Source organism: Streptomyces sp. HUAS TT7 (assembly GCF_051550175.1).
GTDB lineage: Bacteria > Actinomycetota > Actinomycetes > Streptomycetales > Streptomycetaceae > Streptomyces.
Map to the genome: position 1 here is coordinate 7754927 of NZ_CP196175.1, position 112351 is coordinate 7867277.

Annotated in this window: 104 protein-coding genes, 10 pseudogenes and 1 riboswitch (2 of these 115 cut by a window edge); of the genes and pseudogenes, 57 read left to right on the forward strand and 57 right to left on the reverse strand. The window is 69.7% G+C overall.

Annotated features, from left to right (window positions below; translation table 11 throughout):
• On the reverse strand, window positions 1–303 hold the 5' portion of the coding sequence (locus tag ACSHXC_RS35140; protein ID WP_438295391.1) for an efflux RND transporter periplasmic adaptor subunit. 1029 nt of this gene lie to the left of the window's left edge; 303 of the gene's 1332 nt are visible here — the first part of the coding sequence; it begins with the start codon at window positions 301–303; its stop codon lies off the left edge, out of view.
• A gap of 297 nt (window positions 304–600) precedes the next feature.
• Window positions 601–1272, reverse strand: a complete 672-nt coding sequence (locus tag ACSHXC_RS35145; RefSeq protein ID WP_438295392.1) for a hypothetical protein — start codon at window positions 1270–1272, stop codon at window positions 601–603.
• Between the two features lie 186 nt (window positions 1273–1458).
• Between ACSHXC_RS35145 and ACSHXC_RS35150 the strand changes: the two genes are divergently transcribed.
• Window positions 1459–2337 (forward strand): arylamine N-acetyltransferase family protein, encoded by an 879-nt coding sequence (locus ACSHXC_RS35150; protein WP_438295393.1) that lies wholly within the window; start codon window positions 1459–1461, stop codon window positions 2335–2337.
• 4 nt (window positions 2338–2341) lie between these two features.
• Here the strand turns inward: ACSHXC_RS35150 and ACSHXC_RS35155 are convergent.
• The 8 genes and pseudogenes from ACSHXC_RS35155 to ACSHXC_RS35190 form a co-directional block, all read right to left on the reverse strand.
• Window positions 2342–2785 (reverse strand): annotated as a pseudogene (locus tag ACSHXC_RS35155) (sensor histidine kinase); the annotation flags it as partial.
• 609 nt (window positions 2786–3394) lie between these two features.
• Entirely contained in the window at window positions 3395–4042 is a 648-nt protein-coding gene (locus ACSHXC_RS35160) for a DUF1707 SHOCT-like domain-containing protein (protein WP_438295394.1), read from the reverse strand.
• Between the two features lie 133 nt (window positions 4043–4175).
• Entirely contained in the window at window positions 4176–4253 is a 78-nt protein-coding gene (locus ACSHXC_RS35165) for a hypothetical protein (protein WP_438297015.1), read from the reverse strand.
• Entirely contained in the window at window positions 4250–5047 is a 798-nt protein-coding gene (locus ACSHXC_RS35170) for an ornithine carbamoyltransferase (protein ID WP_438295395.1), read from the reverse strand. The genes ACSHXC_RS35165 and ACSHXC_RS35170 overlap by 4 nt, the downstream gene beginning before the upstream one ends.
• Entirely contained in the window at window positions 4959–6326 is a 1368-nt protein-coding gene (locus ACSHXC_RS35175; RefSeq protein ID WP_438295396.1) for an APC family permease, read from the reverse strand. The genes ACSHXC_RS35170 and ACSHXC_RS35175 overlap by 89 nt, the downstream gene beginning before the upstream one ends.
• Entirely contained in the window at window positions 6263–7192 is a 930-nt protein-coding gene (locus ACSHXC_RS35180) for a HalD/BesD family halogenase (protein WP_438295397.1), read from the reverse strand. Before ACSHXC_RS35180 ends, ACSHXC_RS35175 begins: the two co-directional genes overlap by 64 nt.
• A gap of 216 nt (window positions 7193–7408) precedes the next feature.
• Window positions 7409–8065 (reverse strand): maleylpyruvate isomerase N-terminal domain-containing protein, encoded by a 657-nt coding sequence (locus tag ACSHXC_RS35185; RefSeq protein WP_438295398.1) that lies wholly within the window; start codon window positions 8063–8065, stop codon window positions 7409–7411.
• Window positions 8066–8161: 96 nt separating this feature from the next.
• On the reverse strand, window positions 8162–8641 hold the full coding sequence (locus tag ACSHXC_RS35190; RefSeq protein ID WP_438295399.1) for a diadenosine tetraphosphate hydrolase: 480 nt from the start codon (window positions 8639–8641) through the stop codon (window positions 8162–8164).
• Window positions 8642–8891: 250 nt separating this feature from the next.
• Between ACSHXC_RS35190 and ACSHXC_RS35195 the strand changes: the two genes are divergently transcribed.
• On the forward strand, window positions 8892–9239 hold the full coding sequence (locus ACSHXC_RS35195) for a VOC family protein (RefSeq protein ID WP_438295400.1): 348 nt from the start codon (window positions 8892–8894) through the stop codon (window positions 9237–9239).
• A 31-nt stretch (window positions 9240–9270) separates the two neighbouring features.
• On the opposite strand, the gene ACSHXC_RS35200 is transcribed toward ACSHXC_RS35195, so the two are convergent.
• The gene (locus ACSHXC_RS35200) at window positions 9271–9978 is read right to left on the reverse strand and encodes an SDR family NAD(P)-dependent oxidoreductase (protein WP_438295401.1); all 708 of its coding nucleotides are present in this window, start codon (window positions 9976–9978) and stop codon (window positions 9271–9273) included.
• A 105-nt stretch (window positions 9979–10083) separates the two neighbouring features.
• Between ACSHXC_RS35200 and ACSHXC_RS35205 the strand changes: the two genes are divergently transcribed.
• Entirely contained in the window at window positions 10084–10683 is a 600-nt protein-coding gene (locus ACSHXC_RS35205; RefSeq protein ID WP_438295402.1) for a TetR/AcrR family transcriptional regulator, read from the forward strand.
• Here ACSHXC_RS35205 and ACSHXC_RS35210 read toward each other — a convergent pair.
• Window positions 10664–11236 (reverse strand): GNAT family N-acetyltransferase, encoded by a 573-nt coding sequence (locus ACSHXC_RS35210; RefSeq protein WP_438295403.1) that lies wholly within the window; start codon window positions 11234–11236, stop codon window positions 10664–10666. The two genes, ACSHXC_RS35205 and ACSHXC_RS35210, sit on opposite strands and share 20 nt — an antisense overlap.
• A 109-nt stretch (window positions 11237–11345) precedes the next feature.
• Here ACSHXC_RS35210 and ACSHXC_RS35215 point away from each other — a divergent pair, with 109 nt between their 5' ends.
• On the forward strand, window positions 11346–11999 hold the full coding sequence (locus tag ACSHXC_RS35215; protein WP_438297016.1) for a M15 family metallopeptidase: 654 nt from the start codon (window positions 11346–11348) through the stop codon (window positions 11997–11999).
• A 109-nt stretch (window positions 12000–12108) separates the two neighbouring features.
• Here the strand turns inward: ACSHXC_RS35215 and ACSHXC_RS35220 are convergent, their stop codons facing one another.
• Window positions 12109–12615: a carboxymuconolactone decarboxylase family protein gene (locus ACSHXC_RS35220; protein ID WP_438295404.1), complete on the reverse strand. Its 507-nt coding sequence runs from the start codon at window positions 12613–12615 to the stop codon at window positions 12109–12111.
• Between the two features lie 218 nt (window positions 12616–12833).
• Between ACSHXC_RS35220 and ACSHXC_RS35225 the strand changes: the two genes are divergently transcribed.
• Window positions 12834–13073, forward strand: coding sequence for a hypothetical protein (locus tag ACSHXC_RS35225; protein WP_438295405.1), 240 nt, complete (start codon window positions 12834–12836; stop codon window positions 13071–13073).
• Window positions 13073–13447 carry a toxin Doc gene (locus tag ACSHXC_RS35230; protein WP_189960120.1) on the forward strand — a complete coding sequence of 125 codons (375 nt, stop codon included), beginning with the start codon at window positions 13073–13075 and terminating at the stop codon, window positions 13445–13447. The genes ACSHXC_RS35225 and ACSHXC_RS35230 overlap by 1 nt, the downstream gene beginning before the upstream one ends.
• A gap of 167 nt (window positions 13448–13614) precedes the next feature.
• Here ACSHXC_RS35230 and ACSHXC_RS35235 read toward each other — a convergent pair.
• Both ACSHXC_RS35235 and ACSHXC_RS35240 read right to left on the reverse strand, forming a co-directional pair.
• Window positions 13615–13861 (reverse strand): annotated as a pseudogene (locus ACSHXC_RS35235) (2-phosphosulfolactate phosphatase); the annotation flags it as partial.
• A gap of 360 nt (window positions 13862–14221) precedes the next feature.
• Window positions 14222–14845, reverse strand: a complete 624-nt coding sequence (locus ACSHXC_RS35240; protein WP_438295406.1) for a hypothetical protein — start codon at window positions 14843–14845, stop codon at window positions 14222–14224.
• A gap of 84 nt (window positions 14846–14929) precedes the next feature.
• On the opposite strand from ACSHXC_RS35240, the gene ACSHXC_RS35245 reads away from it, so the two are divergent.
• A complete protein-coding gene (locus ACSHXC_RS35245; RefSeq protein ID WP_438295407.1) occupies window positions 14930–15559 on the forward strand; it encodes a TetR/AcrR family transcriptional regulator in 630 nt (209 codons plus the stop codon).
• A gap of 128 nt (window positions 15560–15687) precedes the next feature.
• Window positions 15688–17736, forward strand: a complete 2049-nt coding sequence (locus tag ACSHXC_RS35250) for a HelD family protein (protein ID WP_438295408.1) — start codon at window positions 15688–15690, stop codon at window positions 17734–17736.
• An 83-nt stretch (window positions 17737–17819) separates the two neighbouring features.
• On the opposite strand, the gene ACSHXC_RS35255 is transcribed toward ACSHXC_RS35250, so the two are convergent.
• On the reverse strand, window positions 17820–18503 hold the full coding sequence (locus ACSHXC_RS35255; protein ID WP_438295409.1) for a response regulator: 684 nt from the start codon (window positions 18501–18503) through the stop codon (window positions 17820–17822).
• Window positions 18500–19711 (reverse strand): sensor histidine kinase, encoded by a 1212-nt coding sequence (locus tag ACSHXC_RS35260; RefSeq protein ID WP_438295410.1) that lies wholly within the window; start codon window positions 19709–19711, stop codon window positions 18500–18502. The genes ACSHXC_RS35255 and ACSHXC_RS35260 overlap by 4 nt, the downstream gene beginning before the upstream one ends.
• Window positions 19712–19860: 149 nt before the next feature.
• Between ACSHXC_RS35260 and ACSHXC_RS35265 the strand changes: the two genes are divergently transcribed.
• Both ACSHXC_RS35265 and ACSHXC_RS35270 read left to right on the forward strand, forming a co-directional pair.
• The gene (locus tag ACSHXC_RS35265) at window positions 19861–21438 is read left to right on the forward strand and encodes a nitrilase-related carbon-nitrogen hydrolase (RefSeq protein ID WP_438295411.1); all 1578 of its coding nucleotides are present in this window, start codon (window positions 19861–19863) and stop codon (window positions 21436–21438) included.
• Window positions 21439–21501: 63 nt separating this feature from the next.
• Window positions 21502–22110, forward strand: coding sequence for an antibiotic biosynthesis monooxygenase (locus tag ACSHXC_RS35270; RefSeq protein ID WP_438295412.1), 609 nt, complete (start codon window positions 21502–21504; stop codon window positions 22108–22110).
• A gap of 87 nt (window positions 22111–22197) precedes the next feature.
• Here ACSHXC_RS35270 and ACSHXC_RS35275 read toward each other — a convergent pair.
• The 5 genes and pseudogenes from ACSHXC_RS35275 to ACSHXC_RS35295 all read right to left on the reverse strand — a co-directional run.
• Window positions 22198–22389, reverse strand: a pseudogene (locus tag ACSHXC_RS35275) (MFS transporter); the annotation flags it as partial.
• A 213-nt stretch (window positions 22390–22602) separates the two neighbouring features.
• Window positions 22603–23769 (reverse strand): glycerophosphodiester phosphodiesterase, encoded by a 1167-nt coding sequence (locus tag ACSHXC_RS35280; RefSeq protein ID WP_438295413.1) that lies wholly within the window; start codon window positions 23767–23769, stop codon window positions 22603–22605.
• 279 nt (window positions 23770–24048) lie between these two features.
• Complete coding sequence (locus ACSHXC_RS35285; RefSeq protein ID WP_438295414.1) at window positions 24049–24258, reverse strand: hypothetical protein; 210 nt, start codon at window positions 24256–24258, stop codon at window positions 24049–24051.
• A 212-nt stretch (window positions 24259–24470) separates the two neighbouring features.
• Window positions 24471–24647 (reverse strand): hypothetical protein, encoded by a 177-nt coding sequence (locus ACSHXC_RS35290; RefSeq protein WP_438295415.1) that lies wholly within the window; start codon window positions 24645–24647, stop codon window positions 24471–24473.
• Between the two features lie 171 nt (window positions 24648–24818).
• The gene (locus ACSHXC_RS35295; protein ID WP_438295416.1) at window positions 24819–25148 is read right to left on the reverse strand and encodes a hypothetical protein; all 330 of its coding nucleotides are present in this window, start codon (window positions 25146–25148) and stop codon (window positions 24819–24821) included.
• Between the two features lie 292 nt (window positions 25149–25440).
• Here ACSHXC_RS35295 and ACSHXC_RS35300 point away from each other — a divergent pair, with 292 nt between their 5' ends.
• From ACSHXC_RS35300 to ACSHXC_RS35325, 6 genes are all read left to right on the forward strand, one after another.
• Entirely contained in the window at window positions 25441–27255 is a 1815-nt protein-coding gene (locus ACSHXC_RS35300) for a methylmalonyl-CoA mutase family protein (RefSeq protein WP_438295417.1), read from the forward strand.
• Window positions 27255–29426, forward strand: coding sequence for a methylmalonyl-CoA mutase (gene scpA / locus ACSHXC_RS35305; RefSeq protein WP_438295418.1), 2172 nt, complete (start codon window positions 27255–27257; stop codon window positions 29424–29426). The genes ACSHXC_RS35300 and scpA overlap by 1 nt, the downstream gene beginning before the upstream one ends.
• 5 nt (window positions 29427–29431) lie before the next feature.
• Complete coding sequence (gene meaB, locus ACSHXC_RS35310; protein ID WP_438295419.1) at window positions 29432–30418, forward strand: methylmalonyl Co-A mutase-associated GTPase MeaB; 987 nt, start codon at window positions 29432–29434, stop codon at window positions 30416–30418.
• Window positions 30419–30708: 290 nt separating this feature from the next.
• The gene (locus ACSHXC_RS35315) at window positions 30709–30933 is read left to right on the forward strand and encodes a hypothetical protein (RefSeq protein WP_438295420.1); all 225 of its coding nucleotides are present in this window, start codon (window positions 30709–30711) and stop codon (window positions 30931–30933) included.
• Window positions 30933–33200 carry a heavy metal translocating P-type ATPase gene (locus ACSHXC_RS35320; protein ID WP_438295421.1) on the forward strand — a complete coding sequence of 756 codons (2268 nt, stop codon included), beginning with the start codon at window positions 30933–30935 and terminating at the stop codon, window positions 33198–33200. The genes ACSHXC_RS35315 and ACSHXC_RS35320 overlap by 1 nt, the downstream gene beginning before the upstream one ends.
• Window positions 33197–33715 carry a copper chaperone PCu(A)C gene (locus ACSHXC_RS35325; RefSeq protein ID WP_438295422.1) on the forward strand — a complete coding sequence of 173 codons (519 nt, stop codon included), beginning with the start codon at window positions 33197–33199 and terminating at the stop codon, window positions 33713–33715. Before ACSHXC_RS35320 ends, ACSHXC_RS35325 begins: the two co-directional genes overlap by 4 nt.
• 51 nt (window positions 33716–33766) lie before the next feature.
• Here the strand turns inward: ACSHXC_RS35325 and ACSHXC_RS35330 are convergent, their stop codons facing one another.
• Window positions 33767–34174, reverse strand: a complete 408-nt coding sequence (locus ACSHXC_RS35330) for a hypothetical protein (RefSeq protein WP_438295423.1) — start codon at window positions 34172–34174, stop codon at window positions 33767–33769.
• A 269-nt stretch (window positions 34175–34443) separates the two neighbouring features.
• Between ACSHXC_RS35330 and ACSHXC_RS35335 the strand changes: the two genes are divergently transcribed.
• From ACSHXC_RS35335 to ACSHXC_RS35375, 9 genes are all read left to right on the forward strand, one after another.
• On the forward strand, window positions 34444–35199 hold the full coding sequence (locus tag ACSHXC_RS35335; RefSeq protein WP_438295424.1) for a hypothetical protein: 756 nt from the start codon (window positions 34444–34446) through the stop codon (window positions 35197–35199).
• A 176-nt stretch (window positions 35200–35375) separates the two neighbouring features.
• Window positions 35376–36059, forward strand: coding sequence for a sigma-70 family RNA polymerase sigma factor (locus ACSHXC_RS35340; RefSeq protein ID WP_438295425.1), 684 nt, complete (start codon window positions 35376–35378; stop codon window positions 36057–36059).
• Between the two features lie 226 nt (window positions 36060–36285).
• A complete protein-coding gene (locus ACSHXC_RS35345) occupies window positions 36286–37350 on the forward strand; it encodes an ABC transporter substrate-binding protein (protein WP_438295426.1) in 1065 nt (354 codons plus the stop codon).
• Between the two features lie 2 nt (window positions 37351–37352).
• Window positions 37353–38420 (forward strand): FecCD family ABC transporter permease, encoded by a 1068-nt coding sequence (locus ACSHXC_RS35350; protein ID WP_438295427.1) that lies wholly within the window; start codon window positions 37353–37355, stop codon window positions 38418–38420.
• The gene (locus ACSHXC_RS35355) at window positions 38417–39226 is read left to right on the forward strand and encodes an ABC transporter ATP-binding protein (RefSeq protein ID WP_438295428.1); all 810 of its coding nucleotides are present in this window, start codon (window positions 38417–38419) and stop codon (window positions 39224–39226) included. Before ACSHXC_RS35350 ends, ACSHXC_RS35355 begins: the two co-directional genes overlap by 4 nt.
• A gap of 151 nt (window positions 39227–39377) precedes the next feature.
• Entirely contained in the window at window positions 39378–40856 is a 1479-nt protein-coding gene (locus ACSHXC_RS35360) for an MFS transporter (protein ID WP_438295429.1), read from the forward strand.
• A 119-nt stretch (window positions 40857–40975) separates the two neighbouring features.
• Entirely contained in the window at window positions 40976–42802 is a 1827-nt protein-coding gene (gene asnB, locus ACSHXC_RS35365; RefSeq protein WP_438295430.1) for an asparagine synthase (glutamine-hydrolyzing), read from the forward strand.
• A 23-nt stretch (window positions 42803–42825) separates the two neighbouring features.
• The gene (locus tag ACSHXC_RS35370; RefSeq protein WP_438295431.1) at window positions 42826–44100 is read left to right on the forward strand and encodes a cytochrome P450 family protein; all 1275 of its coding nucleotides are present in this window, start codon (window positions 42826–42828) and stop codon (window positions 44098–44100) included.
• A gap of 129 nt (window positions 44101–44229) precedes the next feature.
• Window positions 44230–45165, forward strand: a complete 936-nt coding sequence (locus ACSHXC_RS35375) for an L-tyrosine/L-tryptophan isonitrile synthase family protein (RefSeq protein ID WP_438295432.1) — start codon at window positions 44230–44232, stop codon at window positions 45163–45165.
• Window positions 45166–45325: 160 nt separating this feature from the next.
• On the opposite strand, the gene ACSHXC_RS35380 is transcribed toward ACSHXC_RS35375, so the two are convergent.
• Window positions 45326–46129 carry a hypothetical protein gene (locus tag ACSHXC_RS35380; RefSeq protein WP_438295433.1) on the reverse strand — a complete coding sequence of 268 codons (804 nt, stop codon included), beginning with the start codon at window positions 46127–46129 and terminating at the stop codon, window positions 45326–45328.
• 151 nt (window positions 46130–46280) lie between these two features.
• Window positions 46281–46346: a putative leader peptide gene (locus tag ACSHXC_RS35385; protein ID WP_385176035.1), complete on the reverse strand. Its 66-nt coding sequence runs from the start codon at window positions 46344–46346 to the stop codon at window positions 46281–46283.
• A gap of 36 nt (window positions 46347–46382) precedes the next feature.
• Window positions 46383–46527: riboswitch (SAM riboswitch) on the reverse strand.
• Between the two features lie 156 nt (window positions 46528–46683).
• Here ACSHXC_RS35385 and ACSHXC_RS35390 point away from each other — a divergent pair.
• The 6 genes from ACSHXC_RS35390 to ACSHXC_RS35415 all read left to right on the forward strand — a co-directional run bounded on the left by ACSHXC_RS35390 (window position 46684) and on the right by ACSHXC_RS35415 (window position 51319).
• Entirely contained in the window at window positions 46684–46818 is a 135-nt protein-coding gene (locus ACSHXC_RS35390) for a hypothetical protein (protein WP_438295434.1), read from the forward strand.
• Window positions 46819–47110: 292 nt separating this feature from the next.
• Window positions 47111–47233: a putative leader peptide gene (locus ACSHXC_RS35395; protein WP_438295435.1), complete on the forward strand. Its 123-nt coding sequence runs from the start codon at window positions 47111–47113 to the stop codon at window positions 47231–47233.
• A gap of 72 nt (window positions 47234–47305) precedes the next feature.
• A complete protein-coding gene (locus tag ACSHXC_RS35400) occupies window positions 47306–48517 on the forward strand; it encodes an LLM class flavin-dependent oxidoreductase (protein WP_438295436.1) in 1212 nt (403 codons plus the stop codon).
• A gap of 21 nt (window positions 48518–48538) precedes the next feature.
• Window positions 48539–49912 (forward strand): NtaA/DmoA family FMN-dependent monooxygenase, encoded by a 1374-nt coding sequence (locus ACSHXC_RS35405; RefSeq protein WP_438295437.1) that lies wholly within the window; start codon window positions 48539–48541, stop codon window positions 49910–49912.
• Entirely contained in the window at window positions 49909–50178 is a 270-nt protein-coding gene (locus ACSHXC_RS35410) for a hypothetical protein (protein ID WP_438295438.1), read from the forward strand. Before ACSHXC_RS35405 ends, ACSHXC_RS35410 begins: the two co-directional genes overlap by 4 nt.
• A gap of 13 nt (window positions 50179–50191) precedes the next feature.
• Window positions 50192–51319, forward strand: a complete 1128-nt coding sequence (locus tag ACSHXC_RS35415) for an LLM class flavin-dependent oxidoreductase (RefSeq protein ID WP_438295439.1) — start codon at window positions 50192–50194, stop codon at window positions 51317–51319.
• 697 nt (window positions 51320–52016) lie between these two features.
• Here ACSHXC_RS35415 and ACSHXC_RS35420 read toward each other — a convergent pair.
• Complete coding sequence (locus ACSHXC_RS35420) at window positions 52017–52688, reverse strand: hypothetical protein (protein ID WP_438295440.1); 672 nt, start codon at window positions 52686–52688, stop codon at window positions 52017–52019.
• Window positions 52678–52884, reverse strand: coding sequence for a hypothetical protein (locus ACSHXC_RS35425; protein WP_438295441.1), 207 nt, complete (start codon window positions 52882–52884; stop codon window positions 52678–52680). Before ACSHXC_RS35425 ends, ACSHXC_RS35420 begins: the two co-directional genes overlap by 11 nt.
• 267 nt (window positions 52885–53151) lie before the next feature.
• On the opposite strand from ACSHXC_RS35425, the pseudogene ACSHXC_RS35430 reads away from it, so the two are divergent.
• The 4 genes and pseudogenes from ACSHXC_RS35430 to ACSHXC_RS35445 all read left to right on the forward strand — a co-directional run.
• A pseudogene (locus ACSHXC_RS35430) lies at window positions 53152–53340 on the forward strand (transposase); the annotation flags it as partial.
• 203 nt (window positions 53341–53543) lie between these two features.
• Window positions 53544–54245 carry a DDE-type integrase/transposase/recombinase gene (locus ACSHXC_RS35435; protein WP_438295442.1) on the forward strand — a complete coding sequence of 234 codons (702 nt, stop codon included), beginning with the start codon at window positions 53544–53546 and terminating at the stop codon, window positions 54243–54245.
• Window positions 54131–54382, forward strand: a complete 252-nt coding sequence (locus ACSHXC_RS35440) for an integrase core domain-containing protein (protein WP_438295443.1) — start codon at window positions 54131–54133, stop codon at window positions 54380–54382. Before ACSHXC_RS35435 ends, ACSHXC_RS35440 begins: the two co-directional genes overlap by 115 nt.
• A 141-nt stretch (window positions 54383–54523) precedes the next feature.
• Window positions 54524–55126, forward strand: a complete 603-nt coding sequence (locus tag ACSHXC_RS35445) for a cation transporter (RefSeq protein WP_438295444.1) — start codon at window positions 54524–54526, stop codon at window positions 55124–55126.
• Between the two features lie 393 nt (window positions 55127–55519).
• On the opposite strand, the gene ACSHXC_RS35450 is transcribed toward ACSHXC_RS35445, so the two are convergent.
• The 4 genes from ACSHXC_RS35450 to ACSHXC_RS35465 form a co-directional block, all read right to left on the reverse strand.
• The gene (locus ACSHXC_RS35450) at window positions 55520–57736 is read right to left on the reverse strand and encodes a hypothetical protein (RefSeq protein ID WP_438295445.1); all 2217 of its coding nucleotides are present in this window, start codon (window positions 57734–57736) and stop codon (window positions 55520–55522) included.
• A gap of 83 nt (window positions 57737–57819) precedes the next feature.
• Window positions 57820–58077, reverse strand: a complete 258-nt coding sequence (locus ACSHXC_RS35455; RefSeq protein ID WP_438295446.1) for a hypothetical protein — start codon at window positions 58075–58077, stop codon at window positions 57820–57822.
• Window positions 58078–58299: 222 nt separating this feature from the next.
• Entirely contained in the window at window positions 58300–58878 is a 579-nt protein-coding gene (locus ACSHXC_RS35460; RefSeq protein ID WP_438295447.1) for a hypothetical protein, read from the reverse strand.
• A 218-nt stretch (window positions 58879–59096) separates the two neighbouring features.
• Complete coding sequence (locus ACSHXC_RS35465) at window positions 59097–59264, reverse strand: hypothetical protein (protein ID WP_438295448.1); 168 nt, start codon at window positions 59262–59264, stop codon at window positions 59097–59099.
• On the opposite strand from ACSHXC_RS35465, the gene ACSHXC_RS35470 reads away from it, so the two are divergent.
• Both ACSHXC_RS35470 and ACSHXC_RS35475 read left to right on the forward strand, forming a co-directional pair.
• Window positions 59254–59499, forward strand: a complete 246-nt coding sequence (locus ACSHXC_RS35470) for a hypothetical protein (RefSeq protein ID WP_438295449.1) — start codon at window positions 59254–59256, stop codon at window positions 59497–59499. The genes ACSHXC_RS35465 and ACSHXC_RS35470 overlap by 11 nt on opposite strands.
• 52 nt (window positions 59500–59551) lie before the next feature.
• Window positions 59552–60390: pseudogene (locus tag ACSHXC_RS35475) on the forward strand (transposase family protein).
• A 214-nt stretch (window positions 60391–60604) separates the two neighbouring features.
• On the opposite strand, the gene ACSHXC_RS35480 reads toward ACSHXC_RS35475, so the two are convergent.
• Window positions 60605–60892 carry a hypothetical protein gene (locus ACSHXC_RS35480; protein ID WP_438295450.1) on the reverse strand — a complete coding sequence of 96 codons (288 nt, stop codon included), beginning with the start codon at window positions 60890–60892 and terminating at the stop codon, window positions 60605–60607.
• Window positions 60893–61267: 375 nt separating this feature from the next.
• Between ACSHXC_RS35480 and ACSHXC_RS35485 the strand changes: the two genes are divergently transcribed.
• Together ACSHXC_RS35485 and ACSHXC_RS35490 are read left to right on the forward strand one after the other, a co-directional pair.
• Window positions 61268–62200 carry an NB-ARC domain-containing protein gene (locus ACSHXC_RS35485; RefSeq protein ID WP_438295451.1) on the forward strand — a complete coding sequence of 311 codons (933 nt, stop codon included), beginning with the start codon at window positions 61268–61270 and terminating at the stop codon, window positions 62198–62200.
• A gap of 43 nt (window positions 62201–62243) precedes the next feature.
• A complete protein-coding gene (locus ACSHXC_RS35490; protein ID WP_438297018.1) occupies window positions 62244–63455 on the forward strand; it encodes a tetratricopeptide repeat protein in 1212 nt (403 codons plus the stop codon).
• Window positions 63456–63463: 8 nt separating this feature from the next.
• On the opposite strand, the gene ACSHXC_RS35495 is transcribed toward ACSHXC_RS35490, so the two are convergent.
• A complete protein-coding gene (locus ACSHXC_RS35495; RefSeq protein WP_393261556.1) occupies window positions 63464–63853 on the reverse strand; it encodes a hypothetical protein in 390 nt (129 codons plus the stop codon).
• 214 nt (window positions 63854–64067) lie between these two features.
• Here ACSHXC_RS35495 and ACSHXC_RS35500 point away from each other — a divergent pair.
• Window positions 64068–64448 (forward strand): annotated as a pseudogene (locus ACSHXC_RS35500) (transposase family protein); the annotation flags it as partial.
• A 220-nt stretch (window positions 64449–64668) separates the two neighbouring features.
• Here the strand turns inward: ACSHXC_RS35500 and ACSHXC_RS35505 are convergent.
• The gene (locus tag ACSHXC_RS35505) at window positions 64669–64821 is read right to left on the reverse strand and encodes a hypothetical protein (protein WP_438295452.1); all 153 of its coding nucleotides are present in this window, start codon (window positions 64819–64821) and stop codon (window positions 64669–64671) included.
• A 601-nt stretch (window positions 64822–65422) separates the two neighbouring features.
• Between ACSHXC_RS35505 and ACSHXC_RS35510 the strand changes: the two genes are divergently transcribed.
• The gene (locus tag ACSHXC_RS35510; protein WP_438295453.1) at window positions 65423–65677 is read left to right on the forward strand and encodes a hypothetical protein; all 255 of its coding nucleotides are present in this window, start codon (window positions 65423–65425) and stop codon (window positions 65675–65677) included.
• 85 nt (window positions 65678–65762) lie between these two features.
• Here ACSHXC_RS35510 and ACSHXC_RS35515 read toward each other — a convergent pair whose 3' ends face one another.
• The 4 genes from ACSHXC_RS35515 to ACSHXC_RS35530 all read right to left on the reverse strand — a co-directional run bounded on the left by ACSHXC_RS35515 (window position 65763) and on the right by ACSHXC_RS35530 (window position 73280).
• Entirely contained in the window at window positions 65763–68435 is a 2673-nt protein-coding gene (locus ACSHXC_RS35515) for a glycosyl hydrolase (RefSeq protein ID WP_438295454.1), read from the reverse strand.
• Between the two features lie 1304 nt (window positions 68436–69739).
• Window positions 69740–70453, reverse strand: coding sequence for an ANTAR domain-containing protein (locus tag ACSHXC_RS35520; protein WP_438297019.1), 714 nt, complete (start codon window positions 70451–70453; stop codon window positions 69740–69742).
• Window positions 70454–70495: 42 nt separating this feature from the next.
• Window positions 70496–71236 (reverse strand): GAF and ANTAR domain-containing protein, encoded by a 741-nt coding sequence (locus ACSHXC_RS35525; protein ID WP_438297020.1) that lies wholly within the window; start codon window positions 71234–71236, stop codon window positions 70496–70498.
• 1624 nt (window positions 71237–72860) lie between these two features.
• Window positions 72861–73280 (reverse strand): ribonuclease domain-containing protein, encoded by a 420-nt coding sequence (locus tag ACSHXC_RS35530; RefSeq protein ID WP_438295455.1) that lies wholly within the window; start codon window positions 73278–73280, stop codon window positions 72861–72863.
• A gap of 582 nt (window positions 73281–73862) precedes the next feature.
• Here ACSHXC_RS35530 and ACSHXC_RS35535 point away from each other — a divergent pair.
• The 5 genes and pseudogenes from ACSHXC_RS35535 (at window position 73863) to ACSHXC_RS35555 (ending at window position 78812) form a co-directional block, all read left to right on the forward strand.
• Window positions 73863–74927 (forward strand): annotated as a pseudogene (locus ACSHXC_RS35535) (S1 family peptidase).
• 301 nt (window positions 74928–75228) lie between these two features.
• Window positions 75229–76116 (forward strand): LysR family transcriptional regulator, encoded by an 888-nt coding sequence (locus tag ACSHXC_RS35540; RefSeq protein ID WP_438295456.1) that lies wholly within the window; start codon window positions 75229–75231, stop codon window positions 76114–76116.
• Between the two features lie 81 nt (window positions 76117–76197).
• A complete protein-coding gene (locus ACSHXC_RS35545) occupies window positions 76198–77253 on the forward strand; it encodes a tartrate dehydrogenase (protein ID WP_438295457.1) in 1056 nt (351 codons plus the stop codon).
• A gap of 193 nt (window positions 77254–77446) precedes the next feature.
• A complete protein-coding gene (locus ACSHXC_RS35550) occupies window positions 77447–77992 on the forward strand; it encodes a cation:dicarboxylate symporter family transporter (RefSeq protein ID WP_438295458.1) in 546 nt (181 codons plus the stop codon).
• Window positions 77993–78179: 187 nt separating this feature from the next.
• A complete protein-coding gene (locus tag ACSHXC_RS35555) occupies window positions 78180–78812 on the forward strand; it encodes a hypothetical protein (RefSeq protein ID WP_438295459.1) in 633 nt (210 codons plus the stop codon).
• Window positions 78813–79918: 1106 nt separating this feature from the next.
• Here ACSHXC_RS35555 and ACSHXC_RS35560 read toward each other — a convergent pair.
• The 3 genes and pseudogenes from ACSHXC_RS35560 to ACSHXC_RS35570 all read right to left on the reverse strand — a co-directional run.
• Window positions 79919–80086, reverse strand: a pseudogene (locus ACSHXC_RS35560) (IS5/IS1182 family transposase); the annotation flags it as partial.
• Window positions 80087–80191: 105 nt separating this feature from the next.
• Complete coding sequence (locus ACSHXC_RS35565; protein ID WP_438295460.1) at window positions 80192–81973, reverse strand: reverse transcriptase domain-containing protein; 1782 nt, start codon at window positions 81971–81973, stop codon at window positions 80192–80194.
• A 405-nt stretch (window positions 81974–82378) separates the two neighbouring features.
• A complete protein-coding gene (locus tag ACSHXC_RS35570; protein ID WP_438295461.1) occupies window positions 82379–83182 on the reverse strand; it encodes an IS5 family transposase in 804 nt (267 codons plus the stop codon).
• A 189-nt stretch (window positions 83183–83371) separates the two neighbouring features.
• Here ACSHXC_RS35570 and ACSHXC_RS35575 point away from each other — a divergent pair, with 189 nt between their 5' ends.
• The 4 genes from ACSHXC_RS35575 to ACSHXC_RS35590 all read left to right on the forward strand — a co-directional run bounded on the left by ACSHXC_RS35575 (window position 83372) and on the right by ACSHXC_RS35590 (window position 88537).
• On the forward strand, window positions 83372–84058 hold the full coding sequence (locus ACSHXC_RS35575) for a TetR/AcrR family transcriptional regulator (RefSeq protein WP_438295462.1): 687 nt from the start codon (window positions 83372–83374) through the stop codon (window positions 84056–84058).
• Window positions 84051–85385, forward strand: a complete 1335-nt coding sequence (locus ACSHXC_RS35580; RefSeq protein WP_438295463.1) for a serine hydrolase domain-containing protein — start codon at window positions 84051–84053, stop codon at window positions 85383–85385. Before ACSHXC_RS35575 ends, ACSHXC_RS35580 begins: the two co-directional genes overlap by 8 nt.
• Window positions 85386–85685: 300 nt before the next feature.
• On the forward strand, window positions 85686–86789 hold the full coding sequence (locus ACSHXC_RS35585; protein ID WP_438295464.1) for a hypothetical protein: 1104 nt from the start codon (window positions 85686–85688) through the stop codon (window positions 86787–86789).
• Window positions 86790–87682: 893 nt separating this feature from the next.
• On the forward strand, window positions 87683–88537 hold the full coding sequence (locus ACSHXC_RS35590) for a class I SAM-dependent methyltransferase (RefSeq protein WP_438295465.1): 855 nt from the start codon (window positions 87683–87685) through the stop codon (window positions 88535–88537).
• A gap of 14 nt (window positions 88538–88551) precedes the next feature.
• On the opposite strand, the gene ACSHXC_RS35595 is transcribed toward ACSHXC_RS35590, so the two are convergent.
• The 4 genes from ACSHXC_RS35595 to ACSHXC_RS35610 all read right to left on the reverse strand — a co-directional run bounded on the left by ACSHXC_RS35595 (window position 88552) and on the right by ACSHXC_RS35610 (window position 90928).
• Window positions 88552–88890 carry a hypothetical protein gene (locus tag ACSHXC_RS35595; protein ID WP_438295466.1) on the reverse strand — a complete coding sequence of 113 codons (339 nt, stop codon included), beginning with the start codon at window positions 88888–88890 and terminating at the stop codon, window positions 88552–88554.
• Window positions 88891–88981: 91 nt separating this feature from the next.
• Window positions 88982–89200 carry a hypothetical protein gene (locus ACSHXC_RS35600; RefSeq protein WP_438295467.1) on the reverse strand — a complete coding sequence of 73 codons (219 nt, stop codon included), beginning with the start codon at window positions 89198–89200 and terminating at the stop codon, window positions 88982–88984.
• A gap of 6 nt (window positions 89201–89206) precedes the next feature.
• Window positions 89207–89836: an STAS domain-containing protein gene (locus ACSHXC_RS35605; RefSeq protein WP_438295468.1), complete on the reverse strand. Its 630-nt coding sequence runs from the start codon at window positions 89834–89836 to the stop codon at window positions 89207–89209.
• Window positions 89837–90460: 624 nt separating this feature from the next.
• Entirely contained in the window at window positions 90461–90928 is a 468-nt protein-coding gene (locus tag ACSHXC_RS35610; RefSeq protein WP_438295469.1) for a hypothetical protein, read from the reverse strand.
• 1957 nt (window positions 90929–92885) lie between these two features.
• Here ACSHXC_RS35610 and ACSHXC_RS35615 point away from each other — a divergent pair.
• The 4 genes and pseudogenes from ACSHXC_RS35615 (at window position 92886) to ACSHXC_RS35630 (ending at window position 94996) form a co-directional block, all read left to right on the forward strand.
• The gene (locus ACSHXC_RS35615) at window positions 92886–93305 is read left to right on the forward strand and encodes a hypothetical protein (protein ID WP_438295470.1); all 420 of its coding nucleotides are present in this window, start codon (window positions 92886–92888) and stop codon (window positions 93303–93305) included.
• Window positions 93305–94113 (forward strand): annotated as a pseudogene (locus tag ACSHXC_RS35620) (transcriptional regulator). The gene ACSHXC_RS35615 and the pseudogene ACSHXC_RS35620 overlap by 1 nt, the downstream one beginning before the upstream one ends.
• 38 nt (window positions 94114–94151) lie before the next feature.
• Complete coding sequence (locus ACSHXC_RS35625; RefSeq protein WP_438295471.1) at window positions 94152–94565, forward strand: roadblock/LC7 domain-containing protein; 414 nt, start codon at window positions 94152–94154, stop codon at window positions 94563–94565.
• A gap of 56 nt (window positions 94566–94621) precedes the next feature.
• Window positions 94622–94996: a hypothetical protein gene (locus ACSHXC_RS35630; RefSeq protein ID WP_438295472.1), complete on the forward strand. Its 375-nt coding sequence runs from the start codon at window positions 94622–94624 to the stop codon at window positions 94994–94996.
• A gap of 882 nt (window positions 94997–95878) precedes the next feature.
• Here ACSHXC_RS35630 and ACSHXC_RS35635 read toward each other — a convergent pair.
• The 10 genes from ACSHXC_RS35635 to ACSHXC_RS35680 form a co-directional block, all read right to left on the reverse strand.
• Window positions 95879–96379: a response regulator gene (locus ACSHXC_RS35635; protein WP_438295473.1), complete on the reverse strand. Its 501-nt coding sequence runs from the start codon at window positions 96377–96379 to the stop codon at window positions 95879–95881.
• 526 nt (window positions 96380–96905) lie between these two features.
• Window positions 96906–97421 carry a DUF2231 domain-containing protein gene (locus ACSHXC_RS35640; RefSeq protein ID WP_438295474.1) on the reverse strand — a complete coding sequence of 172 codons (516 nt, stop codon included), beginning with the start codon at window positions 97419–97421 and terminating at the stop codon, window positions 96906–96908.
• A 790-nt stretch (window positions 97422–98211) separates the two neighbouring features.
• Window positions 98212–98730: an Hsp20/alpha crystallin family protein gene (locus ACSHXC_RS35645; protein WP_438295475.1), complete on the reverse strand. Its 519-nt coding sequence runs from the start codon at window positions 98728–98730 to the stop codon at window positions 98212–98214.
• A gap of 22 nt (window positions 98731–98752) precedes the next feature.
• Window positions 98753–101410, reverse strand: a complete 2658-nt coding sequence (gene ppdK, locus ACSHXC_RS35650; protein ID WP_438297021.1) for a pyruvate, phosphate dikinase — start codon at window positions 101408–101410, stop codon at window positions 98753–98755.
• Between the two features lie 179 nt (window positions 101411–101589).
• On the reverse strand, window positions 101590–103983 hold the full coding sequence (locus ACSHXC_RS35655; protein WP_438295476.1) for a glycoside hydrolase family 65 protein: 2394 nt from the start codon (window positions 103981–103983) through the stop codon (window positions 101590–101592).
• On the reverse strand, window positions 103980–104717 hold the full coding sequence (locus ACSHXC_RS35660) for an HAD family hydrolase (RefSeq protein ID WP_438295477.1): 738 nt from the start codon (window positions 104715–104717) through the stop codon (window positions 103980–103982). The genes ACSHXC_RS35655 and ACSHXC_RS35660 overlap by 4 nt, the downstream gene beginning before the upstream one ends.
• On the reverse strand, window positions 104714–105727 hold the full coding sequence (gap, locus tag ACSHXC_RS35665) for a type I glyceraldehyde-3-phosphate dehydrogenase (protein WP_438295478.1): 1014 nt from the start codon (window positions 105725–105727) through the stop codon (window positions 104714–104716). The genes ACSHXC_RS35660 and gap overlap by 4 nt, the downstream gene beginning before the upstream one ends.
• 46 nt (window positions 105728–105773) lie before the next feature.
• Window positions 105774–106649 (reverse strand): universal stress protein, encoded by an 876-nt coding sequence (locus ACSHXC_RS35670; RefSeq protein WP_438295479.1) that lies wholly within the window; start codon window positions 106647–106649, stop codon window positions 105774–105776.
• Window positions 106650–106866: 217 nt separating this feature from the next.
• Window positions 106867–107376, reverse strand: a complete 510-nt coding sequence (locus ACSHXC_RS35675) for a flavodoxin domain-containing protein (RefSeq protein ID WP_438295480.1) — start codon at window positions 107374–107376, stop codon at window positions 106867–106869.
• A gap of 25 nt (window positions 107377–107401) precedes the next feature.
• Window positions 107402–108286, reverse strand: coding sequence for a universal stress protein (locus ACSHXC_RS35680; protein ID WP_438295481.1), 885 nt, complete (start codon window positions 108284–108286; stop codon window positions 107402–107404).
• A 205-nt stretch (window positions 108287–108491) separates the two neighbouring features.
• On the opposite strand from ACSHXC_RS35680, the gene ACSHXC_RS35685 reads away from it, so the two are divergent.
• Window positions 108492–108716: a hypothetical protein gene (locus ACSHXC_RS35685; RefSeq protein ID WP_438295482.1), complete on the forward strand. Its 225-nt coding sequence runs from the start codon at window positions 108492–108494 to the stop codon at window positions 108714–108716.
• 69 nt (window positions 108717–108785) lie between these two features.
• A complete protein-coding gene (locus ACSHXC_RS35690; protein WP_438295483.1) occupies window positions 108786–109655 on the forward strand; it encodes a universal stress protein in 870 nt (289 codons plus the stop codon).
• Window positions 109656–109809: 154 nt separating this feature from the next.
• Here ACSHXC_RS35690 and ACSHXC_RS35695 read toward each other — a convergent pair.
• Window positions 109810–110007, reverse strand: a pseudogene (locus ACSHXC_RS35695) (polyphosphate kinase 2); the annotation flags it as partial.
• A 361-nt stretch (window positions 110008–110368) separates the two neighbouring features.
• Here ACSHXC_RS35695 and ACSHXC_RS35700 point away from each other — a divergent pair.
• On the forward strand, window positions 110369–112081 hold the full coding sequence (locus tag ACSHXC_RS35700) for a GAF domain-containing protein (RefSeq protein ID WP_438295484.1): 1713 nt from the start codon (window positions 110369–110371) through the stop codon (window positions 112079–112081).
• A 10-nt stretch (window positions 112082–112091) separates the two neighbouring features.
• Here ACSHXC_RS35700 and ACSHXC_RS35705 read toward each other — a convergent pair whose 3' ends face one another.
• A protein-coding gene (locus ACSHXC_RS35705) for a response regulator (protein WP_438295485.1) crosses the window boundary here: on the reverse strand, window positions 112092–112351 show its final stretch. 433 nt of this gene lie beyond the right edge of the window; the window shows 260 of its 693 coding nt (coding positions 434–693); the start codon falls outside the window, past its right edge; it ends in the stop codon at window positions 112092–112094.

Sequence of the window (112351 nt, forward strand, 5' to 3'; positions counted from 1 at the left end):
GACCTTCGCGAGCTCCTGGCCCTTGGTGACCTTGTCACCCGGCTTGACCTCGACCTTGGTCAACTGCCCACCGGTGGTGAAGTTGACCCCGGCATCGCTCGGCGAGGTCAGCAGCCCGGCGCCGGTGACGGTTGCCTGCACTTTGCCCGTGGAGACGGCGGCCGTTCGGGTGTCCGTGCGCTTGGCCGAGGAACCGTCGGAGCTCACCACCACCGCGTAAGCACCGCCCACGGCCGCGATGAGCACTACACCGAGCGCCGAATTCAACAGGACGGCTTTATGCAGCCGCGGAAGGACCTTCATGCCCCGGAGCCTGTCAACCGCTCCGCTCGTCCGCCATGACCCCCCGGCCAAGCTTCCGGACCAGGCGTTTTGAAAAATGATCAGGCATGGTGGGCCGCTCGGGCACAGGGGGCCGGTCACTGCCCGTGGTCACATGCGCCCCACCCGACAGAATGCCTTACTGAGGTCCCGAATTGGGGGAATTCAGCTACGCATTGTCGTCAACACACCTTGGCGGCAAGGGAATTGAGGTGCACGCTGAACGTGCGAGTCTGGTCGCGCCGGGCTTCCCCTCCCTGGTGTGGCCGGCTCGCTCCGTCAACGACGCCACAGCCGCCGCTCCAGGACGGGGTCGCGGACGGTCAGCACCGCGGTGGTGGTCAGCAGACCGATGCCCGCGAGCTGGAACCCCGCCGCCCACCACCACATCAGGTCGCTCTTGGCCGCGAGGACCGGGGCGACGACACCACCCGGCGCGTAGACGACCGTGCGGTGCGCACCGTTGGGAGCCGGGCAGGGCCCGGTACGGGGGAGCTGCTCGGTGTTGCCGTCCGGCAGATCGACCCAGCACTGCTTGTACTTCATGCCGTGCGAGCCCGTCTCCGTGGAGGCGTACGCGATGGTGGCCGTGCCCTGCTCACCGGCGAGGGCGAGGAAGGCGTCCGGCGCGTGCACCCCGCCGACCACCATCAGGGCGCCGCCGACCCAGTAGGTCACCCTGGCCCAGCGCGGTATGACCCGGCTGCCGAAGACGATCCGGCGCAGCACCCACGCGTAGAGCGTGACCAGAACGATGAGGCCGAAAACGACCCCCACACCGAAATCGAGCAGTGCCGGGCCGAGCGTGCTCACCAGGGCTACGACGATGATCACGGCCCACGCCACGGCCATGCCGCGCGGGCCGAGCCCGCGGACCGCCGCGGCCGGCTGCGTGCGGCCGCCCTTCTTCCCGCCGCCCTTCTTCCCGCCACTCTTCTTTCCGGCACTCATCGCCCCGCCCCTTCACGAAGTGGCCGGAAGTCTCGCACACGCTGCTGTGACCGCATCGGGCCCGGTCCGTGCGATGCGTCCTGCGGTGCCTAGGACCACAGGCCCAGGACCAAGGACCGGGGGATGGGACGGAATAGCTCTACGAGGAAGATCGCTGGAAATGGCATAGGTGACCAGCCCATTGACGTGACGACACACAAGGAGACGCTCCGCATGTGGAACGGCGACGCCCTCGATCTCGATGCCTATCTGGCACACCTCGGCCACGAGGGGGACCGCACCCCCACTCTGGCGACGCTGCGCGCGTTGCACCGGGAACATGTGCTCTCCGTACGCTGGGAGAACCTGGAGGCTGTGCTCCGCAAGAGCCGCCCGCTCGACGTCCCCTCCGTCCAGGCCAAGATGATCGGCAACCCGCGCGGCGGCACCTGCTTCGAGCACGTCACCCTGTACGCGGCGGCCCTGGAACGCCTCGGCTTCGAGTTCTTCGTCGTCCAGGGCCGGGTCCGGATGGGCTCGGCCAAGATCAGGCCCGAGACGCACGCCATGGTGATCGTCGAGCTGGAGGGCAAGCGCTGGCTGAGCGACGTCGGCTTCGGGACGAGCCCGCTCGAACTCATCGAGCTGACCGACGCGACGGATGTGTCGGACGGGGTGGGGGAGTACCGGCTGCGGCGCCAGGAGGTCTCACCGGGCGAGGAGGGGTGGGCGCTCTACCAGCCCGCGGGCGGGCGTGAGGAGATCGAGACGACCAGCGACGGATGGATGGTCCGGCACACCTTCACACTCCACCGGCAGTACCCCGTCGACCTCCAGGTCGCCAACCACTTCGGCGCCTCCAGCCCGCGCTCGCCCTTCAGCGACCGCGTCCTCCTGCAGCGCCTGCACCCCGACCGGGTGCACCTCCTGGACAACCGCCAACTGACCACGGTCAGGCCGGGCGTGCCGGGCCCGCCGCAGACCCGGGAGCTGGAGCCGAACGAGGTGCCCAAGGTCCTCACCGACATCTTCGGCATCGAGCTGTCCGCCGAGGACATCGAGCTGCTGCTGCCCAAGCTGACCTGAACCCTCAGAAAGCGGGGCCGAGTTCGAGAGTGGCGACCGCACCGCCGTCGGACGCGTTGGCGAAGGTGAGCCGGGCGTCGAGGACCGCGGACTGGCCGAGCACGATGGTCAGCCCCAGGCCGTGCCCGTGGCCACGCTCGGCGGCCTCCGTGCGGAAGCGCTGAGGCCCGTGGGCGAGCAGCTCGTCGGGGAATCCGGGACCGTTATCGCGCACGACGCCCCGCGTCCCGGTGACGGTGACCTCGACGGGAGGCGCGCCGTGCCGGTGCGCGTTGGCCACGAGGTTGGTGACGATGCGCTCCACCCGGCGCGGGTCGGTGCGTACGACATCGAAGTCCTCGACCCGTACCTCCGTGCCGGTCCCGCCGCGGCGGACCACGTCGGCGACCAGCTCGCCCAGCGGGACCTCGTGGTGCCGGGCCCCCTCGGCCCCCGCGTCGAGCCTTGTCCACGAGGGCGCTGGCGAACAGCGAGCACCGGACGACGGCCGGGGCGAGCACCGCGACGGCCGCCGGCGCGGAACGGCGCGCGACGGCGAGTGCCAGCAGAAGCGGCACGGCCAGGCCCGTCCAGGGCAGCACCGTCCGCAGCAGGCTGCCGAGGTTGCCCATGGTGTTCGGGACGAGGTTGTGCAGCGCCATGAGCAGGGTGCAGAGTACGGCGGCAGCGGCGATGAGCCGGCCTCGCCTCCATATGTCCGCACCCTATGTGCGGCGGATCCATGTGGCCGGGCCCCATGTGCGTCCACCCCATGTGCGGTCGCCCCACGTGTCGCTGCGACGTGGCCCGGACGGCTCGGTCTCGATATCCGTCTCAACGTCCGTCCCGACGAACGTCTCGGTGTCCGTATCCGTCGGCCCAGGCGTGTTGGTCGAGCTCATGTCTGACCCCCACGCCCTTGCGGAACCGAACGCTTCGCAGCACTGGACACCTCAGCCGCCTCCCGACGTCAGGGACGTACACCGGACTCCGGGTACGTCCACAGACTCGGTGAGGCCTGCTGCCGGCCGGTCAGAGGAAGGCTTCGACCGCCGCACGGGTTTGTATCAGCTGTGCTTCAGCCACCGCTCCGCTGCGCCGGTTTGCGGAGCAGCCACTGTCCGAAGGTCCGCCGTGATGTCCGGACCTTGATCCGGCCGTAGGCGAAGCGGCCGGTCAGCTCCACGCGCAGGGTGTGCTCAGCCCCGGGATCCACAGCCCCGGGAGCCTTGCCCTTGCAGAAGCTCAGCGACAGGGACTCGGTGTTCACCACGATCCCCGGACCGGTCACCAGAAGCAGCGTTCCGCCCCGCATGTTCATGTCGACGCGCAGGGTGTCCTGCGTGATCACGGCCTCGGTGAAGTCGAGCGTCACATCGCACCAGGACGGCCTCAGGTCGATCCGCCGGGGCACGACCCAACGGCCGTCGCGGCGGACCGAACCGGCCTGCTGGTCGATCCGGACGACATCCTTCACCTCCACCGTTGCACCGCCGGAAGCCGCAGTCGACGGCAGATCGGCGGTGAGCCCGGCCAGCTCGTCGAGGGTGCGCGCGGTCAGGGCGACCTCAAGGCGCTGGTCGAGCTCGGCGGCGTCAAGCAGCCCGTCCCCGGCCGCGATGCGCAGCACCTCCACGGTCCGGTCCCGGTCGGCGTGCGAAGCCCTGGTGGGCAGCGGCGTGCCGGGGTCGTGCGGCTGACCAGTGGGCGGAGTCTGTCCCGACATGTCCCCATCCCGATCTAGTGGGCGGCGCCTCGACGCCTGCGAATGAACTTACGTTATATCGCGTTAGGGCGGCGGCCAAGCCCGGGACAGGTGCCGGCGAGGCCGCCGCCCGTTCGTGCGCGGAGGCGGACGGCTACAGCGTGCCCCCGCCGTCCACCGTCAGGACCGCGCCGGTCACGAAGGACGACTCCTCGCCGAGCAGGAAGCTCACGGCATCGGCGATCTCCCGCGGCTCACCGACCCGTCCCAGCGGACGGTCGGCCGCCTCCTCGTGGAACTCGGCCACCGGGCGGCCGAGTTGACGTACCGCTCGTCGAGGTCGAAGCTGGGCGGGTGCGCGAACGTGACGTGTTGTCCGAGCAGGGCCGCGGCGAGCAGCGAGGAGTGCAGAACGCCGGGGGTCTTCTGGCGGGAGGAGTACGCCCAGGTGTGGACGACCCGCCGTTGCGGAAGGCCGTCGCCGAACCGTTCGCGCAGGGTCAGCAGATCGGCGAGGACCTGACAGGGGTGCTCCTCGTCGTCCAGGGCGTTGATGACCGGGATGGAGGAGTGCTCGGCCATGGTGTGCAGCCGGCGGTGCCCCGCGCCGTAGTCGGCCATGTCGTACCAGCGGACCACGAGGGCGCTGAGGTACCGGCTGAGGACTCCGGCCGTGTCCTCGATCGTCTCGTTGTTGGCGAGGCGCAGCTCTTCCGGGCCGTAGGTGTAGCTGCGCCCGCCGAGTTGGGCGGCGGCCACCTGGAAGGAGACCCGGGTCCGGGTGGAGGGCACATGGAAGAGGAGCCCCAGGTCCGTGCCGGTGAGATAGGGGTGGGTGTCCTCGCCGCGCTTCATACGTTCGGCGAGGGCGAGCAGGGTGTGTAACTCGTCGGCGGAGAAGTCGGTCATTCCGAGTATGTGGCGGCCGAGCAAGGCGTCACCTCTCTCGTCGGTCGTGCTCTGGATGGTGGTGGTGCGGTGCGGCGGTGGGGAGTTCGGGTGACGGGGGGTGTGTGATCGCCGCACATAGCCTGGTCCGCTCGCGTGTGGCCAGCCACCACTCGACGAGCACCGCCGCGGCGAACATGACGGCCGCGTAGCCGATGCTGATGCCCATGAAGGGCAGCATCAGTGCGGTCACGGCGGTGACCAGGTAGTTCGTCCAGCGCATCGGCCCGGTCCGTACGAGACGGATGGCGGACAGGAAGGAGAGGAGGAAGACCAGGAGGTAGGCGACCGAGGACGCCTTGATGAGGACGGACTCGTTGGAGTCGGTCGCCGCAAGCAGGCCGAGGGTGAGGCTGTAGCCCGGGACCAGGGCGAGCACGGCCCTGGACGGCGTGCCCGTGCGGGGCGAGATCCGGCTCAGGCCGCGGGGGATGATCCCTTCGCGGGCCAGTGCGAAGACGACCCTGGACGTCCCCAGGCACCAGGCATTGGTGGTGAGCACGAGCAGCACGGACGCCACCAAGTAGCCGACGGTGGTGTGGTCGGCACCCGTAGCGGTCCGCAACAGGCGGGTGAATCCGGTGAGTCCCTCCACAGTGTTCTGGTCCGAGGGCAGGGTGAGGGCCACCGTCAGCGCCATGGCGAAGTAGAGGACCCCCACGACGCAGACGGCGCACAGGATGCCGCGCGGGAAGGTGCGCCCGGGATCGCGGACCTCTTCGGCGATGGGGGCCGCGTTCTCCCATCCGATGAAGTCGAAGAAGCAGATCAGCAGGCAGTCGCCGAGCACGCCCCAGCGGTGCGGGGCGACCGGGTGGAGCTGGGCCGGACTGCCTTGGGGGAGTGCCAGGACGATGATGGCGCACAGCACCCCGGTGACGACCGCGAGCACGGCGAGCTGCACGCGCCCGCTGACTTTCACGCCGAGCAGGTTCAGCGCGATACAGCCGAGGATGACCACGGCACCGATCGCGAGCGAGGCCCGGTTGGAGGCGCCCGGGGCCAGCGCGGCCAGGAGATAGCGGCCGGCGATCAGACCCAGTACCGGGTTGGCCAGGAGCAGCGTCATCAGGAGGTAGAGCGCGGCGACCCGGCCGGCCCGTCTGCCGAAGGCCACCTCGACGAACTGCGCGACGCCCTTGCTCGTAGGGTGCAGCGTCGACAGCTTGGCGAAGACGAGCGCGAACGGGTAGCTGTAGACGATCAGGATGCCCCAGGCAAGCAGCGACAACGGCCCCGCCGTGGTCCAGGCGAGCACCGGAATGACCAGGAGGCCGACGCCGAGAACGGAGGTCAGGTAGTAGTGGACGACGAGCCCGGGGACTCCGGTGTGCCGCCGCAGGACGTTGGCCGCCACTGGGAGCTCTCCTGTTCCGTTCCGCGGGAGGCCGTGTCGCGAGCTGCCGGGTCGCAGGCCGCGGGCCTGGAATCCGCCGGGTCTGCCCACAGCGCGTCCATGGTCTCGTGGGACAGGGACTTGGCCAGATCACGGCGCGCGGCATAACCCATGCTCACGATGAGGCGCCTGCCGCCGGTCACGGGATACACGCGGTGCAGGGTGGTGTCGGAGCGCAGGAAATAGAGATCACCGGGCCGGAGTTCGACGGAGTGAATGGGCCGCGATACGAAGTGCGGGTGCAGCTGGGGGTTTTCCTTGTCCCACTCCGTACGCGGTACGCACTGCACGAACCCGCCCCGTTCCACCGGCGGGCAGTCGATCACCCACACGAGGGCGAAACTGTAGTCGTCCCAATGCCAGCCGTGGGTGTCGCCGCTCTGCGTGAGCTCGGTAATGACGAATTGCTTGGGAGGATAGGGGAATTCAAGAACGTCCTCTCCCGCCACGACGGCCAGGGCTTCCCTGAGTCCGGGGGAGGAATAGAGCAGCGGAAGGATCCGGCCGTACTCGGCGATCTCCGCGCGGCGTACGTTGTGCATCGGGCGCGGTGTGCCGCCGGTTTCGGCGAACTCGCCCTCCCGCCGCACGGCATGACGACTGATCAGAGATTCCGTCTCCTGCGCGACGAGCTTCTTGACGTCGTACGGAGCGAGGAATCCGGTCTTCACGAAACCCTGGGTGAGGAGCCTTTGGTCCTTTACCAGTGAACAGGGCCGTACATGGGGTCCGCGGGCGACCGGGGTATTCGCGCCATGCGGGGATGGCTCAGATCCCCTGGGGGCGCCGGCCAGGATGAAGGGATGGCGGCCGTGGGCCATTGACATTCGCACCCCGTCTGTCGCGAAATTCCGGACGGGAACGGGGAATGGGGCCACGAAATGGCCGGCGGGCGCCTACCATGCACAATTCGCCGTGCACGGCGGTGATGTCGAGCACCATCGCATCCCCAGGAGAAGGTCCTGGCCGCGACTGCCGCCGCGTACTTGGCGCAGTGCGAGCGCGTTGCCGGTACCGCGCGCCGTCACTCGTTCCGTGGCGTATCAGCCGAGCACGAGCGGCAACTTCGCGATCAGGCGGCCGAGTTCGGACTCCTCGTCATCGGTGGGTGCTCGGCGGCCGGTGCCGATCAGCAGCGCGTCCGTGTCGGTGAACGACGCGGGGAACGGAGCGCCGGCGATCGCCTCCAGCATCGCGCGGGACCGGGCCAGTCCTTCTGCGGGCGGCCCGGCGACGTCCGGGAGACGGGCGATCAGGTCCAGGTGGTGCAGCGTCCATTCCAGGACGTACGCGGTGAGGTAGTCGCCCACGGTGAGAACCTGGTCCTGGGTGCCGACCAGGGCGCCGGGGTCGGCGAGCTCGGCGGCACGTCCGGCGGCGGAGCCGACATCGTCCAGATGGAATGTGAGCAGCCCCGGCTCCTGGTACGCGGCAGCCAGCCGGACGATCAGCGCGTCGAGCGGGTCGTCGCCGGTCGGCGCCTGGTCCCCGACACTCCAGTACGTCACCGCGTCGACGGTCGGTTCGCCGTCGGCGGGGGTGACGAGGGTGATCAGGACGTCCTGGGCGTCGATGACGAGGTGACACACGAGGTCCCGTACGAGCCAGCCGCTGCAGCCGGACGGCTGCCCGAAGTTCTGGTCCCGGAGCCCGGCGACCGCGGCGCGCAAGGCCGTCCAGGAGTGTGAGAAGAGATCCACACCGGCAAGGTAGTGCGGTGCGGGGAGACCGGACAAGCGTATGCGCGCGGTGGGGGGTAGCCCATGTGGCCCGCGCACATGCCGCAGCCGCCTCCGTCAGTCCCGCGCGGTCAGCCGGTCCAGTTCCTGGGCGATCTCCTCCCGCAGAGGGTCGTGCCGCGGAGCCAAGGCATACCGCTCGTCCCGCCAGTTCTCGCGGGGATGGAGCCAGACGGGGACGCGGACGAGGTCGGCCGGTTCCCAGTCGAAGCGCGGCCACACATGGGCGTGGAGGAATCCGTCGGTGTTGCCGAGGATCTCCAGGTTCACCCGACGAAACGCGGGGTCGAGCCGACGGCAGGCCCGCTCGACGGCTTCGCCGAGCACGTCCATGTCGGACAGGAAAGCCAGCCGTTTGGTCCGCGGAAGCTCGGACAGGCGCTCCACCCGGGGATCGTCCACCAGGAGAACCGAGTAGCCCGGCAGGAACTGCACATCCCCGATGGCCGCGAACCCTGCCTCCAACCGCCGCAGCACGGTGGGGTTTTCGCCACGCAGGGCACTGCCGATCCGGTCCCTACGCCATTCGCTCGTCATGACGGAAACCTATGTGACGGAGATCGAAGGGCGTCGGCCACCCTTCGCCGAACCGTCGGCGACCCGCCGCCGAATCGAGGCCGGCCAGGGCACCCCGGTCGGCGCAGCGACGAGTTTCCGGCCCCGGCGGAGTCGGAAGGGAGTGCGGACGGAATGCGCCCAGAGCCATAGAGGCTCCGGCCGGCGCTATGGCGGCCACAGCCGCACACGAGGCCCCGCGGCCCGCGCGGCCCTACGGGAAGGATGCCCCATGTCATTCACCCATGTCCTCGCCGTAGCCCCGGTGACAGAGATGGAAGTCGCCGTGGCCTGGTACGAGCGGCTGCTCGGGAGGCCCGCCGACAAGAGGCCGATGCCCGGGCTCGCCGACTGGCACATCGCGCCGTCCGGCTGGGTGTCGGTGTTCCAGTCGCCGGAGCACGCCGGGTCGACGCTGCTCAACCTCGTGGTCGACGATCTCGACCAGGCGATCGCGGACCTTGCCGAGCGGGGCATCACCGCCGGGGAGATCCAGCCGGGCGCCCAGAAGGTGCGGTTCGCCGCCGTCCGGGACCCCGACGGCAACCGCGTCACACTGATCGAGAATCCGGTGACCTAGAGGGAGGCCCGGGTGTGACTGGGCCGGAGTCCTACCACGGCACCGTCTCGCCATGGCGGTCCAGGAACTGCAGGCCGGGCGCGCCGGCCTGCGCTTCGAGGACGTCGACGACGGCCGGGATGCTCTCCTTGGGGCTCAACGGCGCGTCGGGGCCGCCGAGTCGAGTCCGATTGTGGCCCGGGTCGATGAGCAGCTTGGTGTGGCCGTCGTCGGCATGACGGGTGGTGTAACTGCGCATCAGCTGGTTGAGCGCGGCCTTGCTCGCCTTGTAGAGCTCGTAGCCGTCCTCGGTGTTGCGCGAGATGCTGCCTTGCTCGGAGGACATGACTGCGACGGTTCCGCCGGGTGCGACGAGTCCGCGCAGGGCTTCCAGTGCGCGCAGTGGGCTCAGCGCGTTGGTGACCATCACCTCGGTGAACATCTCGGTCGGGACCTCGCCGATGGGCAGATCGCCCCGGTCGATCGCGGCGTTGACGAAGAGCAGATCGAGCCGGCCGCCGTCCGGACGGCGCTCCAAGCGCCCGCGCAGAGCGGCCAGTTGCCGGGGACTGGTCATCTCCAGCGATGCGAGCTCCAGCCGTCCCTGGTGGGCATCGGCGCGCGCCTGCAGCTCGCCGCCGCTCTCGCGGGTCGTGGCGACGACTCGCCAGCCGCGCCGGGCGAGCTCGTCGGCGAGGACGAGCCCTAAGCCTCGCGAGGCTCCGATGACCAGGGCCTGGCGGTCGGGTGTGGTGGACACACGTAACTCCTTCGTGATGGGTGTGCAGCTGGTGTCAATCAAAGCTAGACGAGACGGTGCGTCTAGACAATGGCGCAGCAGCCACTGCCAGGTAGTGTGTTCCGCATGCCCGCCACGAGCCCTCAGCCCCGCAGGCCCCGCTCCGGCCCCCGGCGCGACGAGACCGCACGTCTGGCGGTGCTTCATGCCGCGGACGACCTGCTCGTCGAGCACGGCTTCGGCGGTCTGACCGTCGAAGCCATCGCGAGGCGCGCCGGGGTCGCCAAGCAGACGATCTACCGCTGGTGGCCCTCGAAGGTCGAGATCCTTCTCGACACCCTCATCGAGGACAGCGGCAAAAGCCTTCCCGTTCCGACGGAGAAGGCCACGGCGGAGAGCATCCGTGGCTACCTGCGGGGTTTTGCGCGGTTCCTCACGCGCGACCCCGCCGGAAAGGTCCTGCTCGCGCTCATCGCGCAGGCACAGCACGATCCCGACACGGCCAAGAGCTTCCACAAGCGCTATCTCGGTCCACGCCGCACCCAGGAACGTGACATGCTGGCGCGCGCGATCGACGCGGGGGAGATCTCGCCCGAGCTCGGTCCCGACGCCACGCTGGACGCGCTGGTCGGCCCGATCGTCTACCGCGCCCTGACGGGGGCGAGCATCCCCCGCGGTCTGGTGGACACCCTGGTGGACGGGCTGCTCAGGCCCCGCCCGAACTGAGCATCCGGTCTCGGCCGGACGTCCTTCCCGAGGCGCCGGACTCTGCCCCCGGCCGTCGGACCATGAACACGTCGACGGGATCCTCGGTCTCCACGGTGAACCCGTGCCGCTCGTACAGGCGCCGCGCGCCGCTGCCCCGCAGGACGTTCAGGCGGACGTCCAGGCCATCGGCATCGGCCCGGTTCAGCACGGTGCGCAGGACGGCCGACCCGAGCCCCCGGCCCTGAAGGTCCGGCGAGAGAAAGAAGTGCTCCAGCCACTGGCAGTCCTCGGCCGGGCGCAGGGCGACACAGCCCGCGAAGACGCCGTCGGCCAGGACTATCGACATGTGCTCGGGGACGAACGCGTCCCGGAACCGCTGCCGGACCCGATGCTCGTCGAACCGTCCGAGCCGCTCCAGATCCGGCCGCATCACCACGGCCCGCAGCTCCACGATCGGCTCGACGTCCCCCGGCACCGCGGCACGCAGCGTCCATTCCACCGGACGATCCGCCCCGGCCCCGGGCAGAACCCGGGCCCGCCGGACGCCGCCCGCCCCCGTACTCGTATCCATGGCCGGAGTATCTCAACGGCACCCTGCGGCCCCGCACGCGGGACTGTTCACCGACTCCCTGCCTCGGGGAGATCGCGGGCCGGGAGATGATCTCCGCATGAGTGACTCGATGAGCCAGGTCGTCCTGATGTCGGATCCGCGGGTCGCCGCCGTCCCTCTGCAGGAGTGCGGTGAGCCGCTGGTGGACGTCCGCCGCGGTGGCGCCCTCATGGTCGACGTACGCCTCCAGGACGCCGAGAGCGCGTTCGCGCACGTACGGAAGGGCGTCCATGAACGGCTGCTGCACGCACAGGAGTTGCTCCCCGGGGGTCTGCGGCTGCTCTTCGTCGAGGGGTACCGCCCGCTGTCACTGCAGCGGACGTACTTCGAGAAGTACCTGGAAGAACTGCGGGTGCTGCACCCGGAGTGGGCCGCCGAGCAGGTGCACGCGGCGGCGAGCCGGTATGTGTCCCCGCCCGGGATCGCGCCGCACAGCGCGGGTGCGGCCGTCGATCTGACCCTCGCCGATGCCGATGGACGTGAGCTGGACCTGGGCACCCGGATGAACGCGTCTCCGGAGGAGAGCGCGGGCGCCTGCTACACCGAGGCCGGCAACATCGGTGCCGAGGCCCGCGAGCACCGGGGGATCCTGGGGTCCGCGCTGACCGCCGCGGGCCTGGTGAACTACCCCACCGAGTGGTGGCACTGGTCGTTCGGAGACCGCTACTGGGCACGGGCATCGGGGGAGCCGTTCGCCCCGTACGGGCCCCGGGAGCTGCGCTGAGGGGACCGGCCGGGGCCTGTGGGACCCGGGTTGCTGTTGCCGTGCGGCCGTGGGCACCGCCGACCCGTCCGGGTCCCACCGGGGGACCCGAACGGCGGCTTGGGGGGCGTCAGTTCCAGGGGTCGGTGAAGGACCGTCCGGGCACCGGCTTGGCGATGAGGGCCACGGCGATGAAGAAGTTGACCTGCCCGATGGCGAACATCAAGGTGGCCAGCGCCTTGGGCTCATAGTGCTCGGCCGCCCGGGCGTAGAGCTCGTCCGGGACGCGTTCGCCGTGTGCGGCCGGCTGGAGCACGGCCTCCACGAGCGCCAGTGCGGCACGTTCGGCACCGGTGAAGTACGGCGAGTCCTGCCAGGACGCCACCGACGTGATCCGCTCCTCCGACTCCCCGGCCTTGCGCAGGAACCCGGTGTGCAGCACGGTCAGGTAGGTGCTGCCGACGATCTGCCCCGCACGCAGCTGGATCAGGCTGATGGTGCCGCGCGGCACCGAACCGTTGCCGGTGACCTTGAACAGCGCTGCCGACACCTGGGCCAGCTCCGGGACGAGCTGCGCGGGGTCCTCGGACATCCGGGGAACCATCGCTACTTCCGCGGTGATCGAGCGAGTCTCCATGACCATCTCCTCAAGTCTTTCGCATTGCTGTCGATCGCTGCTTGCTGTCACTGCTCTGACGGATCGCGACGGAGAAATGTGACCGAAGGACGGCAGGGGGCGGACCGGCGGGCGGCAATGTGCTCTCGCGCCCAGCCCGCACGAGCCCCTGAACTGGGAGAACAGGCACTCGATCCTGCCCCGTAGCCGAGCAGGTACCAACTAGGTACCATCGAGGTATGCCGTCCTTGAACATCACCTTCACCGACGAGGAACTGGAAGCGGTCCGGGCCGCCGCGGCCGCCGACGGGAAATCGCTCAAGCAGTACGTCCACGACCTGCCCCTGCGCGAACAGCAGCGCCTGCAGTTCGTCCGGTACGCGCTCTCCTGGGGAGAGCGGCAGCGCGCCGAGTTCGACGAGGCCTTCCCCGACGAGGCGCCGCCAAGCTCGCGCGGCGAGGGGGTGGATGCCGCCTGATGGTCCTCTACATCGACGTCCCGTGGCTCCTGGACGTCCAGGAGCAGGCTGTCCCGGAAGACGTGAGCGTCGCCGACTACTCGGCCCTGGTCGCCGCGGTCGCCCGCCACAAGACCCGTATCCCCCGCCCCGCCACCGCCGACCCCGAACCCTCCTGGCGGGCCGCGGCGCTGCTGCACACGCTGGTACGCCTGCAACCGCTGCCGCACCGCAACAGCCTCTACGCGTGCCAGGTGACGGCCGCCTACATGTACGCGTCGGGCGAGGGCATCGACCCGCCGTACGGCGCGATGGTCGACCTCGTACGGGACATCCAGGCGGGGAAGGTGAGCGTGTACCAGGCCGCCGAGCGCATCCGGGCCTGGCGCATCTGACGGCGCGCCAGGGCGCGGCGAACTCCCATCCGATGGGCTGGAGTCGGGCCGTGACTGGCGCTGAGGAGGAGTACCACCGGGGAGCGGCCCGGCACTTCTCGCAGTGCACGGCATTCTGCTGCAACACCCCGTCGGCCCCCGCCGCCGTCGACGTGCGCTCCGTCGAGGGCCCGGCGCGCCACATGGTGGGCGCAGGCCAGGTCTTCGTCCGCCCTTCCGTCCCCGCCGGTGATCACGAACGTCAGGTCGTCACAGCCTTCGGCACGCAGGAGTTGAGCCGTCGCGTCCGCCACGGTGAAGCCGGCGCACAGGACGAGCGAGGCATCGGCGACTGGCCGGCGCGCCCACGGTCCCGGCGGTGGTCCTCTGCACCAAGGTCCGGCCCGTGAGCGTCAACTCCCGTATGAATCCAGGTCACATCCGGAATACCGGCGAAACGGAAGCGCATCGGATCATGATGTCGTACCGCTCGTGGGTGGGTGCGGAAACTCCGTGGCTGGCGGTACGTCTGGGTTCCCCGGGCAGCCGCATCCAAGGTCTGCCCTGTCGAGAAGGCAGCTCCCATGACCAGCCGGCCGGTTACGACGACTTTGTGGCGCCCCACCGGGCCCAAGGAGCTGGACCTGGTCCGAGAACTGGACTGGCGCGGATGGCCGCCTCGGCTGCCGGAACAGCCCATCTTCCATCCGGTCGGCGATCATGGACGTCAGCCTCCCGGGGTCTGGGGCGGAGCCCCGGCGCACCCCGCCCAGCCAATGCGGCGACCTCCCGGGGCTACTCGCTCAGCCCCGCCACCCCCCAGCCGCGCCCAGCCGCCTCGGCCAGGACCTGCCCCCAGTCCTCCAACAGGGAGGCGAACGCTTCGAAGTCGGGGATCCACCCGTCGGGGGTGGCGGCGTACCTGGCGAAGTCGCCCCGCAGTCCATCCAGTCGGGGCGCCAGCTTCTCCCACGTCGCGGCCAGTTCGCGCACGCCGTCAGGCGACTGCGCGGCCAGCAACCCGTAGGCGGTGCGGGGATCGTCCCCGAAGAAGTCGTGATCGGTGTGCGGCGGCTCGGCCTCGTCGTCCAGTCCGTTCCAGAACAGCCGGGACATCATGGCGTCCAAGTCGCCCCGTACCAGCGGGTCCACATGGTCGCGCAGGGATTCCCATCGCTCGCCCGCCCAGAAGTGCGGCTTGAACGAGCCGAGAGTGCCCCGGAACTCGTACACGGCGAAGAAGGCGCCGCAGTCACCCCGCGGCCACTCCCAGTCGCCCTCGATCGAGGGTGCGTCGTGGCCCCACAGCCCGGTCTCGTCGTCATACCAGGCATCCCTCAGGCGCGGGAGCCGCTCCCGAGGCGGCACCCGCTCCAACCACGACCAGTCCGCGATCAACACGGTGATGTCCACGCCCATGCGTGTGAGCCTACTGACCGGCCGTATGTGACAGGGCGGCGGACGGCACTCGGGCCCCCGAGCCGGGCCACGTACGCTCACCCCATGGGTAGTGAGATGGGATTGCGGGAGCGCAAGAGGCGGCAGACGTACGAGGCGGTGTCGGAGACGGCCATCGCACTGTTCCTGGAGCGCGGGTTCGACAAGGTCTCCGTCGCGGAGGTCGCCGCGGCCGCCGGGATCTCCAAGCCGACCCTGTTCCGGTACTTCCCCGCCAAGGAGGACCTCGTACTGCACCGGTTCGCCGACCACGAGGACGAGGCGGCCCGCGTCGTCGCGGCCGGCCGGGCCGAGGGCACCGCGCCGCTGCCCGCCCTGCGCGCCCACTTCCGTGAGGGACTGGAGCGCCGCGACCCGGTCACCGGGCTGTGCGACAACCCTCACGTGCGCGCCTACTACGGCCTGCTGTACGGCACGCCGAGCCTGGTGGCCCGGCTGTACGGGTACCAGGAGAGGTCGGAACAGGCGCTGGCCGCCGAGCTCGGGGAAGGGCTCGGCGCGCGGATCGCGGCCGGGCAGATCATCGCCGTACGGCGGATCCTCGCGGAGGAGAACTGGCGCCGGATCGTGGCGGGGGAGAGCGAGCGGGCGCTGTACCCGGAGGCTGTACGGGCGGCGGACCGGGCGTTCGCGCAGCTGGCGGAGGGGCTGGGGGCCGAGTACGGGGAGGGGTGACCCGCCCGGCGCCCCCGGACCCCCTCCCGGCATCCCCGGCCCCCTCCCGCCGCCCATGCCGTGCCGCCTCGTCACCCCTATTCGTTACTGAGTAAAAAATTTAACCGGGTTGCGTTATCCTGGTCGGCATGAAGCCACTCGACCGGGAACTCGACCACGAGCGGACCTACCACGACACCTGCCGAGCGGCCCTGGCCGCCATGACCGAGGGCGCCGGGCACCGCGTCGTCATCGGCGAGAACGCATTCGCCTCCGGCGCCGATGCCGAGGTGCTCGGCTATCAACTCCGCAGCTGGGCCAAGGAGTTGAGGGAGATGCCGGAAGGCCCGCTGTTCTTCGGGCGGCTCGACTTCGATGCGGCGGCCGACGGTGACCACGCCGGCCAGAGCTATCACATCGGCCGCCGCCGCATCAGCGAACACCCCTCCGCCCCGCCCCTCGTCGTCGACTGGAGGGCGCCCGTCTCGCGCCGCTTCTACCAGGCGAGCGCCCGTGACCCCCAGGGTGTCGCGGTCCGCCGACGATTCGGCTGGGCGCAGGGGAGCTCCGGCGCCGCCCAGGACCTGACCGGGCTTGAGGACGAGCGCCTGGTGGCGGGGGAGGTGCGCGGCGCCAGCGCGATCCTCGCCGGGGAGATCGAGCGCCCCCGCGTCGGCCCCATGCGGGACATCGCGGCGACCATCCAGCCCGAGCAGGACGACCTCGTACGCTCCGAACTGGCCGAATCCGTCTGCGTACAGGGCGCCCCGGGCACCGGCAAGACCGCCGTCGGCCTGCACCGTGCGGCGTACCTTCTCTACACCTATCCGCAGCGCATCCAGCGCCGTGGCCTCCTGGTGCTCGGCCCCAACCGCACCTTCCTCTCGTACGTCCGTGAAGTCCTCCCCGCGCTCGGCGAGTACGACATCCGCCAGTCGACCGTCGACGAGGAGGTCGTGCGCGGGACGCGCGGCCGCGACGTGCGAGCCGTCGACGAACCCGAGGCGGCGGTCGTCAAGCACGACGTGCGGATGGCCGAGGTGCTCCAGCGCGCGCTGTACGGCCGTGTCGCGCAACCCGTCAACTCCATTGCGCTGCGCGAGGGTTCCTGCACCTGGCGGGTCTCCCGGGAAGAGCTCGCGTCGATCGTCGCGGCGGTACGGGCCGAGGTGCCGCCGTACGCCATCGGGCGGGAGCGGGTGCGCAGCCGGGCGGTCCGGGCCATCCAGCTCCAGGCGGAACGGCGGGCCGGGCCCATGAACAACACCTGGCTCCAGAAGATCACCAGGGCGCGTCCGGTGACGGAGTTCGTCGACACGGTGTGGCCGAAGGCGAAGCCGGAAGAGGTGCTGGCCGAACTGTTCACGGCCCCCGAGGCACTGGCCGCGGCGGCCGACGGCAGCCTCGGTGCGGAGGAACAGAAGGCGCTCCTGTGGGCCAGGCCGCCGCGCTCGTGGAAGTCCGCGAAGTGGTCGGCGGCCGATCTGGTGCTGCTCGACGAGGTGGCGGGCCTGATCGAGCACCCCGAGGGGTACGGGCACATCGTCGTCGACGAGGCGCAGGACCTGTCCCCGATGCAGTGCCGGGCGATCGCTCGGCGGGCGGTGTTCGGCTCGCTGACGGTGCTCGGCGACCTGGCTCAGGGCACCACCCCGTGGGCGGCCCGCGGCTGGCCCGGGCAGCTCGCCCATCTGGGCAAGCCGGGCGCCGAGGTGGTGCCGCTGACGACGGGGTTCCGGGTGCCGGCCGCGATCGTGGAACTGGCCAACCGGCTGCTCCCCGCGCTCGACGTGGACGTACCGTCCGGTCAATCCCTGCGCACAGACGGCGAGTTGAGGTATCGGAGTGCTGCGACACCGCAGGAGCTGGCCGAGGTGGCGGTCGATGCGGTGCGGGCGGCGCTGGGCCGGGAGGGCTCGGTGGGCGTGATCGCGGCCGACCGCGATGTGCCCGCGCTGAGCACGGCCCTGGAGTCGGCCGCCCTGGACGCGGCGGCCGCGGCACGGGTCACGCTGCTGCCCGCCACCCTCGCCAAAGGCCTCGAATACGACCATGTCGTGGCCGTCGAACCGGCCGAGATCGCGGCCGCCGAAGAGCGCGGTCTGCACCGGTTGTACGTGGTCCTGACGCGGGCGGTCTCGGGCCTGGAGGTCGTCCACAGCAGGCCGCTGCCGGGGGAGTTGGAGCGGGTGCGTTGAGTACGGCATGCCGAAGCTCGTGGTGGAGGAGCGGGCGCGCGGGATGGGCGCCGGTCCACGGAAATCGGCGCCGGTCGGACGGATCAGGCGAGGCCTTCCCGGTGGGCGAGCACCGCGGCCTGGACCCGGTTCTCCAGGCCGAGCCGGGTGAGGATGCGGTTGACGCGGCTCTTCACGTTCCCCTCCGTGAGGTCGAGGGCCGAGGCGATCCGGGCGTTGGACAGGCCCCGGGCGACCAGTACGAGAACCTGGAGTTCGCGCTCGGTCAGCAGATCCGCCGGCTCGCCCTCGCGCAGGGCGGGAGCCGGGGCGTTGGGCAGGAGCGCGGCCGGCAGAGCGGTGACGGTGTCGATCAGGCGGCGTGTGACGCTCGGGGCAAGTACCGCCTCCCCGTCGGCAGTTGAGCGAATGGCCTGGGCGAGCAGGTCGGGAGGGCTGTTCTTCAGCAGGAAGCCGACGGCCCCCGCCCGCAGCGCGGCATGCACGTATTCGTCCAGGTCGAACGTGGTGAGTACAAGGACACGCGGAGCCGGACCCGGCCCGGGCCAGCCCGTGGTGATGCGCCGCGTGGCCTCCACGCCGGTCGTGCCGGGCATACGGACGTCCATCAGTACGACGTCGGGCCGGAGCTCGACGGCGCGGGCGACGGCCTGCTCCCCGTCGGCCGCCTCGCCGACGACCGACAGGTCCTCGCGGCGGTCGATGACCAGGCGGAGCCCGGTCCGGACCATCTCCTGGTCGTCGACGAGCAGCACTCTGACGGTCATGCGTCCGCCTCCGCCGGTTGGGGTGCCTTCGCGAGGAGAACCACGTGCAGCCGCCAGCCGCCGTCCTCGCGCGGCCCGGCCTCCAGCACGCCGTCGAAGGCGGCGACGCGTTCCCGCATGCCGATGAGCCCGCGCCCGGTCCCACGCACAGGTGAGTGTCCCGGTGGCGCCGGGTCGTTCACGACCTCGACCGTGAGACGGGAGTCGTCACCGCCGACGGTGACCCGCACGCCGACGGGACCGGCGTGCTTGATGACGTTCGTGAGCGCCTCCTGGACGATCCGGTAGGCCGAGATCCGTACGCCTGAGGAGAGCGCGGTCTGCGCCCGGACCTCCGAGGCGTACGTCACTCGGCAGCCCGCTGCCGTCGCCGCGTCGATGAGCGGTCCGAGATGGTCGAGGGACGGTTCGGGTGCGAGCTCCCGTTCGCGGAACGACAGCAGCCCGAGGACGCGCCGCATCTCGATGAGCGCGGTGTCGGCGGTCCGCGCGATGAGACCGGCGCAGTGTACGGCCTCGGCGGGGACGGACTCGGGTGTCATGACGTCCTCGGCGGCTCGCGCCTGGACGGCGATGGCGCTCACGTGGTGGGCCACCACATCGTGCAGGTCCCGGGCGATGCGGGCACGCTCGGTGACCACCGCCTGCCGAGCGTTGAGTTCCTGCTCGGCCTTGAGACGTCGATTGAGCTCACGCAGACGTTCCGCGTCGGCGCCGATCCTGCGCCTGCCGCACCCCAGAAGCCAGGCGAGGCCGAGGAAGAAGACGAACGTCGTGGTGCTGATCGGCTCCAGTGATCCCAGGCGCGGGACTTCCCAGTGCCCGGTGAGCGCATCGGCGGCGGCGGTGGACGCCAGGCACAGCAGCGTTCCCAGCAGGCTCGCCGGGACCGGCGCGTAGCGGGCCGCGGCATACACGCCGATCATGAGCAGGAACGGGCCGGGTATGCGGCCCTGAATCGGACTGAGCACCTGGAAGGCCACGTACAGGCAGGTCATCGCCGCCAGGACGGCGCGCGGACGCGTCCGCCTCCACAGCAGCGGAACGGTCTGCGCTCCCCACAGGGCAACTCCCCAGCCGGCCGGTTCCGGTGCGCGGTCCAGCACGGTGGCCACGTCGAACAACGTCAGACCGCCGCCCAGCGCGACGTCCGTCAGACGTGGCCGGTCGGCTATCCATCGCCGCGCGGCTCGTGGCGCGGCTTTCATGGTGATGACCATCTCGGTCCGTCAGGCTAGACGAACGGGGGCGCCCGGCGGATCGTCCCCCGGTCGCGCATCGATAGTTGCGTGGGTGCGCGGGAGATCGCCGTGGAGACGGACGTGCCACGTGCAGGCACCCGCCTAGCGTTTTCGCCATGACGAACCTCCCGCCGGCGACCCCCCTCGCCGCCTCGACGGCACAGCCCCTCCAGGGCGAGATGCCCATGGCCAACTCCCTTAAAAATAAAGGGTGTTCGAAGACTCTCCTCCGGTACGGGCTACTGGTGCTCGGTATGGGCACCATGCTGTTCGCGGTGGGCGGCCGGTGGGACATCGCGGCCGCGGCCTGGATCTTTCCCGTGCTCCTGCTGCGCTTCGCCCGCCTGAGCCGAGTGTGGTCAGGGACGCTGTGGATCTGGCTGGCACACATCGCCGCCGCCGTCTTCTGGATCCAGGAGTCGGAGCTCGGCTTCAACCCCGTCGCCGTCGTGGGTGCGATCGCACTCGCCGCGCTGCAGACGCTGCCGTTCCTGGCCGACAGGCTGCTGGCCGGCCGGTTGCGCCCGGCGGTGGCGGCCCTCGCCTTCCCCGCGGCTTTCGCCGCCACCGAGTTCCTGATCACCATGGTGACCCCGCTCGGCACGGCGTACGGCTGCCTGGCCGTCACGCAGTACGGCGACCTCCCGCTACTGCAGGTCGTCTCGGTCACCGGGCCCTGGGGGATCGGCTTCCTGATCGGCTACTTCGCGAGTACCGCCAACCGGATCTGGGAGCGGCCCGCGTGGCGCAGTGGCGTGGTCTACGGAACGGTGCTGCTGACCGTCGTGCTCGCCGGCGGAGCCCGGCTCGCCTTCGGTCCGTCGGTGGGTACGACCGTGCGGATCGCCGGGGTGAGCCCCAGCCGGACCGTCGCCGACGCCCTCCAGGCCGTGCTCGGGAGGATCGACGGCGGGCCGGCCGACATCGCCGCCGCACCCGCCTCGCAGGTGGAGCCCGCCATGACCGCCGTCGAGAACGACCTGCTGGAAGCCACCCGGCGCGAAGCTGCCGCCGGAGCGAAGATCGTGATCTGGCCGGAGGAGGCCGTGCGGACCCAGGAGTCCCACGCACCCGCCGCCGTCGCGGCCGCGCAGGAACAGGCCCGCCGGTCCGGGATCTACCTGGAGATCGGTGTCCGCGTCTACAGCACGACCGCCCCCGCCTTCGGCCGCGACGAGGCGCTGCTCATCGACCCCCACGGCAAGGTGCTGTGGACCTACCAGAAGGCGCACCCCATCCCCGGCTCGGAGAAGTTCACGCCGGGCGACGGCCGTGTGCCCGTCGCCGACACCCCGTACGGCCGCATCGCCAATGTCATCTGCTACGACGCCGACTTCCCCGCGATGATGCGTACGCGGGCCGACATCATGCTGGTCCCCTCGGCCGACTGGAAGGAGTACGGCGGACCGCACACAGCGAAGGCGAGCCTGCGGGCCATCGAGGGCGGTTACTCACTGGTGCGGCAGGACGCGCAGGGGGTTTCGACCGCCTACGACAACAAAGGCCATGTCCTTGCCACCACCGACTACTTCACGACGGCTCAGCAGACGATGGTGGCCTACGTGCCCACGCAGGGCACGACCACGATCTACGACCGGATCGGAGACACCTTCGCCTGGCTCTGCCTGACCGGCGCGGCCGCGCTGACGGCCATGGCGGTGGCACGCCCCCGGAGCCGGAAGACCGACGGCTGAGGCATGCGGGAGGGGGGCAGCGTGAACGTCTTGACCTCAACTGCGGTTGATGTATGAGGGTTGATGACCATGACGCACTTCCTGGACCTCGTCCACCCTGCCGCCGGAACAGCTTTGATCAGTGAGTGGATCACCGGCACTCCCGAGCACTCGCACGCGGCCGCCGACGCGATGATCGACGAGTGGGCAGCGGCCGAGCCGCCCTCCGCCCTCCTCGCCCAACACTTGTTCATCTCCACTGCCGGCACCGGCCTCCTCTTCTACGCCCAGTGGACAAGCGACGAGGCCCACCTGGCGTGGGCGCGTGCCCGCCGCCTCGAAATGGTCAGCCGTGTCGACACGCTCGTGCCCGGTATCGAACGGCCCGGGCTCAACCGGACCCGCCTCCACCGCAGCGTGGTTCACGACGCGAAGCGCCGACCAGGCGTCTTCGCGGTGACCACGATGGCGGCGGACGATGCGGAGAACACGGTCATGGCGGCGCCGGGCCTGCTCGGCGAACACATCCACCTGACAGCGGACGGCGAGCGTGCGATCGTCGTCACGGAGTGGACCGACGCCGCCGCGCAAGAGGCGGCCGTCACCGACGGCCTCGACGTCAAGCAGTACACGCTCCACCACTCGTTCCTGAACGAGCATGCCCAAGCGCCCGCGAGGAGTCCTCGCGCCTGACGGCGACCCGCGTGTGGGGCAGCCGGTCGGGGGAGCCGGGACCCGGCCGCGTTCCATCCGGCTCGACCGAGGCCGGCGCAGGGGAGATCAGTCGGTCACAGGCCGGCTGGTCCTCATGCGGGCGTATGTGTATACGCACCCTGCCAGGGCCAGGTCGGACAGGAGCATGAAGCCGATCGAGTACGAGTCCTTCGCGCTGTAGATCGCGCCCATGACCAGGGGCGGGACGAAGCCGCCGAGACCGCCCATCGCTCCGACGATGCCCGTCACGCTGCCCACTGGGGCGTCCGCCGCTTCTTCGTCCGCGACCCGAACGGCCGGGTCATCAACGTGCTCAGCCACTCCTGAGGACCGGCACCGGAGTACACCGCGGCGAGGCCCGGTGGTCGGCCGAGCGGGATGGACCGGCGCCGAGCTCCCCGGTGGCGTTCCCGGCCCGCGGGGTACGCGGGTGGGTGGGAGCTCGATGCCGGGCCGGGCCGCGGGGGACGGTCAGCGGCGGCGGAACTCCTCCGCGGCCAGCAGCGCGGCGTCCGGGTTGTCGGAGAACAGGCCGTCGATGCCGGTTGCGTAGAGCGCCTTGAAGTACGCGAGCGAGTTGCCGTAGTCGCCGGGATTCTTGCCCACCTGGAAGTCCAGCGGCAGGAACTTGTTCTCGTTCCGCACGGTGTACGGAGTGAGGAACAGTCCCGCGGCATGCGCGTCGCGGACGAGCGTGGTGGGCTTGCCGAGTTTGCCCTGGTCGTCCTGCGCGATGATCTGCGGCAGCCAGGGGCCGATGCCCTGGGCGAAGCCGGCGATCCAACGGAGCCCCTCGGGCTTGAGGAGGTCGGCGGTGGTGCGCGGGTCGCCGGACTCGACGAAGTCGGCGGGCCTGACGGACGGTTCGTCGAGCAGGACGGTCTTGGGGCACCGCACGCCCAGTTCGCTGAGCCGCTTGAGGCTGCTGGGCTCGAAGGACTGCAGGATGTTCGGAGCGTGCGCGGTGTGCCGGCCGTAGCGGCGCAGCAGCTTGGCGAGCGGCTCCTCGACGCCCAGGCCCAGCTTGCGGAAGTAGGTGGGGTGCTTGGTCTCGGGGTAGATCCAAATGGGGCGGCCGCGGCGGCGTCCCTCGCGCTCGGCCCACTGGAGGACCTCTTCGAAGGTGGGCACCTCCCAGCGCCCGTTGTACAGGGTGTTGTGCTGGCGGACGTCGGGGATGCGCTCCTTGGCGCGCAGGGTCTTCAGCTCGGCGAGCGTGAAGTCCTCGGTGAACCAGCCGGTGATCTTCGTGCCGTCCACGGTCTTGGTGGTCTTGCGGCCGGCGAACTCGTGGTGGTCCGCGACGTCGGTGGTGGCGGAGATGTCGGGCTCGTGCCGGCAGACCAGGTGCCCGTCCTTGGTCGGGACGAGGTCACCGGCCTCGATGACGTCCGCGCCCATGTCGAGGGCGAGTTGGTAGGAGCCGAAGGTGTGCTCCGGGCGGTAGCCGCTGGCCCCCCGGTGGCCGATGACGAACGGTACGGGCAGCTTCGCGGGCGGCCCGGCGGGCGTCGACCGTTCCGCCGGCCCGGTGCCGGCCGCGTTGGCCTGTCCCGCTCCGGCCAGTACCGCGGCCCCGGCCCCCAGGGCCGCAGCTCCCAGCACCGTCCGCCGCCCCGGCTCGTACCGCTTGTCCATGCCCGTGCTCCTTGCTCTGTGTGGGGCCCCGCACTGCCCGGTCGATATCCGGTCATTTCAGGGTTTTCCAGTGCGTCAACCTGCTCCGGGAGGTCACTTCGCGCGCCCCCCGGAAGCCCCTTGATCGTAAACACGGACGGTGACACCCAGGAGGCGCAGGGGGTGTCGCGGGGGGCGAGGGGCTGATCAAGACCGGCCAGATGGTTCCAACTTCCCTAGGTGTGGCTGGAGTTGAGTGCGATGTCAGCGCATCGGGCAGGCGTCGGTCGGCAGTCGGGCTCATTTGCCGCAGACCGACACGACCGTCGCGACCACGACCGTCCCTGCGGCGAACCCGGTCATGACGGAGTGCAGTATCTCCAGCCGGATGTCCGTCGGCCGCTCGGGCCCGCTCGGGCAGCGGTTCGCCTGCTCGCGCCGCGAACTCTTCAGCCAGTACACGTCCGGCAGCCCGGCATGGACGGGCTTCGGCTCAGACAGTTGGTCCACGATTCGTCAACGCCCGCCGCCCGGTCCCGGCAACGAGGTGAGCACGGACCGCAACCCAACCGCAATCGTGCGCCCGGGTCCAGGCGCCGCAACGAAGCGGCACCCGGGCCCGGGCGGTGGGTACATCACATATACAGCCAGGCCGCTGGGGCCAACGCTGCGGCACGCGACCGGACTTCAGCCGCGAGCCGTGAGAAGGGAGGCGCTCGTGGCTAACGTAGGCCGGCGACCGACACGAGGGTCTTCGTCAGCATGTCGGCACCGGTGGCCAGGGCGCCGAGTCCGCCGGCGGGGCTGGCGTCATCGGCGAAGGCCGACGTCAGCGAGGTGGTGCACAGTACTACGGCTGTCAGAACAGCGACGGTGACGGTTCGTCTGATGGATCGCACGATGTGATGTCTCCAGTGTGAGTGGCGCACGGATGTGGCGCTGCCCGGACAGTGCCCGCTCCGGGTCACCCCACTCGCGGTTGCCGTCAGGTTCCCCGGTATGGCCCAGCCTCAGGGGAGCACAGCCCGCAGCATCCCGGCACGGCAGCGGGCGGGCCGGCTTCGGCGTGGTCACGTCGGCTCCGCTGTCGGGGCGGTCGCGGACAGGTGGCCGGCGGCCTGCAGGGTGAACATCTCCGCGTATTCGCCGCCGAGTTGCATCAGGTCCTGGTGTGAGCCGGATTCGATGATGCGCCCGCGCTCGAAGACGTGGATCGTGTCGCGCTCGACGACGGAGGTGAGCCGGTGCGAGACGAGGACGGTGATCTGGTCGCCGCACCGGTGGCCCCCGCTATGACCGTCTCGGCGCCGTCGTCCCGCCGCCGCACGCACGGCCCGCGAGGGGGAGTTCGCATCGGCGGCAGCCGAGGCCGGCTCGCCGTCCCAGGTGAATGAGGCCATGAAGGCACCATGACGCAGCCCGATCCCCGCTCGGCGCCGGGCCGCTACGTCCCGTGTTTCCGATGCGCGCCGTCACCGCCGGCGCTCCGGCGACCGGCCACGGCAGGCGGTGCACTCCGGCCCGGCCAGGGCGCTCCCGTCGTGCTCCTGGCATCGCGGCACCCGGCACTGACCGACACCTGCGTACTTCCCTAGCGGGGAAACGGTCGAAGGATCAAGGGCGATCGGGAGAGTGCAAGGTCACAGCCCTGTGCTCTGCTGCTCCTTTGCGGGACTGGCCTAGCATTCGAGCATGACGGTCCTGCCTGACGACGGGCTTTCGCTGGCAGCCGAGTTTCCTGATGCGACACATGAGCAGTGGCAGCGCCTTGTGGAAGGCGTACTGCGCAAGTCGGGCAAGGAACTCTCGGGTGCGGCAGCCGAAGACGCTCTGTCCACCACGTTGGAGGACGGGCTCGGTACGCGTCCCCTGTACACGGCGGACGACTCCGTGCCCGATCCCGGTTTCCCCGGTTTTGCCCCCTTTGTGCGGGGTGGCCGCGCCGAGGGGAGCACCACCGGCGGCTGGGACGTGCGGCAGCGGCACACCGCGGTCGCGGACGGTGCGGTGCTCGCCGACCTGGAGAACGGGGTCACCTCGCTGTGGCTCGTCGCCGGTGACGGCGGGTTCCCGGTGGAGCGCCTGCCCCAGGTCCTGGACGGGGTGTACCTCGACCTCGCGGCCGTCGTCCTGGACGCGGGGCATGAAGTCGAGCCCGCCGCACGGGAGTTGCTCCGGCTGTACGAGGAGCGCGGGGTCGCGAGGGACGCGGCACGCGGCAACCTCGGGGCCGACCCGCTGGGCCACGAGGCACGTACCGGAGAGGCGTTCGGCTTCGCACCCGCGGCCGGGCTCGCGCGGCAGTGCGCCGACGCGTACCCGGGGCTGCGCGCGCTGACCGTGGACGCCCTGCCGTACCACGAGGCCGGCGGCTCCGCCGCGCAGGAGCTGGGCTGCTCGCTCGCGACCGGTGTCGCCTACCTGCGCGAGCTGACCGAGGCGGGGCTCACCGCTGAACAGGCCGCCGCCCAGCTGGAGTTCCGCTACGCGGCCACCGCCGACCAGTTCCTGACGATCGCCAAGCTGCGGGCCGCCCGCAGGCTCTGGGCGCGCGTCACCGAGGTCTGCGGCGCTCCGGCGCCGCAGCTCCAGCACGCCGTCACCTCGCCCGTGATGATGTCGCGCCGCGACCCGTGGGTGAACATGCTGCGGACGACGGTCGCCACCCTGGCCGCAGGAGTCGGCGGCGCGGATGCCGTCACCGTGCTGCCCTTCGACCACGCACTGGGGCTGCCGGACGCGTTCGCGCGGCGCATCGCCCGCAACACCTCGTCGATTCTGGTCGAGGAGTCGCATCTGGCCCGGGTGATCGACCCGGCCGGCGGCTCCTGGTACGTCGAGCGGCTCACCGATGAACTCGCCCGTGCGGGCTGGGAGTTCTTCCAGCGGATCGAGCGGGCGGGTGGCCAGGCCGCCGCCCTGCGCTCGGGCCGCATCGGCGAGGACCTGGCGCACACCTGGGCCGTACGCTCCGCCAGGCTCGCCAAGCGCCGCGAACCCATCACCGGCGTCAGCGAGTTCCCTCACCTCGCCGAGCCCCCGGTCGAGCGAGCGCCCGCGGCCCCGGCGCCGTCCGGAGGACTGCCCAGGGTGCGGCGCGACGAGGCGTTCGAGGCGCTGCGCGCCCGCTCCGACGCGCATCTCGCGGCCACCGGGGCCCGGCCACGGATCTTCCTGGCCACCCTGGGACCGGCCGCCGCCCACACCGCGCGGGCGACCTTCGCCGCCAACCTGTTCCAGGCGGGCGGCATCGAACCGGTCACCGGGGACGCCACCGCCGAAGCGTTCCTCGCATCCGGCGCCACCGAATCCTGTCTCTGTTCCAGCGACGCGCTGTACGAGGAGCAGGCGGCGGCCGCAGCCGAGACCCTCAGGTCGGCGGGCGCCACACAGATGTTCCTCGCCGGCCGCCCCGGCGCGTACACCGATGTCGACGCCTACGTCTATGCGGGCTGCGACGCCGTCGCTCTGCTCTCCACCACCCTCGACCGCATGGGAGTGTCCTGATGGGAATCCCCGACTTCTCCGGGGTCGACCTCGGGGCGCCCCTCGCCGAGGGCTCCGCCGAGGCATGGCGTGCGGCCCTCACCGAGGCCGCCGGCAGCGAACCGCTCTGGGAGACCCCCGAGGGCATCGCGGTCAAGCCGCTCTACACCGGGACGGACCTGGAGGGCCTGGACTTCCTCGGCACCTACCCGGGTATCGCCCCCTACCTGCGCGGGCCCTACCCGACGATGTACGTCAACCAGCCCTGGACGATCCGGCAGTACGCCGGTTTCTCCACGGCCGAGGAGTCCAACGCCTTCTACCGGCGCAACCTCGCGGCCGGGCAGAAGGGCCTGTCCGTCGCCTTCGACCTGCCCACCCACCGCGGCTACGACAGCGACCACCCGAGGGTGACCGGTGACGTCGGCATGGCGGGCGTGGCCATCGACTCGATCTATGACATGCGGCAGCTCTTCGACGGCATCCCGCTCGACAGGATGACCGTGTCGATGACGATGAACGGCGCGGTGCTTCCCGTCCTCGCGCTCTACATCGTGGCGGCCGAGGAGCAGGGCGTACCGCCGGAGAAGCTGGCCGGGACCATTCAGAACGACATCCTCAAGGAGTTCATGGTCCGCAACACCTACATCTACCCGCCGAAGCCGTCGATGCGGATCATCTCCGACATCTTCGCCTTCACCTCCCAGCGGATGCCGCGCTACAACTCGATCTCCATCTCCGGCTATCACATCCAAGAGGCGGGCGCGACAGCCGACCTGGAGCTCGCCTACACGCTGGCCGACGGTGTGGAGTACCTGCGGGCCGGGCAGGAGGCGGGCCTCGACGTCGACGCGTTCGCGCCGCGGCTGAGCTTCTTCTGGGCGATCGGCATGAACTTCTTCATGGAGATCGCCAAGATGCGGGCCGCGCGCCTGCTGTGGGCGAGGCTGGTCAAGCAGTTCGACCCGAAGAACACCAAGTCCCTTTCGCTGCGCACCCATTCGCAGACCTCCGGGTGGTCGCTGACCGCGCAGGACGTCTTCAACAACGTGACCCGTACGTGTGTGGAGGCGATGGCCGCCACCCAGGGCCACACCCAGTCGCTGCACACCAACGCCCTCGACGAGGCGCTCGCGCTGCCCACCGACTTCTCGGCGCGCATCGCCCGCAACACCCAGCTGCTCATCCAGCAGGAGTCGGGCACCACCCGGGTCATCGACCCGTGGGGCGGCAGCGCGTACGTGGAGAAGCTGACGTACGACCTGGCACGGCGGGCCTGGCAGCACATCGAGGAGGTCGAGGCGGCGGGCGGCATGGCGCAGGCCATCGACGCGGGCATCCCGAAGCTGCGCGTCGAGGAGGCCGCGGCTCGCACCCAGGCCCGGATCGACTCCGGCCGCCAGCCGGTCATCGGCGTGAACAAGTACCGCGTCGACAGCGACGAGCAGATCGACGTCCTCAAGGTCGACAACTCCTCGGTCCGCGTCCAGCAGATCGAGAAGCTGCGCCGGCTGCGCGCCGAGCGCGACGAGACCGCGTGCCGCGACGCCCTCGACGCCCTCACCCGGGCGGCGGGCGGCGAGGGCAACCTCCTCGAACTCGCCGTGCACGCGGCCCGCGCCAAGGCCACCGTCGGGGAGATCTCCGACGCCCTGGAGAAGGTGTACGGGCGGCACTCCAGCCAGATCCGTACGATCTCCGGTGTGTACCGCAACGAAGCAGGGGAGTCGCCGTCCGTGGACCGCACCCGGACCCGGGTGGACGCCTTCGAGGAGGCCGAGGGGCGGCGTCCGCGCATCCTGGTCGCCAAGATGGGCCAGGACGGCCACGACCGCGGCCAGAAGGTCATCGCCACCGCCTTCGCGGACCTCGGCTTCGACGTGGACGTCGGCCCGCTGTTCCAGACCCCGGCGGAGGTCGCGCGCCAGGCCGTCGAGGCCGACGTGCACATCGTCGGCGTGTCCTCGCTGGCGGCCGGGCACCTCACCCTCGTACCGGCGCTGCGCGAGCAACTGGCCGAGGAGGGACGTGAGGACATCATGATCGTGGTGGGCGGGGTGATCCCCCCGCAGGACGTGCCGACCCTTCTGGAGATGGGCGCAACGGCGGTCTTCCCGCCGGGCACGGTCATCCCGGACGCGGCGTACGACCTGGTCGACAAGCTCGCCGCCGAACTCGGACACGGCCTCTGAGCCCCATGGCCATCGACCTCGACACCTATGTGAAGGGCGTCCTCGACGGGAAGCGGGCGCACATCGCCCGCGCCATCACCCTCGTCGAGTCCACCCGGCCCGACCACCGGACCCTGGCGCAGTCCCTGCTCACCCACCTGCTCCCGCACAGCGGGAAGGCCCGGCGGCTGGGCATCAGCGGGGTGCCCGGCGTCGGCAAGTCGACGTTCATCGACGCGCTCGGCACCCTGCTGACCTCGCTCGGGCACCGGGTCGCGGTCCTTGCCGTCGACCCGTCCTCGACCCGGACCGGCGGCTCCATCCTGGGCGACAAGACCCGTATGGAACGCCTCGCTGTGGACCCGGCCGCCTTCGTACGCCCCTCGCCCACCGCCGGCACCCTGGGCGGGGTGGCCAAGGCGACGCGGGAGTCGATCGTGGTGATGGAGGCGGCGGGCTACGACGTGATCCTGGTGGAGACGGTCGGCGTCGGCCAGTCGGAGACCGCGGTCGCCAACATGGTCGACACCTTCCTGCTGCTCACCCTCGCCCGCACGGGGGACCAGCTGCAGGGCATCAAGAAGGGCGTCCTGGAGCTGGCCGACGTGATCGCCGTGAACAAGGCGGACGGCCCGCACGAGCGCGACGCCAAGGCCGCGGGCCGCGAACTGGCGGGCGCCCTGCGCCTGATGCACCCCGTGGACGCGGCCTGGACACCCCCCGTCCTGTCCTGCAGCGCCCGCGAATCGACTGGCCTCGACACGGTCTGGGAACGGGTCGAACAGCACCGCACCCTGCTCGACTCGACCGGCCGGCTCGCCGCGAAGCGCCGCGAGCAGCAGGTCGACTGGACCTGGACGATGGTCCGCGACGAGCTGCTCGGCCGGCTGCACGCAGATCCCGAGGTACGGTCGCTGGCACCCACCCTCGAACGGCAGGTCCGCGACGGCGAGTTGACGGCCACGCTCGCCGCGGAACGCATCCTTGGGGTGTTCGGCGGCGGAGGGGACTGAGGCACGGGGCAAGTGCCGCACCCCGGGTCTCGGCGTGGCCGGCTCCCCGGGGTGCGGCATCGGCCCGCACCCTGCGCTCGGGCGCGGACCGGAGCCAGGAACCGGCTCGACGCGGTACGCATCGCACGGCGCCGGGGACGGCTCCGACACGCCGTCGGTACAGCCGGTGCTGTCGGCGTGACGCGCGCCACAGCCCTGCCGTGGAACTCGGCCCCCGGCGGGCCCGACTCCTGCATCGGTACGGCTCGAATCGATCCACGCCGTACGCCACGAGCAGGAGAGCAGCGGTCATGGACGAGTCCCGGCGAACCCCCTCCAGAGCGGCGAGGTCGGTGCCTCCGCCCGTCATCTGCGGATTCCTTCTGCTGCTCGCGGTCGTGTTCGGCGTCTCGTACGCGGCCGGGTCCGTCGCCGGGCCCGTCGCCCCCGGGATGCACGGCGGCGACAGCGGTACGGGCCCTGCCGGGACCGGCGACGGCGGAGGCATGGTGCACGGGCACGGGGGAGCGGAGTGATGAACGGTGAGCAGGTGGCCGCCCTGGCGACGACGGATCTGACCGTCGGCGGGATGACGTGCGCCGCCTGTGTGAAGCGAGTGGAGAAGCGGCTCGGCAGGCTGGAGGGAGTCACCGCGACGGTCAACCTGGCCACCGGGCGGGCCCGGGTCAGTCATCCGCCGCACGTACGGACCGAAGAGCTGGTCGCGACGGTCGAGAAGGCCGGATACACGGCGGCGATTCCGGCCGCCGAGCCTCCGAAGGTGCAGGGCGAGGCAACGGGCGACGAGGCGGAACAGGAGCGGCTCGTGGCCACGGCGCTGCTCGCCGTGCCCGTGCTGGTCCTGTCGATGGTGCCCGCCCTGCAGTTCCGCGACTGGCAGTGGCTGTGCTTCGTGCTCGCCGCGCCGGTCGCGGTGTGGGGTGCGTGGCCGTTCCACGTCCGGGCGCTGCGCGGGCTTCGGCACTCGGCGGCCACCATGGACACCCTGGTCTCCCTCGGTGTCGTGGCGTCCTTCGGCTGGTCGGCGTACGCCCTCTTCTGCGGCGGTGCGGGTGCGCCGGGCATGCGGATGCCGTTCAGCCTGGTGCCATCCGCGTCGGAGGGGGTCGCCCACATCTACCTGGAGGCGGCCGTCGGTGTCCCGCTGTTCGTGCTGGCCGGGCGGTTGCTTGAGGCGCGGGCCCGGCACGGAACCGGGGCGGCCCTGCGCACACTCGCCCGGCTCGCGGCCAAGGAAGTGGCCGTGCGGGAAGAGGGCGGACGTGAACGGCTCGTCCCCATCGAGGAGTTGGTGCTCGGGCAGGTCTTCGTCGTACGGCCCGGGGAGCGGGTCGCGACGGACGGTGAGGTCGTCGAGGGCGGTTCGGCGGTGGATCTCTCCCTGGTCACCGGGGAGAGCGAGCCGGTCGAGGTCGGGCCCGGCTCGGCGGTGGTCGGCGGCGCCGTCAACGCGGGCGGGCTGCTGCTCGTACGGACCACGGCGGTCGGCGCGGATACCCAACTCGCCAGGATCTCACGGCTGGTGACGGAGGCTCAGGCCGGCAAGGCGCGGGCTCAGCGGCTCGCCGACAGCGTGGCGGGCGTCTTCGTGCCGGTCGTGCTGGTCCTTGCCGTGACCACGCTCGGCTTCTGGCTGGGTGCCGGGGCCGATCCGCAGGCAGCCGTCACCGCGAGCGTCGCGGTGCTGGTCGTGGCCTGCCCGTGCGCCTTGGGGCTCGCGACGCCGACCGCCCTGATGGCCGCGACCGGCAGAGGTGCCCAACTGGGCGTCCTCGTCAGGGGACCGCAGGCACTGGAAGGGCTGCGTCACGTCGACACGGTCGTGCTTGACAAGACCGGCACCCTCACCTCGGGGCACATGAGCGTGGTCCGGGTCGCCGTGGTCCCCGGTGGTCGTGGCCAGGAAACCGTGGTGCGGCTTGCGGGGGCCGTGGAGCAGGGAGCGGAGCACCCGCTCGGGCGGGCGATCGTCTCCTACGCGCGGCGGGCCCTGCCCGAGCGCCCGCTGCCCGAGGTGGGTGGATTCCATGCCTTCGCCGGACGGGGCGTGCGGGGGCAGGTGGAGGGGCTGCTGGTCGAAGTCATCGCCCCCGATGAGGAGTTGCCCGCCGCTCTCGCGGACGCACTCGCGCAGGCGGAGGGTGCCGCACATACGCCCGTTCTCGTCCGGGTGGACGGGGCGGCCGAGGCACTGATCGAGTTGGGGGACGTCGTACGGCCCGGCAGCTACCGTGCCGTCGACCGGTTGCGGCGCCTCGGGGTGCGCCCGGTGCTCGCCACCGGGGACCGGGAGGCACCCGCGCGGGCCGTCGCCGCCACGCTGGGCATCGATGAGGTGCACGCCCGGTGCACACCGGAGGAGAAGGCCGGTCTCGTGCGAAAGCTGAGGGAGAGCGGGCGGCGGGTCGCGGTCGTCGGTGACGGGGTGAACGACGCCGCCGCGCTGGCCGGAGCCGACCTCGGGATCGCCATGGGCAGCGGCACCGACGCGGCCATCGGGGCGGCCGATGTGACACTGGTGCGCGGCGACATCGAAGCCCTGGCGGACGCCGTCCTGCTGGCCCGCCGCACGCTCGGGACGATCCGTGCCAACCTCTGCTGGGCCTTCGGCTACAACGCTGTCACCGTGCCGCTGGCCATGGTGGGTCTGCTCAACCCGATGCTGGCCGCGGCGGCGATGTCGGTGAGTTCGCTGTTGGTCGTGGGCAACAGTCTGAGGTTGCGGTCCTGGCAGCCCGGGGTGCCCGGGAGATCTGCCCGAGTTCAGGTGCGTACACGATGAGCGGGCACCTTCGGCGGCCGGCCCGGCGCCGTCTCGTCGACGCCCTGCGTGCCTGTCTCGCGCCCGTCACCGCATGCGCCGTCGCCCTCGGCGGCCTGACCGCTTGGGCCGGGTCCGGACAGGCGGGCAGCCCGGCGCGGATCGAGGTCCGGGGCGGGCAGGCTCTGCTGCCGTACGTCGAGAGCGGGGAGACCGCGGTCTTCTTCCGGATCGCCAACTCCGGTGGCTCCGATGACCAGTTGGTCGCCGCCACGATGACAGGTACCGACGAGAAGGCCGCGCTGACCCGGCACCGTGCCACCGGACACAACGCGGCCTATCGCTATGGAGCAGACTCCGTGACCGTTCCGGCCGGCAGCGGACTCACCATGTCGCCGCACGGCGTGGCCGTGACGCTGCGGGCCGAGCCGGGATGGCGGGCGGGCGACAGACTGCCGTTCACGCTGCACTTCCGGCACGGCGGGCGGGTCGAGACCACTGCCGTCGTGGTCCGACCGCACGAGTACGGGGAGTGAGGGCCTTTTCGGGCGGGAGGCAGACGCCGGGCCTGCTACGCCGCATGGAGGTCATGACCGTACGGCGGTGAGCACCTCCTCGCAGACGTCGGCTGCACGACCCGTCGCCTGCGCGCACAGGCGGCAGTGTTCGTGGTGCTCGGCGTGCTCCATGCACGCTTCGTGACTGCGCCGGCAGGCGATGAGGCACGCCTCGGCCTGGGCGGCGAGCAGTGCGGGGTCGTGGCTGCTGCCGCGGACGAGGATCCGGCGGGTCGCGGCGGTGACGTCCGCGCAGTCCAGGTCCTGGTTGATCGCGGTGCGCAGTTCATCGGCCTCCTTCTCGGCGAGCATGCCCGCCGCGCACGCGGTGACGGCCTGCTCGCACGCGGCGAGCGCGTCCACCGCACGGGCGAGGACTTCGTTGCCGAGGGGGCTGGCGGTGCTGACGCTCTCGAAGAGTTCCCGTGTCTGAAGCATGGCGACCTCCAGAAGCGGAGGGGTGGTCAGTGCCCCGTTGACGCTAGTACGGGACCTCCCGTGCAGGAAGGCGCGCGACCGGCCTGAAACCTCGGAGCGTGCCGATCCAGGGCATTCGCTCCTCTTCCCCAAAGGTCGGGCGGAACTCCGGTTGGGTTCCGAGGGGTTCGAGTGACCTGCGTCACGGAACCCTGGCGCTGGGAGGCCCTTCGCCTCTTTTGGCACCCGCCCGTGACGATTGCTTCGCGGGTGCAAGGATGAGGGCCGTCATGAGTGTTGGATGGTGCGCCCGGGTGCTGAGGGCCGCGGTGTTCGCGGCCGTCTGTGTGCTGCTCGCCGCCCTCGGCCACGTCATGATGTCCGGCCACGACGTGCCGTGGTGGGCGATCGCCGCCGGGACCGCCACGACCGGAATCGCGGGCTGGTTCCTGGCCGGGCGCGAGCGCGGGCTGCCGCTGATCGTCTCCGTCTCCGTCGCCGCCCAGACGAGTCTCCACTGGGCGTTCTCGCTCGCACAGTCCGCCGTCGAGGGGGCGACGGAGCCGATGGCCGGGGGCAGGGCGCCGAGCAACATGGTCTGCATGGGGAACGGTGCGGACTCCATGAAGAACATGTCCATGGACCACATGTCCGTGGACCATGCCGCCACGGGGCACGCGTCGATGGGCCACATGGAGTCGATGGGCCACATGGACATGACCTCCATGGACATGGGCTCCATGGGTCACATGGGGCATTCGATGAGCGGCTCCGCCGGGTTCGGCATGTTCGCCGCCCACCTGCTGGCCGCGATCCTGTCCGGCCTGTGGCTCGCCCACGGCGAACGGGCAGCCTTCCGTATCCTGCGGTCCGTGGCGGGATGGCTGGCCGCGCCGCTGCGGCCGCTGCTCGCGTCGCCGCCGCCGTCGCCGCACCGCCCCCGGGTCCGCGTCCGCCGTCGCCGTTCGGACCGTTCGCCGCGGCAGCTCCTCCTCGTCCGCTCGATCACTTCTCGGGGCCCACCCCTGGGGACCGCTGTCGCCTGACGACAGCCGGCACCCCGAGGCAGCCCGTGTGCGCCTCGGGCCTCGGTCGTACCTCCCCATCGGAGATTCGTACCTCCTCACCGGAGATATGCGGCCGAATCCCCATCACCGGGTCACGGATCGCCGTGGCCTCGTGCCACGGGTCCGGACCCGGGTGACCCGAGTAAGGACATCAGGTGATGACTCCTGCCCTGCCCACCTCGCCGGAGAAGAGCACAAGGGCCTCGGCCGACGACTCGATAACCGCCTGGGCCCTCGCCGCCCGCAGCGGTGACCGGGACGCCGTCGAGCGCTTCTTCCGTGCTCTGCACCGCGACGTCCTGCGCTATGTCGCCCACCTCAGTGCCGATCCCCAGGCCGCGGACGACCTGGCACAGGACACGTTCCTGCGGGCGCTCGGCAGCCTGCACCGCTTCGAGGGCCGGTCCTCGGCCCGCGCGTGGCTGCTGTCCATCGCGCGCCGCGCGGTGATCGACAGCTTCCGGTACGCGGCTGCCCGGCCGAGGCTGTCCGACGTACCGGACTGGCGGCTGGCCGTAGAGCTGGCCCAGCCGCACGGCCTGCCGGGCTTCGACGACGGCATCGCGCTGCTCGATCTCCTGGCGGCGCTGCCGGACGACCGCCGGGAGGCGTTCGTCCTGACCCAGATGATGGGTCTGCCCTACGCGGAGGCGGCCGAGGTGGCCGACTGTCCCGTCGGTACGGTCCGCTCCCGGGTGGCCCGCGCCAGAGCGGCCCTCATGGACCGGCTCGCCGAGGCCGAGGCCGAGGCCGAAGCCGAAGCCGAAGCGGATGCCGGCGTGCCCGGCCCGAAGCGGGTTGTGGCCGTCCCCGCCCAGCGCGCGGTCTTGGCCGCCTGACCGGCACGGGGCTGGTGCCCGCCCATGCGGCGGGCACCAGCCCCTTGGACGGTTGGCAGTCGTGCCGCTCGACCGCCGGAACCGGTTCCGCGGACGCCGGAACCGAATCTCCAGAAGCGCGCCGAACATTCCGCTTCCCGCGGGAACTCATCCGGCACACGCTCCGACTTCTGGTCCGGGTGACGGATGTTCGCCCGCGTACTTGTACAGATCCTGGAGAGTTTCGATGCGTACTCGCGTGTGGTGCGGCACGACGGCCGCGCTCCTCGGCCTGCTCGCGGCAGGCTGCGGCACTGACGCGAAGGACAGGGCCGATGGCAGTGAAGGGAAGACGGCCGGCGGTTATCCCGTCACCGTTGCCGACTGCACGGGTGCCGAGACCACGTTCGACGCCGCCCCGAAGAAGATCGTCACCAGTAATGCCTCCAGTCTGGAGCTGTTGCTCAGGCTGGGCGCGGGCGACAAGGTGATCGGCACCGGTTTCCCGCCCGGCAAGGGCACGCTGCCCGGTGAACTCGACGCGCAGGCGCAGAAGGTGCCGGTCCTCGGCAAGGCCGTGATCGCGAAGGAGAAGCTCCTCGGCTCGGGCGCCGATGTCTACATCGACACCTTCGCCTCCATGAGCGGCATGGGCGGCGGGGGCATGGGGGACGCGCCGAGCGAGGCCGAGTTCAAGACTGCCGGGATCAAGCACATCTACCTGAAGTCGACCGCCTGCGCCCCGATGGGCAAGGGGCCGGTGACCGACCTCTCGGCCGTCGAGGGCGACATCACCTCCCTCGGCGCGGTCACCGGCACCACGGCCAAGGCACAGGAACTGGTCACCGGTATGAAGACCAAGGTGGACGCCGTGCAGAAGGCCGTCGCCGCCACCCCGCAGAGCGCGCGGCCGACGTACTTCTTCTTCGACTACGACGCGGGCACCAAACAGCCCACCGTCGTCTGCAACCGTCAGATCGCGAACGCGCTGATCACGCTGGCCGGCGCCCGCAACGCCTTCGCGGACTGCGACGGCGACTTCAAGCAGGTCGGCTGGGAGAACGTCGTCTCCAAGAACCCCGACTGGATCCAGTTGGGCGTACGTGACCGGGGCAGCGAAGCCGCCAACAAGCAGGCGTTCGACGAGGCCCAGCGCTGGCTGGAGACCAACGCGGCCACCCAGGGCCTGAAAGCCGTCAAGGAAGGGCACTTCCTGCGCATCGGCTCCGAGCGGACCACCATCGCCGGGGTCGCCAACGCCGACACCGTCCAGGAGATCGCCAAGGCTCTCTACCCGGGCAAGGTCGGCTAGCCGTGCTCGCAACCGCATCCCGGCAGGAGGCGGCGGCCGAGGCGCGCACCCTGCCCGCCGGGCCCCTGACCGCCGCTCTGGGCGTCGCCCTGCTGCTCGCGCTGACGGCGGCGGTGTCCTGGGGCTCGACGTCCATCGCGCCCGGCGAGGTGTGGGCGGTGGTGGGTCGGCGGCTGACGGGGGAGGCCCCGCGGCCCGGCACCGACGACCTGATCGTGTGGCAACTCCGCGTCCCCCGCGCCCTGTTGGCCGCCCTCGTCGGCGCCGGGCTCGGCATCGTGGGCACCGCCACCCAGGCGCTCGTACGCAACCCGCTGGCGGACCCGTACCTGCTCGGCATCTCCAACGGGGCCTCGCTCGGCGCGGTCGCCGCGATCGTGCTGGGGATGGGCGCGGGCGGGACGCTCGGACTCGGCCTGTCGGGCGCGGCCTTCGCGGGCGCGCTGCTGACCTTCGCGCTGGTGTGGACGGTGGCCCGGCGCGGCGGGGGATTCGCCCCCTTGCGGCTCGTGCTCGCCGGGGTGGCGATCGGGCAGTTCCTGTCCGGCTTCACCAGCTACCTGGTACTCCAGGCAGGGGACGAGCAGCAGACCCACAGCGTGCTGTTCTGGCTCATGGGCAGCCTGAGCGGGGCGAGTTGGCCCCTGCTCGCGGTCCCGGCGGTGGCGGTCCCGGCAGGACTGCTGCTGCTCCAGGCGCGGGCCCGGGGGCTCAACGCCCTGCTGATGGGCGACGAGACCGCGGCCGGGCTCGGCATCGACGTCGTACGCCTGCGCCGTGAACTGTTCGTGGTGACCAGCGTGCTGACCGGGGTCCTTGTGGCGGTGTCCGGGGCGATCGCGTTCGTCGGCCTGATGGTGCCGCACGCCTGCCGCCTGGTCGTCGGCGGCGATCACCGACGCCTCTTGCCGGTGTGTGCTCTCTTCGGGGCGGTGCTGATGGTGGTGGTCGACATCGTGTGCCGGATCGCCATGGACGCGCAGGAACTGCCGGTCGGGGTCGTCACCTCGCTCCTGGGGGCTCCCGCGCTGCTGTATCTGCTGGACCGGCGCCTGGGGAGCGGAAGTTGAGAGTTGAGATCGAGGACCTGTGTGTCGCGTACGCGGGCCGCACCGTCGTTTCGGGGGTGGGGCTCTTCGCGGCGGAGGGCGAGATCACCGGCTTGATCGGGCCGAACGGCAGCGGCAAGTCCACCCTCCTGCGCACCGTCTACCGGCACTTGCGGCCGTCGGCGGGCCGGGTCCTGCTGGCCGGCGCCGACATCCGGGAGCTGAGCCCCACCCAGTCCGCCCGGCACGTCGCCGCGCTGCCGCAGGAGCGCGGCGCCGACTTCGAGCTGACCGTGCGCGAGGTCGTCGCGATGGGCCGCACGCCCTACAAGCGGGCCTTCGCCGGGGAGGACGCCACCGACCGGGACATCGTGGCCCGGGTACTGGCCCAGGTCGGCATGGAGGCGGCGGCCGGGCGTCGCTTCACCGCGCTGTCCGGCGGTGAGCGCCAACGGGTCCTGCTGGCAAGGGCGTTCGCGCAGGAACCCGACGTCCTGGTCCTGGACGAGCCGACCAACCACCTCGACGTACGCCACCAAGTGGAACTGCTCACCCTGCTCAGAGACCAGCGCCGCACGACGCTGGTCTCACTCCACGATCTCAACGCGGCCGCCTCTGTCTGCGACCGGCTGCACGTCCTGCACGCGGGGACGCTGGTCGCCTCGGGCTCGCCGCGTGAGGTCCTCACCCCCGCCCTGCTGGGGGAGGTGTTCGGGGTGCGGGCCGCCGTCGTGGACCACCCGCTGACCGGTGACCCTCTCATCGCCTTCGACCACCGGACGGTGTGGGACGGGCAGCCCGTGGCGCCGGTCGAGACCGGCTGCTGACCGTGCGGGTAAGCAGCCCGTCTCAGTCGGAGGAGCAGTTCCTGAAACAGCCTGCTTTTTCGAGACATCAACGGGAACTCATCCGCCGCCGCCCCCGACTTGTGGGGTGAGGCTGCCGCCCGGCAGCCGACCCACGAGGGAAGGGACAGGGGTGACGGACCAGGAGCCCGGATCGGAACGGCCCGGCCGCATACCCGGAGTCGAGACGTCCGATGCGGGGACACCCGGAGTCGAGACACCCGACGTAGGGACGCCTGAAGTCGAGACACCCGAAGTCGAGGACCGCTGGCTCCTCGTGGCCGTGGCGGGCCTGCTGGCGTTCGTGGCGATGCTCGACATGAACATCGTCAACGTGGCTCTCGCGGACATCGGCGACGGCCTGCACGTCTCCGCCGCCACCGCCCAATGGGCCGTGCTCGGCTACCAACTGCCCGTCGTGGCACTCCTGTTGCCGGTCGGCAGCTGGCTGGACCGAGTGAGGCCGCGCCCGGCACTGCTGGCGGCGACGGCCGGATTCGCGCTGTGCAGCGCGCTCGCCGCCGTCGCGCCGTGGATGGCTTGGCTGATCGCCGCGAGACTCGGGCAGGGCGCGTTCGGCGCGGTGCTGTTCGTGCTGATGCCGGTCCTGGCGATGCGTTCCGTACGGCCTCAACTGCGCGGCCGTGCGATGAGCGTGCCCGCCACCCTCGGCCCGCTCGGCGCGGTGGCCGGACCCGCGGCCGGCGGGCTGCTCCTCGACCACCTGGGCTGGCGGGCCGTCTTCCTCGTCAAGATCCCCTTCTGCGTGCTGGCGCTGATCGTGGCCTGGCGGGCGATGCCGAGGGCCGGCGGTCTGTCCGGGCCCGACCGCCGCACGGTGGCGGACGCGGCGCTGGTGGCCACAGGCGTAACGGTCCTGCTCCTTTCCCTGACCCTGGCATCGGACAGCCCCGCCTGGCTGCTGCTCGCCGTCGCCGCCGGGCCGCCGCTGTGGCGGTGGTCGCGCGGGTCGGGAGGCCGTCCGGTGGCTCAAGTGATCCGCACATCAGGTCTGTTGCGTGCGCACGGCGCGGTCCTCGCGCTCGCGGCCGGGTTCGCCGCCATGCATTACGTCGTCGCCCTCCACCTCCAGCAGGGCGAGGGAACCAGCGCCACCACGACCGGCCTGACCGTGCTCGCCTTCCCGCTCGGCATGGGCCTGGCCGGGCCGCTCGGAGGACGCCTCGCCGACCGGTACGGACCCCGGCCCGTCGCCGTGGCGGGCGCCGCGCTCACCGCTGCCGGCCTGCTCCTGCTCGTACCGGTGGGCACCGACTGGTCGCCGACTGGCGTCGCCTGGCGGCTCGCTCTCGCGGGCGTCGGCATGGGCCTCAACGGCGGCCCCACCCAGGCTCTGGTGATGGGCGCCGCCCCACCGGACCGCGCGGCCACCGTCGGCTCGGCCGTCCAGCTCGCCCGCAGCCTCGGCTTCACGCTCGGCCCCGCCCTGGCCACTGCGGCCGGTGGAGTAGCAGGCCCAACCGACCCGACCCGCCCGGGACTTGTACTGGCCGCCCTCGCCGCCTGCCTCGCCGTGCCCCTCCTCGCCCGGCCCGGCCGTACCCCCGTCCCCCGGACACCCACCGACACGGCGCGCGCCGCCCACCACTGACCCCGGGCTCGGAACACGCCGAGAGGTGGCGACGGCCGCCGGACGGCCGCACACCGATTTCCACGCCCACAGAGTGCCGCCGTCAGGCGCACCGGATTACTGACCCAGGAGTCACTCCCATGTGCGGAATCACCGGATGGGCGTCCTTCCACCACGACGCCCGCACCCAGGCCCCGGTCATCGAGGCGATGACCGCCACCCTCGCCCCGCGCGGCCCCGACGCGGGCGGCAGCTGGCTCGGCGAACACGCCGCGATCGGCCACCGCCGCCTCACCGTCATCGACCCCACCGGCGGCATCCAGCCGATGACCGACCGGCCCGACGCGCCGGCCACCGTCCTCACCTACAGCGGCGAGATCTACAACCACCACGAACTCCGCTCCCGGCTCAGGGGATTGGGGCACGCCTTCCGCACCCGCAGCGACACCGAGGTGGTGCTGCGCGCGTACGCACAGTGGGGCGAGGACGTCGCCGACCACCTGGAGGGCATGTTCGCCTTCGCCGTCTGGGACGAACGCGTCGGGCGGCTCCTGCTCGTACGCGACCGGCTCGGCGTAAAACCCCTGTTCTGGGCGGCAGTCGACGGCGGCATCGCCTTCGCCTCCGAACCCAAGGCGCTGTTCGCCCACCCGGAGATCCGGCCCCGGGTCGACGCGGACGGGCTGCGCGAGGCGTACAGCCTGCTGTTCAACACCGGTCCGACGGTGTGGTCCGGAGTCCGGGAGGTCGAGCCCGGCGGCCTCCTCGTGCTCGACCGCGGCGGCGCCCGCCAACGCCGCTACTGGCAGCTGGAGGCCGACGCCCACACCGACGACCAGGAAGCCACCGCCGAACGGATCCGCAGCCTGGTAGAGCGAGCCGCCCGCAGCCAGCTGGAGGCGGACGTCCCCCTCTGCTCCCTGCTGTCCGGCGGCATCGACTCCACCGTCCTGACCGCCCTGCTCGCCGACGAACTCCGCCTGCGCGAAGGCCCGGACGCCCGCATCCGCTCGTACGCCGTCGACTACAGCGACCAGGCCGAGCGTTTCACCGGGGACGTCCTGCGCACCGGGCACGACACCCCGTACGCCATGGAAGCCGGAGCCTTCATCGGCACCGACCACAGCACCGTAGTGCTCGACCCGCGCGACCTGCTCGACCCCGAGCACCGCAAGGCCGTGGTCGTCGCCCGGGACTCGCCGATCGGCGTCGGCGACATGGACACCTCCCTCTACCTCCTCTTCGGCGAGATACGACGTCACTCGACCGTCGCCCTGTCCGGGGAGGCCGCCGACGAGGTGTTCGGCGGCTACCCCTGGTTCCACAACCCCAAGGCACTCGCCGCCGCCACCTTCCCCTGGCTGCTCGTCACCGGCGACGAGGCCGCGATGCCCCTCAACCCCGAACTGGACCTGCGCATCGGAGAGTTCCGCGACGACACCTACCGCAGCGCGCTCGCCGCCGTACCGCACCTGGACGGTGAGACGCCGGTCGAGCACCGCCAGCGAGAGATGCAGCACCTCTCCCTCACTCGCTGGCTGCGCCAACTCCTCCACCGCAAGGACCGGTTGAGCATGGCCCAGGGCCTGGAGGTACGGGTCCCGTACTGCGACCACCGCCTCGTCGAGTACGCCTTCACCACCCCCTGGGCGCTCAAGAGCTTCGACGGCCGCGAGAAGAGCCTGCTGCGGGCGGCCGGCACGGGCCTCGCCCCGGACTCGGTCCTGCACCGCCCCAAGAACCACTACCCGGCCACCCACCACCCCGACTACAACCGCGGCCTCCAGAACATGGCCCGCGACGCCCTCGCGACCGAACAGGTCCGCTCCCTGGCCGACGAGACCCGCATCAAGCCCTGCCTCGACACCCCGCCCGACCAGCTCCCATGGGGCCACCGCCTGCGCCTCGAACGCGTCGTCGACCTCGCCCTGTGGCTGGACCACTACCGCCCCGAACTCACCCTCTGAGCCGCACTGAGGAGCCCCTCACCATGACCGTCCAGGAACCCGTGCCCGTCCAGGAACCCGCGCCCGCCACCGATGTCGTCGCCGATCCGATCCCGCTGATGGGATGCCCGTACAAGAGCAACCCCTACCCGCTGTACGAGCAGATGCGTGCGGCAGGCCCGATCCACCCCGTCCTGTTTCCCAGCGGGGTGCAGGCGTGGCTCATCACGGGGCACGAAGCCGCCCACGCGGCGCTGAACGACGACCGCCTCGGCAAGAACCACGACCTGGGCAACGACCGGTGGCGTGCCCGCGCCTCGATCATGCCCGAGCCCCAGCACTCCCAGCTCCAGGCCCACCTCCTCCACCAGGACCCGCCGAAGCACACCCGCATGCGGCGCTTCGTGACCGACGCCTTCACCCCGCGCCGCATCGAGGCTCTGCGCCCGCGCTTCCAGGAACTGGCCGACGCCCTCGTCGACGCGCTGCCGGAAACCGGCCCCGCCGACCTCGTCGCAGGTTTCGCCGCGCACTTCCCTTTCCAGGTGCTGGCCGAAGTCATCGGCCTGCCACTGGAGTTGGCGACCCGCTTCGACCGTGACTGGGGCAAGGTGGTCCAGCCCGTCGGTCCCACCGACCCCGGACGACCGTTGTACGAGGCGCGGCTGCACGGCCTGCAGAGCTACATCGCCGAGGTCGTCGCCCACAAGCGCGAGCACGGGGACGACGACCTGCTCAGCCGCCTCGTCGTGGCTCGCGACCGCCGCGAACTGGCGCAGGAGGAACTGGACTCCATGATTTTCCAGCTCCTCGTCGCTGGACAGGAGCCGGTCACCAACCAGATCACCACCGCCCTGATCGCCCTCTTCCGCAACCCGGCCCAGCTCACCCGCCTCCGCGAGGACCCGTCCCTCCTGCCCCGCGCGGTCGAGGAACTCCTGCGCTATGACAGCGCCTTCGAACTCGCGACCTGGCGCTTCCTCGCCGAGGACGACGACCTGTACGGCACCCGCGTCCCGGCCGGCGACTCGGTGATCGTCTCCCTGTGTGCCGCCAACCGCGACCCGCGCCGCTTCCCCGACCCCGACATCCTCGACCTGGAGCGCACTCCCAACCCTCACCTCGCCTTCGGCCACGGCATCCACTTCTGCCCCGGAGCCGCCCTCGCCCGCACGGAACTCCAGATCGCCCTCGGCACCCTGCTGACCCGCCTTCCGGGCCTCCACCTGACCATCCCGGACGAGGACATCGAGTGGATCCCGGCCGTCCTGGGCCGCGGCACCAACCGTCTGCCGGTCGGCTACGACCGCCGCGGCTGACACCCACTGCCCGTCTCGGCACGGGCAGCCCCCACACCCCTGCCTGATCCCCCCCCGCCCGAACGGCGCCCGGGCCCCTCCCGCCACGGCGCCGTCCCGCCATGCCCGCGTCCCCTCCGGAGGAACGACATGACGCTGCTGACGACAGCCCCCGGCGCCCTCCCCACGACCCTCGGCGCCTCCATCCTGAACCTGCTGCTGCCTCACCACCGAAGTACGGACAACACCCGCGTGAGAGCGGAGGCGTTCCCTCACCAACTCCGGCAGATCGCCGCGTACATACGCGAAGGCGCCCCCATCGTCTTCACGCTTCCGGGCTTCCCCTGCAAGTCCCCCAACCCGGCGAAGGTCCTGGGCCACCTCCCCGACCAGGGAGAACTCCTTTCTCTCCGCTTCTTGGACACCCTGTGTGGCGAGATCCAGCGCATCTATCCACCCGGCGCGCACGTGGTCATCTGCTCGGACGGCCACATCTTCGGCGATCTGATCCGAGTCCCGGACGCGCACATCGACGCGTACGCCGACGGACTCCGCCGAGTCATAGCCGACCTGGGCCTCAGCCGCCTGTCGGTGTTCGACCTCCGCGATGTACTCGGCGACCTCCCGCACCACACGAAACGCGCCCACGTCCACGAGCGGTACGCACCCACGGCCGAGGCCCTGCGCGCCGAGGTGCGTACGGACGAGAACACCCTCGCCCTCTACCGGGGCATCACCCGCTTCCTGGTCGAAGACACGGCCGGCTTCACCGGCACCCGCTCCGCCCTCCAACGCGAGTGCCGCCGGCGTGCCTACGGCGTCATCCAGCGCAGCCGCGCCTGGGGCGACCTGATCGCCGAGCGCCACCCCCGCTGCGTGCGCCTGTCCATCCACCCCCAACCGGTAGGCGCCCCCAAGTTCGGCATCCGTCTCCTCGACGCCCCCGACGCCTGGACGACCCCCTGGCACTCGGCGGCCCTGCGCCGCACCGACGGCACATGGACCCTCATGCCCCGCACCGAGGCAGCCCGTCTCGGCCGCCTGGTCCTGCGGGAGGACAGGCCCAGCCATTTCCAGCAGGGCTGATCACCGGACAGACCCACATCTGCCCTCACTCATGGTGGTCGTTCCTCTCGGCTCGAAGACGAAGGCGGCGCCCTGGCAGAGCGGCCCGAGAGGAAGACAGGGGGAGATCCGGCCACGACGCCCCCGGGGAAACCAAACCGGTCACCGTCCGGTCATCCGGTCAATGCCGCTCCCTGCCCAGCGTGTTCGATGGCAACACCGTCTTGATCGCGTTCCGGAAAGCGGGACGGTCGCCGAGCCGTCGCACATAGTCCCCGAGCCTGGGGGGTGCACACCTCAGCTCGTCCCGGTCGAGGTGGACGAGCGCCACCCACAGGTCCACGTCCGCGGCTGTCAACTCCGTTCCCAGCGCGCAGGGATGGCGGGCGAGGCTGCGGTCGAGGAGGGCCAGTGCCGCCTGTCGCGCCGAGGACGGCGCGGCCGGAGTGACGTCCCGGTCCAGCAGGGTGCGCAAGGCTTCGATGTCCGCGACGAGGTGCGGCGGCCGGAGAGCGGCGTGCCGGGCGCCTTCCTCACCGGCGAGGGGGCCCGCCAGGTCGCGGAGGATGTCGGGGGTGTGGTTGCTGACGATCCGTCCGCTCCAGCGGTCGCGCAGCGCGGGCGCTGTCAGGGGTCCGTCGAAGTGGTAGACCGTGGTCTCGTACGCGCGGTGCAGCTCGGCGTAGCCGTCGGGGGTCGCGGCAAGGGAGGTCAGGAGTGTCGTGGCGACCGACTCGCGCAGACCGAGCAGGTCGAGGGTGATCGAGATGCGCAGCGACCTGGGACAACTCCCGCACAGAAACAGGTCGTAGCGCCGGGGCGCGGGATAGAAGCCGCCGGCCGCGCCGACGCCGATCCGGCTGCGGAAACGACGAGGGTGGGGGACCGTCGTGATCGTGCCGGGGCGCGGAAGCGAAGCGGGCGCCGGCGACTGACATCCGGTGGAGGCGGCGGTGCGGGACATGCGGGAAACGGTCTCGGGCATGACTCTCCCTGGGAATGAGATGCCACTGCGGCTTGGTGGCGTCAGCGGCTGGATGCGGGGGCGGCTGCGTCGGTCGGTGATCGTCCGCATCGCGCGGAATCGGCGGACCAGACGCGGGTCGATGACGGATCAGACGCAGATCCGTCGCGGATCAGTAAGCGCTGGAGACGCGCTGGAGATCGATGTGCAGGCGCCTGGTCAAGCCGCTCCTGGGCATGTCCACCCGTCTCACCTCCGGGGCTCGCGAGACGCGAGACCACGCTTGCCCCGCCGGTGCCGACGGGACCCGGTCGTCACCCGGGGCACCCCGTCGCGGCGGAAGGGTTGCCTGTCAGCGGGCCGGGGCCGATGACCACTGGAGCGGGCGAACCGCGGTGTGGGCGCTGACAATCGTGACCGTCCACGTCAGTCTGAGCGGGCTTCGTTACGCCGTCAAGAAGCTTGGGCGAGCGGTCTCATCTGGTGGTCCGCAGCGTTGACATTCCCCTCGGTGCCTGGCTACCGTCCGCGGACGACGTGCGGCCCCCGGGCCCGGAGAAGTGACGGTGACAGTGATGCGCGCAGCTGACGGGACGGCCGCTCGGCGGCACCCCGGCCGCATCCCGCTGTGCACGGACCGTGCCGTCGACCTGCTGCGCGTCAGCAGCGCGCTGTGTACGGCCATGAGCAGCGCCCTCCGCCGAGGCTGACGCTCCCCGCGCCTGTGCCCACCGCTGTCGCGATGCGGCAGCTTGGGCTCGACAGTCCCTTTGGGCTCACGGCCACCCGCCCACCCACATCACCGCAGGATTTCCGCCGCTCCCGGGCAAGGACCCCGTCGGCCGTGACGGAACAAGAGCGTGACGGAACACAAGAGGTCGAACTCCGGGAAGGAAAGGCGTAGTTGTGGTGTTGGGCCTGCTGAAGAGCGCGCGGCGCCCTGCCGGGGAGCCGTCCGCGCCGGGTCGGCAAGGACCCCGGGTCCACCGGGCGGAAAGGGCGGTGAGCAGGGTGCTTTCGTCCCGTCGCCGTGTCGCCGATCCGGTGCCGCCCCGCCGTCTGCACCTGTACTCCCGGCATCACATCGACCTGCTGCGCGTCGCCGGCGCGCTCTGTCGCCCCTGACGTTCCCTCGCGACCGCGCCCCTCGCACGGGGCCGGGTTCCTCGTACGGATCTTCAGGAAGGCATCACCGCCGTGACCTCATCACCCTCTCCTCTGCACCTCGCTGTCGCTCTCGACGGCACCGGCTGGCATCCGGCGTCCTGGCGGGAGCCGGTGGCCCGTCCCCGCGATCTGCTCACCGCCGGGTACTGGGCCGGCCTCGTCGCGGAGGCCGAACACGGACTGCTCGACCTCGTGACCATCGAGGACGGTCTGGGGCTCCAGTCGTCGCAGCTCACCGAGCCCGATGACCGTACCGACCAGGTGCGCGGCCGCCTCGACGCCGTCCTCATCGCCGCCCGCGTCGCGCCGCTGACCCGGCACATCGGTGTGGTGCCGTCCGTGGTGACCACGCACACCGAGCCGTTCCACATCTCGAAGGCGATCGCCACGCTCGACTACGTGAGTTCGGGCCGCGCCGGCGTACGCGTGCAGATCGACGCGCGCCCCAACGAGGCCGCGCACTTCGGGCGCCGGACCATCCCCCCGCTGCCCGCCGGAGGCTACAACACCCCTGCCGGGCAGGACGCGGTGCGCCCGCACTTCGACGAGGCGGCCGACTACGTCGAAGTAGTGCGCAGGCTCTGGGACAGCTGGGAGGACGACGCGGAGATCCGGGACGCGGCCACCGGGCGTTTCATCGACCGCGAGAAGCTGCACTACATCGACTTCGAGGGCGAGCACTTCCGTGTGAAGGGCCCTTCGATCACCCCGCGCCCGCCGCAGGGGCAGCCGGTCGTCAGCGCGCTCGCCCACGCGACCCTCTCGTACCGGCTGGTGGCCAGGGCCGCCGACATCGGGTACGTCACCCCGCACGACACCGCCCAGGCGCGCGCGATCGTGGCGGAGATCCGCGCCGAGCAGGCGGCGGCGGGACGCGCGGGCGGCACCGTGCACATCTTCGGCGACCTGGTGGTCTTCCTCGACGACGACCCCGCAGAGGCCGCCGCCCGCCGGGAACGGCTGGACGCCCTCGCGGGGCAGCCGTACACCAGCGACGCGCACGTCTTCACCGGCACACCGGCCCAACTCGCCGATCTGCTCCAGGAGTTGCGGGAAGCAGGGCTGTCCGGGTTCCGGCTGCGCCCGGCCGTCGTCGGCCACGACCTTCCCGCGATCACCCGCGGCCTGGTCCCCGAGCTCCAGCGCCGCGGCGTCTTCCGCGGTGCCTACGAGGCGAAGACCCTGCGCGGGCTGCTGGGGCTCACCCGACCCGCCAACCGCTACGCCGCCACCACCGCCTGAGCCGGACGGAGACCGCACGACATGAGCAAGCGCCTGAAGCAGATCCATCTGGCCGCCCACTTCCCCGGTGTCAACAACACGACCGTGTGGAGCGATCCGGCCGCCGGCAGCCACATCGAGTTCTCTTCGTTCGCGCACTTCGCGCGGACCGCGGAACGCGCCAAGTTCGACTTCCTGTTCCTCGCCGAGGGACTGCGCCTGCGCGAACAGGGCGGAAAAATCTACGACTTGGACGTGGTCGGCCGCCCCGACACGTTCACGATCCTCGCCGCGCTGGCCGCCGTCACCGACCGCCTCGGCCTGACCGGCACCATCAACTCCACCTTCAACGAGCCCTACGAGGTGGCCCGCCAGTTCGCCAGCCTCGACCACCTCTCCGGCGGCCGCTCGGCCTGGAACGTGGTCACCTCCTGGGACGCCTTCACCGGAGAGAACTTCCGCCGGGGCGGCTTCCTGCCGCAGGAGGAGCGCTATTCGCGGGCCAGGGAATTCCTGGAGACCGCCAACGAGCTCTTCGACTCCTGGCGAGGCGACGAGATACTCGCCGACCGGTCCACCGGCACGTTCCTGAGCGACGCCAAGGCGGGCTCCTTCGTCCACACCGGGCAACACTTCGACATCCAGGGCCAGTTCAACGTGCCGCGCTCCCCGCAGGGCCGCCCGGTGATCTTCCAGGCGGGGGTCTCCGAGGAGGGCCGTGAGTTCGCCGCATCCAGCGCCGACGCCATTTTCAGCCGGTACGCGACGCTGAACGAGGGCCGGGCTTTCTACACCGACGTCAAGGGACGCCTGGCCCGGTACGGCCGTGACCGTGACCACCTGCTGATCCTTCCCGCCGCGAGCTTCGTACTCGGTGACACGGACGCCGAGGCCGAGGAGCTCGCCCGTGAGGTACGCCGTCAGCAGGTGAGCGGGGCCACCGCGATCAAACACCTGGAATTCGTGTGGAACCGGGACCTGTCCGCGTACGACCCGGAGGGCCCGCTCCCGGACATCGATCCCGACCTCGGCGAGCACACGGTGGCCCGGGGCCGCGCCCAAGTCCGCATGTACCGGGATCCGTTGGCGACGGCCCGCGCATGGCGCGAGCTCGCCGCGGCCAACAAGTGGTCGATCCGCGACCTGGTCATCGAGACGGGCAACCGGCAGACCTTCGTCGGCTCGCCCGCCACCGTGGCGCGGACGATCAACGACTTCGTGCAGGCGGACGCCAGCGACGGCTTCATCCTCGTCCCGCACATCACCCCGGGCGGTCTGGACTCCTTCGCCGACCAGGTCGTCCCGCTGCTCCAGGAGCAGGGCGTGTACCGCACGGAGTACGAGGGCGCCACACTGCGCGACCATCTCGGCCTGGCCCACCCCGACCACCGGCACGATGCACGGCGGGCGTCATGACACTCCCGCCCACCGCCCTCGTCGCGGGCGCTCCAGACCCGGTGGCGGACGGACCCGGGCCCGTACGGCGCGGGCGTCGTCCCTTCACCGCGTCCCTGCCGCACATCGTGCTCAGCCACCTCCTCGTGCTCACCTTCCGGATCCGCCACCTCCCGTCGGGCGTCACGCCACTGCCGCGCCGAAAGAACCCGGATGTGCCGTTGTCCCGGGGCCCGGTTCCCGTGGGGCCCGCCCCTCGCCCCGTAGCCGTGCCCGCCGACCACTGAGGAGCCTGCGCACATGTCCGACATCCCCCTCGGGATCCTCGACCTGGTTCCGATATCGTCCGGCTCCACGGCCACCGAGGCGCTGCGCAACTCCATCGACCTGGCCCAGCAGGCCGAGAGGCTCGGCTACGCCCGCTACTGGTACGCCGAGCACCACCTCAACCCGGGCGTGGCCGGTACTTCGCCCGCGGTCGTTCTCGCCCTGACCGCCGCGGCGACCTCGACCATCCGCATCGGCTCAGGGGCCGTCCAACTCGGCCATCGCACCGCCCTGTCCACGGTCGAGGAGTTCGGCCTCATCGACGCGCTGCACCCCGGACGCCTCGACCTGGGGCTCGGCCGTTCCGGCGGCCGCCCACCGGGAGCCCCCGCCGCTGCCGTGCCCGGCGCGACACCTGTCGTCGACGGCCGTGCCCCGAACGGGCTGCGCATTCCGCCCCGGTTCTCCTTCGAGCACCTTCTCGGCTCACCCCGGGTCGCGCTGCAGCGCAAGCTGCTCCTGCTGCCGAACGCCGAGTCGCAGCCGTACGGAGAACAGATCGACGACATCCTCGCGCTGCTCGCGGGAACGTACCGCTCCGAGGACGGCATCGAGGCCCACGCGGTGCCGGGAGAGGGCGCCGACGTCGAGGTCTGGATCCTGGGCAGCAGCGGCGGCGAGAGCGCCGACGTCGCGGGCCGCAACGGCCTTCGGTTCGCGGCGAACTACCACGTCAGCCCGGGAACGGTGCTGGAGGCGGCCGAGGGGTATCGCGCCGCGTTCCGGCCGTCCGACGTATTGGACAGGCCCTACGTCAGCGTGTCGGCCGATGTCGTCGTCGCCGAGGACGAGGCGGTCGCCCGCGAACTCGCCACCGGCTACGGACTGTGGGTCCGCAGCATCCGCACCGCGGAGGGCGCCATCGCCTTCCCCACGCCTCAGGAGGCGCGCGCCCACACGTGGTCGGACGCGGACCGGGCACTGGTGCGGGACCGGACCGACACCCAGTTCGTCGGTTCCCCGGGCAGCGTCGCCGACCAGCTCGCCCAGCTCCAAGAGGCCACCGGGGCTGACGAGTTGCTGATCACCACGATCACTCACGACCACAAGGACCGGGTGCGGTCCTATGAGTTGCTGGCCGAGGAGTGGCGCAAGAGGTGAGCAACCGCCCGAGGCCACCGGCATCGCCGGTGGCCTCGGGCAGATCGGAGCGTACGCCTAGAAGAAGCCCAGCTTCTTCGGCGAGTACGACACCAACAGATTCTTCGTCTGCTGGTGGTACACGACCCATCTTGCTTTTGACCTGCGAAAACGATTGGAATGGCCCGGTACGGAGCTGAGTTGGTCCGTGCCTGGTCCGGATCTTGGTCTGTGGTGTCCGCGGGCGGCGGGCTCCCCGCGGTACCACCTGGCACAGGTAGGCAGATCCGTCTTCTGGCGTCCATCGGGTTCAGTTTGGGAACGTTTGGCCTGGTCAGGTGCTTGTGGTGCAGGTGCGTCGACACAGTTGGTCACAGAGATGTGATCGCTGTGACTGACATTGCCCCCCGTCGGTTGTGCTGGCGGGGAGTCTTCGTTGCGGCGTGGGGTGTGTGCAGCAGGCGGCTGCGGCTTGCCGACGATGCCTTCAACCTCGGTTACTGGCTTCTCCCGCCGGGGCAGGATTGTCTTCTGCGGGTAGCTGCTGTGCTCTGGGGAGGGGCGTCGTGGGGTTCAGGAGGAGAATGCCGGAGAGGCTCGGCGACCTCATCTGTGGAAACCTCGGTGCCGACGTTCCTCGCGGGGACGCCGAGCCCCCGTATTTTCCGCACTGATCGAGCACGTACATCACCAAGTTGACGCGCGCTGGCACTCGGATCTACGACCGTTCGGCTGCGCGGTAGCGCTCGATGAACCTGTCCACCGTTGCCGGATCTCGCCGCATAGCTGCCATCAGCTGGTTCCTGCGGAAGCGCTCACGTCCTGTCTCCAGGAACTTTTCGTAGCCGTCGCGGGCTTCGACGATCCGCTCCACGACCAGGAACTCGATGACATCCTCCAGGCAGGGCCGAAACCGTTTGCCGCCAACCGGGAAGTGGAGAGCGGCAAGAGACCGGCCCGGATCGCGCTTCGGATCATTCAGCGTCCCGAAGAACTCGGACGACGCGTCGATTTGCAGGTGGGCATCTGGATACCCATCAACTTTGTCCCGCTCATAGTCGTAGTGGAACAAGCCGTGCTTGGCGTCCTCGGATCCGAACATGCCAATGAACGACTTGTGGACCATCAGGTGTTCACGCTCGGCATCGAGGCGCATCTGGAAGCTGACATCCATCCACAGCTCGACCTTCGGTGCCCGGGGCTTCAACCGGAACCGCTGAGCCGTCAATGTTCGCTTATCGAGCAAGTGCCCGAGCATGAAGAGGCGGTCGTCACCCACCTGGAGTGCGACCGCCTTTATCTGCACGTGACGAGCGATCGTGCCATTCAGGAGACCTTGGATCTCCTGGGTGAAACCGGTCGTCTGGTTCCGAAGGCTGTCAGAGATCAAGTGTGCCGCCGATGGACACCCACAAAGACTGGGCCTGGGCCGAGCTGAAGTCGCGCCGACGGGCCATGTCGCGGAGCTCCGCATACGTCAAGCCGAGCCGGTCCAACGCTGCGTAGGCAGCCTCACGGAACTCTTCCTGCGAGACCTCTGTGATGACGTCGTCATGATCAGCATGTCGCTGCTCTTGAATGGTCATCCGAATCGCCCCAACCCCCCGTAGGTTCCCCGATGACGGTAGTGTCCCCCAAGGGTCTGACACTGTGGCGTGGGCCAACCCGCGCTGTCCAGCGAGTCGACGCCACTGACTGATTACTTCCCACTTCAGCGTGAACTCCCACACGCCCGCTTGCCGTAAGGGACAACATCGCTCCCACAATGCGAGCGACCATGCCGGGCTGCTCCCATCGGGCTCTGGGTCTCCCCTCGTATCGTGGAGTCGTGACCATAGGGGTAGTTGAGGGTCATGGCGGAGAAGCGACGGAAGTACGATGCCGAGTTCCGTGAGGGTGCGGTGCGGATCGTGCTGGAGACGGGGAAGCCGGCCTCGGAGGTCGCGCGGGACCTGGGGGTGCATGAAGGCACGCTGCAGACCTGGGTCCACCGGGCAAGGGTCCGGGCGGACGCGGAGGCCCGCGGCGGGCTGGACGAGTCCGAGCGCGAGGAACTGCGGCGGCTGCGGGAGGAGAATGCCCGGCAGCGCAAGGAGATCGCCGAGCTCGGGATGGAGCGCGATGTCCTCAAGCGATCGGTGGTCCTCTGGGTGAAGGAGGCGACGAAGCGACGGTTGCGGGCTTCATCGCCGACCAGCGGACCAGGCACAAGGTCCCGCACACTCTGGCCTGCAGGGCACTGGGCGTGTCCGAGTCCTGGTTCTACAAATGGCGCCGCCGCCCCGAACAGCCGACGAAGTCCGAGGCCAGACGGGCTGCGCTGGCCGAGCGGATCATCTACTTCTTCCGCAGGTCGGGCAACACCTACGGCTCACCCAGGATCACGCTGGACCTGTGGTCCGAGGGCTGGAAGGTCTCGCAGAACACCGTCGCCCAACTCATGGCCGAGCTCGGCCTGCAGGGCCGCAAGCCTCCGCGGCGGCGAAGGAACCTGACCCGGCAGGGCCAGCGCAAGGCCGCCCGTGACCTGGTGCTTCGTCGCTTCGACGCGGTCGCACCGGACGTGTTGTGGTGGGGCGACATGACCGAGATCGAAACCGGGGAGGGCAAGCTCTACCTCGCATCCGTCCACGACGCGTTCTCCCGACGTGTACTCGGCTATGCGATGGGCCCTCGGCACGATGCGTCCCTGGTCAGCGCGTCACTCCAGATGGCTGCCGCGACACGCGGCGGCGCCGTGGACGGAGTGATCTTTCATTCGGACCGCGGGTCGGTGAATATACGAGTGAGGCATACAACGCCCTGTCTGACCGTCTTCGGGTGGTGCAGTCCATGGGGCGCGTGGGGTCGGCCCTGGACAACGCGGCCGCGGAGTCGTTCCACTCAACGCTCAAGGTCGAGTACATCCACCGGCACCGCTTCACCACCCGCACCGAGGCCCGGCTGAAGATCGCCACGTGGATCACGGACTTCTTCAACACACGCCGCAGGCACAGCGCCGCCGGCAGACTGCCACCGACCGAGTTCGAACAGATCATCAATCAGCAGCGCGCTGAGTCCAGTTCACGGACTCAAGCCGCATAAACGAAGACTCCACGATCGCAGGGGATTGTCACTGCCCAGCTTCCCCGAGATCGCGTCCCTCGCCACCGACACCAGGCAGTCGGCCCCGTGATCCGCAGCCCAGGCCCACGAGCCATGGCCCGGCCTGGGAGGATGTCCGACATGACCTCGACTCCTCCCGCAGCATCTGCGGACACCGCCCGCCTGCTGCGGCGGGGGTTCGCCCTGGAATGGACCACCCTGGCCTGGAACGTGGTGGGCATCGTCGTTCTGGCCTTCGCTGCCGTCGCCGCCCGCTCAGTGGCCCTGGCCGGCTTCGGACTGGACTCCCTGATCGAGATCGGCGCCTCCACGGTGGTGATCTGGGAGCTGTCGGGCACCGGCGAGGACCGCCAGCGCAGGGCTATGCGGCTGATCGGCTGGGCGTTCGTGGCGCTGGCGCTCTACCTGCTGGTCCAGTCGACCTGGGTCCTGGCCACCGGATTCCACGCCCACCACAGTCCTGCCGGAATCGCCTGGACCGCGGTCACCACCGTGGTGATGTTCGCCCTGGCTCTCGGCAAGGCCCGCACCGGCGCCGCCCTGGACAACCCGGTGCTGAAGACCGAGGGCCGGGTCACCTTCATCGACGGGCTGCTGGCCACCGCTGTCCTGCTCGGCCTGGTCCTTAACGCAGCCTGGGGTTTTTGGTGGGCCGATCCGCTGGCTGGATACGTGATCGTCTACTACGGCATCAAGGAAGCACGAGCCGCCCTGGCCCACTGACCTTGGGTCAACGCCGCACGTTCAACGACGCACCAACCCGCCCCGAACGAGATCGACCCCCGGCTTCGTCGTCGGGGGGGGCGACCCTGCTTGAGAGCCGGATTCTCTTAGTTCATCAGAGAAGCGGATCCGGCCGCCGGCTACGCGCTGGTCTATTATGCGGCGCGCGAGGTGAAGGAGATCTTCTCCGGCGCTCACTGACAGGGTCGGCCGTGTCGGTTCGTCGAGGCGGAAGACGAGGTGGCCGAGTGTTCTCGACCGTGCCGGCTGCACCCCGCCTGGGTAGGGCTGCCAGCGACGGGCTGAGCCGTGGGATTGCCAACGGGCGAGACGGCCGACAGGACGGGCCCAGCCGGGGATTGCGGCTGGGCCCGCAGGGATTCGGCGTTGGTTCTAGCGGGCGGTGTGCAAGGGAATGCGTCCCGGGTTGGGGGTTGGAGGCTGCACAGCATGTACCGGGCCCTGTTGGGCTCGGGCGCTGCCGCCGGTGACGGGCAGGGCACCCGCGGTGTAGAGGCCCTCGTCCAAGGTTTGGCCGTTGGTGGGGGTCTTGCCGACGGCGAAGGTCGCGACGGCATTGCCGTTCACGACGGAGGTGGAGATGTAGTCGCCGACCATGCTGCCCTGGGTGGAGTTGGCGATCTGGGACAGGGACATGGGCCCGGCGACGGTCTGCGGGGTGCTCCAGCTGGTGCCGCCGTTGGTGGAGGAGATGTAGCCGACCTCCAACTGGCAGGTGGAGGTGGTGCAGTTGGCGTTCGGGTAGAAGTAGTAGTAGAGCCCGATCTTGGCGGTGGTGCCGGAGGTGGCTTTGTCGATGCCGATGCCGGGGATGAAGTGGTCGGCGCCGGAGGTGACTGCGTCGATCGGTACGCGGGTCACGGCCGACCACGTGGTGCCGTTGGTCGAGGTGGAGTAGACGATGTCGTTGGAGGGGCAGCCGGAGCGGAAGCGGCAGTCCTGCCAGGCGACGTAGATCTTGCCAGCGGCGTCGATCTCGGCGGACGGCAGCCCCTCACCACTGCGCAGGCCGCCCGAGACGTTGGCGGAAGAGACGTTGGCGACGAGCGAGGTCGAGCTCCACGAGGAGCCGCCGTTGGCGGAGTTGAAGGCGCGGATGGAGGATCCGTTGGTGGAGTACGGGACCACTACGGTGCCGTTCGGCTGGACCAGGGGCTGGCCGCCGAGTCCGTTCGGGCTGCCGGACGGGGATACCGGTGCGGACCAGGTGGCGCCGCCGTCGGTGGAGGCGCTCATGATGACGGTGTTGCCGGAGGAGGTGAGGTCGACCTCGATGTAGCAGTTGCCGTAGAAGGCGCTGCTGGGGGTGTTGTCGCAGACGATCCATTCCTTGTCGTAGCCCTGGCCGTCGTTGCCCACGGCCATCACCGGGTTCTGCCAGGTGAGTCCGTCGGCGGAGCGGCTGACGGTGACTCCGGCGCCGTTGACGTTGGCGTCGATGACGAGGCCGGTGACCATCCAGGTGCCGTGCTTGGCGTCGTAGGCGACGGCCGGGTCGGAGACGCGGGCCCAGCTGCCGCCCTGGTAGATGGTGATGCCGGGCAGCATGCCGTGCTGCCAGGTGGTGCCGCCGTCGGTGGAGGTGTTCCAGCCGATGTCGGAGGCGCCGCCGTCGTTGAACCGGCCGACCTGGGAGGAGGCGACGATGGTGTTGCCGTAGGCGAAGGTGTCGGGCTCCAGCTCGGTGGCGTGCTGGCTTGTGGAGTTGGTGAACGGGTCGGTGCTGATCCGGGTCAGGCTGGGGCCGGTGCCGTTGACCGTCAGGTTGAACGTGGTGGAGTGGGTGGCCGACGGGCTGGTGCCGGTCACGGTGATCGGGTACGTGCCGGATGGCGTGCTGGCAGCGGTGCTCACGGTGAGCGTCGAGGAGCCGCCCGCGGTGACCGACGTCGGGCTGAAGGCCGCGCTCGCCCCGGACGGGAGGCCGCTCGCGGAGAGGTTCACGGTTTCGGCTGTGCCGGAGACGACGGCCGTGGAGATCGTGGAGGTGGCGGCGGAGCCCGCGTTCACTGTTGCTGAGGCCGGATTGTCGGCGATCGAGAAGTCGTTGGCGACCGTTCCCGACACCACTACGTCGTCGTACAGCGTGTAGGTCGGGTCGCCCGGGTAGTTGTCGTCCTTGCTGAGCAGAGTCAGCGTGTAGGAGTGACCGGAGGTCAATGCGGCTGTCTTCTGCTTCCAGCCCTGGTTGTTGGTGCAGGTCTTGGCCAGCGGCGTGGTCGTGGTACCGGTGGTGTTGTCTTTGAGGGTGGCAGTGGCCCAGTCGTACGTCACGGTGTCCGGGCAGAACACGTCGTACCAGAACGACAATGACGGCGAGCCGCCTGGTGCGGTGAAGGTCTGCGCGATGGAGGAGTTGCCGTTGGTCGGTGTGGTGCCGCCGACTCTGGCCACGTAAGTACCGGTGTGTGCTCCGGAGTTGACGACGGCGGTGGTGCCGGTGGTGGTCCAGCCGGACAGGGTGCCGGTTTCGAAGCCGCCGTTGGTGACGTCGGCCATGGCGGGCTGGGCGAACAGCACGCCGGTGAAGGCGAGGGCGGTGACGCTCGTCGCGGCTATCAGGCCGCGGCGTAACGATGCTTGTGGCATGGACGTGTCCCTTGCGTGGGGTGGGAGGGGGAGCGGGCCGTCAGACTCCCGGCGACGGCCCGCCCGTTGAGGGGCCCGGAAGGTCAGGCCGTGGTGGCGCCGTCGTAGAGGGTGTCGGCAGGGGCGCCCGGGCAGGGGTGCCCGGCTGTGATCGCCGAGGACACCTGTTTCCAGTCCGCGCCGTTCTCGTGGTGGTGGGCCGGCCGACCGCTCGGTGACGGGAGCGGGTCCGCGTGGGCTGCGTGGGCTGCGGGGGCGGCGAGCCGGGCGGCCGGGAGCAGGGCCGGCGTGGCGCCGAGGGCGACGGCGTTTCTCCGTCTGCCGGATCTGGAGCGTGTCACTGAACATCCTTTCTGGCACCCGGAGCGGGTCCGGGAACAGGGGGGTGAAGGACGTTCACGCAGAAGGTGCACGCGTGTTCGCAGTCCGGGAGTGTCGTCCTGTGCATGCCACCACGCAAGGGTGGTGGCAGAAAGGCGCTGGCGGGAAACCGAGAATTTACGGAGGCCGCCGGGGTGCCGGTGCCCGCCCGCGTCCTGGGAAGCGGGCGGGCACCGGGCGGTTCAGGAGACGTTCAGTGCCGTGTCGTCCACGACGAACGAGGTCTGCTTGGTGTAGTCCTCGGCACCGGTGAACTGCACCGTAACCGTCTGCCCCTGGTAAGCGGACAGGTCGAAGGAGCGCTGGGTGTAGCCGCTCGCGGCGTTGAGGTTGGAGTAGCTGGCCACCGTGGCCAGCACCGTGCCCGAGCCGTTGAGGATCTGGACCTTGAGGGTGTCGTACGCCCTGGTGGTGCTGGTCTCGGCCGTGTCGATGTGGAGCCAGAAACTCAGTTGGGCGCTGCCGCATGCGGCAGGCAGGGTGACCTGCTGGGCAAGGGTGTCGGTGTGGGTCACCCCTCGTCCATCGAGCCGGGCATACCAGCTTCCCCCGTGCGGGGGCTCGTTCGCGCTGTTGCTGATCACGCCGGAGGCCGCCGTCCACGGCGCAGCGGTTCCGGTCTCGAAGCCGGGATTGCTCAGGACCTGGCCCGGTGCGCAGGCACCGGAGGGGCTGATCGTCCAGGTGAACGAGGTGCTGGCGGAGGGACCGGTCGAGTCGGTCGCGGTGACGGTGACGCTGCTGGTGAAGTCGCAGGTCACGGGTCTGGTGTGAGTGGCGATTCAGGTACTCGCACCGGTCGGTGGCCGATGACCATGGCGTAGATCATCGGGCAGGTCCGGTTCCGGTGGGATGCCGGGTTCGGCTGCGCCGCCCGTCGACCCGTGCCCACGATCCGTCAGCAGGCTGGCACGCCACGAGTTCGCGGGAGGCTGCGGGGATGCAGGAGCGGCAGTGGATCACCGCTCGCCGGAGCGAACTAGACGCCCTCGCCGAGCAGTTGACCAGGCAGCTGGAAGAGGTGCAGGTCGAGCGGGACGAACTGGCGAATCGCGGAGCCGGTGTTGAACCGCCTGGCCGAACAGGCCCAGGCCGAGGCCATCGCTTCGGTACCGGCGAAGGTGGCCGGGCGGGCGGTGCTGCTCATCCCGCACCGCGGCGACGTATCCGACGAGGAGACGCTGCCCGGCGACTACCGCAAGATCCTGGCGATTGTGCGGGATGGCGACGGGCCGGTGCAGGTCAGGGCGGTCGGCGAGCGGCTGGGGCTGGACGCCTCGGTGCGCGGCAAGCTGGAACCTCTGCGGGCGAAGATGACCAAACTCGCCGACCGCGGTTGGCTGCGCAAACGGCCCGACGGGCGGTTCATCGCACGCACGTGACCACACGGGTACGGCCGTAACTGGCAGGTTTTCGGGGGCAGTTGAGTTTGGTGTGAAGAAAAACAACCCTCACACCGAGGGCTCTGACGACCTTGTCTACGCCGCCCGCCTGCCACTGTCGACCTCTACCCTGAACTACCTCGCCGACCTGATACGCGGCCACTTGAAGAAGATCGGCTCCCGGTGGCGAGCCCTGCCCGCCGGGAGGATCGCCGGTATCGTGCTGGCGGTGCTGCGCTGTGACCAGCGGCCCGGCGACCTGGCCGGCGGCAACGGGATACACCGCACCACCGTCACCCGGTGGGTGCGTGAGGTCGTCGCTCTGCTGGCCACCCGCGCTCCACGCCTGGACCGCGCGCTGAAGAAGATCGCCCGAAAGGGCGGCGGCATCGTCCTCCTGGACGGCACCCTGATCCGCACCCGGCGGCGCACCGGCGCGGACAACCGGAAGAACTACTCCGGCAAAGCAAATGCCACGGTCTGCTCGTGATCGCGCTCACCGACGATCGCGGACGACTGCTCTGGGTCTCCGCAGCCCGACCGGGACGCACCTCGGAGATCACCGCCTGCCGCCACGACCAGCTCATCGCCAGCCTGCGGGCAGCCGGACTCGGCGCCATCGCCGACCTGGGCTTCGTCGGCCTCGACGACAGCGAACCCGATGCCGACCCGGCCGTGATCAACGGCTACAAGGCCGCCCGGAACCACCCCCTGACCCGTGGTCAGAAACTGTCCAACAAGGTCCTCGCCGCGATGCGGGCACCAGTCGAGCACGGCTTCGCCCACCTGAAGAACTGGCGAGTCCTCGGCAAGGTCCGCACCGACCCGAAGTGGGCGACCGCCCTGGTCAGGGCCCTGCTGGTCCTGACGAACCGCGAAGTCGCCCGGTGACCGATGATCTACGCCGAAGTCATCCACCCACGACCAGGACGAGCGCTCAGGCCCCGCGCACACCAGAGCTGTGATCAGCAACTTCACGATACACGGGCCTCATTATGCGCAGCTGCCGCATGACCGCGCCAACATTACCAACAGAGTCACGGCATTGACGTGAACTGCCGTCGGGGGACCGCTGGTTACGCCCCGACGCCCCGTCTTGGCGTAGTTACCGGCGTGTGGTGAACCCTCTGCCGGGCCGTTTGCGCAGCCAGCCACGGTCGGCGAGCTTGGCCATCTTCGCCCGCAGCGGCTTGAGATTCCGGCGCACCGCCACTTCAAGTCCCAGCTCCTTGCCCACCGCCCTGATCTGCACCGGGCGGTCTGCGGCCCGTACGATCGTCAGGATCCTGGCGTAATCGCCGGGCAGTGCGGCCTCGTCAAGGCCCTCGCCGCGGTGTGGGATCAGCAGGACCGCTCGCCCCGCCACCCGGGCGGGTGCCAGGGAGTTGACCACGGCGGTCTCCGCTTCGGGCCGGTCCTGCTCGACCAGCTAGTTTAACACCCGCTCGGCGACCAGCAGTTCCTCCAGCTCGGCTTGGACCTTCTACAGGCTTTGCCCGGGCCATACCCCACAGCTCGTCCGAGCGCGCTATACCAGGAATATCGAGAAAGCAGGATCAAGGGCGCTTTTCATGATGTAAGTGATTAAGTTCCTCACGGAGCAGAACTGATCATGGAACCTTTGCATACGGATCCGTCAGACGAACTGCTCCGTTGGTTGGAGTCCCACCCCGGGGGACAACAGATCCTGGTTCAGCTACGCCAGGGTGCGCCGGAGGCACCCCGCCGGCTGCGTGATCTGCTGAACTCTCCGGAGGGTAGGAGGGACTTGCCGCCCGCCCTGTCCGTGACCGTCAACGGAGGATACGTCGATACCCTGGTGAGCATCGCCAGCGCCCGCTCGATTAGCCTGTTCCAGGTCAACTGGGCCGAGCATCAGATGATTCCGCGGCAGACTCCGTCGGCTCCGGCGGACTTCACCGGCCGCACGGACGAGATCGCCCGGATCGACGAGGCCATGGCCGCTGGCACGACGACGCCGGTCGTCGCCATCACCGGCAGGCCGGGCTCCGGGAAGACCACTCTGGCCAAGCAGACCGCAGCCCTGCTCACCGACCGCTTTCCCGATGGTCAGTTGTATGCCAACCTGTACGGCGATCGGTCTCGGGACCGGGATCATGCGGAGGTGCTGGGCCTATTCCTGCGCGCCCTGGGGACCCCCGACTCGCAGGTTCCCGCAGATCCCGACGAGGCGTCGGCTCTCCTGCGCACCACCCTGGCACACCGCCGCGTTCTAGTGGTCCTCGACAACGTGGGCTCTGCTCGCCAGATCCGCCCCCTACTGCCCGGCCCTTCGAGCTCGGCCGTCCTCATCACCAGCCGACGATCGATGGCGGCCGTCGAGGGAGCCTGGCACGTCAGACTCGGCAACCTTCCCGAGCGGGACGCACTCGCCTTCCTGGGCCACATGGCCGGGTCACGGCGTATGGCCGAGGAACCTGACGAAGCCCGGGAATTGGTACGGCTGTGCGGACGGTTGCCGCTGGCGCTCCGGATCGCCGGTGGACAGTTGCTCGCCAAGCCTCAGGGAACCATCGGCTCTGAGGTGGCCCTGCTGACTCCCGTACACCGCAGGCTTGCCCGATTACGCAACGATGATCTGGAAGTGGCGGGCGTCTTCGAGTCTGCCTTCCTCCGGCTGACGACCGAACAGCGACAGGCACTCGGCTGCGGTGCGGTTCTCCCGGTGGAGAGTTTTTAGCACCGATCTCGTCGCCGCCATGGCGGAGCGTCCGGTGGACGACATGACCGAGGTTCTGGACAGCGTCTCCGAACTCAACCTGATCGACCAAGTGCTCGTGGACCGCTTTCAGCTCCATGACCTGATCAGGATCTTCGCTGCGGAGCACACGCCCGTACCCGGGGCCGAGGAGCGCGGCGTGACCTACTACGTCCGCCAGGTCCGCGATCGGGAACGAGCCTTCTACCAGTGGGAGTTCCCCGACCCCGGCCAGTGGTTGCGAGCTCGCGACGATGCGCTCGCCTGGTTCGACGCCGAACGGATCAACGTCGTCTCGGTGACCCGGCATGCCGCCGGTACCGGGAGGGACAAGGAGGCGGTCAGCCTCGCCCACCACTTCTTCCACTATGTCGATCACTACCGTCTGTGGCCCGAGTGGGAGGAGACCCACGAATACGGTCTGGCCGCCGCCCGCCGCTGCGGCGACGCATCGGAGGAGGCACGGTTCCTGTGCGGTATGGGACTCATGCGCTCCGAACAGGACAGACACCCGGAGGCGATCGCATACCAGCGCAAGAGTCTGGAGCTGGCGCGTCAAAGCGGTAACAGGGAACAGGCCGGGTGGGCGTGCGTACACCTGGGCACGCAGTTGTCATATGAGCGGGACCATGAGGCCGCAGGTGCCGCGCTGCGCGAAGGCATTGCTCTGTTCCGAGAGCTTGGCGATATGCATGGGGAGTCCTGGGGCTTCGCCGGCCTCGGTGATCTCTGTGTGGCGACCGCTGACCTGGAAGCGGCCGTCGACGCCTATCGGGAGAGTGTGCAGATACGACGCCGGGGCGGCGGCGAACACGGTGCGGTCTTCATGCGGACCAACCTCGGTATCGTCTACATGCGCCTTGGCCATTATCCGGAGGCTGCCGAGGAACTGGGTGAGGCGATCCGTCTGTCTGCCGAACTGCATGACTCCGGCGAAGAGGCCAGGGCCACCGCACTACTGGGCAGCGTGCACGCCATGCGAGGAGAAGCAGACGCGGCGGGGCAACTCTTCGTGCGTGCAAGGCAGTTGCTCGACGAAATCGCCGTTGCCGAGAACGCGGCACTTATCATGGTGCGTCTCGCGGAGACCCAGCTCAATGCGAAGGACGGAATCGGCGCGGCGTTCTTCTTCCACAGCGCGCTGAAGACGCTGGGCGACAACACTCCGTGGACTGCCGGCGTTCGCCGCCGAGTCTCGGGTGGACTGGCCGATCCGCTGATCGAACCGCTTTCCTGAACTCCGCATCAAAAGCTGATGTCTCCCTGTACGTCACCGAGCTGCACGATCTTTCCGACCTTCGCCTGACCGCTTACCTGTACCAGGAAGCGACGCATTTCCGGTTCGTCCTGCGTCTCGGCAAGGAATTCTGCGACCTTGGCCCGCAAGTCCGGTTCCTGGGCCAGCACTTGCTGCAGCTCCCGCGCTGCGTCCTGGCGTTCCGTTTCCCCTTCCGGTGCCGCCTCCAGTCGCTCGACCGCCCGCCGGGCGCGGTCATGGGCATGCAGCCTTTCCTTCACGAACGAGGCCAGCCGCCCGAGCATCGCGCCACTTGCCTCACCGAGCCGGTTTCCCAACGACTCGGAGAACTTGAGTGCCAATAGCGCAGCTAGCACACTGCCGGTCACGGGTTCCATAGGTACTCCCCCTTCGGCGTCGTTCGCCTGATTCATTGTCCCGCCGCGGGCGCCACGAAGTCGATCCATGAGACGTTGGCGCATGCGAGCCGCAGGCCCTGCCTGTCCTCGGAGTCGCGTACGTGGACGGTGGCGTCGGCGGGGCTATGGCGACCTCGACACCCTCAGGCAGGGTGATTGCGAAGTCCTTTGATCACGAAGCGGTGCAGGTTATGGCCGCCTGCTGCGGGTCTCGGCAGCCCGCCCCGGACGACCCTCGGAGATCACCGCCTGCCGTCACGACCAGCTCACCGCGAAACTGCGGGCGGCCGGGCTCGGCGCCATCGCCGACCTGGGCTTCGTCGGCCTCGACGACAGCGGTCCGGACGCCGACCCGGCAGTGATCTGCGGCTACAAGGCGGCCCGTAACCGGACCCTGACCCGAGGGCAGAAACCGTCCAACAAGGCACTGGCCGCCGTCCGGGCGCCGGTCGAGCACAGCTTCGCCCACCCGAAGAACTAGCGGGTCCTCGGCAAGGTCCGCACGGACCCGAAGTGGGCGACCGCCCTGGTCAGGGCCCTGCTGGCCCTGACGAACCGCGAAGTCTCTCGCTGACCGACGTCTACACTGAAGCCATCCGCCCGCGACCGGCCCGAGCATCAAAAACCTCGCGCACACCAGACCCGTGACCTGCAACTTCACGATGCACACTGCTCACTCTGCGCGCACTGCATGCGGGGACGGCCACCCTCACGTCCGCGGACTCCTTTACCCCCGACGCGCACGGGCCGCCCTCGCACGGATGGAAGCTGATCATCCACGTCGGCCCGTGACGTCAGGACTCGACCCGCACCCGCGGGCGCCACAGCAGGGTCTGCGGACCGAAGGGATCACCGCGGAAGGAGGCGGTGGACCACAGCTCCGCCTCCCCCTCATGACGGGCGAGAAGGGTGGCGGGGGCGATGCCGTCCGCGGTGCTGTGGTCCACCGGCGCGAGGGGCCCTGTCGCTCCGCCGACCGGCGTCCACGCGTAGCCCTCGGGGCCGTGCAGGACGATGCGGACTTCCCTCCCCGACCGACGGTCAGCTCCGCACCAGTTGGGTCGCCAGGCCGTGGAGGAAGCCCCGTACAGCGCCTTCCGCGCAGTTGGTCATGGAGCCGAGAATGCAGCGGATCCTGGGGAGGAACCGATGGCTTGCCCGTGGCGTCGGAGCGTCGAGTCCGCTGAGAACAGGGAGGCTGCCGTGACCGGTACGAGGCGAGGACGTCACCGACCGCCCCAGCCGTGGCTGTTGCCCGTGCTGGCCGTCGTGGCCTGCACCGTGGCGGCCTGTTCCTCCAGTGGCGGAGTCCGGCCGGGGCCCCCAGCGCAGGGGGCGTCGGCGCCGGCCTCCGCCACGCACCCCACCGGTTCCCACCAGCCCACCGCCACGAGCTCACCGGCGACCTCACCCGCCACTTCACCCCCGCCGTCACCCTCATCACCCTCACGCCACACGACTTCTCCGCCCCCTGCCTCTCAGCCACCGTCGCACACAGGCTGTGCCACCGGGCCGGTCACGGTCACCCTGAAGCCCGGAGAATTCGCCGTGCAGCGTTTGTGCGTGCGGGTCGGCGTCACGGTCACGGCTGTCGTGCCGCCCGGCCCGGCCGGCCCCTGGCCGGACCCGCGCACTAGCAGTCCGATGCTCGCGACGATCACCTCTTCGACTACCGATCCGGACGGCACCAGCCGCAGCACTATCCGGGCGGCCCGGCCGGGAGCGGCCACGGTGACGTGGGGGACACAGGGCACGACCGCATTCACCCTGCAACTGGACGTGGCGGCCTACCAAGTCCAGTGAGCTCGCAAGAGATCCGCATGCGCGACGGCCGGTGGGTGCCCCGTCGCAGATCGGGGCGCCCACCGGCCGTCAGATCAGGGGTCGGTCAGTCGTTGGTACGGCCCTTGAGGCGCCGTACGTCGAAGGACCAGATGCCGCGCCCGTGGGTGGCGGCGTACAGGTTGTTGTCCGGGCCGAGCTTCAGCTGGATGACCGCTGTGGTGGGCAGCTCGTTGCCGAGTACCTTCCACTGGCTCGCACCCGTGGGGCGGTAGAAGACGGCCAGGTCGGTACCGAGGGCAAGACCGCCGTTGGGCAGCAGCTTCACGGTGTTGGCGGGCACGTCGGGCAGGTTCGCCGAGATGTCGGTCCAGTCCGTGCCGCCGTTCTTGGACTCGAAGATGTGGCCGATGCCCGCGCCGGGGCCCTCGGTCCACTTCCGGGAGAAGCCGTTGACGGCGACATACACATGCTGGGCGTTGGCCGGGTCGACCTCGAAGCCCGAGATGTAGCGGTTCGGGATCGTGCCGTCCACCGGGAGGTTCAGCTGGTGCCAGCCGGTGCCGTCGGCGTTGCCGACCGCGATGCCCCGGCTGAAGCCCTTGCTGTCGCAGGGGCCGCACCAGCCGACGTAGACCGTGCTGCCGGAAGAGGCAACTGCGGTGGCCACGTGGCCGTCACCGAGGTCGTAGGCGCTCTTCCACTCCGCACCCGACCGGATCGCGAAGCCCTTGTTCTGCACCCATACGTGCCGTCCGCCGGCGACCCAGGTGTTGGTGTCCTTGGCGTCGGAGGTGATCGGCGCGATGAAGCGGGCCCCGGCGCCGCCGAGGTCCTTGTCGGGCGGGGCGACCTCGTACTCGGTGGCCTTGGTCGGATCGGTGGCCCAACTGCCGTTGTTCACACCGCAGTTCTGGGTGACCCACATGTCGAGGTAGACGTACTCGTTGGCGATGTTGCAGCCGTTGGCCGGATCGGTGATGGTGTCGCCGCCGTCGCCGCCGAAGTTGGATCCCGTGACCTTGTCGCGGCCGCGCAGGATCGACTGGCCGTTGTCCTGCAGGCCGCCGGTGACCGAGACGCCGCCGTAGGTGAGGTCCTTGCCGATACCGACCGAGTAGTACTGGAGGGTGTCGATGGTGCCGTCGTTCAGGGACTGCCAGTCCTTGGCGTGCCCGCCGGAGTCGACGGCTCCGTTCAGCGGGCGGCGGTAGATGCCGCCGTCGTTGCCGACGAACGCATACGACTTGCCCCGGTAGCTGCCGATCGCGACCGCGTGCTGGTCGGAATGTGTGGTCGGCGAGCAGTCGCCGGTCTGCTTGGCGGGGTCGATGCTCCAGCAGGGGAATGGGAAGTTCCAGTACGGGCCGGGGGTGATCCAGCTCGTGCCGCCGTTCTTCGTTTCGAAGACCTCTTCGAGCCCGAGGTAGACGTGGTCGGCATTGTTCGGGTCGACCTGAAGGAACTGGTTGTACCAGGACTGAATCCCCGGCATGTAGCCCGCGCCCTGCAGCGCCGAGCCGGACGCCTTCAGCTTCGTATAGTCGGCGATCAGCGTCCACGGCCCGAACGGGGAGCCGGACTTGGAGACGTACACGCCCTTCAGGCCGCTGTCCGGGTTGGACGCCATTTGCGCCGGCGACTGGTCGATGGCGTACAGGCGGGAGCCGTCGGCCGCGGCGCCGAACGTCACATTGCCCACGTCGCCGCTGTTCGTCGGCAGGTCACCGAGCCCGCTGACGGTTTTCCAACTGCCGTCGCTCTGCTTGCTGTAGAGCCCGTTGTAGGTGTCGCCGCCGCGCCAGCCCACCGCGAGCAGGACCTTGGACGGGTCCTTCGGGTCCACCGCGATGTCGTTGGCGATGTTCTTGTACGGGGCGCTCGGGTCGGATGCCTTCGAGCCGCCCGGCAGATAGTCCGGGTTCGGGGCGAACTCCAGCTTCCACGGGCTGGACAGGATGGTCGTGGAGTGCGACCACACGCCCCGGCTGGTGGCCGCCCACACCGTGGTGCCGGCGAACCGCAGGGCATGGATCGTGGTGCTCTCTAGCTCCGCGCCGCCGACCCGGCCGCCGGGCTGGAACTGTCCGTGCTGCGGGTCGGGGAGAACGTAAACACCGGTGCCGACGTAGGAGGTTGCGCCGGTGTTGGACTCGCCGGTCGCGTACCAGAGGCGCTTGGAGCCGTCCAGCGCGAGGGTGCCAGTCGACAGCGAGGGCAGTTTGTCGGCGATGGGCTGCCAGTTGCCGCCGCCGGTCTTGGAGCGGAACACGCCGCCGTTGGCTCCGCCCGCATAGACGTAACCTTGATCGTCGGCGGCTATCCCGGTGATGCGGCCGGTCACGTTGCCGGAGCCGCCGCTGGAGTTGGAGTTGATGTCGCGGTAGCGCGGGTCGTCGGAGTTGTAGGGCTTCTTGGTGACGTGGTTCCAGTCGCCGCCGGTGTGCTGCATGGACTGCAACTGGGCCCAGGCCGCCCCGTAGGCGCCGGGTGCGACGATGCCGGGTGCGGTGCGGGCCTCGGTGTACTGGGCCGTGCCTTCGGCGGAGTTCTCCGCCTCGTCGGAGCCGCCGTCGCCCTTCTCCGACGCGGCGAAGGCGGACTTGCCGGAATGCAGGGCCTTGATGTGCTGGCGGCCGATGTCGGCCTGGTGGCGCGCGTTCCAGGGCCGGGGTCTGGTGTCACCGGATGCCGCGAAGGACTGGGTGCTCACCAGTCCGAACGCGGCGGCCACGACGGTGCAGGTGATGAACCGCCGCCGATGCCGTTGGGGCATCATGCGCTCTCCTCCCTCAGGCCGGGCATCTGGATGTAGCCCGACACTGGGGAGATCTTGGCGTGGCCGCGACAGGATGGGGAAGGGGAGGAAGGTCAATTCGCTCCCAATACACGCCAGTTCCGGCTGAGAGGTTCTGGGGCGGATCCCGCACTCGGTAAACATGTGGATGAAGACAGCGCGCCGAAGGGGGAGGGATCGCTCGTGAGATGTACGTGTCCACCGCTTGCCGTCAGGGTTGCCGCTCCTGGCAGGGGCGTTGACGCGAAGGACGGCCGGGAGTGTCTCGGAGGGGGATCAGGACGCGGAGACGGCTCTGTCGGACTCGCTGACGTCGGATAGCGCGAGGGGAGCGAGGCCCCCTCGACGTCGAGTGCAGCGGTACAGTCGGCCGAAACCGTGCCTATGACGTTGCGAATATCGCCTACGCCGCAGACTCCGGGGCGATTTCGGCGATTCCATTTGCCGCGGCGAGCGGGCGCGCTGAGGCAGGGCGGCAGCCGTGGGGGCGGTGGTGAGCCCTTCGCGGTCCCTCCCAGTAGTCGTAGTTGTAGTCGCCGATGCGGCTGCCCGTCACGGTGCCCTGGCAGGGAGTGCGGCCGGCCAGGGTGGGGCTGCTGGTGAGGAAGCTGACACCAGGGCGCTTCCGGCTGGAAACCCGCCCACCACGGTCCGATTTGCGCGGTGTTGCTGCGGCCCAGCCCGGCCTAATATGCAAAGTACGGGAAGTGCGAGAAGTCTGCGCCGCTGCGGACCGGCACGGACCGTCCTTCTTCTCTGCGGCTCCTGGACCCGGGCCGCGTTCCCAGACCACTTTTCTTGGCGGCCGGAGCCGCGCATGCGCCGACACATGGCGGTTCCGGCCTGTCGTCCTCGCGGCCCGTTTCGAGCCGGGGTGTAACGCCCGCGCACCCCGGGGTGCCGGTGAGGACGGTGAGGTGCGGAGACATCGCGGTGGGGAGCCGTGTTGTTCCCGCGTTCTCGGCCGTCGCCGATGCTGGCTGTGCCTCCGGCGACGGCCGTCCTTGCAACGGGTCGGTCGTTAAGGCGAGTTGGCCTGCCCGCTGTTGTCTCAGCCCTTCCTTCCGTTCGCGCTCCACACCCGGGAGGCGGTTGGCCACCGGGGTGCCGTGTCCGGCGGGCGGGCCCCCTGTCTCTGCGGCGGCGCCTGGCGGACGGGTGCCTGGACCGGCGCGGTGGTGCCGTGGGTCAGGGCCCGACGGCTGTGCGGGAGGCATGGGGCCGGCCGGGCCGGGGCGCGCCTTCACGGTAGTGCGCGGCCGGGCTGTGCGACAGGTGCAGAGCCGTCACCGTTCGGGGGCGTCGTCGGCGTCCAGGTGGAGCGTGTGGGCGAGCACCTGGCGGGCGGTGTCCAGCAGGGGCTGGTTGTGTCGGAAGGTGTGGCCGCGCAGCCGGGCCAGGGCCTGGGCGCAGTCGATGCCGAGTTGGGAGGCGAGCATGCCGGTGGCCTGGTAGACCTCGGCGAAGCGCAGCTGCGTGGTGTCCAGGAGCCGGTCGGCGCCGCCGGGTCCGGCGGCTTGGGTGATCAGGTACTGGGTGAGGAGGTCGGCCCAGACCAGGGCGGTGGTGAGGCGGACGTTGGTCATCGGGCCGGGAGTGGTGCGGTGACCGGTGAGGACACCGGCGGTGATGATGCCGATACCCAGCGGGAAGGCGAACACGGCGTGCACGCCCAGCTCCAGAACGGGGGCGGGCAGACCCGGCCAGCGGGCCGGGTCGAGGGAGGCCAGGTCGGGGACCAGGATCGCTACGCCGTGCCGGGCCGTGTCCGGGCCGGGGCCCTGGCCCTGGGTCAGCTGCAGGTCCTCCAGGGCGAGGGTGCGTTCGCCGAAGCACTGGATCAGTTCGCCGGGCCCGCCGCCGGGGGCGAGCAGGAGGGCCAGCCCGTCCAGGCCCAGCGACCGGCTGAGATCCTCCAGGGGCAGCGGGGGCAGGCCCGGGCCGCGGTGCGTGTCCAGGGTGCGTAGCAGCGAGGTGAGGGCTGGATCCGTTACTGGCATCACGCGCCCCATTCTCTGCGCGGCGGGGGTGGCCGGCGCCGGTTAGCGCTCGGGGTCCAGCAGGGCGGGCGCGGCGGTGCCCTCCAGGACTTGGCGGGCCACGTCGGTGAGCTTGGAGCCGTGGGTGCGGGCGTGGGTGCGCATCTTGATGAACGCTTCATCCACGCTGGTGTCGTGGTGGTGGGCGAGGTAGCCCTTGGCCTGCTCGATGATGACCCGGGAGTCCAGGGCGTACTGGAGCTGTGTGATCACGGTCATCTGCTCGTGCACCGCCCGTTGTTGGAGGATACCGATGGTCGCGGTGTCCGCGAGAGCCTGGGCCAGCCGCAGCTGGGCGCCGTCGAGTGGGCCGGGCCGGTCGCGAAAGAGGTTGAGGGCGCCGATGACCTGGTCCTGCCAGCGCAGCGGGGCCGCGACCACCGACGTGTAGCCCAACTGGGCGGCGCGGGGGGCGAAGTGGGGCCAGCGGACCCGGGCGACATCGGTGTCCAGGCGGACATCGGCGATGGGGGCGCGGGCGTGGTAGCAGTCCCGGCAGGGGCCCTCGTCCCACTCGACGCCCAACAGCTCCAGGGCGCGGGTACGCTCGTCGGAGGCGGCGGCCTCCACGACCTGACCCTGCGGGATCCCCAGCAGCACCCCGGCCGCCGCCACGTCCAGCAGGTCCACGCAGTGCTCGGTGAGCGTGTGCAGGAATCCGATCACGTCGAAATCCCGCACCAGGGTGTCGGCGAGTTCGACGAACGCGAAAGCGAGCCGCTCCTCGCGCGGCAGTTCAACCATGGCGGTCACACCGCCCCTTTTCGATGGGTCACACCGCGACCGGTATCCGCAGCCGTCCGACGCTCGTGGCAGACCGCGGACCGGCAGGCAGCGCGAGAGGAGCCGGCCGCACAGGGCCGGGGAACATGTCCGCTGGCGACGAAGCCGCCGCTCCCCTCGTCAGTGGTCGCCGAATACCGGCATCAGATGTGCTCACGGTGGTGGAGGCATCCACGGAACTACCCCCCACGCTACCGCGATTGGGCGCCACAAGGCGGACATCCACCGGCGTGCTGCCCTTTGTGGCCCTCGGCTTCCGAAACGCTGGGCTACACGGAGCCGATGTACGTATACCGCGGCGCAAGGGCCATGTGGGACCTGGGTCGGAAACACCCCGGGCAACCCTTCCAACAGCTTCCAGTTCCTCAACTGGCAGCCATCAGGCTCGCTGTCGGGCCGCAGCGAGGTCGACTTCTGTCTGGACTGGGGACAGGCAGGCCACGCGAACAACATGGTCTTCGACATCGGCCAGTTCAAGAAGACCTGTGACAACCACTCCAACAAGTGGCAGATCTGGAGTATGGTCCACTAGCCTCGCGTTGCGCGGACGGCTGGTAGAAGGCGGAAGCCGCGTCCGGGGTGGTGGTGTTGAGCTCGTTCCAGATCAGTGTGCCGGTCTCGTTGACGATACCCGCGCCCGGGAAGTCGACCGGCTGCCAGACGCCGATGACCGCCCCGATTGGATCGGTGGCGATGCTCCTGGGTCAACCTCCACCGTCGAACGTGACGGGGCTTGCTCCGTCGGGATGCATGTACCGGACGTGTCCCGAATGAAGCCTGGCTTGCAGACGCAGCCACCGCCTTGGGGGCAGAGCTTGTCGCAGGCGGGGTTGAGGTTGTCGACTGTTGGCTGACAGCACCAGTTGGCAGCGACGCTGAATACCTCGTTGGGGCCGCACACGATCGGCTCGGACTCCGTGGCGGTGCTCTCGGTGCGGGCGGTCTCGGGCGCGCAATTCTTGGCGGGTTTGGGTGGCTCGTTGTCGGCGGTGGCGGCGGCGGGCATGAGCAGGGTGGCGGCTACGGCAAGTGGCGCTGCCAGGACGCGAAGCCTCACGTGGGGGACCTTCCGGGGTTTGAGGGGCTTTATGACTCCCTGTGTCCCACCTGATGCATGATCGTCTAACCGGATGTCCCCTGGTTGGTGGTCTTCGGGACTTCCGGACCCGTCGCAGTACTGGAAGCTGCGTGGTCCGCGATCCGCATGCGTCATGCCAACGTACCCGAAGACGTCGTGATCATAGGCCGCGCGATGCTCTCCAGCAGGCATCCCGACCGTGACAGCGCCATGACACCCCCATCGTCCCCAGGGCTCGGTGACGGTATCGGGGCAGGCCGGCGGGCATGAGCGTCCGTGATCATGTGGGTTGTTGAAGCTCACGTGGTCGAAAGGGACGTGCATGCCCGCCTGTGTCCTTGCTCGGTTGGATTCTCAATCCCGGGCTACCGAGAGGCCCTGTCTTCAGGCTGTACAACGGGAAGATGACCCGACGGAAGCTCAGTTCGGTCCGCACGTTCCGTGATCGGATACGGCTTCTCGGCCCAGTGCACTCACCCGCATGTATGGGCAGGTCCTGTTGGAGTGTCAGAGCTGGTAGAAGTCAGTGTAGTGGTTGGGGGAGTACCAGACGGTGCCAGTGTTGGAGTCGACGACGATCCGGTAGGCGTCCCGGTGGGCGCCGCAGGCGCGGGGGTAGACGTCGTACTCGTAGAAGGTGTCACCGGAGGGCAGCTGCCCGTCGTTGTTGTAGAACTCGCCGCCTGCGTAGCTGCACTGGCCGTTCGGCCAGTCGACCCAGCTCCGGGTGGTCGGGTAGCCAAGGCTGGACCAGGCCGAGTTGGCCGAGGCTGCGTCGGAGCATCCGCTGATGCTGCAGGAGCTGTAGACCGCCGCATTCGCGGCGGGGCTGTTGATCGCGGACATGCTGAGCACGGACGCGATGGCGGCGAGCAGCACCGCGAATCGCTTGGCCCAGGACAGCTGGGGGCGTCGCAGAGTCAGCAAGGAATCCTCCAAGTGATCTGTGTGTGGGGAGTTCATGCCGCACAGAATGACGCGCGTAGACATGTCCCTGTCAATATTGCAGGGTGAAGTTTCCCAGGAGTTCACAGAGGTATCTCGGGAGTGCCCTGATCGTCTCGCTGTCACTGGCCGACTCCTGGGCTCCGTAGTGCAGTTGCAGGGGTTGCCGCCCGGCCCGCCTCCGGGCGGCGAGTTCGGCGTCAGAGCCTGGCGGCGTCGACGGTTTCGGCCACCCCGTTCCGTCTCCGGTGTGCGGGGGGCTTGCGTGCAGGCGGATCTCGCACTCTGTGCGTGCCGGCCTCGCCAGGTCCCCCGGTGCCCGCACCCGGATCCGGATGGGCTGATAGCGGTGTGAATGAAGTGGTTCAGGCGTGAAGTGCCGTGTGTGGGGCGGGAGTTCAGCCTTGTGTACGAGAGGGGCGGATGTGGATACTGAGATCTTGGCATGGGCGTGACATCCAGCTGGAGCGGGTGACTCGCTCGTGCCAGGCATGCCACGCCTTCCTCCCGGGCCCGTGTGACTCCCCACCGTCAGGGCCCGTCCCCCCCACGAGAGGTATTCAGTTGAAGCAGCACCGCATACGCCACCGCCGTACGATGCTGGCCGGCGCGGGCGCAGTCGCGCTCGCCGCCACCGTGAGCCTCACCCTCACCAACGCCCAGGCCGCCCCCGCGTCCTCGGCGGCCCGACTCTCCCCGGCCGCCGCAACCACCCTGGCGTCCCATCTCGCGACCGGTACGGCTGGCGCGTTCTACGACGCCAAGGCTCAGAAACTGGTCGTCAATGTGGTGGACGAGACGTCCGCGGCGGCCGTCCGGGCCAAGGGCGCCGAGGCCAGGATCGTCCGGCATTCGATGGCGCAGCTCGACGCGGCCCGGCAGACCCTGAGGGCCAAGGCGACCATCCCCGGCACCGCCTGAGCCATGGACCCCAGGGCCAACAAGGTCGTGGTGACGGCCGACCGCACGGTCACCGGCGCCAAGCTGGACCGGCTCACCCAGGTCGCCAAGAGCCTCGGCGGCGCCGTCGAAATCCACTACACCAACAGCGAGTTCAAGCCCCTCATCGCCGGCGGCGACGCGATCTGGGGCAGCAGCGCCCGCTGCTCGCTCGGTTTCAACGTGGTCAAGGACGGCCAGCCGTACTTCCTGACCGCCGGTCACTGCGGCAACGACATCAAGGACTGGTCCGACCAGCAAGGCGGCCAGACGATCGCGACCACCGAGCAGTCCACGTTCCCGGGCAACGACTACTCGATCGCCAAGTACACGGACAACGCAGACCACCCCAGTGAGGTCGACCTCTACAACGGCAGCACCCAGGAGATCACCAAGGCTGCCGACGCCGTCGTCGGCGAGAAGGTGCAGCGCAGCGGCAGCACCACCCAGGTGCACGGCGGCACGGTCACCGCACTGAACGCCAGCATCAACTACCAGGAAGGCACGGTCAGTGGACTGATCCAGACCGACGTCTGCGCCGAGCCCGGCGACAGCGGCGGCGCCCTCTTCGACGGAACCAGCGCCCTCGGCCTCACCTCCGGCGGCAGTGGCGACTGCACCAAAGGCGGCCAGACCTTCTTCCAGCCCGTCCCGGCCGCCCTTGCAGCGTACGGCGCGCAGATCGGCTGACCCACCGGGGCCGAACGGCCCCGGCCAACGGCATGAACCGGCCCCCGAATCGCGTCCGGGAGCCGACGTCGGTGCTGGCCAGCCACCTCCCGGCGAAACATACCTTTCGCGGCGCCCGTCCCGCTGCCCGCCGGCCCGGGACGGCGCCGACGGGGGCCGGTTCATGCCAAGGAGCCGGCGCACACAGCACGCCCCACGCAGTCACACAGACCGACCGATCCCACATCTTCCGTCCATCTGCTTGTTGGCCGTAACGGGGGCGTCGAGGCGGGGGCTGTTCGTGGCGTGGAGGATGGCGGTCATGGATATTCGGCAGCTGGAGTACTTCCTCGCGATCGTGGATCACGGGGGTTTCAACCGGGCGGCGTCAGCCCTGTATCTCTCGCAGCCGTCGCTGTCCCAGGCCGTTCGGGCGCTGGAGCGGGACTTGGGCAGCAGCCTGTTCCACCGGATCGGCCGCCGGGCCGTGCTGACCGAGGCGGGGACGGCGTTGATCGAGCCGGCCCGGGCGGCGGTGCGCAGTCTGGAGACGGCCCGTGCCAGCGTCGTGGCGGTGCACGAACTACGCGAGGGGCGGCTGGACATCGCCGTGATGCCGTCTCAGGCGGTGGAGCCGCTCACCACGATGATCCGTGCGTTCAGCAGCCGGTATCCCGGGGTGTCGGTGAATATCCGAGCCGCCTTCACTTCGCGCGATGTCGTCGACATGGTGCGCACTGGTGCCGCCGAGTTGGGGCTGCTCGCCACGTCCGGGCCGGTTGCCGACAAGGAGGTGCTTGCCCATGCCGCCGGGGAGCAGCGTTTCGTGCTGGTCACCCCTCCCGACGGGCCCTTCCCCGCGGGGCGGCCGGTCGCCTGCGAGGAGCTGGCCGGGCAGCGGCTGATCGTCGGGCAGCGGGGCACCGGTATGCGCGCGTACGTGGACGGCCTGCGCGAGCAGGGCATCGGCTTCACCATCGCGGCGGAGACCGAGCACCGGGTGGCGATCCTTCCGCTGGTCCTCGCTCGGGTCGGGCTCGCCGTGGTCACCGAGTCCTGGCGCACCACGGCCGAGCGGGTCGGCGCACTGGTCTTGGACATCGAGCCGAGGACGACGCTGCGGATCGCGCTGGTCAGCCGCCGCACCGAGCAGTCCCCGGCCGCCCGTGCCTTCCTGACCTGTGCACTTGATGCCATCGAGTGCCGATAGGTCGGCTTATAGGCCGCGCCTATGAGGCAGATCGGCAGAGCGTCTTGGACGGCCTCCTAGGCTGATTGCTGCAATCGGCGCATGCCCCACCACGACATCGCACTCATCCCCGGCGACGGCATCGGAGCCGAGGTGCTGCTCCCCGCCCGGCAGGTCCTGGACGCCGTCGCAGCCCGCCACGGCCTCGCCTTGTCCTACACCTCCTACGACTGGTCCTGCGAGCGGTACGTCCGCGAGGGCACGATGATGCCTGAGGACGGCCTTGACCAGCTGCGTGGCAAGGACGCGATCCTGCTCGGCGCGGTCGGCTACCCAGACGTGCCGGACCACGTCTCGCTGTGGGGACTGCTGATCCCGATCCGCCGCGGCTTCCGTCAGTACGTCAACCTGCGGCCGATCCGCGTCTTCGAGGGCATCGACAGCCCGCTGCGTGCGGCCGCGGCCGGCGAGGTGGACTTCGTCGTCGTGCGCGAGAACGTCGAGGGCGAGTACAGCGAGATCGGGGGTCGGCTGAACCGGGGATTCCCCGAGGAGATGGCGGTGCAGGAGGCGGTGTTCACCCGTGCCGGGGTGACACGCGTCCTCGAGTACGCCTTCGAGTTGGCCGCCCGGCGCGGCGGGAGGCTCACCTCGGCCACCAAGTCGAACGGCATCGTGCACACCCTGCCGTTCTGGGACGAGCTGGTCGCCGAGCGCGGCGCCGTACACCCGGAGGTGACCTGGGACCAGGAGCACATCGATGCCCTCGCAGCCAAGTTCGTCCTTGACCCGGCCCGCTTTGACGTGGTCGTCGCCTCCAACCTCTTCGGCGACATCCTCAGCGACCTCGCCGCCGCCGTCGCCGGCTCCATCGGCATCGCACCAGCCGCCAACCTCAACCCGGAACGCGAGTACCCCTCGATGTTCGAGCCGGTCCACGGCTCCGCGCCAGATATTGCCGGGCGCAGCATCGCCAACCCGATCGGCGCGATCTGGTCGGCCGCCATGATGCTCGACCACCTCGGCCACCCCGAGGCCGCCAAGGAGATCACCGACGCCATCGCCGCGGTGCTCGCCAAGACCGACGTCCGCACCCCCGACCTCGGCGGCAACGCCACGACCACCGAGTTCACGCAGAAGCTCCTCGAACTGCTCTGACCGCATCCCCGCATAGCCAAGGGCGGCCCGGACGACCCTGCCTCGGGCCGGCCCGACCCGGGACGATTGTCCGCGCCGATCACGAGCCCCCTGTCGGTCCGCCACCGAGCCGCGCCCTCCCCACCGGCCCCCAGGCCCGGATGGCCGCCAGGCGTCCCGGCTGCGTCCACGTTCCTCGACGAGGAGAAACGCCATGGCAGCAATAGCGTCCCCGGCCCCATTCCTTGCCACGCCACCCGCCAAGCCCTGGTACAAGCAGTTGTACTTCTGGGTCCTGACCGCGATCGTCTGCGGCATCCTGACCGGCTGGCTCTGGCCGAGCGTCGGCGTCGCCCTGGAGCCGGTCGGCACCACCTTCGTGTCCGCCATCAAGATGCTCATCACGCCGATCGTCTTCCTGACGATCGTGGCGGGCATCGGCGGGGGCGACAGCCTGCGCCGGGTCGGCAGGGTCGGCCTCAAATCCCTGCTCTACTCGCTGTCGCCCGCAGCGGCTGCACCGCCGACGGCATCACCGACCTCACCCCCACCGAGCTCCTTAAAGCCTGGCCCACCAGCTGACACCTGCGACGGACCCGGCTTCACAGACAGCAGGACGAACCGCACACTCCAGTCCATCCGCCACCCCCGCCTGACCGGACCGTGGTTCACCGCACTGGTCCACCTCAACCCGAATGAACAACCCCGGTGCCCGCTTCCTGCCCCCCGGCGGTGCCACCAACCCGGCACGCACGACTGATTTTCTGACTCCCGCCAGCGTTGAGTCATCCCATGGGGCTCACCTGGGCAGGAGTCGGGGTGAGCAACTCCGGTGCGGAACAGGGCATGACGGTGTCTGCGGGTGAATCGCGCCGGTGTGCGTGCGGGGTGATGGCGCGTAGCATCCGGCAGGAATCCCATGCGCACACTCGCGGAGGAGTATCACCGTGCCGGACAGTTCCACACTCCAGTCGCAGTACGCGGTTCAGGTCCAGAGCGATCTGGAGAGCAATGTCGCGGAACGCGAACGCATCACCGCCGAGATCGGCGCGCTCCAGGAGCAGTTGACGGTCCTGGAGGACAACCATGCGCTGCTGACCGCGATGCAGCAGGCCCTCGATACCTCCACGCCCCCCGCCGCCACGGCGCGGAGGAAAACCGGTGAACCTGCGCCTGCCGGCGGGCGGGTTCCTCGGGCTCGCGCCTCGGCCGAGGCCGCCAACACGAAGGCGAAAGAGCAGAAGCAGAGCGGTGCCAAGACCCGAGCGCGCGGGAATGACCCGACCCTGCGCGACCTGGTCGCCACGCACCTCACTGCGCTTGGCCAGCCGGCCTCGGCCGCCGAGATCACCACCAGCCTGGCCGCAGCCCACGTCGGCCGGCACATCGCTGTCACCGTGGTACGCAATGCCCTCGAAAATCTGGTGGCCAGGGGACAGGCCGAGCGCACCAGGCAGCGCCGCAACGTCTTCTACAACCTGCCCGCCGCCACCGATACAGCCGCCGGCAGGCCTGCGGATGCCGAGGACACCGCCCCTGGGGGCATGGCGGCCACCACGACGCGGGATGCCACGCCCTGACAAGCGGATGGCTCCGGCCCCTTCGGTGATGCCCGGCGGCGCCTAGACAGGGAGACCCGCACCTTCACATGGGCGAGGAGGAACTGAGCGAGCTTGGGTCAGGCAGGGCGGCTCCGCGTACGTGCGAACGGGCCGCGGAGCCGTCGGGTGAACGCTGTCAGAGCGCTCACCCGGTGACGGTACAGCCAACAGGACCTGCAGGCGCGCAGGAACACATGGCGGAGGATCGGCAGGAGAGTCTCGGCAGCGTCGCATCCCGTGAATGCCACGGTGCCGAGGCGGGCAAGGCGTCAAGGGATGCCATGGTGCGCAGCGGCCGGGCGCTCCCCGAATCCCGGCCTGGCGCAGCCGTCACCCCGACGGGCTGGCATCGGCAGGTGGGGGCGATGGCTTCCTCGCCGTGTTCGACGGCGGTCAGGGCGCGCTCGTGGAAGTCTCCCAGCCCGACGCCGAGTTCGACGTGAGCACCGAAACCGTCACCACTTGGTACAACAACCGGGACACCACCGGCATGAGCAGCTTTTCCGGACTGCTGGCAGGACCACAATGCGTTCACGGACGTTCTCCGCTGAGGGGCTGGCCCTTCGTTGGGAAGGCGTACTGGGGTGCCCGCACAACCCTCGCCTCCCTCCACTGTCGCGGAGCCCTCAGGGGGTATACCGGCCAACTCGCTGTGTTCCGCGCGGAGATCAAGGCTCCGTCAGCGAACTCATTGCCGGCCGCGAGATCGTCGACCGCATCACCGGGACTGATCCCGAACACGGATCGACCGCGCCGACAGCACCCACTCATGCATCCTGCAACCCCTCAACGGGCACTCCCTGCAAGAACGCCTCGACTTGCCCGTCGACGGGGTCTCCGGCAACGCCACCCGCACCCACCTCCTACACCGAGAGTTCCCCACCCCACGCAGACGAGACCTCTGCACGAAACAGACGCGATTTCCTATCGAAGGAGCAACGTCCGCCTCCCTACCGTGGACACCGGCCATGGGCTCCGTGCCTCCCCGTCGCTGTCCTGACGGGAGTCTCGCTGCATCCGTCATGGGCCTGACGAGGTCCGCAACACAGCGAACTGACTTAGAACTCGCGCGGATAGGCGTGGGCTTACGGGCGTCGCCTCGGGCGGTTGTCCCAGCGGTTGGTGGTCCAGGATCGTCGGATCAGACTGCGGACGGTGATGATCGTGTCCGCGAGGTCGAAGAAGGCGTCGATCACGACGGCGCGGCGTTCGTAGCAGCGGGAAAGACGGTGGAAGGCGTTCTGCCAGGCGGTTGGGTCGGCCGCAAGGCGAGGTGTCTGCGGTAGCAGGTCCTTTTCCTCACGGCCTCCCGCCGAACCGGACTTGATGGTTTCCCCGATCATCCGGCTCTCCAGTGATCACGGCGTGAATGATCTGGCCGCTTGTGCTTCATGGATGTGGTCGTGGCAGGAATCGCAGGCCACAACCGTTTTGCGGCGCCGGTCGAGCATGACGCGCGCCCAGTCAGACGGCGGCCATCCGGCGTGAGCGAGATCGGCAAGGGCGCGGATGTGATGCACCGTGACATCACCTGTGGCCCCACAGATCTCACAGGTGTCCGCTAAGAGCCGTGTGACCAGCTCCTTGTGCGGATAGTCCACCCAGACCGGCCGACGATCCACTATCTTCGCCGACCGCTGTCGATAGAGGGGAATTCCTCCGAACCGTGCCACCAGTGGTTTCCTGTTCTTCCGCTCGATACGGGCCTCGAAACAGACGCGGGGTCCCTGTTCCGTGTCGATTCTGGCCTTATGCTTGGCTGCCATCTTCGGCACGGACGAACGGTGCTTTGCCGCGAGAGTCTTGAGCATGGATGTCTCCATGACCCATCGCAGGCGGTGCAGCCGGGCAACATCCCCGGCAAACAGGTAGTACTGGACGATGCCCCGGTAAACAACCCCGAACGTGGCAACGATCGCGTGGTCGTTGCTGTTGACAAGGTCCTTTCGCTTCGCGGGCTTTCCGCGGGCGAGATAGGGCACGCACTTGGCTTTGATCACGTCACGCGGGACACGCAGTGCGATCTGACCGTTGACCCGTCGGTATCGGCCGGTCTTCTTCGTGTCGTTGTGCTGGACCGTGATCTCGTAGCCGAGGAACCGTGCTGCCCGGGTACGGGCATGAGTGATCAGCGTCTTCTCCTGGGAGAGCTCCAGCTTGAGTTCGTCACGCAGGAACGCCGCCAGGTGCTGCTTGATCTGCTCGGCCTCGGCTTTCGGTCCGGCGAAACCGAGGAGTTGATCGTCCGCGTAGCGGATGTATCGCAGTCTCCGGTAGCACGGATCATTCGGATCCGAGCTTGGCAGGCTGGTCATCCGTTGACGCAGCGTCCGGGCCTGGGCTCGGTCACCGCGCCGGCGTGCTTGCGCCAGCAGATTCTGCAACTCCAAATACGCCGGGTTACGGGCCCGACGTTCCCCTCGGGTGTACTCCGGAATCAGTACTGTTTCTACGAACTCGTCCAACTTGTGCAGGTAGATGTTGGACAGGATCGGGGACGCTTCTCCGCCTTGCGGTGCTCCGGAAAGCGTCGCACCCCACTTCCAGTCCTCCAAGTATCCGGCTGTCAGCATGTTCCGCACCAGCCGCAGAAACCGCTGGTCATGGATCTTCTCACTAAGAATCGACAGGAGGACCTGATGGTCCAGGCTGCCGAAACAGTCGGAGACGTCGGCCTCAATGAACCAGGCCGTTCCGGTCCAGGTGTTGACCACCTCGCGCAATGCGGTATGGCAGCCACGCCTGGGCCGGAACCCATGAGAGCGGCCGGAGAACGTCGGCTCGTAATAGGCCTCCAGTAGGAGACGGACTACTTCGCCGACGAGTTTGTCCGACCAGGTCGTGATGCCCAGCGGGCGCATTTTCCCGTTCTTCTTCGGGATATTGATGCGCCGGACTGGATGGAAGCGATAACGCTCGTGACGCATCGCTTCAATGATCCGGCCGATTTTCCGCTGTGACATACCGTCCACAGTTTCCGGCGTGACCCCGGGCGTCATCGCGCCATGGTTGGCGTAGGTCCGTCCGTAGGCCAGCAGATACAACTGCGGGTTGAACATCTGCCGAAACAGCTCACTGCACGGCAGGCCCCGCCTGCCGCGTTCACGCAGGACACCCAGCACCGTTGTGGCGCTCTGCATTTCGCATACCTCCCGAGTCTCGGGTGTCCGAACCACCTGGCCCCCTTCGCCCTGCGGACGGCTTTCCCGCCCTCCCTGGCCGGGCGCTACTCCGACGACTACTACGGGGCCTCCGTCGCCCTAGGACTCACGTCCCGTAGGCGATCCCACGTTCGTCTCTGCTGTACGTCACAGCGCGACGTAGGCGTCCCACTCATCCCCTTGAATGCCCTCGCTGGACATCGCCCCGCACTCCGGAGGTGCACCGGCCACCAAAACGAATCCTGGTGCAGAGCGCGGCGCCGGTTTCAGCTGTCTTTCCGGCGGATGGGAACTTGCATCTGCTGGGGATTGGGCTTCAAACAATTCAGTCTTCGCCATATCGCGCGGGCCACCCTGCACACCGTCCCTGACAACTGGGCACGGTCACCGGTTTTCTGACATGCTATTGTCCCCTTCACCTTTCGGCCTTGGGTAAGTCATTGGCCCAGGAACCTCCTTCCGAGTTCCTCCCGGCTCAGCCGGGAATACAACAGAGCGCCTCGTGGCGCACTGAGTGCGTTCGACGTGCCAACGCCGGCTCGCCTGAATCGGTGCTTTCTCGCCCTTGTGCGCTATCCGGCCGTGCAGCCCGCGTTCGTCGAGCAGGGCGCGGGTCTTGTTCGAGTCGTACCCAGTGTCCAGGTGCACCGTGATGTCGTCGGGCAGCGGCCCGAGTTCCGCGAGGCGGTCCAGGGTCGGGGCCAGCAGTGGAGAGTCGTGACAGTTCGCCCCGGCCAGAACACGGCCGAGCGGGATTCCGTAGCCGTCAGTCATGCCGGAGCGCTTCAGGCCCTGTTTTCCCCGGCCGACCGGGGAACGGCCGGCGACCTCCCCGCCTCCAGGTGCCTTGGTGAGGGAGCCGTCGATGGCGATCTGATCCAGCATCAGGCCGACGATGCGGTCGTAGGAGTCGAGCGAGATCTGCTTCAACTGGCTGAAGATGCCCAGGCGGATCCACTCATCGCGACGGCTGCGGATGGTGCTCGCCGAGCAGGTCGTGTCAGCGATCGCCTCGTAGGGGCAGCCGAACCTCAGCAACTGCAGAAGCTTGTCGAACACGATCCGGTCACTGATGCGCGGACGGTGGCAGCGCAGAGGATGGTCCGGGTGGTAGAGCGGCCGCTGGGGCAGCAGCGCCGAGAACTGGTCCCACAGCGGTTCGGTCAGCCATGGCGGAAGAACAGGCACAGGTCTCCCCGGTGATCGCAGATCGTCGCTCTGGGACTGGCGACAGCGATCGCCTCGACCGCCTGCGTCTGGCTGATAAGCCCTTCCCGAACGTCGCCGCATCGTGGTCGCACTCCAGAGTTGACCATTCCACCCCAGCATTGTCATCATTGATGACAACATTGATGATTGCGGGAGTGGGGGACGGACATGGCTGTGGGCAAGGGCCGGGCGGTGCGGTTGTCGCCGGAGCTGATCGTGGAGGCGGCCGTGCGGATCGCGGCGCGGGCGGAACCGGACGGGCTGACCGGACGGGCTCTGGGAGAGGAACTGGGCGTGGACCGGTCGGCGGTGTGGCGGCATTTCGCGGACCGGGACGCGCTGCTGCTGGCGGTGGGTGACCGGCTGCTGGCCATGGCCGTGGAGCGTGTGCCCGACGGCCTGGGGCCGCGGGAGGTTCTGCAGGTGCTGGCCCGCTCCCTGGTGGAGGTCTTCGAGGCCCACCCGTACGTCGGTGCGGCCGTCGCATGCCGGACCACCCGCGGCCCGGGGGAGTTCGCCGCGATGGAGACGATGCTCACGGCGCTGGCGGAGATCGGTCTGGACGAGGGCAGTGTGGCCCGCTACCAACGGATGCTCGCCGACACCGTGCTGGCATACGCGGGCATGCGCGCCGGGTATGCCGCGCTCCCGCAGGAGGTGCGCGCCGCGGACGAGCATGCCTGGGCCGGGGCATACGCCACCATCTCCCCCGAGCACTATCCGGCCATCACCACGCACCTGCCCCACCTGGCCGCGCAGGACGACGAGGCCGTCTTCCAGACGCTGATGGAGGCGTTCTGGCTGGCCGTCGACGCAACCGCCCGCACCAGCCCCAAGGACGTCGCCGATGTCTGACCACCGCCCTGGTGTGGAAGCCGCCGACGAGGCTGACGAGGCTGTCGACACGGACCACAAAGCCCCCCAGGACAGCGGTCCCGGACCGGCAGCCAGCTCCCGGTCCGCTTCCGCCGCCGGTCCCACCGACCGCACCGTGGCCGCCTCGCGGTCTGCGAAGCCGCGGACACGGCGCGTCCTGCGGCGCACCCTCATCGCGCTGCCGGTGGCGCTTGGCGTGCTGGTGGCCGGCGCCTACACGGCCACCGCACTGCTCGACATCCCCTCCCCACCCACGCTGGTCCACCTGCTGACCACCGAGCCCTCGCGGCAGGGCGACCTGTTCGACACCCGCACCATCCCCGCCTCCGCCACGCCGGCGCCCCTGCCCGTCCACGACGAGCCGCTTCCTGCGACCGTGCCATGGAAGGGCGAGCGGGCGCCGGTCGAGCAGTTCCTGACGACCACCCACACCAATGCCTTCCTTGTCCTCAGGAATGGCCGGCTGACCCACGAGTGGTACCGCAACGGGGTGGGCCCCACCACCCGCCTGTCGTCCTGGTCGGCCGCCAAGTCGGTGGTGTCCCTGCTCGCCGGGCAGGCCATCGAACAGGGCAGACTCCGGGAAGACGACCGGCTGGTCGACCTCCTGCCCCAGCTGAAGACCGGCGGGGCCTACGACACCATCACCGTGCGCGACCTGCTGGACATGACCTCGGGCGTGGACGTCCCGGAGAACTACAACGAGTACTACCCGCTCACCGGCACCGCCCGGATGTACCTCACCCGGGACCTGCCCGCCTTCGCACGCGACCATCGCGACCTGCAGTTCCCACCGGGCAGCCAAGGCGCCTACCGCAGCATCGACACCGAACTCCTCGGCCAGGTCCTGGCCAAGGCCCAAGGACGGCCGCTGGCCGACCTCCTGGCGGACAACATCTGGGCACCGATGGGAGCACAGGACAGCGCCACCTGGAACCTCGACCACGACAACGGCCACGAGAAGGCGTACTGCTGCATCAACGCCACCCCCCGCGACTACGCCAAACTCGGCCAACTCGTCCTCAACAACGGCCGCGCCCAGGACAAACAGATCATCCCCCCGGCATGGATCCAGCGCATCGCCACCCCAGCACCCCACAAAGTCGACGGCTGGGGCTACTCCGCACAGTGGTGGCATCCGCCCGGCGGCAACGGCAAGGACTACTCCGCCCTCGGCGTGTACGGGCAATACATCTACGTCGACCCCGTAAGCAAGACCGTCGTGGTGAAACTCAGCGACCACGGGGACCAGCAAGACGAACAGGAGACCTTCGACGCCCTGCGCGCCATCGCCCAGAGCAGCTGACCTGCACCTGCCTTGCTGTCACGGGTACCCCCGCGCCTATCTGCGCGAGCTCTAAGCCTCCGTCGGCCCTGGATCTTGGAGACCCGTTCTATTTGCAGACTCAGTACGTACTCCGGGGGGCACTGGTGCTCGGTGTGTGATGACCTGTTTCTCTCTGGCAGGTTGCTGCGGGTCTGCCTAGCCTCCTTCGGTATCTCGGGCTGCCTGCCCTGTGATTGTCCGGCTTCGTGCAGGGTGGCGCCCGGCGGGCGGTCACCTGCTCGGCGAGTTCGCATCCGACGCACTCTGAGGAGCGGCAACATGCAGTGGAGAACGCTCGCTGTCGGCGCAGCAGCCGGCTTGTTGTCCCTGGCAGGCATGTCGACGGGGCAGTCGGCGCCCGGCTCGTTCGTCGGCCCTTTGCACACGGTAGACACGATTGCCTCAACGGTCCCTGCGAACGGGGACGTCAACCCCTACGGTGTGGCGGTAGTGCCGGAGGATCGGGGCAGCCTCCGCCAGGGCAGTGTCCTGGTCAGTAATTTCAATGCCGCATCGAATCTTCAGGGCACCGGGACGACCATCGTGCAGATCAGTCCTTCCGGGGCTGTGTCGACATTCGCCCGGATCGATCCGGCTCACCTGCCCGGGCCCTGTCCCGGCGGGGTCGGGCTGACCACAGCGTTGGTGGTCCTGCGCAGTGGCTGGGTTGTGATGGGCAGTCTGCCCACCACGGACGGCACCTCCGCCACGGCCAGGGCCGGCTGCCTGATCGTCCTCGACAGCCATGGCAGGGCTCGCCAGACTCTGGCCGGGTACGGCATCAACGGGCCCTGGGACATGACCGTGCGCGACGGCGGAGACTACGTCGACCTGTTCGTCACCAACGTGCTGAACGGAACGCTCGCCGGCAGCCCGGCCACGGTGCGCAAGGGCACCGTCCTGCGGCTCGGGGCGGCAGTCGGCGACGACACCTTCCAGCTCCGGTCCGTCACCCGCATCGGGTCCGGATTCGCCGAACGCACAGACCCTGCGGCCCTGGTGGTCGGCCCCACCGGCGTCGGACTCGGCCGCGACGGCACGCTCTATGTCGCTGACAGCGTCGACAACCGCATCACCGCGATCCCGCACGCACTGACGCGCCCGGACAGTGCAGGCACAGGCCAAGTCATCACCACAGGAGGCAACTTGAACACTCCGCTCGGCCTTGCTGTCGCCCCCGGCGGAGACATCCTCACCGTGAACGCTGGCGATGGCAATCTCGTGGAGACCACCCCATCCGGCACTCAGATTGCGGTCCGCACCCTCGACAGCAGCGGGACACCCCCCGGTGCGGGCGCGCTGTTCGGCCTCGCTGTGCGTCCGGGAGCGCGCGCCGTCTACTTCGTCGACGACGCCACAAACACCCTCGACATCCTGCACTGACCAACCAGGACCGGTACGCACCGCCGACTTCGCGGACACAGTCTGGAAGGCCTCCCCCTCCACACTACGAGGGGAGGGACACCTCCGGATCACTCTCAAACTACGGGTCACGGCCGACGCCTACGACAACTCGAACACCACCGGCTCGAACATCTTCGGGCCGTCCATGGAACAGGCCGGTTCCTGCGGCAACCGGTCCCGCCCTCACTCCTTACGCCGCGGCGGCCGCTCGCACGTGCGCATCGAGGACCGTTGTGTCCCGTGGCCATCGCAGACTTCGTCCCCGATAGCGCCAAAGGCGGGACCACACATGCGTTCACGGACGTTCTCGGCTGAGAGGCTGGCCCTGCTGTTGGGTAGGCGTACCGGGGTGCCCGCGCAACCCTCGCTTCCCCCACTGTCACGAAGCCCTCAGGGGGGTATACCGGCCAACTCGCTGTGTTCCGCGCGGAGATCAAGGCCCCGTCAGCGAACTCACTGCCGCCCGCGAGATCGTCGACCGCATCACCGGGACTGACCCCGGACACGGATCGACCGCGGCCGACGGCACCTGCTCATGCATCCTGCAATCCCTCAACGGGCACCCGCTGCAACCACACCGCACCCGGGGCCTGCAAGAACTCCTCGACTTGCCCGTCGACGGGGTCTCCGTCAACGCCACCCGCACCCACCTCCTGCACCGAGAGTTCCTCACCCGACGCGGATGAGACCTCTGCACGAAACAGACGCGATTTCCTATCGAAGGGGCAACGTCCGCCTCCCTACGGTGGACACCGGCCATGGGCTCCGTGCCTCCGCGTCGCTGTCCTGACTGGAGTCTCGCTGCATCCGTCATGGGCCTGACCAGGTCCGCAACACAGCGAACTGACTTAGCAACAGCCCTGGGAGTAGTGATGGTGTCTTCCAAGACGGCACGGGCGCATCGTCGTGGTACCAGAGGCGCGGCACGTGACGTCGTCGTGGCCGCGCAGTATCCGACCACTGAGGAGGCGACCCGCTACGCCGCGTCCTACGACGGCTGGCGCCCGGCGGCGCGGTACTACCGTTCCCGGCTGTATGCGGTCGACGAGGCGCTTGGCGCCGCCCCGCGTGGTCGTCTGCTGGACGTGGGGTGCGGACCCGGCATGCTGGTGCGGCATCTTCTCGACACCCGTCCCGGAGAATTCCAGATCACAGGATGCGACCGGTCTCCGGCAATGATCGACGTTGCCACCGCTCGGGCGAAGGGCGCAGGTGACGCCGAGTTGAGTGTGGCGCGTGTGGAGGAGATGCCCTTTCCCGACCAGCACTTCGATGTCGTTGTCGCGATGGGTGTCCTGGAGTACGCCGATGCCGTTCAGGGGCTGCGCGAGATCACACGCGTGATCCGGCCGGGTGGCCTGGTCGTGGTGACGATGCTCAACCCGCTCAGCCCGTACCGTCTGACCGAGTGGTTCCTCTACTGGCCGTTGGTGCGTGTGCTCGGCCGCGTCGAAGGGCTGTTCGGCGCACCGCGGCACGCCGCGGCCGTGTCCGGCATCCGGGCGATCCCTCTGGCCCGCCTCCGCCGGATGATGCGTGGAGCCGGACTGACAGCGCAGGACGCGGTTCACTACGACGTAACACCCCTGATCCCGCCGCTGGACCGGCTGGTCCGCCGCTGGAGCCGGAAATGGCGCGACCATCCGGAACGGACCGTGAGCAGAGGGGCCCGCCGTTGCTTGGGCACCGCCTACCTGGTGACGGCACGGCGCCAACAAGACGCGTAGTCCCACCGTCAGCATCACCCGCGCTGTCCCCGCAGGCCATGCCCGGCCTGGCGTGGGTGCCGGGCGGCTGGGGAGCGGGATGCCCCCGTGGGCTCGGCCACGGTACGGGTGGCTTGGATGGCGTCCACGACTTGCGGCACGAACCGCAGGACCTTGTCGTTCTCGATGGCCACCCGCAGGACGTAGTCGCCGTAGCCGCCCTCGGCTCCGTCCTTGGCGACCAGGATGGTCCGCTCCTCGCTCTTGTTGGTCCTCCCGACACCATGTCGTCCCCGGCGTTGTCGGCTGTCAGCGGCCAGATCCTCGTGGCCGCCGTCAGTCGGCTCCCGCCCCCATTGGAGATGCCTCCCCATCGAGGGCTCTGCCGCGCATGCCCACTCTCCATCGGCCTGCACCGGTCCGCGAGCATGGAGCCCGGGCTCCCGCGCCCAGAGAGTACGGAGCTCAGAGCGAGTTTGGGGCCAGGGCCACGGGCGCCGGTGCGAGGCGGACGGTGGCCTGGCGGTGGATCGAGTGCCAGGTGCTGCCGGTGGCGCGGGCCAGGGACTCCAGACCGCGCCGCTGGTCACTGGACCAGCGGATGGGGCGGAGTCGGTGGATGGAGACCACCCCGACCAACACCCCGTCCGGAGCCGCTACCGGCAGCGAGCCGACAGCGCGCACCTGTGCCTACCCAAGGACATCCAGAGCCGGCGTGCCGAGGAAGACCGGCGAGGAGCAGACCTCGTCGATGAACACACCGCTCTGGTCCTGGGCGGCGATACCGCAGGCGGACTCACGGTCCTGAACCGCTTCGAAATAGTTCAAGAACGGCCAGTGGAACCCGCGTTGGGCCACGATCCGCAGCACACCCGCAACGGGGTCGTGCAGCTGGGCATTGCCCATCGGAGCGTCAGTGAGGCGCAGGGCCAGGATGAGCGCCTCCTTGAGCAGGGCGCGGGCGTGCGGATGCTCTGGGCCGAGCCGACGTGTGTGGGGTGAGCGCAGTCCGGCGGGTTCGCTGCACAGGCGCAGGGTGCGCAGTACTGCGCTGTGGGCGTGGTGCACGGTGAGGCTGGTCCCGGCGGTTGCCGCCCGGCGGTGGGCGTGGACGAGGAGTTCGGCGCTGGCCAGCGAGCAGAAGGTGACTCGGCTCAGATCCAGTTCCACCCGGCTGGCGTGCTCTTCCATGCGGTCCAGGGCATGAGCGAGAGCGGGTATGGCGGGCGTGTCGAGTTCACCGGCGACGTGCAGCACGGTGCAGCCGGCCGTGCGCGAGACAGCCAGACGCAGCCGAGGCGCTGGCGCCGACCACGGCATGCCCAACCTCCTTTCCCATAATGGGTTTCCTGTCCGCAGTGTAGGGCTGTCGGCCCGCCGGGCGGTTGTCGTTGCCCAGTGCATTCACGCGCGGTGCGCGATGCTGCAGCGGTTGCGCTCTGGGTGCCACGGCATATGGCGGCATACCCGGTGGTGGGGTGTACCCCGGTGAGCGGGGCAGGGGTGGGCCCGGTTGCCGTGGCTGGCGTGTACTCGTCCCTCGAAGCGGTGGTTGCGGTGGAACTCTCGCGCTGACGGTGCAACAGAGAGGGGTCCGCACCATTCCTGGAGAGCCGGTCCGCTCGGGGCGGCCCGTGATGTGACACGGGTGGATGTATCCGGAGCCTGTTGCGCTGCGATCCTGTGTTGTGGCATCGGTGCCGTCTGGCTCTGTTCGGGCCGGAGCCCGGCCGGGGGGGGCATACGAGAGGAGAATCGGCATGTCACGGCTCCTTCGGGGCAGTCCTTCACAGAGGCCCGGATCGCCCCCGGCACGGTCGTGTCCGGGACCGAGAACCGCGTCTCCGGCTGAGTGCTGCCTCCGCGGCAGGGTTGCCAGGGCCAACCGGCGGACGGTCTTGGCTGGTTGGCCCGCGGCGAGGGACACGGGCGCAGGGCTGCTGGTCAGGTGCGGGTGGCCCGGTGTTCGGTGGTGGCGCTGACGGAGCCGGGGTCGGTCTGGATGTAGGTGAAGAAGTCGCCGCTGGGGGCGGTGTAGAGGTCGAAGTGGAGGGCGGTGCCGATGACCAGGGTGCCGGTGCAGTCGGCGTTGACGGTGTAGGTGCCGGTGAACGGGGCGCCGCGCGTGATGGTGCCGTTGAAACTGGAGCTGGAGGTGCCCCGGACATGGCCGACAGCGTCAAAGCGTTCGGAGCCGGCGAAGGCGAGGGGCTGGCTGGACGTGCCGGAGACTGACAGACCGTCACCGGCGAAGAGGTAGCTACCGGTCAATGTAGCGGTGGAACAGGTCTGCTCGGGCTGAGCGGCCGGGGCGCTGTGGGCGACACCGGTCATGGCAAAGACGACCGCGGTGGTGACGGCGGCGGCGCCGACGGCACACAGGGTGCGCGGAGCGCGAAGAGGGCTGTGCATGAGGACCTCCTTGGCCAGGACGGCAGGGGCACGGCCAGGCCGGCCAGGAGTACGCGCGGGGGGCGCCCTGTTCCTGGCGCTTTCGGCGGTCCCGTCGACCGGGCAACAGAGCGTCCCGCACCCCTACAAAACCCTGCAACCGCCCCCGCACACGAAGACCGAAACCACCCCCACCACGGACGAGGTCCTCAATGATTTACACATACCCCTGCCGCCCAATGCCCCACGTCCACAGGCGGCCCACAGCAACCTACTGATCGTCCGCCGCGGCTCATGGCTCACACCCATGCCAACAGCAATGGCTCACCTCCCCCCCATTCGGAACCACCCCACGACGGTGGCCTGTTGGTGCTCTGCCGGTGAGGAATCCGGAGGGGAAAGCTGGGTTGATGAGGCGAATCAGTATGTGGGCGAGCGGGAGCGGGTTGGCGCTCACGGGCCTGGGGGTCGCGGGCTACCTGGTGACCAATGGCGTTCCTCGGCCGCACGCCGGCACCTGGACCCGGAGCCCAATCGGCGCGAGAGATCGCCGACCGCAGATACGCGAGAAGGACGTGATCGCCTCTCTCTACGGGCAACCTCGACAAGCATCTTCCGGATCTTCAGGGCGGCGTGATTCCGCCCTCACTGGGCCGTCAAGTCGAACGGGGCGCCCGTCAGCTCCGGGCGGACTGATCACAAGGTGGGGGTGGGGAGTGGGGAGGAGGCAGCATGCGCCGGGACGACCGGCTGCATCTGTTGCACGCTCTTGCCAGGGCGCAGTGGCCGCGCAGCACTCGGCGAGTGCCGTTTGTCGACGAGTTCGGATGTCATCCGAGGCCCTGTGGGCTCGTGAAGCTCCCGCTCGCCGACCGTCGGGCTTGGAGGGTTGCCTCTGGCCAATGTCGGACCGTGGAGGGGCCACGCAGATGGTCCGGGAGTAGGTTCAAAGCGCATTCGTGGACGCCGCATCGTGGGCTGGGCTTTTGCATTCCGGGCATGGGCGGTGACCGGTGTGGTGGTTGTTGCAGAACGAGGTCGTACCGGGCCCTGGGCCCAAGACCATGCCCTGACCGGCACCGATCGACTGGTTGACAGTTGACGCGGAGATTCCGTGTCCTGGTGAATGAAAGGGCATGGGCGGGAGGTGGATCTGGGGGCCTCCACGGGTAGTTGAACTGCTGAGCAGTGTCTGCCTATCTGTTGTGGGACGGCCGCCGCCCGGTCACGGATGGCGCGGCGGCCGCCTGTGCGAGGAGAGGGGCTCCCCTCCGCACTGTCCTCGCTCCCACCGTCCTCAAGGGCGGCTGTGTCCGGGGTCTGCGGGAGGTGATGACCCCGGCTCGAACAGCGCCGCTAGGACGAAGGGCCGGAGCCGCCGTATGTGGATGCGGTGGCTCCGTCCACCCCGAGGGCGGGGTGGACGGTGAACACGAGCCCGGGGTCTGGGGGCCAGAGGGCGGTCGGCTGGACCGGTTGGTGCACCGTGCGCAGTGTCGCCCGCCCTGTCTCCTTCGCATCGTAGGCCGGGCTGGCCGCGGGGCAACCATGCGAATCCGGCCGGTGAACAGCCCGTGCGGGCGCGATTCAGTCGGCCAACCGGGATTTCAAGATCGTCGAGGATGAGACCTGCGGATCTCGGAGCTGGGCGAACAGAGCCAAAGAGTCAGTTGCTGCAGCAGTCGGCGTTGGATGAGTTCCATGACCTCCGCAGGCCCTGCTCTGACCCGCAGGTGTGGGCGGCGGATGTGCAGCAGGCCGCTCCGGCCGCCTGCGTGGGGGGGGCGAACTCACGGTCCCGCACCGGGAGTTCGGTTCTGCCCAAAGGGTCGGACTCTAGCCAAGTCGGGCATGCGCCACCGGAAAATGCCAGAACTCCCGTCAAGGGATGCCACGGTGCGTAATGTCCCCGTCACCGCCGAGCGCTCGTTCCGGCGGCTCGAACACATCCATGCGTTGCGCCGGGAGGGGGTTCCGCGTGCCTGGAATCGACGAGTGCCTGCTTGAGGCGATGCTGCTGCCCGGGGCGCTCGGGGCGGGCGTGGTCGACTGGGCCAGCGGACTCGCCCTCGGGGCCATCGGCGCCTCGCCCGGCGGCGACCACGAGGTCACCGCCGCCGAGACCGCAGAGCTGGCACGGGCGGTCGCCGAGCACCCCGATTTCGGTGTGTCCCCCTCGGGCGGCGACGAAGACCTGTCGACTGGGAGCCCGCCCTCGACGGACCTGCCCGTCGAGGACCTGATCATCACCACCCGTACCGCGCACCACGTGCTCTGCTTCGTCGAGACGGCCTTCGACAGCAGCGTGTTCCTGCACCTGTGGCTCGACCGCGAGGAGGGCAATCTCGCGCTGGCCCGGCTCCGGCTGCGTGGCCTGGCCGAACGGCTGGTGCTGTGATGAGCGCGGCGATGGGCAGCCCGGCAGGACCGGCTCCTGCGACGCGAACGCCCGTCTCTCCCATGCTCGTCCGCCTGGTCGCCGAGCGGGCCACCGGTGCCCTGCTGCGCGACCGGGGCACCCTGTACCTCTGCGACGGCCAGGTGGTGCATGCGGAGAGTCCCGCGGCGCCCGGCATAGACGTCCTGCTCACCACCGCCGGACGCCTGCGGCCCGAGGGCTGGCGGGAGGCCGTCGACCGGGCGGGCCCGCGCGGCCGGGTCGGCCGGTTCCTGGTGGAGAGCGCCAGGTCGGCGACGGCGAGCTGGAGATCTGCCACCTCGGCGCACTGCACGACGCGGCGTTCTTCGCACTGGCCCCCAGCAGCGGCCCCACCCGTTTCCGGTACGGGGTGGCCCACTGGATCGGTCCCGTCAGGCCCGTGCCGGCCGAGGCGGTGGAGCGGGAGGCGGCTCGCCGCAGAGAGCTCCTCGACCGGCTCTGGCCCTGCCCGGACCTGGACACCGCCCCCGTGGTGCGCAGCCGACGCCGCCCGGACGTCCCGCTCACCCTGCGCCAGCGGGCGGTGCTGACCCAGGCCGACGGGGCACGCACCCCGCAGGACATCGCACGGGCCCTCGGCCGCCCCGCGTTCCACACCCTGATCGACGTGCGAAGACTGGCGGCCGTCGGAGCCATTGAGGCTCCGCGCGCCCGTACGCCGCCGGACTCCGTCCCCGCCTGGTTGACCCGGATGTCGGCGGAGACGGTCGACCCCGATGTCGCGCTGCTCCGGCGGCTGCGCGACGCACTGGAGGCCACGCTGTGATCCGCGCACTGCGGCAGCGCGCCGAGAGGAGACAGCTGATGGCGGCGGAAGGACAGGTCGCTGAAGTCCTCGAAGAGCTGCGGAGGTTGAGAGCCAGGCTGCCCCAGCTCACCGGCGCGCTCGCGGCGAGCTCCGACGGCTTCGTGATCGCCCAGGACGGCGCGCCGGAGGCCGTCGAAGGAATCGCCGCCCTCACCGCCGCCCTCACCGCCGCCGCACTCGGCGTCGCCCAGCGGCTCACCGAGACCACCGGCCAGGGCGGCTTCCGCGAACTGCTCGTGCGCGGCGAGGCGGGTTACGTCGCCACCTACGCGGCGGGCTCCACCGCCGTGCTCACCCTCCTCGCGGACCCCCGCGTCAACGTCGGCCGGCTGCACCTCGAAGCACGCCGTTCCAGTACGCGCGTCGGCGAGCTGATCGACGGCGCGCTCGACCGGCAGGAGACCCCATGAACGGCACCGGCACACCGAGCCGGAACAGCCCCCGAAGGAAAGGAAGTGCAACGCCGATGACCAACACCGAAACCACCCTCAAGGAAGCGATGACCGTGATCGAGGGCAGCCTGGGCGCAGCCCTCGTCGACTACAGCAGCGGCATGGCGCTCGGCACGCTGGGCGGCGGCAAGGACCTCGACCTGGCGGTGGCCGCCGCCGGCAACACCGATGTGGTGCGCGCCAAGGTGCGGACCATGGAGATGCTCGGCCTCAAGGACGAGATCGAGGACATCCTGATCACGCTGGGCGGCCAGTACCACCTCATCCGGCTCCTCAAAGGCCGGGGCAACAGCGGTCTGTTCCTCTACATGGCGCTGGACAAGAAGCGGGCCAACCTCGCGATGGCCCGCCACCAGCTCAAGAAGATCGAGAACGAACTGGAAGTGTGAACTCCGCCCCTCCGCAGGCCTGTTCAGCGACGCCGCGCCCGCCGGGGTGCGGCGTCGCCCGTGCCGAACCCGGTCGCCCGGAAGCCCCGCACCTTCTGGCCCACCGGCGCACCCCTGGGCACCCAGTCGGTGCGGACCCCCAGCCTGCCTGCCTTCAGCCACAGCCCCCCATGTCCGTGCACCGGCCATCGGCAGGCTGCCCACGCCGGACAGCGCCAAGCAGGGGCTACGTGGAGATCACTGTTACACTACCAGGGGGACGCCATCCAGTGCGTCCCCCCTCCCAGTCTGGAGACGACATTCACGTGCAGCGGTGGTGGCGGGGTGTCAACCAGTGTTGGTGCCTTCCGGGAGAACACGACTGCGCTGGTCAAAACCGTTACTTATGGTAGTGGTGCCTCGGGAGTGCAGAACCGCGCCGCCGTACCGGCTCCGGCCACCCGCCCTGTTTGCCGTGTTCGTAGCAAGGTGGGGCCAGGCGGGGTAGGGGCTCTGGTGGCCCGCGCATACCGGTGGTGCCCTGGGTTGTTGGGGGAGCACAGCGATGGAGCCCTGCTGACGGGGGATTCAGCAGGGCTCCGGTTTGGCACCCTACCGCTGGCCTGCGAATTGGGCGAGCAAGCCGGTCTCGCGGGCGGAGCCGGAGAACAAGGTCGAGGCTGGGGCGCGGGGATCTATCGTGGCGGTCGCTGTTGCTGTGGTGGCCATTGCCCGGCTGCCCTCGAGCCGGGGGGAAGGGGCGTCGCGTGAGGAGCTCGTTGAACTTCCTCATGGCGGTTGAACGTTGGCGGTGGCATGTCCGGAGGGGCGATCTCCAGGCCCGCATTTCCAGAGCCCGTGCGGTCATGGTCGCCTGGGTCTGACTCGCTGTGCTCCGCCCATTCAAGGGTTCTGGAATCCCTCGGAGCCGAATGCCCCCTCACTGCTGTCCGGTGTCCGGATGTCCCGCGCACACGGGTGGCGTGCGGACTCTTGGCGTTGGGTGGGGACGGCCTGCAGGAGGTGACTGGTCCGGTACAGGTACTGCACTTTGATCCTCAAGGCCCAGGGGTCGATGGGTTTGACCATGAGGGCGGCGACACTCAACTGCAATGCCCGGGTCGCCAGGTCGGCGTTCTGACTCATGCCGGTCACCAGGATGACGGGGATGAGCCGGGTCTGCTCCAGCCGGGCCAGGTACCGCACGACGTCGAACCCGTTCACCTCAGGCATGACGACATCGAGGATCGCGACGGCGATCCCCCCGCGCAGCGCCGTCTTGAGGGCGGTGACCCCGCTGGTGCTCGTGGTGATTGGGTAGCCGAGCGGGGCGAGGGCGCTCTGCAACGCGAACAGGTTGTCCTCGTGGTCGTCGACGAGCAGCACCTGCATGGACGGGGCCATGGCCTGTCCCCTCCCCTCTTGCTCGGGGGCGAGGCGCCAGTCTAGGACCGCTGGGCACGCTCATATACGGGTCTTGAACCTCCCCGCCGAACAGGAACGATCCTCCGGCGCACACGAGCAAGAGGGCGGGTGGCGTTCTCGATAGTGAGAGGGGAACCCTTGTGGGGCCATTCGCGGTATCGGCGCCCCGGGGCCTTACTGGGGGTGGACGAGAGGTCCTGCTGGCCAGGGGGGCGACCCGCGGGTGAGCGCTGGCGGGAGGTGCGGACGTGGCTCGTACGGGGTGTGGCGATCGGGTCCTTGCCCGCTGTCCCAGTCTGCAAGCCTTCGCTGCCGTTCACAGCAGCAGGGTGTATCAGGTGGTCCTTCTCTCGGTGGTGGGGCGTACGCCCCACCACCGAGGACGACCCGCGAAAGGGCGTCCCCCGACAATGTTGGAGTTCACGCGTGACAGGGGCGAGGGGCCACATCTCGTGAGTTTTCGCCAGGACGGTCTTGTCTGGTGCATGGCTTGGCGAGGTTCGTCTCAGCGGCGGCCGGGGTTGGCAGTGGCGGAATAGCCGTTCTGCCAGGCTGCTTTGGCGCCGGAGTCCCCGATTCGATAGACCTGTACGCCCGCTCCTACACCGACGATGAGGGACAGCGCGGCGGCGGCGATACGCAATGGGGTGGCCACCCCCCCGGTGGATCCCCCTGCACCTACGGTCCGACGGCCAGCCTGGCGGTAGGACCACCACACCCCCATGACCACCAGAAAGAGCCCGATGACCCAGGGAAGCAACTCGTCGCCGAGCCCGGTGTGCTGGCGGACCAGGGCGCTACGGTTTACGTGCCGCTCCAGCCACTCACCGGCGTTGGTGGTCAGTGGCACGCTGATGAGGGACACCAGCGCCAGTGCCGGTAGTGCGAGACCGAACCGGCGCATGACCGAGGGGAGACCGGCGCAGAGGATCAGTGCAAGGGCGGTGAGCGGCACCAGGACCACGACGGCGTGCACGAACAGGACATGCGCGGGGATGCCGTTGATGAGATCGAGTCCCACAGGGGGCTCCTTCGGGGTTCGTATTCAGTGCCGGACGGGGGCGGGTTGGGAATACGGCGACTTGGGTGGGCGAGCCGTAGTGGTGAGGAGTGCGCGGGTTACTGCGGGCGGAAAACGGAGGCCATCGGCGCCGTGTCCGGCAGTGACGTGAGTAGCAACGGCGAAGCTTGGCGGGCGGGTGCGAAGTGGTCCGGTCGCCCGGGCACCGCGACTGCACAATTCCGACGCGCCACGGGACTCCGGAGGGATGGGGCTGCGAAGTGGGTGGCCTCCGCCGCCGGCGGAGCGGGCGTGACGCAGGAGCCACGAAAGTAAGCGGAGAAGCGCAGGTGGGAACCGAGAGACTTGTGGTGTGACCCCGGCCAGTGAGCCAGTCCATGGAGTGTGACGACCGAGGCTGTGCCGCTCCGCTAGGGTGCAAGTACCGCGGCCATGCTGGACCGGATCCAGCGACGGAAGGGTGCGGTGCCTCGGCGCGGGCGCCGGTGAGGCGTGCCACGGCTCGCAGCCGTGGTGGTGAACGTGATGGTCATGGGGCTCCTCAGGACGGGGCTGGCAGCAATGCTGGGCGCCAACCTCGGGCCCAACCTCTGTCTACCGTCTGAGACAAGCCCTGCCAGCTGCCTTGAGTGCCCTTTTCAGAGGAAACTCAGAGGCAACCCTCGCGTTGTGACGGCCCGCTGCAATCCCGTCTGTAGAAGTACCGGGCCCGGCTGGCAGCGCAAGGGGAGAGTGCCTGTGTGCCCCGCCCTGTGAAGGCGGGGCACACAGGCAGGGCGCCGACGTAACGTCAGGTGCGCCGCACCGTGATGGTCCGGGTGCTCACCTTGGGGTTCGTCAACGGGACCGTGATGGTCAGGACCCCGTCCTTGTATTCCGCGGTCGTTTCGTCTCCCTGGGCTCCGGCTGGCAGCCGGACCGAGCGGGCGAAGGTTCCGTAGCGGAACTCGGTGTGGTGCTTGTCGGCCGTCTCCGTCTTGCGTTCGGCGCGCAGGGTCAACACGCCCTCGGTCACGGTGAGTTCGACGTCGTGGTCGGGGTCGATCCCGGGAAGCTCGGCACGCAGGGTGTACGCCTCTTCTGTGAGGGCTTCCTCGATGCGAATGTTGTGGATCCCTGGGACGCTCGGCAGGCCCGCCTCGACCCAGCTGAACAGGTCGGGGAACTGAGGGGGCCAGCCGGGCAGCCGCTCGATCATGCCGCTCATCTCGCGCTCCTTCTGCTGGGGGTTACTTCTCTTCAGGAGTACGCCCGCGGCGCCCTTGCGGGCAGGGGCGAACCGGCCCTCGGCAAGGGCCGGTCGGGCCATGCCGGTTGGGCGCCGCGGGGAGTCACGATGCGGCCAGGGCCGCCCTGCCCGCTTCGAGGCGGGCTGCCGGAACACGGAACGGCGAGCAGGAGACGTAGTCGATCCCGGCGCGGTGGAAGAAGTGGATGGAGGCGGGGTCGCCGCCGTGTTCGCCGCAGACTCCCATGGCCAGGTGCGCGTTGGCGGCACGGCCCTCCTGGACGGCGATCGTCACCAGTCGGCCGACGCCCTCTTCGTCGAGGGTCTCGAACGGCGAGCTCGTGAAGATTCCCCTGTTCAGATATCCGGGGAAGAACGACGCCTCCGCGTCGTCGCGGGACAGGCCCCACGTCGTCTGGGTGAGATCGTTGGTTCCGAAGGAGAAGAAGTCGGCCACCTGGGCGATGCGGCCCGCGGTCAGAGCCGCACGCGGCAGCTCGATCATGGTGCCGATCGGGCAGTGGACAGCCTGCCCGGTCTCGGCGGCCACCTCGGCCAGGACGCGCTCCGCCTCGGTCCGTACGAGGCGCAGCTCCTCGACCGTGCCGACGAGCGGGATCATGATTTCGGCCCGCGGGCTGCCGCCGTCGCGCAGTCGCTGGGCGACGGCTTCCGCGATCGCCCGTACCTGCATCGCCACCAGGCCCGGGACGGCCAGGGCGAGTCGCACACCGCGCAGACCGAGCATGGGATTCCGTTCGTGCATGCGCTCAACGGCGGCCAGGAGCTGGACGTCGCGCGGATCGGGAGGCGCGGCGGTGGCGACGCGGACGGCGAGCTCCGTGTGGTCGGGGAGGAACTCGTGAAGCGGCGGATCCAGCAGCCGGATGGTCACCGGCAGCCCGTCCATCGCGGCCAGGATCGCGGTGAAGTCCGATCGCTGCGGTGGCAACAGGGCGGAAAGCGCCTCCTCGCGCGCCGCTTCGTCGTCGGCCAGGATCATCGCTTCGACCAGGGCTTTGCGCTCGCCGAGGAACATGTGCTCCGTACGGCACAGCCCGATGCCCTGAGCGCCGAAGCGGCGGGCGCGTGCCGCGTCCTCGGGGGTGTCGGCATTGGCCCGTACCTCCAGGCGGCGGACCGCGTCGGCGTGGGACAGCGCACGCAGTACGGCCTGGGACAGCGGCCCGGTCTGCTCGCCGGACTCCAGTGCCCGGCCGACGTCGGAGGCGGTGAGCGGCAGTGCGCCGAGGTGGACCGTGCCGGCGGTGCCGTCCACCGAGATCGTGTCATCCTCGCGGACCACGACCCCGGAGGGGGTGGTCAGGCAGCGGCTCTCCGGGTCGACGACCAGGGACTCGGCGCCGCAGACGCAGACCTTGCCCATCCCGCGGGCGACCACGGCGGCATGGCTCGTCTTGCCGCCCCGGGTGGTGAGGACGGCCTGCGCGGCGATCATGCCGGGGAGGTCGTCGGGGGTGGTCTCCCTGCGTACCAGGACCGTGGGTTCTCCCGCCGCCGCTCGGCGGACCGCGGTCGCCGAATCGAAGACGACCGCGCCCACGGCTGCGCCTGGTGAGGCGGCGATCCCCGTCGCGAGCGGTGCGTCAGCGGTGTCGGTCGCGAAGCGCGGGAAGAGCAGACGCGTGAGGTGTGCGCCGTTGACACGGGACAGCGCCTCGCGGCGGTCGATGAGACGCTCGTCCAGCAAGTCGTACGCGATGCGGAAAGCCGCCTCGGCGGTCCGCTTGCCGACGCGGGTCTGCAGGATCCACAGCTTGCCGCGTTCGAGGGTGAACTCGACGTCGCAGAGGTCCTGGTAGTGACGCTCCAACGTCCGCAGATGGTCGCTGAGTTCGACATAGGCGCGCGGGGCCAGCTGCTTCAGTTCGGCAAGAGGTACGGCGTTGCGGACGCCCGAGACGACGTCCTCGCCCTGGGCGTCCGGCAGGTAGTCGCCGTAGATGCCGCGCTCGCCGGTGGCCGGGTCTCGGGTGAAGGCGACACCGGTGCCGGAGTCCGCGCCGAGGTTGCCGAAGACCATCGCCTGGATGGTCACGGCGGTGCCCAGGTCATCGGGAATGTGCTCACGCTTGCGGTAGGTCCGGGCGCGTTCACCGGTCCAGGAGGCGAACACGGCACGGATGGCGCGGTGCAGTTGTTCGACGGGGTCCTGGGGGAACCGCTCGCCGGTCTCTCGATGGATGAGCGCCTTGAACTTCTCGGTCAGCAGGATGAGATCGGCGGCGTCCAGTTCGTGGTCGTCGGTGGCACCGCGCGCGGCCTTCAGACTGGTGAGGGTCTGCTCGAAGAGCTCGCCGTCGACGCCCATCACCGTGTGGCCGAACATCTGCAGCAGCCTGCGGTACGAGTCCCAGGCGAAGCGCTCCTGCCCGGAAGTCTTGGCCAGCCCGGCGACGGTGGCGTCGCACAGACCGATGTCGAGGATCGTCTCCATCATCCCCGGCATGGAATAGCGGCCGCCGGAGCGGACCGAGAGGAGCAACGGATCGTCGGCCCGGCCGAGGCAGCGTCCGGCCGCCTTCTCCAGGGCGGTCAGGGCGTGAGCGACCTGGACACCCAGCTCGGGCGGTTCGGTTCCGGTGGCCAGGAAGACCCGGCAGGCCGTGGTCGTCACGGTGAAGCCGGGCGGGACGGGCAGTCCGATGCGGGTCATCTCGGCGAGGTTGGCGCCCTTGCCTCCGAGCAGGTCGGCCATTTTCCGGCTGCCTTCGGCGAACTCGTACACGTAGTGGTTCATGGCCGTCCTCTCGTGCATGCGCGGGCCGTCGGGGCAGGACCTCGTCGGCGTGCCTCCGCGATCACATGCCGTCCCTGTCCCTCACCAGCCTTGTTGCCGGGAACCCGGCACGGGATGGGCCACAGGGGCATCGATCGGGTCCGTATGGCCCTGCCGAGCGGGGTGCGCGGAGTGCCCCGTCAGGCGGATCGTGGTTGCCAGTGGTGCGGAAGAGCCAGTTCGCACGACTCTCCCGGGGCGACGGAGACGGTCCGTCCGGGCAGCTCGATGTCGATCGGCGCCCGGTCGGAGTCCGGGACGCGTACGTTCAGCCGCCCCGGCCGCATGTGCAGCCGTACGCCCCAGTGGCCCCGGTAGCGGATCGTGAAGCCGTACTCGGAGAGCTCGGGCAGCGGCACCGGGTCCAGCCACAGTGCACCGCCGCGGGTCTCCAGACCGGTCAGCCCGCGCTGGACCAGGTCGAGCGTGCCCGCCATGGCGCCCAGGTGGATGCCCTCGCCCGTGGTGCCACCCTGCAGATCGGCCACGTCGCCCCTGAGCGCCTCCTGAACGTACTCCCATGCGTCGGCTCGTTTGGCTCTGGCCAGCACCCAGCCGTGCACGAGGCCGCTGAGCGTGGAGCCGTGGCTGGTGCGGTGCAGGTAGTAGTCGACCGTACGGCTCCAGGTCTCGTCGTCCAGCCGGTGACCGAGCCGTGCGAAGAGAGCGCGGAGCTCTCCGGGGGAGAAGAGGTAGCCGAGCATCAGCACGTCCGCCTGCTTGGACGCCTGGTAGCGGTTGACCGTGTCTCCCTCGGCCTCCAGAATCCGGTCGAGTCGGCGGATGTCCCCGTACTTGGCCCGGTAGCGCTCCCAGTCCAGCGCGGCCAGTTCCTCGTAGCCCTTGAACTGGCTGATCACGCCCGAGTGGAAGGGGACGTACAGCTTCCGAGAGATGTCCTCCCAGCGAGACAGGTCATCCCTGCCAATCCTGGTGCGCTCGGAGAGTTCCTGGCGGCACGGCTCGGGCAGCGAACCGAGGAGCTCCAGGGCGCGCGCCAGCACCCAGGCGGCGGTGACATTCGTGTACGCGTTGTCGTCGAGGCCCGGTTCCTTCGTATCGGGGTAGGCGTCGTGGTACTCGTCGGGGCCGACCACGCCGCGGATGCGGTAGCGGCCCAGACTCTCGTCGTACGTGGCGGCATCAGCCCAGAACCGGGCGATCTCCAGCAGCATCTCGGCGCCCTTGGTGTGCAGGAACTCCGAGTCCCCACTGGCCTCCCAGTAGCGCCAGATGTTGTAGGCGACGGCTGAGCCGACGTGGTGCTGCAGCCGTGAGTGGTCGGGCAGCCAGCGTCCGGAGCGCGGGTTGAGGTGCATTTCCTGGGTTTCCTCGCGGCCGTCGCTCCCGCTCTGCCATGGATACATCGCACCGGCTCGGCCGACCGCACGGGCGGCGTCGCGTGCCGCGCCCAGACGGCGGTGGCGATAGGTGAGGAGGGCCCGGGAGACCTCAGGGAAATGCAGGTTGAGATACGGCAGGACGAACAGCTCGTCCCAGAAGACGTGCCCCCGGTACGCCTCGCCGTGCAAGCCGCGCGCGGGCACTCCGACATCCAGCTCGGCCGTGTGCGGGGACAGGGTCTGCAGGACGTGGAAGAGATGGAGCCGCAGAATCTCTCCCGCCTCCCCAGGAACCTCCAACTCGGCCCTCTGCCACAGGTGTTGCCAGGCCGTGCGGTGCGATTCCATCAGCGCGGCGAATCCCTCTGCGCGCGAGACCCGGTCGACGGCGGCGCCCAGCGGCTCGGCGATCGCAGGGTCGCGCGAGGTGTGCAGGGCGACGGTCTTGTCGACCGCGACGGCGTGGCCGGACGCGAGGCGCAGGCGGAAGCGCTGGACGGCCCTGCGCTCCTCGTTGCGCGCCTCGATGGCTGTTTCAGGTGCAGCGAGGCGGGCTGCCATGCCGATCCGGGTGCCGGAGGTGCTGGTGCTGCAGCGCATCCAGACCGTATGCGGGTCAGCGGTACCTGTCTCGACGTGTGTCAGGTGCGAGCCGTTCAGCTCGCGGTACCGTTCGACGCCCGAGTTGCTGACCGCTGCGTCGAGCGCGGACTCCACCTCCAGTTCGCCGGACCAGCCCTCGGCCGTGAACTCTGTTCTCAGGGCGGCGAGATGAGGGTCGGCCATGTGGACGAGACGGAGCTGCCGCACGTGCAGCGTCCGGCCCTCCGCGTCCAGGTACCGCGACTCGCGTTCCAGTATCCCGGCTCGCAGGTCCAGGGACTGGCGGTGCGACAGGAGCGACATGCCGTCCGGTGTGCACCATGTACCGCCATCCGTTCGGAAGCGGAGAGGCAGCCAGTTCGGGAGGTTGACCAGATCTTCGTTCTCGACGTCTCGGCCGGCCACGGTGGAGGTGAGGCGGTTGTAACAGCCCGCCGCATAAGTGCCCGGGTAGTGCAACGCGTCAGCGGCGCACTCCGGGGCGGCGCCGCGCGTGGCGAAGTAGCCGTTGCCGAGGGTGCACAGCGACTCCCGCAGCCGTTCCTGCGCGGGTTCATATCCCTCGTACCGCCACACCTGGTCCGTCATGTCCAGGCCTCCCCGGTCAGCAGGTCGCCGAGATCCGTCACGACAAGGTCGGCGCCGTGCTTGAGCAATGCGGTTCCATTTCCCGGTCCCGCCGTCCGGTTCACCCCGACGACCAGGCCGAACCCGCCGTGCCGGCCGGCTTCGACACCGGCCAGGGCATCCTCTACGACGGCGACCTGGGCAACGGCTACTCCCAGCCGCCGGGCCGCTTCCAGAAACAGTGCGGGATCGGGTTTGCCCGGCAGCCCGAGCCGAGCTGCTTCGTTCCCGTCGACGAGCACCTCGAAGAGGTCCATCACCCCTGCGTGCACGAGAAGTTCGCGTGCATGCCGCGACGCGGACGCCGCGGCACAGCGGATTCCGTCCTGCCGCAGCACATGCAGGAACCGGACGGTGCCCGGATAGGCGTCGATGCTGCCGGCACGCAGTCGTTGGACGAACAGCCGCTCCTTGTCCGCGGCGACGGCCTCCGCCAGTCCGTCGTCCGTGCGCATCCCACGGGAGGCCAGGAAGGCCGTCGCGCCGTCGATGCGTGACTTGCCGTCGACGTAGCGGAGATAGTCGTCGCGCACGTCGAACGGCCGCCGCTGGGCCAGGTCCCGGGGTGGATGTTCGAGGAGGTGGGAGTCGAACGCTGCCTTCCAGGCCTCGGCGTGGACCCGTGCCGAGTCCGTGATCACTCCGTCGGTGTCGAGGACCACGGCGTGCAAGCCGCGCAGCGCTTCGGGAATCACAGCCGCTCGGCGACGTAGCCGGTGAGGTCGAGCAGCCGGTTGCTGTAGCCCCACTCGTTGTCGTACCAGCCGAAGACCTTGACCAGATCGCCGTGCGCCTGGGTGAGGCCGGGGTCGAAGAGGCACGAGGCCGGATCTCCGATGACATCGCGGGAGACGATGGGCGCATCGGCGACCCTCAGGAAGCCGGTCAGCCGCCCCCGTGCGGCTTCGACGAATGCCGCATTGACCTCGTCGGTGGTGGTCTCGTGCTTCAGCACCACCGTGAGGTCGGTGAGCGAGCCGTCCTCGACGGGCACGCGCACCGCCAGCCCGTCGAGCACTCCGTCGAGTTCCGGCACGACCGCACCGATCGCGCGAGCGGCCCCGGTGCTGGTCGGAATGATGCTGAGCGCGGCCGATCGAGCCCGCCGCAGATCCTTGTGCGGGCTGTCCAGAAGCGCTTGGTCGTTGGTGTAGCCGTGGATGGTCGTCATCGTACCTTTGGCGATGCCGAACCGCTCGTGCAGCACGACCGCCATCGGCACCACGCAATTGGTGGTGCAGGAGGCGGCGGAGATGACATGGTGCCGCACGGTGTCGTACGTGTGTTCGTTGACGCCCATCACCACCGTCAGGTCGGATTCCTTGCCGGGCGCAGAGAGCAGCACCTTCCTGGCCCCGTTCTTGAGGTGGAGTGCCGCGTGGCGTCGGTCCCGGAAGCGGCCCGACGACTCGATGACCACGTCGACCTGCTGGGCGCCCCAGTCCAGCGCGGCAGGGTCGCGTTCCGCCGTGACGGCGATGCGATGGGTGCCGATGGTGAGCGAGGTGCTGTCGTGTTCGACGGGGTGGCGGAGTTTGCCGTACGTCGAGTCGTAGGTGAGCAGATGGGCCAGGGTGCCCGGTGCGGTGATGTCGTTCACGGCCACCACTTCCACTCCGGTGGCGTCGCTGCCGCGCTCCAGCAGAGCACGTAGGTAGTTGCGGCCCACGCGGCCGAATCCATTGATGCCCACTCGCACCGTCATCGGGTGCTCCTTCATCTCGTAAGGGGTCGTGCACCTGAGGGGCCGGTCAGCCGCGCTGCGGCACGATCGCCACCGGGCAGTCGGCGTGGTGCAGCAGGGCGTGGGCCACGCGCCCGAGCTGGAGTCCGAGGTGGCTGTGACGTCGATGTGCGCCGAGGACCAGGAGATCGGCGGTGACACTGAGGTCCCGCAGCACCTTGTGGGCCGGGCCCTCGACGATGGTGCGGGTCACGGGGACGTCGGGGTGGTCGGCCGCGGCCGATTTGAGGGCCGCGTCGAGCAGAGCCGACGCCCGGGCTTCGTGCTCCGCAGCGAATTCCGCCGCCGGCACGGGGTGGGCTCGGGCATCCTGGGCCGGACAGCGCCAGGCGGACACGGCTTCAACGGGGCAGTGCCGTGCCTCGGCCTCCCGGAAGGCGAACCGTACCGATGCCAGGTCCGGCGCCGGGTCCGCGACTCCGAGCAGTACGCGCCCGTGCCTGCCGGCGCGGCTGGTCTCGCTGCCCCGCACCACGACGACGGGGCAGTGTGCGCGGGCCGCCATCGCCAGGCTCACCGAGCCGAGCAGCAGCTCGGCGAGCGGGCCGCGGCCGCGCGATCCCGTGATCAGCGCTGTTGCGTTGCGTGCCTCGCGAAGGAGGGCGGGTTCCGTCTCCTCGGGCAGTACGGACGTGGATACCTCTACCTCGGGATTGCGCCGCGCGGCACGTTCGGCCGCGGTCCGCACGATGCCCTGGCTGGAATCGTCCTGAGCCGGCAGCCCGAGGTCATCCGTGTACGAGATGCCTTCGTATCGCTCCCAGAGAGAGGCGTACAGCAGCCTCAGCGGGAGTCTGTGCAACGTCGCCTCGTCCACGGCCCAGTCCACTGCCTGAAGACTCGACTGCGAGCCGTCGACACCCACGATCAGGGGCAGGTCCATGCCGCCCACCGCCTCTCAGCTGCTATGCCGGAAGAGTCCAGGTCTTCACCGTCGTGCGTTCGCGCGGTGAGGAACAGGGGCCGATCCGGCCCTAGTTGGGGCCATCTGGCCCGCTCGCGGGGTACGCGCACTCCATCGGTGCGAGCGGAATCGGCACTCGCTCTGCGAGGGCAGAGGGATGCCTGGGTGATGAGCGATACAACCGGAAGGGCGGTGATCAGATGCGGCACAGGTCTGCGGTGATCCGATCGGTCCAGGCGTCGATGGCGGCCCAGTCGCGAAAGTCTCCGTACCGGCAGCCCATCAGCCGGAAGAGAATGCGGCCCGTCAGGGGGAGCTGCTCCCGGGTGATGACGCCGGACAGCAATCGGTGGCTGCGGTACGGGAGTTGGCCCGGCAGGCCTTGGGCGATCAGCGGTTCCTCCTTGCGCGCGAGCTTCTTCCACGGTCCGCGCAGCGCCCCGGGCATCCCGACGCTGAAGAGCCAGACGGGCCGGAAGCAGAGCAGTGTGCTGTTGAGGCGTACGAAGTCCTTCGCGGCGGGCAGCCATGCCTGGCCGTGGACAGCGCTGCCCAGCACGAACGCCTCATAGCCGTCAGGGCTGTCCACTTCGTGCACCGGCCGGACATCGGCGGCGATCCCGGCTTCGGCGAGCCGTGCGCCGATGTGCTCGGCGATCTCGCGGGTGGAGCCGTGCGCGGTCGCGTACCCGACCAGAACGTTCATGGATCTCACCTCGCTGGTGGGTCGTTCAGCCGTGCGCGATCATGGCGACCGGGCATCGCACGTGGTGGACGGCCGCGTGCGCCACCCGCCCCAGGCGCCCAGCGGGCGCCGGGTGGTGCGTCTCGCGTCCGATGACCAGCAGGCCGGCGTCACGGGCGAGCTCCAGAACGTGGTGGGTAGGCCTGCCGCCGACTGCCCGGGCCTGAACCGGCACGGTGGGGAACTTGTCCCGCCAGGGGTCCAGCGTCGCCGCGAGTGCCCACTCGGCCTCCCGCTGTGCCTGAGCGGACGGATCACGCAGGTTGGGCAGGTGCCACACGTAGAGCACGCGGAGCCCCGCGGCCCGGCACCGGGCCGCCTCGAAGGTGAACTCCAGCAATGAGGCGGGTTCGTGGCTCAGATCGACGGCGACGGCGACATCGCGATACGGGGCATCTCCGGACAGGCCGTCTGCTGCGCCGGACACCCGCTCGTCCCCCGGGGTGCAGCTGGCTCGCACGAGTACCACCGGCCGGTCGACCCGGGCCGCGACGGCCATGGCCACGGAGCCCGCGAGGAGCCCGCTCGGCCCGCCGAAGCCCTGATTGCCGAGCACCAGCAGCTCCGCGTCCTCCGCCTCGGACAGCAAGGCGGCGATGGGTGGCCTGCCGATCTGCTCGGCGCTGATGTAGACCTGCGGATAGCGCTCGGTGAGCTGGTCCATGGCATTGCGCAGCACCCGGCGTGCCCAGTGCCGCGGGGCGCTGAGTTCGGGCAGCGAGACGGGTTCGCCGTGGTCCGGCAAGCCCTCCCAGGCATGTACCAGGCGCAGGGGCAGTCCGCGGAGCAATGCCTCCCTGGCCGCCCAGTCGGCGGCGGCGAGACTTTCACGCGAGCCGTCCAGGCCCGCGACGATCGGCTTGAGCATCATGCCCACCTCCTCCGCCTCCAGCGTGGAGCGGCGACCGGACGGCGAGGAGGTGCCGGTAGGCCCCGTCAGGGGGCCATGAGGCCCGTCGGCAGGCCGCAGGATGCCGGTCGGGACCCTGCTTGGCCCGTACGGCCCACTGTGTGCTGCGGCTGCCGGGAGTCTCATGGAGATGGCACCACCCGGTGCCGGTCCTGAGGAGGAAGCCATGATTCCTCTCATTCTGTTGGGCGCGGCCGTGCTCGGCGCAGCCGTGATCTTCGGCTACAGCTCGTTCGTCGTGGGCTTCGTACTTCTGGCGGGCGGGGTGCTCGGACTCATCACGTTCATCGCCGCGGGGCCTGCGCACCGTCGGCCCGGCGAGCGGGAGACCGTCATCGAGGAGCGGCACTACATCGGTGGTCACGACGATCACCAGCACTACCGCAGCTGAGGTGGTGGGGCGCCTCGGGCGTCCCGTCCGCGCCGCATCCGGCGCGCTGTCTGAAAAGGAGAAGGGGCCATGGAACAGCCACTGGTCGTCGGAGTGGACGGCTCGGACCAGAGCCTGCGGGCGGTGGACTGGGCGGCTGACGAAGCCGCCCTGCGTGGTCTGCCGCTACGGATCGTGTACGCCTCGCTGTGGGAGCACTACGAAGGCGCGGCCTACGTCTACAGCGCGCCGTACGCCTCGGACCGGGCTCTCGCCGACGCCATTCTCGGTGCGGCGGAAGAACGGGCACAGAGCCGCCGGCCCGGCATTCGGACAGCGGTCGCCGTGCTCCCGCAGGAGCCGACCGATGCGCTCCTGCGGGAGAGCGAACTCGCCTCGGTGGTCGTCGTCGGCTCCCGGGGGCGGGGTGCCATCAAAGGAATGCTCCTCGGATCGGTCGGCCTGGGTGTCGCCTCCTGGGCGCGGTGTCCGATGGTCGTCGTGCGGGGCGACGCAGCGGCTGTCGAGGGCAGGCACGAACGGATTCTGCTGGGTGTGGGGCACCCCGACCGGAATTCGTCGGCGGTCGGTTTCGCCTTCCAGGAGGCCATGACCAGGGGCAGCGTCCTCGATGCGGTACGCACGTGGCGTGGTCCCGCGCGCGGACACGCCCCCTCGACTTCGGGCGAAGCGTCGGGAGACCCCTATGAGGCCAAGGCCGCGGCGGAGCTCGACGAAGCTCTGCGTGGCACTCGGATCCGGCACCCCGAGGTACGGATCCGGCCGGTCACGGTCGAAGGCCACACCCACAGGGTGCTGGTGGAACGGTCGGAGGCCGCCGACCTCCTGGTCGTCGGTGCACGCCGGAACAAAGGCCTCGGGCTTCAACTGAGCCGGACCGGTCATGCGGTACTGCAGCACGCCGCCTGCCCGGTGGCGGTGGTGCCGCAGCACGGCTGAATCACCGTGCACCCCACGGTCCGAGCGACGCCGCGTGATCGGATACATAGCGCTGCAGATCCCTCGGCGGCCGCAAGTACCCGGTGCTGGGCGGCCGTTGGGGGAGTTCCAGTGGCACGCTCGGGACGGTGCGGTACGGGATTGTGGACAACAGGCGGGCGAGCATGTTGATGCGGGCTGCACGCGGATTCAGGTGTTCCGCGACGCGTCTGATCGTGCTGCCCTTGCCTGCCGCATCCCGTCCTTCGAAGACGACGAGCCGGGCCCGCTCCGCGCGCACCCATTCCTGAAGCCGCACGAGTTCCGTCTGCAGGCGGTACAACTCTGCCTCGTACAGAGCTGGTTGCGGCACGGAGCGGTGCGCGGTAAGGCTCCTGGCTGATCCGACATGGAGGACATGCAGCCTCCGTCCTCCCGCTATGGAGGCCGCACGCCCGGCGGCACCGTCCCCGCCGGGAGGCTCTCTCCGTCTTCGGCCGACGGCAGCGTGCGGGTCCGGGGCCGGCGTCCGGTTGCCACGAGGAGAACCTCTGCCTCCCACTCTCGTTCGCTGCGGCCGGGACCGGCATGTGCCGACCGGGCCCGACAGATGGCCGAACGGCCCGAGTGTTTCCCGGCCGTACTCGCCATGAGAAGGGCGCTCCGACTGTGCGCGCCGCTACCGTGAGCTTGACGGTGTGTTTGTCCTGCTCGAACCAGATGGGGACGGATCCATGCACGAAGGAGAGCGGAACAGTGCCGCCGGTCAGCTGGGCAGGCTCCGGCTGGACGAACTGCTCGATGAGCTTCAGGTTCGTATCGACGCGGTGCGCGGCACCCGGGACCGGCTGCACAGTCTGCTGGAGGCCGTGCTGTCGGTGGGGCGGGAACTCGATCTGCCGCAGGTGCTGCGGGGGATCGTCGAGGCCGCGGTGGTGCTGGTCGATGCGGAGTACGGGGCGCTGGGTGTGATCGGGCAGGGGCAGAGGCTGTCGGAGTTCGTGCCGGTGGGGATCGACGACGAGGTGCGGGCGCAGATCGGTGATCTGCCGTCCGGACACGGTCTGCTGGGGGAGCTGATCCGGCATCCTGACGCGCTCCGCCTGGCGGAGTTGTCCGAGCATCCGGCGTCGTCGGGCTTCCCGGCGCACCATCCGCCGATGCACTCCTTCCTCGGTGTCCCGATCCGGGTCCGGGAGGAGGTGTTCGGCAATCTCTACCTGACCGAGAAGCGCGGGGGTGCCGAGTTCGACGACGAGGACGAGTCGGTCCTTGCCACGCTGGCGGTGGCGGCCGGGGTGGCCATCGAGAACGCCCGGCTGTACGCGGAGGCTCGGCTGCGGGGGCAGTGGCTGGCAGCCAGTGCGGAGTTCACCGCCGGCCTGCTGTCCGGAATGCCGGAGGCCCGGGTGCTGGAGGCGATGGTCGAGCAGGCCAAGGAGATCACCTCGGCCGAGCTGGGTCTGGTCGACCTGGTGGAGGAGGGGGCGGCCGAACTGCGTGGCGTACTGGCGCTGGGGAAGCGGGCGGAGGCGCACCGGGGGATGCGGGTGCCGCGTGAAGGAACCCTGGCGGGTGCCGCGCTGAACGAGCACGGGCTCGTCGCCACTGCGGACGTCAGCAGCGATCCACGGGTGACCTTCCAGCCCGAACGGTGGAAGGGCATGGGGCCTGCGGTCGCGGTACCGATGGGAATGCGCGGGGTGCTGCTGCTGGCCCGTGGGTCGGGGCGCCCGCCGTTCAGTACGGCCGAGACGGCTCCGCTGCCCGGGTTCGCGGGACAAGCCGCGCTCGCGCTGGAGCTGGCCGACCGTCGCCGCGATGCCGAACAGGTGAGCCTGTTGGAGGATCGGGACCGGATCGCCCGGGACCTGCACGACCTCGCCATCCAGCGGCTGTTCGCGACCGGCATGACGCTGCAGAGCGCGCAGCGGTTCGTCGAGCACCCGGAAGCGGGCGAACGGCTGGCTCGGGCGGTGGACGACCTCGACGAGACCATCAAGATCATCCGCTCGACCATCTTCGGACTGCGGGCGCACGAGGCGAAGGAGCCTGGTGCCGGGCTGCGGGTGCGGGCGGTGCGGGTGGTGGAGGGAGCTGTGACCGCCCTCGGATTCACCCCCTCCCTTCGGATGGAGGGACTGCTCGACACCGACGTTCCACGGGCTCTGGCGGACGAGGTGCTCGCCGTGCTCGGAGAGGCACTGACCAACACGGCCCGTCATGCGCGGGCTTCGCGGGCCGACGTCTCCCTGGTGGTGCGCAAGGGGGTGCTGACGGTCGGTGTCGTGGACAACGGCGTCGGCATCGCCGAGGGCGGACGGCGCAGCGGGCTCCGCAACCTCGCCGAGCGTGCGCAGCTACTGGGCGGGGAGCTCACCACGGAGGTGGGGCCCGAGGGTGGCACACGGTTGCAGTGGGAGGTCCCGCTGTCCGGGCTGAAGTGACCCGGTGGGGTCAACGCCCCTCGTCCGCAGACTGGTTGAACTGTGTGGCGAGCACCGCTGCCTGAATACGGCGTTCCACCCCGAGTTTGGCCAGCAGCCGGGAGATGTGGTTCTTCACGGTCTTCTCGGACAGGTAGAGCCGCTGGCCGATCTGCCGGTTGGTCATGCCCTCGCCGATCAGGGCGAGGATCTCGTGCTCGCGCTCCGACAGCCCCGCCAGCCGGGGGTCCTCGTTCGGGGCTTCCTTGTCCGGTCCGCGCAGACTGCTCA

What these genes read in the sequence shown, in the direction of transcription:
- ACSHXC_RS35145 (WP_438295392.1), bottom strand. Translation starts at nt 1,272, where the DNA reads ATGAGTGCCGGAAAGAAGAGTGGCGGGAAGAAGGGCGGCGGGAAGAAG.
- ACSHXC_RS35160 (WP_438295394.1), bottom strand. Translation starts at nt 4,042, where the DNA reads ATGTCGGGACAGACTCCGCCCACTGGTCAGCCGCACGACCCCGGCACG.
- ACSHXC_RS35180 (WP_438295397.1), bottom strand. Translation starts at nt 7,192, where the DNA reads ATGTCAATGGCCCACGGCCGCCATCCCTTCATCCTGGCCGGCGCCCCC.
- ACSHXC_RS35190 (WP_438295399.1), bottom strand. Translation starts at nt 8,641, where the DNA reads ATGACGAGCGAATGGCGTAGGGACCGGATCGGCAGTGCCCTGCGTGGC.
- ACSHXC_RS35195 (WP_438295400.1), top strand. Translation starts at nt 8,892, where the DNA reads ATGTCATTCACCCATGTCCTCGCCGTAGCCCCGGTGACAGAGATGGAA.
- ACSHXC_RS35205 (WP_438295402.1), top strand. Translation starts at nt 10,084, where the DNA reads ATGCCCGCCACGAGCCCTCAGCCCCGCAGGCCCCGCTCCGGCCCCCGG.
- ACSHXC_RS35210 (WP_438295403.1), bottom strand. Translation starts at nt 11,236, where the DNA reads ATGGATACGAGTACGGGGGCGGGCGGCGTCCGGCGGGCCCGGGTTCTG.
- ACSHXC_RS35215 (WP_438297016.1), top strand. Translation starts at nt 11,346, where the DNA reads ATGAGCCAGGTCGTCCTGATGTCGGATCCGCGGGTCGCCGCCGTCCCT.
- ACSHXC_RS35220 (WP_438295404.1), bottom strand. Translation starts at nt 12,615, where the DNA reads ATGGAGACTCGCTCGATCACCGCGGAAGTAGCGATGGTTCCCCGGATG.
- ACSHXC_RS35225 (WP_438295405.1), top strand. Translation starts at nt 12,834, where the DNA reads ATGCCGTCCTTGAACATCACCTTCACCGACGAGGAACTGGAAGCGGTC.
- ACSHXC_RS35230 (WP_189960120.1), top strand. Translation starts at nt 13,073, where the DNA reads ATGGTCCTCTACATCGACGTCCCGTGGCTCCTGGACGTCCAGGAGCAG.
- ACSHXC_RS35240 (WP_438295406.1), bottom strand. Translation starts at nt 14,845, where the DNA reads ATGGGCGTGGACATCACCGTGTTGATCGCGGACTGGTCGTGGTTGGAG.
- ACSHXC_RS35245 (WP_438295407.1), top strand. Translation starts at nt 14,930, where the DNA reads ATGGGTAGTGAGATGGGATTGCGGGAGCGCAAGAGGCGGCAGACGTAC.
- ACSHXC_RS35250 (WP_438295408.1), top strand. Translation starts at nt 15,688, where the DNA reads ATGAAGCCACTCGACCGGGAACTCGACCACGAGCGGACCTACCACGAC.
- ACSHXC_RS35255 (WP_438295409.1), bottom strand. Translation starts at nt 18,503, where the DNA reads ATGACCGTCAGAGTGCTGCTCGTCGACGACCAGGAGATGGTCCGGACC.
- ACSHXC_RS35260 (WP_438295410.1), bottom strand. Translation starts at nt 19,711, where the DNA reads ATGAAAGCCGCGCCACGAGCCGCGCGGCGATGGATAGCCGACCGGCCA.
- ACSHXC_RS35265 (WP_438295411.1), top strand. Translation starts at nt 19,861, where the DNA reads ATGACGAACCTCCCGCCGGCGACCCCCCTCGCCGCCTCGACGGCACAG.
- ACSHXC_RS35270 (WP_438295412.1), top strand. Translation starts at nt 21,502, where the DNA reads ATGACCATGACGCACTTCCTGGACCTCGTCCACCCTGCCGCCGGAACA.
- ACSHXC_RS35280 (WP_438295413.1), bottom strand. Translation starts at nt 23,769, where the DNA reads ATGGACAAGCGGTACGAGCCGGGGCGGCGGACGGTGCTGGGAGCTGCG.
- ACSHXC_RS35295 (WP_438295416.1), bottom strand. Translation starts at nt 25,148, where the DNA reads ATGGCCTCATTCACCTGGGACGGCGAGCCGGCCTCGGCTGCCGCCGAT.
- ACSHXC_RS35300 (WP_438295417.1), top strand. Translation starts at nt 25,441, where the DNA reads ATGACGGTCCTGCCTGACGACGGGCTTTCGCTGGCAGCCGAGTTTCCT.
- scpA (WP_438295418.1), top strand. Translation starts at nt 27,255, where the DNA reads ATGGGAATCCCCGACTTCTCCGGGGTCGACCTCGGGGCGCCCCTCGCC.
- meaB (WP_438295419.1), top strand. Translation starts at nt 29,432, where the DNA reads ATGGCCATCGACCTCGACACCTATGTGAAGGGCGTCCTCGACGGGAAG.
- ACSHXC_RS35315 (WP_438295420.1), top strand. Translation starts at nt 30,709, where the DNA reads ATGGACGAGTCCCGGCGAACCCCCTCCAGAGCGGCGAGGTCGGTGCCT.
- ACSHXC_RS35320 (WP_438295421.1), top strand. Translation starts at nt 30,933, where the DNA reads ATGAACGGTGAGCAGGTGGCCGCCCTGGCGACGACGGATCTGACCGTC.
- ACSHXC_RS35325 (WP_438295422.1), top strand. Translation starts at nt 33,197, where the DNA reads ATGAGCGGGCACCTTCGGCGGCCGGCCCGGCGCCGTCTCGTCGACGCC.
- ACSHXC_RS35330 (WP_438295423.1), bottom strand. Translation starts at nt 34,174, where the DNA reads ATGCTTCAGACACGGGAACTCTTCGAGAGCGTCAGCACCGCCAGCCCC.
- ACSHXC_RS35335 (WP_438295424.1), top strand. Translation starts at nt 34,444, where the DNA reads ATGAGTGTTGGATGGTGCGCCCGGGTGCTGAGGGCCGCGGTGTTCGCG.
- ACSHXC_RS35345 (WP_438295426.1), top strand. Translation starts at nt 36,286, where the DNA reads ATGCGTACTCGCGTGTGGTGCGGCACGACGGCCGCGCTCCTCGGCCTG.
- asnB (WP_438295430.1), top strand. Translation starts at nt 40,976, where the DNA reads ATGTGCGGAATCACCGGATGGGCGTCCTTCCACCACGACGCCCGCACC.
- ACSHXC_RS35370 (WP_438295431.1), top strand. Translation starts at nt 42,826, where the DNA reads ATGACCGTCCAGGAACCCGTGCCCGTCCAGGAACCCGCGCCCGCCACC.
- ACSHXC_RS35375 (WP_438295432.1), top strand. Translation starts at nt 44,230, where the DNA reads ATGACGCTGCTGACGACAGCCCCCGGCGCCCTCCCCACGACCCTCGGC.
- ACSHXC_RS35380 (WP_438295433.1), bottom strand. Translation starts at nt 46,129, where the DNA reads ATGCCCGAGACCGTTTCCCGCATGTCCCGCACCGCCGCCTCCACCGGA.
- ACSHXC_RS35390 (WP_438295434.1), top strand. Translation starts at nt 46,684, where the DNA reads ATGCGCGCAGCTGACGGGACGGCCGCTCGGCGGCACCCCGGCCGCATC.
- ACSHXC_RS35405 (WP_438295437.1), top strand. Translation starts at nt 48,539, where the DNA reads ATGAGCAAGCGCCTGAAGCAGATCCATCTGGCCGCCCACTTCCCCGGT.
- ACSHXC_RS35410 (WP_438295438.1), top strand. Translation starts at nt 49,909, where the DNA reads ATGACACTCCCGCCCACCGCCCTCGTCGCGGGCGCTCCAGACCCGGTG.
- ACSHXC_RS35415 (WP_438295439.1), top strand. Translation starts at nt 50,192, where the DNA reads ATGTCCGACATCCCCCTCGGGATCCTCGACCTGGTTCCGATATCGTCC.
- ACSHXC_RS35425 (WP_438295441.1), bottom strand. Translation starts at nt 52,884, where the DNA reads ATGACCATTCAAGAGCAGCGACATGCTGATCATGACGACGTCATCACA.
- ACSHXC_RS35440 (WP_438295443.1), top strand. Translation starts at nt 54,131, where the DNA reads ATGGGGCGCGTGGGGTCGGCCCTGGACAACGCGGCCGCGGAGTCGTTC.
- ACSHXC_RS35445 (WP_438295444.1), top strand. Translation starts at nt 54,524, where the DNA reads ATGACCTCGACTCCTCCCGCAGCATCTGCGGACACCGCCCGCCTGCTG.
- ACSHXC_RS35450 (WP_438295445.1), bottom strand. Translation starts at nt 57,736, where the DNA reads ATGCCACAAGCATCGTTACGCCGCGGCCTGATAGCCGCGACGAGCGTC.
- ACSHXC_RS35465 (WP_438295448.1), bottom strand. Translation starts at nt 59,264, where the DNA reads ATGAGCAGCACCGCCCGCCCGGCCACCTTCGCCGGTACCGAAGCGATG.
- ACSHXC_RS35490 (WP_438297018.1), top strand. Translation starts at nt 62,244, where the DNA reads ATGACCGAGGTTCTGGACAGCGTCTCCGAACTCAACCTGATCGACCAA.
- ACSHXC_RS35495 (WP_393261556.1), bottom strand. Translation starts at nt 63,853, where the DNA reads ATGGAACCCGTGACCGGCAGTGTGCTAGCTGCGCTATTGGCACTCAAG.
- ACSHXC_RS35515 (WP_438295454.1), bottom strand. Translation starts at nt 68,435, where the DNA reads ATGATGCCCCAACGGCATCGGCGGCGGTTCATCACCTGCACCGTCGTG.
- ACSHXC_RS35520 (WP_438297019.1), bottom strand. Translation starts at nt 70,453, where the DNA reads ATGCCAGTAACGGATCCAGCCCTCACCTCGCTGCTACGCACCCTGGAC.
- ACSHXC_RS35525 (WP_438297020.1), bottom strand. Translation starts at nt 71,236, where the DNA reads ATGGTTGAACTGCCGCGCGAGGAGCGGCTCGCTTTCGCGTTCGTCGAA.
- ACSHXC_RS35540 (WP_438295456.1), top strand. Translation starts at nt 75,229, where the DNA reads ATGGATATTCGGCAGCTGGAGTACTTCCTCGCGATCGTGGATCACGGG.
- ACSHXC_RS35545 (WP_438295457.1), top strand. Translation starts at nt 76,198, where the DNA reads ATGCCCCACCACGACATCGCACTCATCCCCGGCGACGGCATCGGAGCC.
- ACSHXC_RS35550 (WP_438295458.1), top strand. Translation starts at nt 77,447, where the DNA reads ATGGCAGCAATAGCGTCCCCGGCCCCATTCCTTGCCACGCCACCCGCC.
- ACSHXC_RS35565 (WP_438295460.1), bottom strand. Translation starts at nt 81,973, where the DNA reads ATGCAGAGCGCCACAACGGTGCTGGGTGTCCTGCGTGAACGCGGCAGG.
- ACSHXC_RS35575 (WP_438295462.1), top strand. Translation starts at nt 83,372, where the DNA reads ATGGCTGTGGGCAAGGGCCGGGCGGTGCGGTTGTCGCCGGAGCTGATC.
- ACSHXC_RS35580 (WP_438295463.1), top strand. Translation starts at nt 84,051, where the DNA reads ATGTCTGACCACCGCCCTGGTGTGGAAGCCGCCGACGAGGCTGACGAG.
- ACSHXC_RS35585 (WP_438295464.1), top strand. Translation starts at nt 85,686, where the DNA reads ATGCAGTGGAGAACGCTCGCTGTCGGCGCAGCAGCCGGCTTGTTGTCC.
- ACSHXC_RS35590 (WP_438295465.1), top strand. Translation starts at nt 87,683, where the DNA reads ATGGTGTCTTCCAAGACGGCACGGGCGCATCGTCGTGGTACCAGAGGC.
- ACSHXC_RS35595 (WP_438295466.1), bottom strand. Translation starts at nt 88,890, where the DNA reads ATGGGGAGGCATCTCCAATGGGGGCGGGAGCCGACTGACGGCGGCCAC.
- ACSHXC_RS35605 (WP_438295468.1), bottom strand. Translation starts at nt 89,836, where the DNA reads ATGCCGTGGTCGGCGCCAGCGCCTCGGCTGCGTCTGGCTGTCTCGCGC.
- ACSHXC_RS35610 (WP_438295469.1), bottom strand. Translation starts at nt 90,928, where the DNA reads ATGCACAGCCCTCTTCGCGCTCCGCGCACCCTGTGTGCCGTCGGCGCC.
- ACSHXC_RS35625 (WP_438295471.1), top strand. Translation starts at nt 94,152, where the DNA reads ATGGCGGCGGAAGGACAGGTCGCTGAAGTCCTCGAAGAGCTGCGGAGG.
- ACSHXC_RS35630 (WP_438295472.1), top strand. Translation starts at nt 94,622, where the DNA reads ATGACCAACACCGAAACCACCCTCAAGGAAGCGATGACCGTGATCGAG.
- ACSHXC_RS35635 (WP_438295473.1), bottom strand. Translation starts at nt 96,379, where the DNA reads ATGGCCCCGTCCATGCAGGTGCTGCTCGTCGACGACCACGAGGACAAC.
- ACSHXC_RS35645 (WP_438295475.1), bottom strand. Translation starts at nt 98,730, where the DNA reads ATGGCCCGACCGGCCCTTGCCGAGGGCCGGTTCGCCCCTGCCCGCAAG.
- ppdK (WP_438297021.1), bottom strand. Translation starts at nt 101,410, where the DNA reads ATGAACCACTACGTGTACGAGTTCGCCGAAGGCAGCCGGAAAATGGCC.
- ACSHXC_RS35655 (WP_438295476.1), bottom strand. Translation starts at nt 103,983, where the DNA reads ATGACGGACCAGGTGTGGCGGTACGAGGGATATGAACCCGCGCAGGAA.
- gap (WP_438295478.1), bottom strand. Translation starts at nt 105,727, where the DNA reads ATGACGGTGCGAGTGGGCATCAATGGATTCGGCCGCGTGGGCCGCAAC.
- ACSHXC_RS35670 (WP_438295479.1), bottom strand. Translation starts at nt 106,649, where the DNA reads ATGGACCTGCCCCTGATCGTGGGTGTCGACGGCTCGCAGTCGAGTCTT.
- ACSHXC_RS35675 (WP_438295480.1), bottom strand. Translation starts at nt 107,376, where the DNA reads ATGAACGTTCTGGTCGGGTACGCGACCGCGCACGGCTCCACCCGCGAG.
- ACSHXC_RS35680 (WP_438295481.1), bottom strand. Translation starts at nt 108,286, where the DNA reads ATGATGCTCAAGCCGATCGTCGCGGGCCTGGACGGCTCGCGTGAAAGT.
- ACSHXC_RS35685 (WP_438295482.1), top strand. Translation starts at nt 108,492, where the DNA reads ATGATTCCTCTCATTCTGTTGGGCGCGGCCGTGCTCGGCGCAGCCGTG.
- ACSHXC_RS35690 (WP_438295483.1), top strand. Translation starts at nt 108,786, where the DNA reads ATGGAACAGCCACTGGTCGTCGGAGTGGACGGCTCGGACCAGAGCCTG.
- ACSHXC_RS35700 (WP_438295484.1), top strand. Translation starts at nt 110,369, where the DNA reads ATGCACGAAGGAGAGCGGAACAGTGCCGCCGGTCAGCTGGGCAGGCTC.